The organism is Neolewinella agarilytica (assembly GCF_900110645.1).
In the GTDB taxonomy this organism is placed as follows: domain Bacteria; phylum Bacteroidota; class Bacteroidia; order Chitinophagales; family Saprospiraceae; genus Neolewinella; species Neolewinella agarilytica.
Map to the genome: position 1 here is coordinate 1 of NZ_FOFB01000028.1, position 83,443 is coordinate 83,443.

Genomic DNA, 83,443 nt, shown 5'->3' on the forward strand with positions numbered 1-83,443 from the left:
CTTCTGTTTTTTAACGGCTTTTGCCTTCTCATCTCCCGGACACCGCCACCGGCGAAGCCAGCCGCGAAGCGCACCCGCCCTGCCATAGTGCTCCACTTTGGGTTCCACTCTTCATTTTTGAGCTTTGGGGAGCAGGGGCAAAATTATTGACAACGCACTCATTTTCAACGCAATGCCATAAGCTAAAAATGGTACACTACCCACAAGATTTATACTTTTAGAAACCCAAGTGTTGGATTGTCTTCGCACGAAAGCAGCGTTGGATGAAACCCAAAGCCCGTTGCTTTTCGGAGGACGGTCGTGCGCTTCGCGTCTTCCTTCGGAGGTGGCACTGGCCGGTAGAACGGAGCAAAAGAGCCGTTAAGCGGAAGGGCTGTTTGAGCATACAACAAACTCAAGCTTTTCCCACAAGAGATCGTAGTCCCACAGCTTTGCTTGAAAAACAGATTGTGCTGCGAGTTAGTCCTTTCGTAGGCTCTTTTGCTCCGTTCTGCCGATAAGCCAGTGACACAGGCCAGGGGTTTTGCTACTTTTACCCTTCAAAAGTAGGCCGCCGGCAGGCATGTAAGACGGGAAGCTTAACGGAGGGTAATGGATTAATCATGTTTATAATCCAAAATCGTAGCGGACCATTGCGTAACACATCTCCTTAAAACAAACTTCCCTGCTCCCCAAACGTCAACGGATTCTCCAGTGCCAGCAGCCGACGCTTAAAATCAAGGCCGTAGAAATACCCCTGCAGGTCCCCCGACTTGGCAATCACCCGATGGCAGGGCACAATAATCGCTATCGGGTTCCGCCGGTTGGCCTGGCCAACGGCCCGGATGGCCTTCAGGTCACCAAGTTGATCAGCAATGTACTGGTAACTGCAGGTACGGCCATAGGCGATCTTCTGTAACTCCGTCCAGACCGATTTATGAAAATCCGTCGCCTCCGTCCAGTCCAGTTCCAGATCGAACTCCTCCAACTCTCCTCTGAAATAAGCCGACAGCTGCTCCGTAGCGGCTACAAGGTGCGGGTTCTCCGAAGGCGGAATGCCCTCCGGCACTTCAATATCCGTCAGCCTGACCTCCGTCAGCCCCCGGTGAGAAGCCGAAAGTTGGAAGGTGCCGAAGTTGGTATGAAGCCAGGTGGTGGACATGGTAGAAGGTAGTGTTGTAGACAGTAGAAAGGTACGTCTTTCTGATGGAAGCCACTGATAGTGCCGAGGGTATTCTAGGGTAATCGCTAGCTCGGGTAACGCGGACGCTCGAAGGTCTTTTCAGGACGCTTCGAGGTCCGGTTTGCTTAGCTTAAGGAACCTCAAAGCGTCGCAGAGCGACCTTTTAGCATCCAGGCGAAGAGTTTGCTATCGCCCTGAGGGTATTTCTACAGGCTACCACTCTACCGTCTCCACCCTACAGACTACAAACCCCCTCCGCCGCCAGCCGACCACTACGCATCGCCGCATCCAGCGATCCGTTTAGCTGATGATCGCCCGCCAGGAAGATTCGATCCCCAACGTGACTATGGGTTGCGGCGTAACTGAAAGTAACGGGATTAAGGTTCGGCAATGCCTGCTTCACTTCGTAGTGCTTCAGAAAGGTCAGGCTGTCGTTCGGCAACCGACTGTGCCGCAGCAAGTCCTGCTCCGCCTGCCCGATCTGGCTCTGACGGGTAACCGCCTCCCGTAAGGTTACGGAGATCAAAGAACCTCCCTGTCCCTTGAGCTTATAAGTAGGCGCAACTTCATCCAGTACCGCAAAGGTGTTGATCAGGCTCGTTGGGTCAGACACCAGGTTGATCAGCCGGTTCTCCTTCAGGCGACGGTTACTATAAAAGTACAGGTTACTCGTTGATTTCCACTGCACCGGCTCACCAGCCAGACGAGGAAAGACTTTATCCGGCGGGCAGGCAATGATGATACCGCCCGGAGCGGCCAACTCCGTTCCGTCTTCGAGCCGGACCTTCCCGGCAGTCACCTCCGCTACACGCGTATTACAGCGGATATCCGTCTGCTTCAGCTGCCCGGCCAGTTGCTTCGCAACCGACTCAATACCGCCTACCGGCAAAGCCGCCGCACCACTGCCAAACATTTTAAAGATGTAGCGAAACATCGCCGCTGGGGTTTGCAGCTCCTGCTCCAGAAAGATACCGCCAAAAAAAGGCCGGAAGAATCGTTCTACGATCTGCTCGCTGAAACCAAGGGACCAGATATAATCCATCGTCGGTTTATCCGTGTACCCCTTAAAGCAGTCTTCGTTGGATTTTGCCCGCAGGTTTAGCCCTAACCGGGCTAATTTCAGCTTATCCTTCAGCGTCCCTACGGGGGAAAGCGTTGACCGGATGATTTGCGCCGGCTCCCGCAAGGGGTCCGCGAAACGGAAGTGCATCTGCCGGGTGTGGACATGGCCTCCGGGGCGAAAATTTTTCAAGCCCAGGGCGGAAGCATCCAGGTAGCGCTTCACTTCAGGATATTCCGTCAGCAGCACCTGAAAGCCCCGATCGAGTAAAAAGCCTTCCACCTCATCGGTTTTCAGTCGACCACCAATGCGGTCATCCGCTTCCAGCAAGAGGGGAGCATGGCCAGCACGCTCCAGTTCAAGGGCGGCCACAAGGCCGGCGGCGCCGGCGCCGATGATGATGGTTTGGGGCTTTTGCACAAGTCAAGGGGTTGATCTTCGCAAAGATGCTAATGGATGGGCGGGAAAGCAAATCCTTGACCACGTTGAGTGGCAGTTAGCTCTTCTGGCTTTTCATATTCCCTAGCTCATGCCTCGCCGGTTGTTTGTTTACATTCATAGAGAAACTCTTTTTCAGGTTTGTAATTACGGGAATAGTTCGCCGCATCACCAACCGTTTCCCCCGAACCAAAACCCTCCTTCGCGCGTCTTCCTACCACCAAATGAACGAAGTCAAAACTCCCCCTACCCTGCCCAGTAGTTTCTTCCAGACCGCCCAAAGCCGCGAAGCACTGGATGTGCCCATCACCGAAGACCGGCTCCACGTTCGCCGCTATGGCAATGGCGGAGCGATTATGTTGTCCGTCCACGGTTTCGGGCGCAACGGCCGCCGCATGGAGCGACTGGCATTGGCACTGGGCCGGCAGTTCACCACTTTTGCGCCAGATTTACCCTACCACGGCAAGTCCGAGTGGGTAAAAGAATCTTATACCCCGGCAGATCTTGCCGCAGTATTCAATGCCTTACTCAAGGACTATTCTGACCGCCCGGTCTTCCTGCTGGGCCACAGCCTTGGCGGGCGGGTGTTGAGCGCAACCCTCCCGCTGCTGGATCACCCCGACATACGAGACCTGGCGCTCGTAGCGCCAGATGGAGCCGGAGGCCGCTACACCAACTGGATTGACACTTTGCCAACGTCCCTGGTCCGCCCGCTGGCTAAATTCAGTGAGCGCCCCCGCTATCTGCTCAAGCTGAGCAACTGGCTGCGGCGCAGAGGCGTCATCAATCGCTACTCCGCAGAATACCTGAACCACAACCTGAAAGATGGCACCTTTCGTCGGCGTCTGGCCGGCAGTCTTCGCAGTGTTTTACGGTTTCCGCCTCAACCCGACAAACTTGAGCAAACGCTCCACCAGCGCAGCATTTCAGCTACCGTTTTTGCTGGTGACCGGGACCCCCTGCTACACCACGAAAGACTAGAAGCTATTTATGGTCCCCTGCCCTCCGTAAAAGTAGTTCCCTACACCGGCAGCCACTGGCTGCCCGAGCAATTGCTGTATGACTACTACCTTAGCAGGATATAACTATTACTCAGGCTACCATCCCCCACACCGTGACCAAGCTTTCTTACTCCAACGTCGGCACCTTATTGGATCGAACCACCCGCCTGTTGAAGGCCCATTTTCAACGCGCTTTCAAGGAAGCAGAGATTGATCTGACCCCTGAGCAATGGGTCTTACTCGACCATTTACAGGCCTCGGGAGCTTCCTCTCAAACGGACCTGGCCAACGGAACCTTCAAGGACGCCCCCACCGTTTCCCGCATCATTGACAAGCTGGCTAAGAAGGGTTTTGCGGCCCGCACTCGCTTTCCTAATGACCGCCGCCGCTATCAGGTGGCATTGACCAAAAAAGGAGAAGAGACCCACGCCGTGCTTTACCCACGCGTTCAGGCCCTGCGAGAACAGACCTGGGAAGGACTGACCGAAGATGATTATGCGGAGTTTACCCGTTTACTGGAAGGAATTCGGGATAATTTTCCGGAATAGGCGGCGCGAACGCAGGTGCAGGGAAAAACCTAAGCCGCCGGGCCGATTCCCGAGGAATGAGGGTTGGCCCGACCGCTGTGTGGGTGTGACCCAGCCGTCGGACGGCCTCCGCTATCGCTCCGATCCGGCCGACGGCTTTCCGCCAGCTAGTCATATATTTGCCCCATGCTCCTCCGCCAATTCATCATTACTGACCCCGATGGCCCGCATAATGGCCAGACCCTCGACCTTCGCCTTGAAGACGGCCTGATTACCGAAATGGCCGAAAGCCTGACGGCTTCAGCCAATGAACCCGTCATGGAAGGTAAGGGTGCCCGCCTGTCGGCGGGCTTTGTTGACCTGGGTGCCTACCTGGGTGACCCCGGCCACGAAGAACGGGAAGACATTGCCAGCCTGCGGGCGGCAGCTGCTGCCGGCGGCTATACCGCCGTGGCCACGCTACCGAATACGGAGCCCGTTCGGCAGTCCGTCGCCGATGTCGCTTACCTGCTGCGCCAGAACGGAGATCACCCCGTTGATCTTCTTCCGCTGGCGGCGCTAAGCCGTAATCTGGAAGGCAAAGATCTCACCGAAATGCTGGAGCTGGCCCACGCTGGCGCGACTGTTTTTACTGACGGTCCGAAAAGAAGAGTCAGCGGTAGCTTGCTGAAGCGAAGCCTTGAATACGCCCAGGCCGGTAATTGCCGGGTAATGATTTCCCCCTACGACGAAGCTCTGGTGCCCGAAGGGCAAATGCACGAAGGCACCATCAGTACCCGACTGGGGCTGCGCGGCATCCCCGTGATGAGTGAGTCCATTCCGCTGAAACGGGCCATGGAGCTCTTGAAATACACAGAGGGCAAGCTGATCATTCACCTACTCTCCTCCGCTTCCGGTGTTCGGGAAGTTCGGGCGGCAAAAGCCGCGGGGCTTAACGTACTTGCCACCGTCAGCGCGCATCACCTGCAGTTTACGGATGAAGAACTGGCGACTTTCGACTCCAGCTTCAAAATGTTGCCCCCCCTGCGGGAAGAGGAAGACCGGCAGGCCCTCATCGAAGGCCTGAAGGATGGAACCATTGACGCCATTGTGAGTAACCACGTTGCCCGCCACGGCGAAGAGAAAGATCTCGAGTTCTTCTACGCTGACTTTGGTGCACTGGGCTTACAGACGGCTTTCCGACAGTGTTTACAAAGCCTGGAAACATCACTTTCCATTGAAGACATCGTTGCTAAATTCACGAGCGGTCCTCGTCTGCTTCTCGGAGAATCCCCCTTGCACCTGCGCCCCGGCGCCCCGGCCTGCCTTACTCTCTTCACGACCGAGGGCAGCAGCACCTTCTCCGCCGCCGACCTCAAGGGAAAAACGGTGAACAGTCCATTGATCGGGAAAACACTTCCCGGAAAAATTATCGGCGTGGTGAATAACGGAAAGTTGGTTGAGTAAACCGGCCCCCGTAACCTGCTTCCTCCAACGAGAAAGTTGCTAACTTCGCCCTTATGGACATCAGCGTCGTCGTACCCCTCTTCAACGAAGAAGAAAGTCTGCCCGAACTCACTGCCTGGATTGACCGGGTGATGCAAGCCAACAACTTCAGCTATGAAGTCTGGCTCATTGATGATGGCAGTACCGATAACAGCTGGAAAGTCATCACAGAACTGAGGGCTAAGAATGCCAACCTGAAGGCCGTCAAGTTCCAACGCAACTACGGTAAAAGCCCCGCTCTTTTCGTGGGTTTTAAACGGGTCTCCGGCGAAGTCGTCATCACGATGGACGCTGATCTGCAGGATAGCCCGGACGAGATACCCGAGCTCTACCGCATGATAAAAGAAGATGGTTTTGACCTGGTTTCCGGTTGGAAACAAAAACGGCATGACCCCATTGGCAAAACCCTGCCGTCCAAGTTTTTCAACGCCGTTACCCGTAAGGTGAGCGGTATTCATTTGCACGACTTTAACTGCGGGCTGAAATCTTACCGGCTTAACGTTGTCAAGTCCATCGAAGTCTACGGAGATATGCACCGTCACATGCCACTACTGGCTAAATGGGCCGGTTTCAAAAACATCGGAGAGAAGGTCGTTGAGCACCACGCCCGGAAGTATGGATACTCTAAATTTGGCCTTTCCCGGCTGATCACCGGCTTCCTCGACCTGATGTCACTCATGTTCGTAGGTAAGTTTGGCAAACGCCCCATGCACCTCTTCGGCACGCTGGGTACCATCGTTTTCCTCGTCGGTTTTTTCAGCATTCTGTACATCGGTGGCACCAAGTTGTACGCCCTGGCCAATCACATGCCCAAACAATTGGTGACGGAGAACCCCTGGTTCTACATCAGCCTGACCAGCATGGTGCTTGGCACCATTCTCTTTAACACCGGCTTTCTGGCCGAACTGGTGGCCAGATCAAGTGCCGACCGGAATAGTTATTTGATTGAGACGGTGCTGGAGGGGTAGTTTCAGGTTGCAGATTGCAGGTTGCAAGTTGCAAGTTGCAAGTTGCAGGTTGCAAGTTGCAGGTTGCAGGTTGTGGAGTTGGAACCTTTCCCCTGTTACCTGTGACTTGTAACCTGCAACTAGTAACTTGCAACCTGTAACTAGTAACTTGCAACCTGTAACCTCCCACCCTGCAACCTGCCCCCCCTGTAACCTCCTCCCCCCATGCCTTTAAAAGTGTACGACGACGCTTACTTCATGCGCCAGGCCATTGCCCAGGCCGAGATGGCAGCCGCAGCCGGTGAGATTCCGGTCGGAGCCATCGTCACCAGCAACGACAGAATCATTGCCAGGGGGCACAATCAAACAGAACAACTTAGTGACGTAACGGCCCATGCCGAGATCATTGCACTTACGGCTGCGGCCAATCATCTCGGAGATAAATACCTGCACGACTGCACGCTCTACGTCACGCTGGAGCCCTGCCCCATGTGTGCCGGGGCGCTGGCCTGGAGCCAGGTGAGTCGCATCGTCTACGGCGCCAGCGACGATAAGCGGGGCTTCATGCGCTTCGGCCGTGAGCTATTGCACCCGAAGACGAAACTGGAGTACGGGATCCTGCACGAGGAATGCAGTGCGCTGATGACCACTTTTTTTCAGAATAAGCGGTAACAAGGCCTGGGCGTCAGGGTGATTAAAAGATTAGGATATACGCCCCAACCGGACGCTTGCGGGTCCCGCAATACTGCGGGACGCTCCAAGATCCGTCACCTAAACGCTAAGACTTCCTTACCCTGTCGTTAAAGTCCCCTTAAAGGCGATGATAAGTATTGAACATCAGGTGCTGCCTGCCGTCTTTTACACGTACCAAATGATATAACCATGATCAGATTAATCACCGCCCTGGCCCTGTTTACCTTTTTATTTTCAAGCTGCGGCCCTAAGCTAAGCCCACTGACCCAACGCCTGGTAGACGACCAGAACTGGACGGAATCGGAGCTCAAACGCATCCAATTTTACCTTTCTGAGGACCTGGTCCTTACCCGGGAACTACGCAATGGAAATTCTGAAATCCGCAACGGTCAGGTAAAACTTATTGATGGACGGGAGGTAGAACAGGTCATTTTTAAGCGCAACACGCCGGGTGTTTTCGTTTTTAGCCCGAAGACTCAACGAATGGCAGTGAGCTTTGAGAGTAATGATGAGAACTACCTTGTTTTTGGTCCTAACCCGAAAGCGAGCCAACGCTACACACTGTTGGCCAGTGACTGGAACCGTCGTAGCGGCTCGGTGACCTATGCCGGACGCACCTGGCGGGTAAACGCCAGCGATGCTTACGCCAGCCTGCTCATTCCCCTGAAGCGCCTACGGAATAATGACGTGAATGGCAAGGTTGTGGGTGGGCGGAAGCTCTAGGGAAGTTAACCACTGAGGTGCACCGGGGTAAATCACGGAGGTCCACTGAGGATAAACCCCATACTATTCCCCTTATCTTTGCGGCCGCTTAACGAAATGGTTGCTGAGTTGTTAGCTCAGGGAATACGTTAGGCGTTTTAAAAAGTACGCATTGCATATGGCCACCAGCACTGACCTTAAAGATATCCGTTCCCTTTCACTGGAAGAGCTCACTTCTGAACTGATCCTCGTCGGCGAGCGCCCCTTCCGGGCCAAGCAGGTGTACGAATGGCTCTGGAAAAAGGGTGCACGAAACTTTGATGAGATGACGAACCTGTCGCTTGAGCTACGCGAGCGGCTGAAGGAGAGCTACAGCTTTCCGGTCATGAGCGAAGACAAAGTACAGCGCAGTAACGATGGTACGATCAAGAGTCGTTTCCGGCTGCACGACGGCCATTTGATCGAATCCGTGCTTATTCCGGTAGTGGCTGACGACCGTTTTACGGTCTGCGTCTCCAGCCAGGTGGGTTGTAGCCTGACTTGTACCTTCTGCGCCACGGGCCGGATGAAACGCCTGCGCAACCTTACTGCTGCGGAGATCTATGATCAGGTGTTCCTCGTCAATGAACAATGCCTGGAGACTTACGGTAAGCCGCTGACTAACATCGTTTACATGGGCATGGGGGAGCCGCTACTGGCCTTCAAGGAAGTGGTGCAGAGCATTGACCGGATCACCTCTCACCTGGGGTTGCACATGGCACCCCGCAGACTAACCGTGTCTACTGCGGGCATCGCGAAGATGATCCGCAAACTGGCCGATGAGGATACCAAGGTAAACCTCGCCGTTAGCCTCCACGCCGCCGACGACGTGAAGCGCAACGAGATCATGCCCATCAATGAGAGCAACAACCTCGAGGTTCTCGTTGATTCGCTGGAGTACTTCTACAGCAAGACCAAGAAGCGCATCGGCTACGAATACATCACCTTTCAGGATTTCAATGATACCCTGGAAGACGCCGAGAAGCTCTACCAGATCTGTAAGCGGGTGCCCTCCATGGTCAACATCATTGAGTATAACCCAATTGACAATGCGCCCTTCCGCAAATCAACCGAACACCGGATCGATGACTTCGCCACCTATCTGCGGGATCGCGGGGTGATGGTCACCGTCCGGCGGAGCCGGGGTAAGGATATTGACGCGGCTTGCGGGCAGTTGGCGAATAAAGGGTAAAGATTCTCGATTCTCGATTGGCGATTGTCGATTTACCCGAAAGCAAAGACCGCTTTTTAGCAGAAAGATTATTCTTTAGCCCAACGACAGTTCCTGGTGCCGATCGGCACGGGTCAACCGCTTAGCGAGGTACGGAAGAACTGCGAAGCGGGTGATGGAGTGCCTCGCCCGGAAAAGGATAGGCGGTTGACCCGCTGAACTTACTCTTTCGTTAGCTCGATAAATCCTTCAATTTTCTCGTTCGGAACGGTGACGCTGAGGGTATAATGCGCAATTTTCCAGTGGCCATCGGGGCCATCTCTTTTGACAACGGCGGTGCCGCGGCAGGGGCCCATCCAGGTGTCAAGGAGTTCGTCCCAGTAAGCGACCTGGCTGTTGGGGTCGTAGAAAATGTGGCGTTCGCTGGCCGTGAAGGCCCAGGCTTTGCCCCGGGCAAAGTAGGGAGCGGCGAAGCCGAGGAATTCGGCTTTGGTCCAGTGTTCGCTCTTGTCGGTACCGATGTAGATGGCGTCGTCGGTCATGGCATCGAAGAAGGCGGTGGAGTCGGCATCGGCGGCGGCTTTGTGCCAGCCGGTGGCGAGGCTACGGATGGCGGCTTCGGGGGAATCTTCGGAGACGGGGATGCAATCTCCCGGCGCATCGCGACGGGTATCAGCGATGTGGAGCACGCGCCACTGGCCTTCAGCACCGTCTTTTACCAGCTGAAAAGCATTGACGCCACAGTGATGTAGTTTCTCCTTATAGTTGAAAACGTAAGGTGCCCAGACGGTGGCGAGGTGGCCGTCGACCCGGACCTCTCCGTAATGAAGTTGTTCGTCCCATGCACCTGCGTCCGCGCCCTGCATACCCTTAAACCAGCGGTTGATGTCTCCGGCTCCTACTTCGGTTACCCCATCAGGCTTAGTTACCACCGAGTTCAACGTAGCCCCCGGGTGGAAGTAGGCACGCAGCCCCGTCGTGTCGCCGGCGCGCATGGCGTTGAAGATGGTGGAGACCGTCTTCATGGGTGTTTCCTGGGCGGAAAGGGAGAAGGAAAAGCAGCAGAGCAGCAGGAGAATGCGCATGATCACGTAGTTTGTTAACGGACCAAAGATACGGCGCTTACGCAGGTGCCGGGGGAGGGTTAGAAAAGCAGGGCGAGGGGTCATGGCCTGGAGGCCCTCCGTCCACTACCTACTCAGCCACTCCACAAACAGCCGCATCCCGAAGCCCGTCGCCTGCCGGTCTTTAGCGTAGGGGCCTTGCTTGAGGGCCACGCCGGCAATATCGAAGTGAATAAATTTCGGATGATCGTGGGTAAAGGTTTCCAGAAACTTAAAGGCATCAATTGCCCCGTTGACGGGGCGGCCGGAGTAGTTCTTGATGTCTGCCACATCGCTGTCCAGTCCGGATCGGTATTCATCCCAAACGGGCAGTGGCCACACTTTTTCCCCGCAGGCATTTCCTGCTTTCTGAAACTCCCGGATCAGTTTTTCATCCTTGCTCATTACGGCACCACACTCGTAACCGAAAGTACGCACTGCACTGCCGGTAAGGGTAGCCACATCGATCAATGTTTTGGGTTTAAAGTGCTTGACGGCGTAGCTCAGCCCGTCACTCATCACCAAACGGCCTTCGGCGTCAGTATCAATTATTTCGATGGATTTACCGGAGTGGCCCGTAATGACGTCGGAGGGTTTGTAGCTCAGGGCATCGACACTGTTATCCGTGCTGGGCACAATGCCAACGAGGTGAACGGGAAGTTTCAGCCGGGCAGCCGCCTCCATGGCTCCGAAGGTGGCCGCAGCGCCGCCCATATCAGATTTCATCAGGTGAAGGTTATTGCTGGGCTTTATGCTCACCCCTCCGGTATCAAAAGTGATCCCCTTACCAATGATGGCCGTTGGGCCACCCTTCGGTGCGCCTTTACCTTTGTATTCCATGATGATGAAGCGGGCCGGGTCTTCACTCCCCCGGTTAACCGCCAGCAGAGCCCCAAGGCCTTCTTTTTTGCAGGCTTTTTCGTCGAGCACATTAACCGAATAGCCGTATTTCCTGCCCGACTCCACCGCCCATTGCGCCAGGTACTGCGGGCGCTTAACGTTGGCGGGCGCATCAACGAGCGCAATAATGCTCAACTGGGTATCCGCCAGGACGATTTCCTTTGCGATGAGGGCTTCCGTCTTCTTTGATTGCTTACCGGTGTCAATCTTAGCACCGGCTTTTGTCAGGGGATGAGCCTCCGCATCTGTTTTCCACCGGCCGGGCCGGTAACTCCCGAGTAACAGGCCGCCTACCGCAGCAGCGACCCAGGCTCCTTTTAGCTTTCCGGTCTCCAGCTTTATGTTTGACTTCAGCTGCCCCGCCTCTTTGTGGCTAAGGAAACGAAACTGCTCACGCACCTTAGCCTCAGACGCTTTTTCGGTTAGCCGAACGATAAAACCATCCGGAGCGACCGTACGATGATAGCTCCCCGGACTAAGGATATCCTGAAGCTCTTTGTCATTGTGTTTAATCAGGCGAAGGGTCGTAGTATTCATTGGAAAGAAATAAAGAGAAGAAAAAAAATCGTGCTTACCTCAGCCCGCGCGCTCGTAGATTAGCCACGTAAACGGCAATATTCCGGGAGTGGCCGGCTAAGGTTTTAGCAAAGTTGTGGAGGCTGGAGTTGTCTCCCTTTGCACACATATATACGTAGTCATGCGACTCCGGGTTCAGCACCGCATCAATGGCGCTTACCGATGGCATAGTAATGGGGCCGGGGGGCAGGCCGTAGTTTGTATAGGTATTGTAGGGATGCTCGAACTGAATATGCTCGTTTAATACCCGCTTAATTCCGAACGCCCGGGTAGCGAAAACAGCCGTGGGGTCAGACTGTAACTTCATCCCCTGCCTGATCCGGTTGAGATAAAGGCCCGCAATACGTGGCTGTTCAGATTTAGCCAGGCTTTCGCTGTAAACGATACTTGCCAGCGTATAGATCTCGGCGGGAGTCAGCCCCTTCGCCTTCGCTTTTTCCAGCCTGCCGTCTGCTTTCCAGAAGCGGTCGTGCTCCTTGATCATGCGTGCGACAAATTCCCGTGGGCTGGCGTTCCAATACAGCTCGTAGGTGTTGGGTATAAAGAGCGTTTGCAAAGTCTCCTTGCTATAACCGATGCTATCGATAAAAGCTTCGTTTTGGAAGAGGCGTACTAATGACAAACTGTCTGTTTCCAGAAAGCGGGCGGCTTTGGCCGCTACGTTCATGGGCTCCCGCTCCAGGTTAAGGATTACCTTAACGGCCTGCTGGCTTCCGTTGCGAAGTTTACGGATGAGGCCCACCATACTCGTCCCAACGGGCAAAACAAACCGTCCGGAACGCATCGTTTCCCGCTTCCAGGCCATTCGCTCGGCCAGGGGGTCGAAGATGGCACGGTTAGGCGTGACCCCAGCGGCGGCCAATGAGTCCATCACTTGTTCATAGTCCGCTCCTGAAGGAATAGTTATGACTACCGGTTGCTCCAGGCTATCCGGCACCACCGGCACCACCGTAATGCTATAGTAGGCGTAACCAACTAACAGGATGCCAATCAGGATAAGGGCGAATAGAGTTTTCTTGACCATAAAGATATCAACGCTTTGGGGCGGGAGTTCGCAGGCGGGCAGGATGGTATAGGGTAATTACGCGTGGAACACCATCAGGCTACCCAGGTCTCCGTCTAATCAATACTGCTCTTTATCGCTGGGGAAGTCACGTGCTTTCACGTCATCGACGTAGCGCTCGGTTGCTTCTTTAATCACATCGAAGAGTTCGGCGTAGCGCCGCAGGAAACGGGGGTGAAAGTCTTTGGTAATACCAAGAAGGTCATGGGTAACGAGCACCTGTCCGTCGCAGTCAGCTCCTCCACCAATTCCAATGGTTGGGATGGTCAGCGACTCAGAGACCTTTTTTGCCAGGTGCGCCGGAATTTTCTCGAGTACTAAGCCAAAACAGCCCAGCTCTTCAATCAGTTTAGCGTCTTTCATCAGTCGGCGGGCTTCGGCTTCCTCCTTGGCCCGGACGGTGTAGGTACCAAACTTATAGATGGACTGCGGCGTCAGGCCAAGATGCCCCATGACGGGAATTCCCGCGGAGAGGATGCGCTTGATGCTGTCTTGCACTTCAGCTCCGCCTTCCAGTTTCACGGCATGGCCGCCGCTCTCCTTCATGATTCGGATGGCGGATTTGAGTGCCATTTTACTGTCTCCCTGGTAAGTTCCGAAGGGAAGATCCACCACCACCAGCGCCCGCTCCACGCCGCGGACCACGCTACTGGCGTGATAGATCATCTGATCCAGCGTAATGGGGAGGGTGGTTTCGTGGCCGGCCATCACGTTACTGGCGGAGTCTCCGACGAGTAGGACATCAGCCCCACCCGCATCCAGGATGCGGGCCATGGAGTAGTCGTAGGCCGTCAGCATGGCGATTTTCTCACCAGCTTCTTTCATGGCATGAAGCGTTTTAACGGTTACCCGCTTGGCTTCGATTTTCTTATGGATGCTCATGGCGTAAAGGTAATGGCCTTCACGGATAAAACACCCCATCGAGCCACTTCAACATATACTCCAGCGCAGGAATGGCATCGCGCTTAAACTCGATGCCCAGGAATTCGTTGCTGCCGGAGTCGAGAAAAGCATGGGGGCGACCACCGTACATCCAGTATTTATGGTCGACCTGACCGGCCTCCTTCAGCTTATCAGTATAAGCTTTAATGGAGACGGGGGTGGTGACCTTGTCATCGGAGCCAACGGTAAATAGCATTCGCGGATAAGCGCCCTTTGAAGCTTTCCTGATGTTGTAGATCGGGGATACTGCCTTATAGCGGTCGGGGTGATCTTTTGGGTTGTACTCCTTGCCGAATATCCCCCTGGCTTCCGCACCACTCAATTGCCAGAAAATATTGCCGGAAGACTCGAAGCCATTTTGCGCGGAGCTCAGCATATCAAAAGCGCCGTAGCTGATGAGGGCTGCCTGAACCTGCAAGTCTTTACGGGAGAATCCCTTTTCGGGGATGTAGCTGGGGCGGAAGCCGAAGTCCGGAGCTTTGAACGCTGCATCGGCGGAGACCCGGTCACCCTGAGTGGCCACCATGGTAGCCAGGTGCCCGCCGGCGCTGTCTCCGGTAACGGTTATTTGCCTCTTATCTCCTCCATATTTTTTGATATTTTCCTTTACCCAGAGAAGCGCACCGAAGGCATCACCAACAATTTCATCCATGGTAACACTGTTGTCTTGGTCGCCGAGCAAGCGGTAGTTGACGTTGCAGACTACGTACTCACCGTTAGCGGCCAGCCAGGCGGAGGCCTCGTCCATGATGCTCTTATTATTGATCAACCAGCCACCACCGTGGTACATGATAATGACGGGGTACTTTTTGCGGCCGGTCTGGGGCGTGTAGATGTCCATCGTCAGGTCAAAGCCCCCGGGGGAAGCCCACTTTACGTCAGCGACTTTGGTGACGCCGTGCTTCGGGACGGCCACCATTTCAGACGACCGTAAGCGGTCAGAGAAACCCAACGTAATGGCAGCGATCAAAAGGAGTAGTACTATTTTATTCATAGGATGACGGGATGATACATGATGGGAACAAGTCTGACCGGGTTTCTGGTTCTGAGGGGAATGTTAAGGGTAGCTTTTGAAGCGTAATAGATTAGGAATAGTAGGATTGGGGGGAGATTCATGACCTTTGTCTCCGCTATCTTCTGATCTTCTCCCGACAACAAGATCATCGCGCAGCGACCTGAATCTGTGCTCAACCGCGCAGCAGCCACGGAGTGCATCGGTGAAAATCCGTGGCCATTTGTGGTTGACCGAAAAGCTGCGTAGCAGCCTCCGCGAACCTCTGTGTTTACCTCTCTGCACCTCGGTGGTTAACCTAAAGCGGCGCAGTAGCCTTCCTCCCCTAAAAGCAACTCCTCCAATTTTTTTTCGTCTCTCCCTGTAACAAACTACTCCGCCCGAACGTGACCAGGGCAAAGACACTCAACTTTGGATCATTTTTCCAGCATCATCACTTCCGTTCGCGACCGGCTCTACCGCCTGGCACTGCGGGTGGTCAACGACGCCGACGAGGCTGAGGACGTGGTGCAGGATGTACTGGTCAAAAGCTGGAAGAAGCGTGACGAGATCGTTGGCCTTGACAACCCACCAGCCTGGCTGATGCGGATGACGAAGCATCAGGCGATCGATCGCCTGCGCTCGGCCAGGGTTCGCGACCTGCGCGAACGGGAAGCCGCTTTACCGGACCTGGAACGCCGGACGCCCTATCAGCTGGCCGCTACCAACGATACCCTGGGGCACATCCACCGGATCCTGCAGCAATTGCCGACGGACCAGCGGACCGTCCTGCAACTCCGCGAAGTGGAAGGGATGGACTACCAGGAAATCGCCGCCGCCACCGGACTCACCATGCCCCAGGTAAAAGTATACCTGCACCGGGGGCGCGGACGAATCCGGGAATTACTCACCAAAGAAAAAATCATGCCATCATGACGCACGCCACCGCTAAGGCCTTACTGGAAAAGTACTTCGTTGGAGAAACATCTCTGCCAGAAGAAGCTTTGCTGCGCGGCTACTTCCGCGCCGGAAATATCCACCCGGATATCCGGGAGTATAAGGACCTCTTCGCTTACTGGGATGATGCCGCAAAGATCAAAGCGCCCGCCCGCCGGCGCAGCTTACCCCTTCGTTGGCTCAGTACTGCGGCAGCAGCCGTACTACTGCTCTTCGCGGTTAATCTTTGGGTCGCACCAAATCCGGAGCCGGAACTCTCCGAGCTGGTCATGACGGAAACGAAGACCGTCGATTGGTCCAAATACGAAATCACCGACGAGAAGGAAGCTTACAAGGTCCTTCGCGCTGCGCTGAAAACCGCCTCTACCAGCATGAACAGTAGTACGAAGGGGGTGATTGAGGAAGTGAGTGAGGCGGCGGCGATGATACGGTAGGCAGGTTGCAGGTTGCAGGTTGCAAGTTGCGGGTTGCAGGTTGCCGACTAATACCCTGCGGCTAAAAACCTCTCCCCCAGCCCCTTCGAAAATGATTTCCGGTAAGTGTATAAGCCACTACCGGTTGTCAGGAAACAATAATTAACAACTCAACAAAAATTAACAACCATGAAATATATCCTCACCACTCTGCTCCTTTGCCTCTACTTGGCACCTGCGACCGCGCAAAAAAAGCTGCCGCAAGACGCGATCTCTACCTACTTTGCAGAGTACGTTGACGATGAAAAATTTACGGCTATTTATGTGAGCGGAAAGATATTTTCATTCCTCAAAGAAAGCGATCTCGACCTGGAAGACCTGGACGATGAAGAAGTGGAGGCCGTGCTCAAAGTAGTTAAAGACGTTCAGGGCATCCGCGTACTGCACACCGATGTGAACACCAGGCAATACTGGATGGAAGCTAAAAAACGCATTTCCACCGACCAGTATGAACTTCTCTTCAAACTCCGCTCTAAAGACGGTGACAACATCGAGGCCTTCGTACAGGATGAAGAGGCCGTCATCTCCGAACTCTTTCTCCTCATTGGTGGCTTCGACAATTTTGCGATGATCAGTTTCGTCGGCGCCATTGACCTTTCTAAGCTCTCGGAATTGCAGAAAGCATTGGAGTAGATAACTGGTCTTTAAGGACGTCGAGGCAGGAGTGCAAGTGTGACACCCCGCAATCGGCTGTCAAAGGATCAACAGTCCCAAATACTAACGCCGCCAAAGCACTAACAAACTAAAACAGTAAAACACCCTTCAGACATGAAAAAATTAATACTTTCCCTCCTTCTCTTCACCTTCTCCATCGGCTTCGCCGCCGCGCAGAACCCGGCCATCCGCGATTTTATCCGGGAGCACCGTAAGGGCGAAGAAAATGTAGCCATCAAAATTCCCGGTTGGATGATCGGTCTGGCCTCTGAAGTCGGTATGCTCGCCAGCGACGACGAGGAGGAAGAACTCATCTTCAGCCTCGCCTCCGAATTCGGAACGATGCGGTTGCTGACCTTCGACAACAACGACTTCAACACCCACCAGGACATTAAGCATCTCCTCAAAGCCCTGGAGGATCGCCATGAATTTGAGCGCTGGGCCACCGTCCGCGCCGCCAGCGGCGAAGAAGTACAACTCACCGTACGGATGAAGGGAGATGAGGTACGCGAGATCGTTGCCATCGTCTCCGAACCCGGGGAGGACCGGACCTTCTTCGGCCACTTCAAGACCCACCTTTCAGCGGATGAGCTGGGGGAAATCATGGAAGGGGTTTTGGCGGAGAATTAGTCTTTGGTTTTTTGGGGCTACCGAACGTCGGAGGCAGCACAAATAGATTCACTTCGCGGCTGCTGCGCGATAATATTAGCGATATTGCCGTTACTAAAGAATCTGTGCCCAAATCTGTGTGAATCTGTGATAATCCGCGGTTAAAAAAGCTGCGTAGCAGCCCTCTCCGTGTACCTCTGTGTGCCTCTGTGGTTATCCAAAACTGCGTAGCAGCCCGTTCTTCCTCTTCTACAGAAAGCAAAAAACTGTGCAGCAACCCCCATTTTTGTAAATTTGCAACAATTCATTGCAAATACCTCCCTTGCCCCTACTAGACCAAACTGATCTTCCCTCCGCCGGCACCATTTACGCCGACGTTATTCTGCCGCTGGCGTTGCGGCAGACCTATACGTTTTCGGTACCCGAGGAGATGGTCCGCCAGCTGAAGCCGGGGCTGCGGGTGGAGGTTCAATTTGGCAAAAACAAGCACTACACCGGCATCGTGCGGGGGCTGCACGGCAAAAAACCCGGACATAAGACGAAGCCGATCCTGAGCGTCATCGACCTGGAACCACTCGTTACCGAAAACCAGCTCAAGCTTTGGGCCTGGATGGCCAGCTACTACGCCTGCACCCTCGGCGAAGTGATGAACGCCGGACTGCCCAGTCACCTGAAGCTGACGAGCGAAACGACCATCACGCTCGGCCCGCTCTTCAGCGACGACGCGACCCAGCTCGACGATCAGGAATACATGATCGTGGAGGCCCTCACCCTGCAGCACGAGCTAACGCTGAAGGACATCCGCGACATTCTCCAGAAAAAAACGGTTTACCCCGTCATCCGGCGACTGCTCGACCGGCGCATCGTCTTTTTAAAGGAAGAATTACAGGAGCGCTACAAGCCGAAGGTGGTGCGTTGTGTGCAATTCAGCCCGGCGTACAAGACGGAAGCGGAACAGATTGGCGCCTTCGAGCTGGTCTCCAGATCAGAGAAGCAGACGGCGGTTCTACTTGAATATTTGCAGGTTTCGCGGGAGCTGCCCTTCGTGCGCCGGGTGGACCTGACCAAGCGAACGGGTGCGAGCGACGCTGTGATCAAGGCGATGGTCAAGAAAGGCATTTTCGAGTTCTACGAGCGGGAGGTGAGTCGCATTGGCAGCGGGGAAGAAGACACGATGGAGGCCAAAGAAATGAGCGGGCAGCAGGTGGCGGCGCTGACGCAGGTGCAAAGTATTCATGCCTCCGGAAAGCCGGCATTGATCCACGGCGTAACGGGCAGCGGCAAAACCCGCGTCTACCTGGAACTGATGCAAAAAGCCATCGACGGCGGCGGGCAGGTGCTCTACCTGTTGCCGGAGATTGCGCTGACCGGACAGATCGTCAAGCGCCTCCAGAAAGTTCTCGGCGACAAAATCACCGTCTACCACAGCCGCCTCAACAATATGGAGCGGGTGGAGATCTGGAAAGCCGTGCTGGCGGGTAAGACCTCCATCGTCGGGCCGCGCTCCGCGATGTTTCTGCCCTTCACGAAGCTGGAGCTGGTCGTTGTTGACGAAGAGCACGACCCCAGTTACAAGCAACAGGAACCCAACCCGCGCTACAATGGCCGCGACGTGGCCGTTTACCTCGCCTGGCAGCATAAGGCGAAGACCATTCTCGGCACCGCCACGCCCAGCCTTGAAAGCTGGGAAAACGCGAAGCGCGGCAAGTACGGTCTCGTCTCCATGCCCAAGCGCTTCGGAGACATTGCCATGCCCGAGATCGTGCTGGCTGACGCCCGGGAAGATGACGGCAAGGGCAACCGCCACCCCTTCTTCACCCCTACCCTGCTCAACGAGATCAAAGCCACACTCGAGCGTGGCGAACAGGTTATCCTCTTTCAGAACCGCAGAGGCTTCGCACCCGTCTATTTTTGCCCTACCTGCGACCACACAATCGAGTGCGTCAATTGCGACGTCAGCCTCACCTACCACAAATTCCAGAACCGCCTGCGCTGTCACTGTTGTGGCTACGCGACCTCCACCCCGGAGAGCTGCCCCGCCTGCGGAGAGCCGGAGATGAAACTCGGCGGCACCGGCACCGAAAAAATTGAGGACGAGCTCAAGATCTTCCTCCCCGACGCCCGCATCGGGCGGATGGACCTGGACACCGTCCGCGGCAAAAACGCCCTCGCCGCCCTGCTGGGCCGCTTCGAGGCCGGGCAGCTGGATATCCTCGTCGGAACGCAGATGGTGACCAAAGGGCTGGACTTTGAACGCGTCGGCCTCGTCGGGGTCATCAGCGCTGACCAGCTGCTGCGCTTCCCCGACTTCCGGGCGGATGAGCGCGCCTTCCATCTCATGACCCAGGTGGCCGGCCGTGCCGGCCGGAAACACCGGCAGGGCAAGGTTATCATCCAGGCCTTCGACCGCAGCCACCCAGTCTTAACTGACGTTTTTAACGGCGACTGGGACCGCTTCATCGAGCGGGAGAGCAAGCACCGGGCCGAGACGAACTTCCCGCCCTACGTCAAAATGATCCACCTGCAGCTCAAACACCCCCGCCGCAACACCGTTGAGGAAGGAGCCAAGCTCCTGGGCAGCTGGCTGGCGCACGCCCTGGGCGGGCAGGTGACCCCGCCCTTTGAGCCGGCGGTAGCCCGTATCCGGACCTACTACCTGCAGGAAATGGTTATCCGCATGTCCGCTGATCCGAAGGAGATTGCCCGGGTAAAAAACATCGTCAACCGCGCAGTCGCTAAGCTAAAAACCACGGAAGGGCTGACGGGGGTCCGGGTGGGGGTGGATGTGGATCCTTATTGAAAGATGGCTGTTTCGTATTCTTAACGAACCTCACGTCTTTGGCAAGAGAAAATTAAAAGTACAGTATGTCAGGAGGAGATTGGAAAGAAATGTTCGCGGCCTGCCAAAGCGGAAACATCGATTTGGTAAAATACCATATTGAAACAGGCGTAGATCCTAATTATACGCACCCAGAATTTTTGACAACAGCTTTGATGGAAAGCGTAAGATGTAATCGTTTAGAAATCGTCAAGTACCTACTAGTAAATGGCGCAGATCCCAACATCAAAGACGAGTGGACTTCAGAAACGGCGATTTCAATTGCGGAAGCGATGAAGGATGAGGTTTTGATTGAGATGCTTAGAGTTTATACCTAAGCCTGACTGGTTTAAGACAGTTAGCTTGCAGAGCTTGTCATACAGTAATCGTTTCAGCCGAATTTTCTGAAGTGAAAACATTGTCAATTGCTCAGTGGCGAAACCCGTACTTGCCCTGATATAAATCGATTAGGGTTGTCTTTGGTTGAAGAGTAAGGAACCCTAAGCCCCCCCCACGGACCCAGAGACATTAATACTGAACGGAATCTACTCCAAAAAAAAGATTCCGTCGTACATTAGCTCTATGAACACAATTCTTACCGGCCGCGAAAACGAGATTTCTACGCTGAAGAAAGCCCTGGCTTCTACCGAAGCAGAGATGATTTCGGTCATCGGCCGTCGTCGGGTGGGAAAAACGTTCTTGATTCATTCTGTATATGAGAAAGAGATAGCCTTCGAGATATCCGGGCTTCAATATGCTAACAGAACGGATCAGCTACGGAACTTTCAGCAGCAATTACGGATCGCGTTCCCGACCATACCGGGTCGATCATTGCCCAAAGACTGGCTGGATGCTTTTTTTCAACTAACGGAAGCGTTGGATGCAACAGATGATGGTAAAAAAAAGCGTGTCATTTTCTTCGACGAGGTCCCTTGGTTAGCTACCCATCGAGGTAAATTTCTGATGGGCCTGAGCTATTTCTGGAACAGTTGGGCTGTGCGCCGTAATGTGGTGGTCGTAATTTGTGGTTCCGCTGCCTCCTGGATGATCAAGAAAATTTTGCGAGACAAAGGTGGGCTACACAATCGGGTAACTCGGAGGATACGGCTACAGCCCTTCAATTTGGCAAATACCCGGGCCTACCTCAAAGCGCGGCACATCAATCTAAATCAACGACAACTATTGCTATTGTATATGGCAATGGGCGGCATTCCCCATTATCTGAAAGAGATCGAGCCAGGCGAAAGTGCTGCCCAGGCCATTGACCGAATATGTTTCTCAGAAGACGGGTTATTACGTGATGAATTCTCAGCGCTATATCCGGCTCTCTTTGATCAATCAGAGTCGCACGTTAAAGTCATTCGTGCCCTATCCAAGACCCAGCAAGGATACGACCGACAACAATTGATCGAAGTAACCAGGATGGCAGACGGCGGCTACCTCAGCCGGGTATTGGAAGAACTTACCGAAAGTGGCTTCATCTCTATCTACCCCATTTATGGCAAAAAGAAAAAAGGATTACGATACCGGCTTACGGATCAGTATTCAAGCTTCTATCTCCGCTTCATCGAACCCAACACCTATGGAGGATCAGGTAGCTTTATGGCCTTAGGCCAGACCCCGGCTTATAAAAGCTGGTGTGGTTATGCCTTCGAAACGGTTTGTCTTCAGCATATCCCCCAATTGAAAAACGCTTTGAAGATAGGAGGCATATTTGTACAACCTTCGACTTTTTATCAAGTGGGAAATAAGGAAAATCCTGGTGCTCAAATCGATCTGCTGCTGGACCGAAACGATGGTGTTATTAACCTCGTGGAAATAAAATTTCATGACGGCCCTCTACGGCTCAACAAAGCCATTATTACTGGCCTGACGAAGAAGCAACTGGTCTTCCAGACAGCCGTCAAGGCACGCAAGCAACTTAGCTGGGTTGTAATAGCTGCTGACGGAGCAGTAGCATCTCCCGATAGTCTGGGCATTGTGAATCACTATTTTTCTTCGGACATATTGTTTCAAGAGGATTAGAAACCAGCGGTTAGCGATCAAAATTCACCGCAGCTTGATTTGTTATCGCGTTTGCTGGCTGGCCGGCCTTGTTTTGTTATTCCCCCAACACAAACGTTCAAAACCCTACCACTCTTAATCGAAAATTCGGATAGTTGTTCGCTTACTGCGTAACCTTGGGTAACCTCAAAATGAAACCCCAGGTGTCATGCATAAAACTATCCTCTTTTTCTCCTTCTTATTCTTTGCTGTTGGCCTGTCGGCTACGGACTATTACGTTGCCAAAAGTGGTAGCGATACTAACGACGGCTCCGAGGGGAGTCCCTTCCTGACCATCTCCAAAGCCGCCAGCCTGATGGTGGCCGGAGACGTATGTTACATCCGGCAGGGTACTTATCGGGAAGTCCTCCGCCCCGCCAACGGCGGCACCGCCGCCGCGCCCATCACCTTCCGGGCCTTTGGCGAAGACAAGGTAACCATCTCCGCCACCGAGCCGATTGAGAGCTGGACCCTGGATGAGGGGACGACCTACAAAGCCAGTGCGGATATCGAATTAGACCGGCAGACCATGCTCTACTACAACGGGGAGCCCATGGACTATGCCCGCTGGCCCAACAACGAAGACGGAAACCCCTACACCATTGATGCCATGACGGTGGACAATGGCACCGCCAGCACCATCATAGCCACTGAGCTACCGGCAAATGTTGACCTCAGTGGTGGCTACGTATGGTATCTGGGTGCCCACTCCGGCGCCAGCTGGACCCAACCCATCAGCAGTGTCAGCGGTAAAACCATCCATCACGCCGCCAATGATATTACCCGCTGGCCATTTAACCCGCATAACCCTACGGTTTTCCGAAACGGGAACCGGGGTCGTTTTTATGTTTTTGGTGCTAAAGATTTACTCGACTTCCCAAAGGAGTGGTATTTTGATGCTGCTGCCGATGAAGTATTCTTTAGCCCTCCCGGCGGAGACACTCCTAACGCCACCACAGAGTACGCCGCCCGTACACATACCATCCTTACCGACAAACCGTGGACTGTAATTGAAGGCATTGGCACCTTTGGCGGAATGGTGGAAATCAATGGAGACCATACGACCCTGCGCAATTGTGATATCCGATATGGGTTTCAGGTGCTGGATGAAATCGGCAACACCAACGCCCAGGTAAGTGAAGGCTCCGTTTGGGTGCGGGCCAGCAATGTACTGGTGGAAGACAATTTTATCGAGGGTGGCTCCCACAACGGAGTCTCCGTTCAGGGCTGGGGAGGCGTAAGCGACGTATCCATCATCGCTAATGAAATCAGAGAGTTTAACACCGTTGGCAACCACTCCTCTCCGATTCGATGCCGTTCTCCCCGGTCAAAGCTCATCAGCAATACCCTGGTGGGTAGTGGCCGCGACGGTATTTTCATCCCGTCCAACGACTGTGAAGTGGCCTGGAATGACGTCTCGGACGTGATGCGCATTAACAACGACGGAGGGCTTTTCTACGTCGTGGGTAACGATAGTGATAAGAACACCTCCATTCACCACAACTGGTTTCATGATAGCTTCGGGCCGGACTATGCCGACGGGCGCTGTGCGGGCATTTACCTCGACAATGACTCGAAGGGCTACGACGTACATCACAACGTGGTCTGGAACATCAGCTGGTCCGCTGTTCAAATGAACTGGGATGCCTGGAACAACGACATCTTCAACAATACCTTTTGGAACGTGCAGCAAGCCATGGGCATCTGGCTGAACGGTCGTATCCAGAAAGACAACCGCATCTGGAACAACTACACCCCCATCGGGCCGTGGGAGGGGCAGGATGTTGCCGACAACGTCATTAGTGCGTCGAACCCCTTTCTGGATCTGGCAGCGCTTGACTTCCGGCCGGCGGACGATAGCCCGCTCATCAACGCCGGGCGCATCATTCCCGGCATAACGGACGGTTACCGGGGCGCAGCCCCGGAGGTTGGAGCCTACGAGGCCAACCAGCCCGGTTGGATCCCCGGCGCGCCGCGCGCCGGCGGCGGTGGCACTACCTCGCTTTTCAACAGCCATGGCACCCGCGTCCGCGCCCGGGTTTTCCCTAACCCAGCCACTGACCGGGTCTTTGTCAACTTTGAAACTACGGAAAGTGGCCTGCTTAACTGGCGTTTGATTGCCGCCGACGGGAGATCGGTCCGGTCTTCCCAGCGCACTCTTGCCGCTGGTGAACAAAGCATTATGCTTAATCTCCGGGGGCTGCCTGCGGGCACCTATTTCTTCAGTGCCACATTACGGGACGCCTACATTGGGCAGGCAATAATCGTCCGGTAAACAGGGCATAAAAAAAGCCCGATCCGCTACTGGATCGGGCTTCTAAAGTCATCCCTATGATACTCTAAACGAGTAATTCTTCCCCAAGATAGGGGCCTGGATGGCTTATTTCGGGCATTTCAGCGGCCGGTTTAGGAAGCGGCCGCACTTTTCCGGAGAGTGGTAGTTGTGGGAGCTTACACCATAAGTGTGTAAGCTCCCACAACATATTATCAAAGGATTGTAGTCTTTTCTTACTGCTTTCGTACGCTTCCGCCGGAGCTGGTGTCTGAGTCAACACTCGCGCCGCCGGTGTAGCGGATGCTGCCGCCGGAACTGGCATCAGCTTCCAACTCTCCGCTTACGTTAAGGTAGATACCTCCGCCGCTGCTAACGTCAGCCCTGGCGTTCTGCACTTTACAGTCGCTGGCAGATATCTTACCAGAGCTACTTGCCTTCGCCCGGATTTTACTGCCGCTACCCGCGATATTAATTTTTCCAGAGCTGGAAGCTTCCAGGCGAATGGACCCGCCGGAGAATTCCAGGTTCTGTACTCTCGCCGAGCTGCTCACATCCACTTCAAGCTCGTCGCCCCTGAAAGCGTCCTTGAACGTAATAGTAGAGCTACTGCTGGCTTCCACCAACTCCAGTTCATTCATCGTAACGTAAACCCGAATGGGCTCGTGGTTACTGATGTTTGTTCCGCTCTTGAAGCGGACACTCAGCCGGCCGGCACTAACATTGGTAACGATGTATTCCATCAGGTTGCTCTCCGCCTCGACGCGAACGGCAGGAGCGCCTTTGCTTACCTCAATCTTAAAAGAACAGCAAGTCGTGATGCCGTTAAAGTCGGATACTTTGCGATCCTGAGTCGTCATGTCGCCGTTGCCTTTGACACGATTCCGGTTGCCCCAATTCTGGGCGGAAAGGCCAGCAAAAAGAGCGATAAAAAGAAGGGTGAGTAGTGGTCTCATGGTTGGTTTGTTTGGTAGTAAAGACGAATAGAGTGTGGGAGGGTTGCATGGGGGAAAAACCTCTCCCCCCAGCCCCAGGGCTAACGCATACTCGGAGCCGGACCCTCAAAGGAACATTTTATCCTTCGCTCCGCTACGGAAAATGCACACTTCGAGGTCCTATATTGGCAGTCTAGGACCTCGAAGTGTGCTCAGCCATGGAGCCGGAGGCGAAATTGCTGAGTTCCTTTGAGCGTCCGGTGAGTATGCGTTAGCCCTCCCCCCCCCCCAGCCCCCTCTCCGGTAAGTCGAGCCTCCGGCTCAACGGAGAAGGGGAGCAACCCGCTGTGGCTACGCCACATAAGAGCACCACCCTCCGCGCCTCTCCTACGCTCCGTTATATCTGCACGAAAAAAACCACAGGCTGCGAAGCAGGCCTCTGTGTACCTCCGTGGTTAACTTGAAGCTGCGCAGCAGCCCATCAGAAGCCCTGCGGGTGCAAACCATCCCACTCAGAAGCCGACTGATAGGCCGCCGCCACATTCACCATCTCCTGCTCCCCAAACAGTTTACCGGTGAAGGTGATGCTCGTGGGTGTTCCTTCGGCGTTCATGCCATTGGGGACGGAGATGCAGGGTTGCCCCGTCAGGTTCGTGATCAAGAGGCTGTTAGAGTGCCAGCTGGGATTGACGTATACATCAATGTTGTTGTCTTCGAAGACTTTGTCCATATCGTGCATCAGCTGCCGGCGCAGGCGGTTGGCCTGCACGTAAGCGACGGCCGGTACGAAGTGCGCCGTGCGGAAGGCATTGGGCCAGGCGTTGCGTACCTGCCGCGTCAGTTCATCATCCTGGCCGGAGCGGGTCAGGGACTCGAAGGCAGCAGCGGCCTCGACGTTGAGCACGAAACGGATATCGGGTTCTTCGGGCAGTTCGATCGGGACGAGCTCGTAGCCCAGCTCGCGCAGAGTTTCCAGGGCAACGGAGTCCTGATCGTGGAAGGCATAGTCGCGCTCCATCCGTGATTTGTAGTAGCCGATGCGGGTGCCCGGCTTCACGTTTCCTGCTGGCCATTCGTACTGAAAACCGGCCTGAATGGCGTGGGCATCGCGCGGATCATAGTTTGCGATGGCGGAGAGTACGAGTCCGGCGTCAGCGGCGGAGCGGGTGATGGGGCCGATCTTGTCCATCGTCCAGCTCAGGGCCATGGCGCCGTGACGGGAGACGCGGCCGAAGGTAGGCCGCAGACCCGTAGTACCGCAAACCGTGCTCGGCGAAACGATGCTGCCCAGCGTCTCGGTACCGATAGCAAAGGGCACGAGCCCGGCCGCTACCGCGCTGGCGGAGCCAGCGGAGGACCCGCTGCTACCCGTTTCCGGATTCCAGGGGTTGCGCGTTTTTTCGCCGTACCAGACGTCGCCCCAGGCCAAAGCGCCCATGCTGAGTTTGGCGACGAGAATAGCACCGGCCTCGTCGAGTTGCTCGATGACGGAGGCATCGACATCGATCGTCTGGTTTTCGTAGGGCTTTGCGCCCCAGGTGGTTTTGTAGCCTTTGGCGGCGAGCAGGTCTTTGGCGCCGTAGGGAATACCGTGTAGCGGGCCGCGGTATTTGCCGGCGGCGAGCTCTGCGTCGAGCATATCGGCCTGCTTCAGGGCGCGCTCCTCGGTCAGGGTGATGACGCAGTGGAGGGTGGGGTCGTGCTTTTTGAGGCGCTTGAGGAATAGTTCGGTGAGTTTGCGGCAGCTGATTTTCCGTTGCTTGATTACCGTCCCTAGCTGCTTGACCGTCAGCCAGTGTACCGAGCCTTCCTTTTGGCTTACCGTCAGCATATCCGGCGCGGACGCAGGTCCAGACACCGTTTGATCAGCAGGGAGTTGCTCCGCCCGAAGCACCGGACTAAACACCAGTGCGGGGGATAGCTCGTTGGGGATATCGGCCTGGCCAAGTTCGAGCATGGTCTTGCGGTTGTCTTCGAGGCCAGGCAGCGCCTGATCGATCTCTTCGTCGTTGAGGAAGTCAATGCCCAGCACCTCCGCCGCCGTGGCTACCTGCGCCCGGGTGAGGGCCTCGTTGAGGGCCATGCCGGTAGCGATGAGGAGGAGGGCGGCGAGGGTGGTGGCTAAAAGCCTTCTGTTTTTCATACTATCCGATATTCACTAAGCTGATGGAGATTATCTGCCCACTAAAGTATTATCTTGCTTTTAGATTATCTAATTGAACCCTACATTACAAAAACTTCTACCCTATTATGCTTCGTTATTTATTGTTATCAGCCAGCTTCTTCGTTAGCCTCACTTTATTTGCTCAGCATACGGTTAGTAAAGACGTCGTTGTCAGCGTCAGCAAATCCGTCCGCGACCAGGAGGTCAACCTCACTTACAGTGCCAACAACAGTACCTCTGGCAAAATGACGATAGTGCTCTCCCTTGAAGGTCGGAGCTTCGAACGAGCTGATGGCTCTATCCCTGCCGTCAAAGAGCTTCTTCCCGGTACGAACCGAATCATCAGTCTGACCAATGTTTCTCGTACGCCTGCTTATTCTTACATGTGGGTTTCTGGTTGTGTTGATGTTGAGCATGACGAGGTGACTTACCTTTTGCCCGTTGCTCCGGGAAAAACCACTTGGATGGATACCCTGAAGAGTATTGGTGAGGTTTTTCTTGGCAAGGAAAAGTCTCTCGATTTTATTTCCTTCTCATTCAAAGCATCTCCGGGGGATAAAATCTACGCCTCCCGCCGGGGAACCATCATTGAAATGGAAGACAAATACGACGCACCTACCGGAGAGGGGATCAGCTACCAGAGACAAAACAATTATGTAGTGATTGAGCATGACGATTGTACCCGTGGCCGGTACGAGTTATTCGCTAAAGGTGGTATTACGGCTGGATTCGGTAAAACAGTGGAAGCCGGAGATGTACTCGGAACCGTTGTTGACGGAAGCGCGTTCACAAATGGAACGCACCTTCGCTTCAGCGTCTACTATACAGACCTAAGCCGCAAGCAGCTGATTGAGAAGCAAAAAGACAGAGCAAAAACCTACCAAAGGCAGTATGTCTCGGTGGCTTTCACCGGAGCCAATGGCCCCGGAGAAGTCATCTGTACTCACCCTGAAGAAGTTATCTTTCAGGAAATGCGAAAAAAGGATATCAAAAGATGGAAAAAATCGAGGTCTAACTGATCCTTTTCCAGGAGTTTCGGCTCTTACCAGAAAAATACACCTATCGCTTTCACTACCCCCGTAGGTTCTTCTCACTGCACCTGCGGCCGCGCCCCCATCAGCTTCCGCCCCCACACCAGCACCTGTCCGCCATAGATGCACAGCCAGAGCAGCAATACCGTGAAGCTCAGCGCCTGGGCGCCCGCATACCAGACCTGCCCGCGCAAGTCCGCTAAATGATATTTATAAGCTAAGAAATCCGCTCCGGAGAGGATGGCGTAAGCAAGGATGAAGAGCAGACAGCCCTTCAGTAACTTACGGATATACCACAGCAGACGCGGCAGGCTGCGCCGCTTCAATTGCCGACGCCGACGCCGCAAATACAGTACACAGAACAGTACATAAAGCGGCCAACCGGCCAGAAAGAGTGCTTGCTCCAAACCACCATAAAAGGGGTTGTAGAAGTACCGCCCCGCCTCATGCCGGTACTCCGGGAACAGCCAGACGACCAGAAAATAGATCGTTTGCCCGATCGGCAAACCAAAGTGTTTCAGGTCAGACCATCGAAAAACATACTGCGGATAGAAGCTGATTTTCACATGAAAGAACAGCAGGACCGGCAGCCACAAGCTAAAGTAAATGGGCCAGAACCGCATATTCGGATGTGCTTCCAGATTCCCCGTAAAGTCCCACAAAAAATGAAGCTGGGTTAAGCCACCCATGATCAGCAACATGCCATAAATCACGTTCGCCCGGCGGTCTCCTGACCGCTTCCGGAAAAACAACCCGCCAATCAAGAGCGCCGCAGCAATAGCTGCTAACATTATAAGTTTGGGAAGGAGGATGGGCATGGCAGCAAAGCTAGGGTAGAAAATTTCGCAAAGCGATTTTTTTTAGATGCCTGCGGCTTATGGGCGCTTCGCTTACAGGGCCCAAAAAATGGCCTGTTTTTTCTAAAAGGCCGAAGGCCTTCGAAAAGCGTAGCGTCTAAAAACCAGGAGCCCTATCTAAAGTAGCACTGAAATACGCTTTGTGCACTCTGTGCCTATGTGTCCCTATGTGTCCACAAGAGAAAAAGCCGAAGGCCCTCCTAACGGGAAGATTTGGTGTTGAAACAAAAACCGAGCCCAAAAAAAGTGCCCGCACGCAAGTACAGGCACTTCTAATCAATAAGGAAATAGCTTTTAATTACTTACTGGCAACTTCCAGTTTGCCCTGCTTAAGGTCTTTGTAAAAACCTTTCAGGTACTTGGTAATTTCCTTTTTGCTGTCGGCACTGAGGCCGTCAAAGGATGCTACCTGGTTCAAAAGGGTGTCTTTCAGGGAGGTAAACATTTCAGTGGTTTCGGTGAAGTCAGGAGCGGTGTCATACTCCCAGATCAGGCTGCGGTCAGTAGGCTTGGTTTCACCCAGGTGGCTGAAGCCGGTAGCGTAAGTGGCGTTAACCAGACCGCTGAAGTCAAAGTCATAAGGAATGGCGGTGTAAGTACCATTGGTGTTTTGCATCAGTTTCATGTTACGAACCATCCGGTTGGAGTAATCGCTGTTACCGATCATGTACTGGAAAAGGGCCAGTTCTTCGGCGTTCTCGATTTGGTCAGCACCAAGTGCGTAACATTCTTTACAGCTCTTAGTGTCCATGCGGCCTTTCAGTTCGTCGGTATCTTCGATCAGGATACCGTAGCTGGTTGTTGTGCTGCCGTCTACAGTATTAACGTAAGTGATGGTGAGCAACTGCGTCCGGAAACTGGCTTCAGGATTGATGGTATTGTACAGCTCGTAAGCCAACTGCTCCCGAAGGATGGCGTCTTGTCCGGCTTCATCATCCGTACAATGAGTAACCAGTTTAAAGTCGTTGTGGGTGCTAAGGCCAGCGGCACGGAGACCATCTTTAGCAAACTTCAGCTTCAGGGGAGGCATCGTGCAGGTGCGGCGGCGAAACTTACCGCGAACGGCAACTTCCAGTTCAAGCTCTTCGCCGCCGGCAATAACGGTAGCAGGAAGAAAGTCAACCTTCTTACGGTATACTTCCAGGCTATCGAAATTTACGTGAAGCTCAATTTCGGTAGCGAGTTCGTTGCTCCAGGCGTCGAAGAGGCTGTTACCAGCCTTATCCTCGCCGCTGCCGCTGCCGGCAAACACAGCGCAACTAAGCAAGAGGCTGTAAACGATGGTAAGGATAAAGCGGGTCATGATTGGGTAGTTATATGGGTCTGTATTAAGAGACTCTGTTTTTAGTGAATGGTTGCACGCTGTTAATGAAGTTGTTATGCTTCCCGTGCTTGATGATACAAATATGGGGGCAGCAGCCACCGCCGGCAAGTTTGTTCGTTCGCTCCTTGTTTTTGATCGACGAACGAAGGAAAAAGTCGATAAACGGCCGTTACTTTCGACCAATAGATTCGTCTCAAGGTGCTTTTCGATCTTCATGGCGCGGCCGCAGGTGCGAGCTTAGGTGTTGGGCAATGTTGCTTAAGCAGAGTAGTACTAAGACCGTGCCAGGCAAAAACATTACTGATTATCAGCTATTTATGATTTAACCAAGTTTATACCTGTTCGTTTTCGAACGCAGGGTGTACGATATTTTATTGCTCTTTAGAGCAAATTGGGGCTTTGGGTTCTCCCCGAAAGGGTGACTTTTCGTCGATGATGGGTACATTACTAACTCTACGCAAACTCTGGTAAGTCTTTATTACGGTTGAATGAGGGCCTTTCACGAGCGAAACAAGCCCCCGTTCCGGCGATAGCTTCTTTTTATCCATTACATCCATAAACCTGTCAATTGACCTCATTCATGCTCACCGGTCTCCCTCTCCTACTCGCTATCGCTGCGGCTGTCTTATTCCTCATTTTAAGCAGCAGCCGGCTGAAGTGGCATCCTTTCTTTGGCTTGTTGCTGGCGGCAACGGGGCTCGGGCTCATCATTGGCCTGGATTTACCAAAGGTGATCTCCCTTCTGAAAGACGGCTTTGGGGGGCTCATCGGCTCCGTTGGTCTGTTGATTGTGCTGGGCAGTATTATTGGAGTGGCGCTGGAGCGGTCGGGTGCGGCACGCCGGATTGCCGATCTTCTGATTGGCGGAGGAGGTAACATCGGCCTCCGGCTGGTTGTGTTGGGTGCCGTTATTTCGATTCCTGTCTTTTGCGATAGCGGTTTCATTATTCTGGCGGGCCTGCTGCCCGCCCTGGCGCTGCGGGCTGGTGGTAAGGTCGCGCCGCTGGCGCTCAGCCTGGCCGGGGGCTTGTACCTCACGCACACGCTCATCCCGCCCACCCCGGGCCCGCTGGCCGCCGCAGCCAACCTTGGCGCGGATGAATTTATTGGCACCATCATGTTACTCGGCGCTATCATAAGCCTGCCCGTCATCTTCGTTACCTGGAAGGCAGCGGGATGGTTTGGCGATAAGATCAAAGCGCTGCCGCCGGTTTCTCCGGAGGAAGACAATAGCGCCCTGCCCTCTCTTTTTCAGAGTCTGCTTCCTCTTCTCATTCCCATCCTGTTGATCGCCCTGGGCTCCATACTCAAGCTGGCTACCAATGGCCAGGGAATTACAGCCTACATATTATGGTTATGCGAGCCAACGGTGGCCCTGGCCCTCGGCTGCATTCCGGCCTTGCTTCTCCCCTCCGCCGTCAGTAAGACCAGCTGGATTGGAGACGGGCTTTCCCTGGCCGGCCCCATCCTCATCATTACGGGCTTGGGCGGCGCCTTCGGCGCCGTGTTAAAAGCCTCCTCTCTGGCCAGCGACGTCGCCGGCTGGGTAGGCAACGAACCACTCTCCGGCACAGCTTTGCTCTGCCTTGGCTGGGCCGTGGCGGCTCTGATGAAGTCGGCCCAGGGCAGCAGCACTGGCGCACTGGTGATCAGTTCGGGAATCATTGCACCACTCCTTCCACTGGCAGGTTTTGCATCCGCCACCGACCTGGCCCTGATGACGCTCGCCATTGGAGGCGGCGCCATGACGATCAGTCACGCCAACGATTCCTACTTTTGGGTAGTGACCCGCTTTTCGGGTATTGAAGTAGCGGACGCCTACCGGAGCTATACACCACTGACGGCCGTGATGGGCATTACGGTATTGGTAGCGGTGCTGGTGATTTCGGTAGTCGTGTAAGACATCAGGAGGATTTGAAGCCTGGGAGACCTGTCGTATCCACTACTCATCGTTATCTTTAGACAGTGTCCTTTACCCTGACCCCATTCAATTATACCTGGATTCCTGTACTATGAAAAACACTTTAGCGCTCACGTTCCTTTATTTTATTCTCGCCTTTGGATGCAGCCAGAAAACCACCATTCTGCCTGACACCGAGGTACCGACAACGCCGGAGGTAACCCCTCCCCCGGAAGAAGTCAGCACGGGTACCCCACTCTTTATTGGTTATACGGAGCGAGCCACCGTAAATGGTGGCTCAGCGAGTAACCGGGCCGTGATGGTGAGTTCTCTGCAGGAATTCACCAACACTTTTGGCGGTGCTACTTCTCAAAGTTCAGTCCATTATTTATATCCAAGTATAGTAGAATTCTATGCCCATGGCGGAAAGACCTGTTATGTACTCTCCGTCGGAGATTATGCCTCCCCGATCCAAAAGGAAGATTTAATGGAGGCGGTGGAAATCTCCGCTCAAAGTGCAACGGGTGCGGATTTGATCGTGATCCCGGATGCCATGGCAATGGCGGCAGAAGATGGCTACGAAGTTTACCGTTCCGTGCTAAATCACTGTAGCCAACAAAGATCATGTGTAGGGATATTCGATGTCTATGGAGCGGGTCTGGCCGGGACCGACCCGCAAACCGCCATTGCCGGTTTCAGAAGTAACATCGGAGAGGAGCACCTTCGATTTGGCATCGCCTATTACCCCTGGGCAATAACGGAAAACGGAAGCCTGCCCATGGCAGGCATCATGGCGGGAATCATCGCCAGAACCGATCGCACCGAAGGAATCTGGAAAACACCCGCCAATAAAGCTTTACGCCCGGGCCTTCTGCCAGCAGCAACGGTCTCTACCGAAGACCAGGCGGAGCTAACCGTAGATGCCGCTGGTGGCAAATCCATTAACGCCATCCGGACCTTCACCGGTCAGGGAACACTCGTCTGGGGTGGGCGGACACTGGACGGCAACAGCCTGGACTGGCGGTATATCTCGACCGTGAGAACATCTCTCATGATCGAAAAAGACATCACTCAGTTAGTGAAAGCCTTCGAATTCGAGCCGAATACGAGTAATACCTGGACCTCCATAAAGTCAGTCGTGGATAATTACCTGGGAGATCTCTGGAGATCGGGCGCACTTCAGGGGACCACGGCTGATAAAGCGTATGGCGTAAGGGTTGGTTTAGGAGAAACCATGACCTCCGAAGATGTTCTTCAGGGCCGGCTGCTGGTACAGGTTGTAGTCGCGCTGACCAGACCGGCAGAATTCCTTACTATTCACGTAACGCAGCAAATGCAGGAGTAGGAAAGTCCGTGACAGGCTCCGAACACACATTTGCATCATCGTTACATCTCGATAAAATCCACGCCTTTACTAAAAGAGGCCTTTGTGCAGGATACAGCAGGATAGAATCACGCGCGTTTGCCCCCGATTTTAGGGTTCTGTTATAATCCAATACGCATGAAAATATCAAAGCTCAGCTTCCCTTTGGCCTCCTTGTTTACCCTGATCCTTGTGACGACTCTTCTGTCTTGTGGCAAGACAGAAGAAATCATGGAAGAAATGGAAGAAGTGATGGAAGAGGAAATGACTTCAGAAAGCGATGAAGACACCGGACCGATCGTTGAGTGCACTACAGAAGGCAATAATGCGGTACGGGATACAGACATTGCCAACCCCGTTAATGTAGGGACGGCTGATGACCGCAGCTGCTACGCCAACTACAAGGAAAGTACCATTGACGGAACAACCTGGGGCGTATACAACATCACCTTCGGATCCAACCACCTGGATAATAACGGCCTGCAGCCCAGAATTGAACGATCACTGAACCGATCACAGACTACCGGTATAGGGAGTTATGCCAGATTCACCGGAACGGTCAGAATTCTGGAAACCGGTAAAACAAACTCCGACGGTAGTGATGGCAGCTACATCATGCAGGCTAAAGGAAAGCATACTGGCGGCGGTGGTTCTGCAGACCCTGCCATCTGTCTGTACTTAGCCAAACCGGTTTACGGCACCGATGCTGACGGCAATCAGGTGCAGGTATCATTTGATCTCTTCCGGGAGCAAATTAATTACCGTGGCGGGTCCGGCGCCGACGGCAGAGACATTGTTTTCCTGACCAACATTCCTAAAAATGAAGCCACCGACATTGAGCTGAAAGTTGGCTTCAGAGCTGACCCCGACAACCCCGATGCTAAGATTCACTACGCTGACGCCGTTATTGGTGGCACCGAATTCAATTGGAACATCCCCGAGCCAGAGCGAGGAACCCAGTCGGGCATCCGATACGGCGCATACCGCGTTAAAGGCGGCAGAGCACAGATCCGATGGGCCAATACCACTTATGAGAAAGTGGAGATACAATAGCCTCTTGAGACAGACTCCGAAAGGTTGGTCCTCCTGATGAACGGCGGTAGAATTTATTATTACTCCACCACCGGAATCCGTACCACACTAGGGTATTTTGCGGAGTGGTGGACCGCATTTCGTGCCACTACGCCCTTACTCTCATCGTAATTTCGCCCACCGGTGTTCAGGTTACGGTCGAAGCGGGGGAAGTTTGAGCTCGAGATTTCGATCCGGATGGAATGGCCGGGCTTGAAGTAATTCGCCGTTGACATCGGTGTGAGGTCGACTTTGTAGACTTTACCGTCTTCCATCCAGACTTCTTTGTCGTAGCCTTCGCGGTAGCGAACGCGCTGGATGGTTTCGTCGAGATTGTAGGCCGTGCCGTCAGGCGCAACGTCGATGAGCTTGACGGTAAAGTCGGTGTCTTTAGCATCGGAGCTGACGTAGAGGATCGTTTCAATGCTGCCGGCAATTTCGACGCCATTGGCGAAGGGCTCGGTGGTGTAGACGAGGATATCGTTGCGGGTTTCCATCACGCGCTGATCGAAGGCACCACCTTTTACGGCGTTGCCGGTACAGCAGACGTTACCACCGTAGCTGGGTACGGGGTTCATCGGGTCGTAGAAGAAAGCATCGGGCATATCCTTTTCCGGAGCTTTGGCACGCAGACGGCCGTTGCCGTGCAGGGTGTTAGCGCCACCGTCGGAGTCCAGGTAGAAAGTCTGCATTTTGGCGGCTGGCGGAGGCCAGGCCGTGCTGCTTTTCCATTCATTGCTTCCCATAACATAATATTGCACCCGCGGCCGCGCCTGCTTTTCTTCGTTCTTCAGGTGCTGGGCGAAAAAGGCTTCAATTTGCTCCTGGTAGTTCAGGCGGGCATCGCCCACGGAACGCTCCCCTACGATGGTGTTTTCCGTCGCCCGCGTGTAGGCACAGTGGAGGGTGGGCGCAATGACCAGAAACTGTTCGTCGCGCATCGCTTCCGTAGTCGCGTTCTTGCGCACGTGGTTGAACAGCGCCAGGTTCGGGCTGATCGACACATCGTACCAGCTCGTAAACCAAAAGGCCGGCACGTTAAAGGGCATATCGTCGTGGTAGAGGCCGCCCTCGAACCAGGCCTTGCTGTTCGGCGTTCGGGTCACCATTTCTTCGAAAATGCCCTTCGGTCCGTTTTGCGCCCTGATGATGTCCTGCACGGGCAATGTTTTTAAGCCATCTTCCCATTCCACGCGCGGATACTCCGGTGCCATATCGGTGAAGCGCTGGAGGCGCAGCAGGTCTTCGCGCGTCGCGGTTTTCGGTATCCGTGGCCGCATCGGGTCGTGCTGGACGCTGTAGAGCCAGGCGATAAAGAGCATCTGCGTTGCTCCGCCGCGGTACCAGTTGCCCTGCTCCTGAAACTGGCCGATTTTCCCGACACCAGCGCCGTAGCCCTGGGGTACGATGGCCTTCAGGGCGGGATGACCGAGAGCCGCCACGGCCATCTGCCATTCGGCCGTGGAGCTACAGCCCAGCAGGCCGATGTTACCGTTGCTCCAGTCGCGGTCGGCCAGCCAGGTGAAGGCGTCGTAGCCATCGGTGGTCGGGGTGCCCAGGATGTCCCAATCCCCTTCGCTGTAGTAACGTCCGCGCTCGTTCTGCACTACGTAGGCATAACCCGCCTTCACCCAATCCAGAGCCCGCTGGTAGGTGCGGGTGCGCTCTTCCCCGTCGACCCAGCCGTTCATCTGGTAGGGCGTCCGGCTCAGGATTACCGGTACTTTTTTGTCGGTTTTGGGGCGGTAAACGTCGGTCCGCAGCCGAATACCGTCGCGCATCGGCGCCATGTGCATTTGCTCGATGTGAGCGAGTTCGGCGAGTTCGAGGTATTCGCGACTCGACTGTGCGAATAAAGAGGTAAGGGAGGTTAAAGGGAGAAGGGTTAGGAGGAGGAAAGGAAGCAGGAGCTGAAGCCGTAGTCCCTTGCTCCCTTTTTCCATTCCCCTTTTTTTCGGGGCGCGGACGTGGTTGCCGAGCCTGCCGAATGTACAGGTGCAAAGCAGGGATAAGAGGAGCAAGGGAAGGATACGCATGTTTATGGTTTTATCTTTTGGGAAGGTAGGGCCTTTTTGGAAAAAGGGGGCAAATTCCGAGGAAGAACGACGGTCAGTAAAGCTCAACCCCTAGCCTGTACCCCGGCGGAGTTGATTTGCATCAGGAAGCACCTTTAGCAGGGAGAAAGGTTCATTTTCCGCCACTTTACGGAGCTGCCTGGCGATGGTCGTCAGGTTCTTGTTTTTCACTTCGTAGCAAGTCGCCATCGTCTGCGCGGGCGAGCAATACTCCCGGTCCAGGTCGCACTGTTTAAACTTCAGGTCCAGGGAGTCTACGATGTAGGCCAGATCGTTCATGGTCGCTTCCGGATAAATATATCCATTCGCGTGTTGGGTGAATTCTCCGGTTTGGGCGCAGACGCAGGTGCAAAGGATTGTTAATAAAAGCAGGGTGACTAAGCGCATAGTTGGGTTTTACCTTTATAGGTGCAAAATTTTTCGTTTCGCATACGCTGCGGCAAAATTTTAACTTTAGACACGCTCACAGAGCCTCCTCCAGGCTCTTCCAACGTAACAGCACCTTTACTCCCCCTTAATAATATTGAATCAGGAAGCACTGCTCATTCGTAAAAGTCAATTTAAGTGTTTCACGGAATTGATCTTTGAGAGAATCTTCAAAGGTTTCATCTTTTAATAGTACATCTGCCAGATATTTAAAGGCCTTAATGTTTAGGATTCCGAAGTTCCTCTCAAAATCTTCGGGAGCATAACCAAATTCAGTTTCTAACAAATAAAGAAAATCGAAAGTCTGACGGGTATGAAAGGTTTCGATGAGAGATTCATCATGGCCAATCACAAAGTCAATTTCTTCGGGGACATACTCTTCCCCTTCAGGAACTACGGCAAGAACATTTAACCATCCAACAGTCAAACCTTCAATATCACTCACCTCCCGATAGCGATTGGGGTTAATCAATCGTTTTTCAACTACATATATTTCACTGAAGTACCCCATCTCGTTTCATTTTACTCAGGTAGAGCCCAAGGGCTGATGAGTGCCAAGTATCCCTGGTGCTCTTAATCTTTTAGAAAGGTAGCTAATTCGGTGATATTGCTCCTCATTTACGCTTCACTACCATTCATCCATCATTAGCGACCATTCACCAGAATTCACGAGCATCCAGCGATTTCAGCCTTCATCTTTGGATCAATCAATGACCAAAACCACCCATCATGAAGTCTCGTATTTCTGCTTTGCTCTTAATTTTAGCCAGCACTTTTAGTTTACACGCTCAGCTGTATAGCAGCTTTACAATAACCGCCGAGCTCGCCGCTGCAGCGCCCCCTGACAAGGCAATTCCCTGTCAGCTACCAAGCCAGCCCGCGGCCTTCGACTTTGCTGATTTCTATAAAACGCACGTACACTACCCTCCCCTGGCTCAGGAAAACAATATTGAAGGTACCGTGGTGGTAGCCATCAGCGTTGATGATTGCGGGTGGGTGACCGAACGGCAGCTTGTTCGCAGCGTCCATTCTTTACTCGACGAAGCAGCACTGACTGCTACCGAAAACCTGAAGTGGATGATGCCCACCGTAGAAAACGGCCAGCCCGTGGCAGGAACGCTGATGGTGCCGCTGCGTTTTCGGCTGAGGTAGGTCAGGGGCCCGGCCGTTGTATCTTTCATGCGCTCAACAAAGTACCCGATGCCGAATAGCAACATACGCAATCTTAGCCCAACCCTTTTGTCAGACAACTGGTACACCTTAAAAAAGTACCGCTTTGAATACCGTAACCGGCATGGCCAGTGGGTTGCCCAGGAGCGGGAAGCTTATGACCGCGGCAACGGCGCGGCGATCCTGCTTTATCATCCGACGAAAAAAACTGTCATCCTCACACGGCAATTCCGGCTCCCAGCCTACGTTAACGGCAACGAAGACGGGATGCTGATCGAGGCCTGTGCCGGACTGCTGGAAGAAGACGATCCGCTGGAATGCATCAAGAAGGAAAGTATTGAAGAAACGGGCTACCACGTCGAAAACGTCCAGAAAGTGTTCGAGGCCTACATGTCGCCCGGGTCAGTAACCGAGATTTTACACTTTTTCGTGGCAGAATACGATGAGAGCCTGAAGCAATCTTCTGGTGGCGGGCTTGCGGAGGAACAGGAAGAGATTGAGATCCTGGAGCTTGATTTCAGCCAGGCTTTAGCCATGATCAAGACCGGAGAGATCAAGGACGCTAAAACGATTATGCTGCTCTATCATCTAGCGCTGGAAGGAGTTTTGTAAGTATAGCGTAAAGGTCTCCGTCCCAGGTGGTTTTCAGCCAACAAAAGAAGCAAAGGGCCTGTTTACACAGACCTCCTGTCCCTGATAAATCTGGTGGCATCAGGTTTTTCAGCCATCAAACATAATCTGCTATGAACAGCCGTCCTACTGTTTATTCCATTCTGGAACTTGCCATTGTTGCGCAGGGCAACTCCATGTCGGAGACTTTTGCCAATACGCTGTCGTTGGCACAGCGGGCAGAGTCGCTGGGATACGAGCGGTTCTGGCTGGCGGAGCACCATAATTCGGATAGCGTAGGGAGCAGTTCTCCGCCTGTTCTGATCGGGCATGTGGCCGCTGGCACCAAAACGATCCGGGTAGGCTCTGGTGGCATTATGCTGCCGAACCACTCTCCGCTGGTAGTAGCGGAGCAGTTCGGGACTCTGGGAAACCTGTACCCTAACCGTATTGATCTGGGCCTTGGCCGGGCGCCGGGCACTGATCAGGCCACGGCTCAGGCGATCCGGTCTGACTTCATGCAGGCAGCTCATTCTTTTCCGCGGGAGATTGAAAAGATTCAGCAGTTCTTCTCTCCTGCGAACAAAAAATTCTCCGTGAGAGCGCCGGTGGCGGAGGGAGTAAATGTTCCTCTCTACGTTCTGGGTTCCAGCACGGACAGCGCTCACCTGGCGGCGGAGAAAGGTTTGCCCTATGCGTTTGCCAGTCATTTTGCGACCGCTAAACTCTTTGACGCGCTGAAGATTTACCGGGAGGAGTTCAGCCCCTCCGCCGCCCTCAGCAGCCCCTACACTATGGCCGGGGTCAACATTGTGGTGGCCGATACGGATGAGCGGGCACAGGAGATGTTTACTTCCGTACTCCGGATGTTCATCGGTTTACTCACCGGTAACCGGCAGCCTCTGCAGCCACCGACGGCCATGACGGCCGAGCTGAACCAGGCACTGCAGCACCCCACCCTTCAGCAGATGCTGAAATACTCCTTTGTTGGCAGTAAGGAAACTGTGAAGCAGCAAGTTCGTGATTTTATCGGGCAGACAGGCGTGGACGAGCTGATTGCCGTTACGGCCATTTATGACCACGAAGACCGCCTGCAGTCTTATACCCTTTTTGCGGAAATCATGAAGGAAATCAATGCTGCAACCGTTCCGGTTACGCAACGGGAACAAGGAGTTTGCTAAGCACCCTACGGTGTTTATTTTTGCGGGCGTCCCGGACACAAACGCAAGGTCATAGCTCCACCTGTGCCCGGGAGCAATAAAACTCTGAAGGGCTAAGAGCGGGGCTCCCTCATTGCTTATTCACCTTTGCACCAGCACCTGCGGCCGCGCCCTTTTCTTTTTAAAGAACAGCCCCCATGACAAGTAATACCCCCACTTCTACTCCCCTTCGCTGGGGCATCATCGGTTGCGGAGACGTTACGGAAATAAAAAGCGGCCCCGCCTACCAGCAGACAGAAGGCTTTACGCTAAGTGCAGTCATGCGACGGGATGCCGAGAAAGTAAAGGACTACGCTGCACGCCATGGCGTAGAGAAATACTATACGGACGCCGATGCGCTCATTAACGACCCCGACGTTGACGCCATCTATATCGCTACCCCGCCCGACACCCACTGCTTGTATGCCGTAAAAGTAGCCGCCGCCGGAAAAGCCTGCTGTGTGGAAAAACCCCTGGCTCCAAGCTATGCGGACAGCCTCGCCATTTACGAAGCTTTTGCTGAGCGGAACCTTCCCCTGTTTTCCGCCTATTACCGGCGCTCCCTCCCCCGTTTCACTCAGGTAAAAACCTGGCTGGACGATCAGCAAATCGGTGACCTGCGCCATATCAACTGGCAGCTGAGTAAACCACCCAGCGCTCAGGACCTGTCCGGGGCTGACAACTGGCGAACCGACCCGGCAGTAGCTCCGGGTGGCTATTTCGATGATCTGGCCAGTCACGGGCTTGATCTGTTTACCTTTTTCTTAGGCGACATGACGGAGGTGCACGGCATCAGCCTGAACCAACAGGGGCTGTACGGCGCAAAAGACGCTTTCTCCGCCTGCTGGCTCCACGACGATAAAATAACCGGTACGGGACACTGGAATTTTGGCAGCAGCCGATCAGAAGACCGCGTTGAAATTGTCGGCAGCAAGGGAAGCATCCAGTTTGCGATTTTCGAGGAGCAGCCTGTTGTTCTGATTCAGGGTGACAAACGGCAGGAGAAATTTATTGACCACCCTTATCACGTTCAGCTACCTCACGTAGAGAATATGCAGCGGCAACTCCTGAGCGGTGACTACTTTCACCCCTCCACGGGCAAGACTGCCCTTCACACCAGTTGGATAATGGACAGGATATTGGGCAACATCTAAGTCTTGTTGGTTACTTTGGCTGTCCAAACCAACGTCGAGCCATGTCCACCAGAAGAAAATTCCTCCGTCGCCTCCCCGCCCTGCTGGCCGCTCCGGTGTTAAGCTCACAGGTAGCGGGTGCCACCCTGACGTTCCCGGATTTCGGCTTCGCCGCCAATGACCAGATCAACCTCGCCTGCGTCGGGCTCGGCATTCAGGGCTTCAACAACGTAAATGCCGCGCTGAAAAACCCGGGTATAAAAATGGTAGCGGCCTGTGACCTCTACACCGGTCGCCTGGAGCGGGCAAAGGAAGTGTACGGCAAGGAGCTGTACGTTACGCGAGACTATCGCGAGCTGCTCCTCCGCGAAGACATCGACGCCGTCATCGTCGCCACACCAGATCATTGGCACGATACCATAACGATTGCAGCATTGGATGCGGGCAAACATGTTTATTGCGAGAAACCGCTGGTGCAAAGTCTGGATGAAGGCAGGGCAATTCTGGAAGCCGAAAAGCGAAACCCGGGCGTACTCATCGTCGGCAGCCAGCGGGTGAGTTCCATTTTGCTCGATAAAGCCCGCGACATCTACCGCAGCGGAGAGCTCGGTCAGCTCGTGATGATCGAGACCTACAACGATCGCTTCAGCGCCCTCGGCGCCTGGCAGTATTCCATTCCGCGGGATGCTTCGCCGGAAACCGTTGACTGGGACACCTTCCTCAAAGACACTGGTGACCTCCCCTTCGACGCAACAAGGTTCTTCCGCTGGCGAAATTACCAGGATTACGGCACCGGCGTGGGAGGAGACCTCTTCGTTCACCTCTTCTCCGGAGTGCACCGGATGTTAGACTCCGTGGGCCCCAACCGCGTCTTCGCCACTGGCGGCCTCCGCTATTGGGAAGATGGCCGCGACGTGCCCGACGTCTTCCTCGCCAACTGCGACTACGCCGAGCAGCCCGGCCACCCGGCATTCAATATGCAACTTCGGGTGAACTTCGTCGCGGGCGGCGGTGGCGGTAGCCAAACCCGCCTGATTGGCACCGAAGGGAGTCTGGAACTGGGCTACAACTCCCTCACCCTGCGGAGGAACCAACTCCCTGCCGCCCCCGGTTACGGGGGCTGGGACAGCTTCAACACCTTCCCGGAAAGCACCCGCGCTGACTTCGAAAAATGGTATAAAGCCACCTACCCTCCCGCGCCACCGGAGGTCGTTGGCCCCAATGAGTGGACCTATCGCACACCTGAAGGTTACTCCGACCATGTCCACCACTTTAACAACTGGTTTACCGCCATCCGTACCGGCGGCAAAGTAGTAGAAGATGGTGCCTTTGGCTTCCGGGCGGCGGCGCCGTCGCTACTCGCCAATGAGAGCTATTTCGGGAAGAAAGTGATGGGGTGGGATCCGGTGGGGATGCGGGTGGTGTGAGAAATTTCTCTGAAGTCGTCGGACGAATCCTTTTTTCTGGAAGCCAGCAAAGCTGCTTTCTGGAAAAAGTTCGTCCGACGATTTGGGTTACATCTTGAATGGTAAATCCTGAACCACCCGCGGCGAACGGGTGAAGCTCCGCAAGGCTCGGTGGATGGCAGGCTAAACCAATATCTCCTCCCGCCTGACCTTATTTTCCTATCCCACCAGGCTGCTCAACAGATTCTTAATCTTGTTTCGTTCCTCCCCAAGAATCCTACTCCCTCAACTTCAAATACTGATCAGCGGTCAGCACCGGTATTTTGGAATGCTTAAAATCGGGAAGGTTTCTGGTGATGATAACGTCAGCCCCAATCTCTACTGCGGAGTAATACTGAAGTCCGTCTTCAAAATCTTTGAAGTCTGAATCGTTTAGGGCTAGCTGAACAATCTTACCGTTCAGGTCGGTGATGCTTACGATTAGCTCTAAATCTCGCAAGACTTTAATCGTCTTTTCTTTGCCTAACAACTTACGGAGTATGTAATTCATATTAGCAAATGAAAGAGAGGATACATACAGATCAACTTTCTTATTGTCGCCCAAAGTGAAGAGTGCAGCGGCAGAAGCGTATTCTGGTCTTTTAGCGAGTAAGTCTAATATGATGTTAGTATCTATAAATAGCTTCTTCATTTGTACTTCTCCGTTAGGTAGTCCGCGTAATCGGATTTGTAGTCGATTTTCGTATCATCGTCTAAGTCAATTACTCCGACCAGCCGGCTCACTAAGGGCGAAATTACGAGTTCTCCTTCCTCTCCTTCTGTGATAGTTAGTGTGGCTAAATAATTCTCAATCATGCGAGAGAGACTGACACCATGATCCCTGGCATAACTTTTTGCCTTTTCGACCACGAGTGCATTCAGACTTAAGGTGAGTTTCTTATCCATTTCATTGCCTTTACGTGTAAAAATACAAATTCAACACGTAAAAGTTTCGCGCGCAGCTCAAACCAATATCTCCTCCCGCCTGACCTTCAGCTCCTTGCCCGCATGGCTCTTCAGGACATTATCCCACAGATAGGTTAACGCCCCAACGGACTTCCCCTCCGCCGTCTCCACGGTAAAGAGCGGAAAGATTCGATGGTGGCTGTAGGCAAGGAAGACCATAGCGAGAATCTCCCCCTTATCGTCCTGGACCGCCTGGGTGCCGCCCCAGCCCCGGTGTAACACCTGGTACATGATGCGCTGCATGGCGTGGTATCGCCATTCGTTTTCGGCGGTCTTACCATTGACCTGTAGCCAGAGGTCCGCCAGACGCTCCGGTTTGAAGCTACTGGCCGGACGCAGGCGGGCCATCTCCGCCCGCACGAGGCCTTCGTGGTAGCCGGGGGAAAAGTCTTCGATGATTTGCTCGTAAGGTCGGTTCAGCGTAAGGGCCGTCCCCGTAGCCGCCTCGACGGTAAAGCGATTACTCACCTTAGGCGCTGAAGCGGGTTCAACCGTCAGGTTTCCACTGCGATATTCCTTCGGTATCGCGTCCCAGAAGGCCTGGACGCGCTTCGGGCTAAGCACATTTACGCTGTAGACGGCCAGGTCCGAGATCAGTCTCGGTTGTTCGAGCCGGGTTCTCCCCAGCCAGTTTTTGGTTTTTGGCAGGGGCATAACACTACTCCAGTTGTCTTCCACCAGAACGTCCCAATCGTCCGTTGTGGCGTTCAGAAACCAGTGATAGCCATAAATGTTGCCGTTGGTGGCGTAGTGGACGCAGCTGTCGTAAAGCTGCTTGTCAAACTCTTCCCGGGGTACAAGACGGATATTCATAAACTATGGAATGCCTTCAGTCAGGAAGCGTTCACTGTTGGTCGATTTATTTACCCGGAGATAACAATTTCGCCCGTGCTTATCCTACATTGGAAGCATGAAGAAAATTTTGTCTTTTGCGGGGCTATTGATTATGGGTGGAATGATTGGCTACCTGGGCGCTAAATTCTTCCTGTCCGGCAGTGATACTGAAACGGCCAGCCTACTCCCGGGCAATAGTAAAGTTTACCTAATCCTCCTTCTCCCCCTCATGTATCTCTTAGTGGTAGGCATCCATGAGCTCGGGCACGTAGTGGCAGGAAAAACCCAGAACTTTGATTTTTTCGGTCTTACCGTCGGGCCTTTCTCCTGGAAGCCCAAAGACAGCGGTGGCATTCGCTTTGCCTGGAATAAATCACTCAATCTGGCCGGAGGTGTAGCGATGATGTTGCCCAACGGAGACCACCGCCTGCGCCAGCGTTTCATGTGGTTTGCGGCAGGTGGGCCATTGGCATCGCTACTCCTGCTCGGCTTTTGTTTCCTGATTGGCAACCTTCTGCCGGAGGGGACCTTCGTCCGCTTTTTACTTTTCGCCCTCGGGGCCTTCTCCGGCGCGATCTTCATAGCAACCATACTCCCCTTCCGGGCGGGTGGTTTTGCCAGCGATGGGCTGCGGATCATAAACTTTGCCCGCAACGGCCCCACTGCTGCTGCGGATCTTGCTGGCTTGCAAGCCATGACGCACCTGCGATCGGGCCGTCCGCACGAAGATCTTCCTGCCGATAGTTTTGCCACCGTAGCCGCTGACACCTCCATCCCCGCCCAACAACGGGTTACGATGGATTACTACCGTTATCTGCACGCCCTGGGAGTTAACAATATTCCGCAGGCCGCAGCACTTTTGGAAAGCGTAATGGGAAGGCTCGACGAATATCCTCCCGGCTCCCACGGGGGCTTTTATCTCGAGCAAGCCATTTTTGAGGCCCAGTATCGTAAAGATTTAGCCGCCGCAGAAGCCGCTTTAGCTCAGTACGAAGACAGCCCTTTCACTGAATCTCTCAGCCTGCCACTCACGCGGGCCACCATCGCTAACCTGCGCGGTGACCGCGCCGCCGTCCTGGCCGAAATCCCCGCCATCGAAGCCGCCCTGCCTAAAAGCATGGACCAGAGCCGCGTGCCCATTATTCGTCAGTGGGTGGCGGATTGGAAGGCCTGAATAAAAATGTCCGGTCTCCTGTCATCATCCGACCATTTGAGGCTTACCTATTGACTTTTTCCCCATTCGTGCGTTTAAATTAGTAGCAACTAATAGCATCCATGCGTAAAATTCAGGAATTCAAAACCAACATTAATTGCGGCAGCTGTGTCCGCAGCGTCACGCCTTTTCTCGACGACCTGGAAGGCGTCACCATCTGGCGGGTAGACGTTGAGCAAGAAGACAAAGTACTTACCGTAGAAGGTAACGTACCCGCTTCCGCCATCATCAAGATGGTAGAAGAAGCTGGCTTTGATATCGAGCCAGTGGCGGCGTAACGCCCTGTAGCGACAGCTTCAGCCGTCGTTCGGGCAAGGGAGCGCCAGCGACTTTGCCCGCGCAACAACTGCCAAGACAGGAAGCTATCCGAACCATTGGCGGCTTAGGCACTTGGTCGAGACGCCCTGTAGCGACGGCTTCAGCCGTCGTTCGGGCAAGGGAGCGCCAGCGACTTTGACCGTGCAACAACTGCCAAGACAGGAAGCTACCCCGCTAAAACGCTCCGGGAGCCTTTACATTTGCTTCGCAGTACTTCGTGCTCGGCAGGCTTAGTAAACACGGCCCCGTTCGCGATCGACGTACAGCGTCTCGACCAGAATTTCGGCCAAACCAATAGGCTTTAACAAAACCATGCCCTTCCCCCCTCCTGCTAAAAGCCCGCTTCAGCCCTTACACCTGTCTGCCGCCAAGGCACGAGACATTGCCCTTTTCTGCAAGCGCGACGATCTTTACACCCCTGCCCCGGGTACCGCCCTGCAGGGCAACAAAGTGCGCAAGCTGGAACCGGTATTGCGGGCGGCCGTGGCCGCAAAGCCTACGCCTTTGCTGGTCAGCTTCGGTGGTGCGTACAGCAATCATGTTTCTGCGCTGGCTACGGCCGGGCGACTTTACAGCATCCCCGTCCATCTCTTCGTGCGCGGGGAAGAAGTGGACAATGCTTTGCTGGATCAGGCACGGCGGGACGGGGCGATCATAACGCTGCTAAGCCGGTCCGAATACCGCTTCAAAAACGAGGCAAGCTGGCTACGATTACGCCAGGCCGAACTGGCTGAACAACATCGCCTGCCCCCGGAATTCATCTGGTTTATTCCCGAAGGTGGTACGACCAAAGAAAGTGCCCGCAACGTAGGCAAACTGTATGGCGAAGTGGTCTCCGATCTCGGCCAGCCACCCGATTTTCTGTGCATTAGTGCCGGCACCGGTGGGTCTGCCGCTGGCATCATCCAGGCCGCTGATCCCAAGACCCGCATTGAGGTTTATCCCGCTCTGAAGGGAGATTGGATGGCGGATGAGATTCAGCAATTACTTGGACCAGGAGTCTCCCAAAACTGGACATGCATAACGGATTATCACTTTGGCGGCTACGGCAAATTCCCCTGGGAGTGGGTCGTCCCGTCGGAGGGAATCGCAAGCCGGGCGGACATCGGGGAGCCGGGGCTTCCACAGCTGGAGCCGATCTATACGGCGAAGCTTTTTTCTGGTGTATTGGACCGGCTCAGAGCGGGTAAATATCCGGAGGGCAGCAGTGTTGTTGTCGTGCATACCGGGGGGATTTATTGAGTTTCTTTAAGGGGCGGCGCAGACCAAACCGTCGCTTTTATTCGCCTTTGGGGGGCCAAAAGAAGCAACAACCTAGTTTGCGCGCCCTTTCAATCTTTAAGAACTACTCAAAAAATACGCTAAGAAAATTTGGATTCCTTAGGGCAATAATTATCGCCTAAAAATTATATCAACTACCCTGCCACCGTTTAAAAGTAACGGGATAACGAGTCTCCGGTTGAATTTCTATAGGCATTGGAGTACTTCCATTTGTACTACAGAGATTCAGAAAAATTTCTCCTTTTATAGTATTACGATCTACAAATCGGCCAACAAACGTTTTCCCTCGACAATGCCATTCTCCAGCACGAAAGGAATATTGATTGTTACTCTTATCAAAAAGATCGTAAATCCAAACTGAGTCCACGGGTGTTGTAAAATCACCGGGAAATACATAGGTAATCACACTTTGGCTGCTTCCAATTGACAAGGCGTCTGGATCCCGATTATACATTTTACCAGCCCCGTCTTTGAGCCTAGGATCTCCATTTTGCCAAGTCAGGTCAAATGGCTCCTCCAAAAGAGACATAATAAGTGTATCCATCAAGCCGGGATACTGATCATAGCTAATGAAGTTTATTGCCTCACTGTTTTGAATGCAAAAACCAGGGGCCAATTGCGCTTCCTGATTCGGACATTCGCAATATCCGTTTTGGCATTCAGCGACACCTTTACATACGTTGTAACATTCTTCTCCTCTTGGGGTAATAATGTCTTCATCGCAGCCATCGCAACCAATTAGCATCAGGCAAGGCAAGAGGGATAACAGTACTGTCTGTATTCTTGATTTTAATAAAATCATTGGAGTATGATTTTTTTAGCGTAACGACGACCATCAGACAATGTTGCTGACAGAAAATATATTCCAGCCGGCAGGTTGCCTGAATCTATTACGATTGAATTCCCCATTGATATCTCCTGTCTCATAAACTCCTGACCATTGATATTATAGAGCGATACCCGAGCCATTTGAGAGGAGCTATTTTCCATTTGCCGAAAAGCTACATTCGTACTCTCAAAGCTTGTTTCTGTAATAAAGACATCATCAAAATCGTCCGTTCTCGGAGGAACAACGTTAATACTTACGGGGGTGGGACAAGTAAAACCATTGTAAGTAAAACCGTGTCCTGTCTCACTCCATACATTTCTTAGCCATCCATTAAGATTAAAGAAAGCTCTGGTAGCATTCTGATAGTTTGACTCGCTTGCACTCCCAGGTATATCATCGGCCATAGTTGATAACAGCCAGGAAGCAACATAAGGTGAGCAACAATCATTATTCGGGTCTGGGCTTCCTCCTCCTTGCATTATCCCTGCTAACCTAAAAGAAGAGTATATACTCGCATTAGTTTCCCATTTACGTAGTCCACTAGCTTCTAGTACTCCGGCCGCGCCAAGAACCACTCTAACCGGCGTATTGGGCCTGATCGTCACATTATGATTCCGATTCGCGCCTGTCTGTTGAAGGGACCTTCTTTGACCGGATACTTCAATAGAACAAGGTGTTTTATCTAACCAGGGGTCCTCTAATGCATTTCCGACCTGAGCAATAGCATCGCTGATTAAGCTGTTTTGCCAGATGTTTTGGATTTGTTCTTCCGATTGGCCTGGTGTTCCTGTACCCGCTGGTGGATCTTGGGTAAATTGATAGACAGTAAAGGCAAATTCAAGAAATTCTGATGCCGTTGGCCCATTGTAAGTCTGGGAACATTCCGATGCTTGTCCATTCGTTTGCATGGAGAGTATCTCAAATGATTCGGCATTGCCTACTTCCGTAAATGTTACCATCATTGCGTCAACTGCTGAGGCTCTGGCATTTCGATTACTTCCGCAAAAAAGTCCTCCACTAATCACTTCTGCATTAGCTCTCACGACAGATTCATAATCCCATTCAAAGGCCACCTCGCGATCACAGCCACAATCCGAGGGAAGGCCGTTAGAACCGGTACACACCCATAGAAACTCAAGTGTTGCTGTAAAATCAACGGGAAGCACATCACTATTCCCTTGCTGAACAGCATCTCGGTTCCAATAGAACTCATAGGGCGCATTTACACACCGCAAGGTATTTACGAACATTTCTTGGTAACGTGAAGGTCCCTCGTATGCCCAATATTGATCTGCTCTGATATCTCCTCCACGAAATCTTTGGTCAAGTCTAGAACCATAGTCTCCGGAGATTCTACCATCAGACCGTACACGGACATAAGGCTCTAAGTCATAGTTCATAGCCACTCTAACTGATGCGCATTGGCAGTCATCTGTTAGGGACTTGGCCCCGATAAATACTGATTCCGACGGATAAAAATTTAGGTCTTCATACTTATCTTGAATCGGTTTCCCACCATATCTAAGTTGTTGTAGTAACCTAATCTTGGAGAACTCATCAATATCATTAGACTTATCTAAGAAGGAGTTGATGTCTGTTCCACTCTTTTGCCATTCAAGGACAACATTATAATCATCCCGATTCAAATCTATTGGATCATTCTGTTCTTTTGGGGTAGTGGAAAAAGAGGTGACTTCCTCTTCTGTACCGCACGAATTTTTAGCTAAAACTGTAAAAAAACGGTCATTAGGAATCTTGACAACTGTTACTGGTTCGATAAGCGTTAATGACATATTTTTACCGCCATCAGCTCTCTCTAAAAGGACATCCCCTCCCGTTTCGGAGGTAGTTATTTGAACCAGAGAGAATGAATAGAATCGAATTACTTTACATTCAACATTTACGGAAAGTTCACAGCCCTCAGAGTATTTGTCTGCTATCATCTTGGCCTGGACATTCCTGGCAGCGTCAATTCTAGCAGCATATTCTTTATCAAATTGGACAGCATCTACATTTTGTGCAGTCAAAGCTTGGCAACAGAGCACAAGAATTAATATCGCTAACGGATAGCGAGTAACGAGTAACGAGTAACGCATTGGGTTTGGGTTTGGGTTTGGGTTTGGGTTTGGGTTTGGGTTTGGGTTTACTGGCGAAAACCAGTCTTAATGTTAGTACGATATAAATATACTATCATCTATAACAAAAATGCAAGAATCAATAATAAATAATTACTAAAAACCCATGATACATTCTATTATAGCCAATATTTGACCAAAAATTCTATTCTAACGCTCCAAAAGTGAAAATTTAGAAAACATCAAAAAAATAAAAGTTAGACACAATTATGTATTAAAATCGTGACAGTTTCAACCTGAATCAGGTAGCATCAGAATAGATCCTCCCATTTACAACAGGTCTGCAAACAGTTGAAAATTCACAAAACTCACAAAACCAAAAAACCCTATCTTTAGCACCCACATTCCAACCTCATAAAAAACCTGCGCCCCATGGCTCAATTCCAACTCACCGTTAACGGCAAATCAAGGACGGTAGACGCTGCCCCCGACACCCCTCTACTCTGGGCATTACGCGATGATCTCGGTCTCGTTGGCACCAAGTTCGGCTGCGGCATCGGGCAATGTGGCGCCTGCACGGTACACATTGACGGGGTAGCGATGCGCTCCTGCCAGATGCCCGTCAGCCAGGTCGCCGAAGGCGGCAACAAGGTCACCACCATCGAAGGACTCTCAGAAAACGGCACTCACCCCGTACAACAAGCCTGGCTGGAGCACGACGTGCCCCAGTGTGGCTACTGCCAGGCGGGGCAGATCATGAGCGCTGCTTCCCTGCTGGAGCTCACGCCCAATCCTACGGATGAAGACATCACCGCCGGTATGTCGGGCAACATTTGCCGTTGCGGCACCTACCTCCGCATTCATGCAGCGGTTAAAACGGCCGCCGGAAAGCTGAGTTAGCGCGTGCGTCTTCGGTTCGCTCCGGCGGTGACCATACCTCCCGGCACAAGAGCCTGACACTCCCCTACCTTGCTTTTCCAACTTCCTTTGCACCGGCGTTCAGCGCCCCAATCCTTACTCCAATGTCTACCAATAAATCCCGTAGAAATTTCCTGAAAGTCTCCGCCGCCACCGGCGGTGGTTTTATGCTGGGCTTCAGCATCCTTACCTCCTGCGAACCCAAACCAGTAGTGGCCATGGAGCCCGAGCTGGTGATGCCCGAAAAATGGATGGAGCTCAACGGCTTCATCAAAATTGGCGATAACGGCGTGGTAACCATCATGAGTCCTAACCCGGAAATTGGTCAGAACGTAAAAACGGCCATGCCGATGATCATCGCCGAAGAGCTCGACGTTGACTGGAAAAACGTGGTTGTGGAGCAGGGCAAACTGGACACCGAAAACTTTGAGCGACAGATTGCCGGCGGCAGCCAATCCATCCGCCACGGCTGGGAGCCACTGCGCAACACGGGCGCTACGGCCCGCGCCATGCTCGTCTCCGCCGCCGCCGAAAAACTAGAGGTTCCCGCCGGAGAACTCCGCACCGAAAACGGTGTCATTCACCACGATGCCTCCGGCAAAAGTATCGGGTACGGCGAAGTGGCCTCCCTGGCCGCCACGATGGAAGTACCCACCGAGGTCGAATTAAAGGACCCTAAAGATTTCAAAATTATCGGCCACGGCAAAAAGAACGTCGACGCCAAAAAAATAGCTACCGGAAAGCCTCTTTTCGGTATCGACGTACAGCGCGAAGGCATGCTCTACGCCGGCATCATTCACCCGCCGGCTTTCGGTCTGGAGTTAAAATCTTTTGACGCCGCCGCTGCGCTGGCCATGCCCGGCATTACGGACGTTTTCTCCATCGACTGTGCCCCCGAGGGCAAAGAAATGCAATGGTCCGACGGTGCCACGGTACGCAAACAGGTGGCCGTAGTGGGCAAATCCACCTGGCAGGTGATGCAGGCCAAAAAAGCCGTCACCGTAGAATGGGCCAAAGCCAGTGACGCAGAAGACACGGCCGGCCACAAAGCCAAAATGGCCGACCTGATCGCTAACGGCAAAGCCGAAGAAGCCCGCCGTGATGGCGATCCGGAAGCCGCCTTCGCCAGCGCCGCCAAGATCGTTGAGGCCTCCTACTCTGCTCCCTTCCTGCCCCACAACACCATGGAGCCGATGAATTTCTTCGCTCACGTGACGGACGAGAAGGCTGAACTACACGGCCCGGTACAAACACCGGAGTTTTTGGAAAAATCCATCGCTACGCTCTTCGATATGGACCCCGCGCAGATCGAAGTGGGCATGACCCGCATGGGCGGCGGCTTCGGCCGCCGGCTCTACGGTAGTTTCGCCGTGGAAGCAGCGCTCATCAGCAAGCAGGCGGGCGCTCCCGTCAAACTCGTCTACACCCGCGAAGACGACATGACCCAGGGCACTTACCGCCCCGACTACCTCGTGAAGTACCGCGCCGGCCTCGACGCCGACGGCAAGCTCATCGCTTTCCACGTGCGCGGCACGGGCACCCATGGCAGCCCCATCTTTGCTAACCGATTCCCCGCCGGAACGGTAGACAACTACCTGGCTGAGAACATCAGCATGGACTCCAACATCTCCACCGGTGCCTGGCGGGCACCGCGCTCCAACTTCATCGCGGGTGCCGAACAGGCCTTCCTCGACGAAGTAGCCGAAGCCGCCGGCAAAGACCCCATCGACTTCCGCCTCGAACTCTTCGACCGGGCCATCAAGGACCCCGTCGGGGAAAAGAACGACTACGACGCCGAGCGCTACGCTGGCGTGTTGAAGCTCGTTCGCAAAGAATCCGGCTGGGACGGCGACGCGGGCGAAGCCCGCGGTGTAGCCGCCTATTACTGCCATAACTCCTACGTTGCCCAGGTGCTACACCTGGAACTCGACGACAATGGCAACCCGAAAGTGGATAAAGTTGACTGCGCCGTAGACTGCGGTATCGTCGTTAACCCCGAAGGTGCCCGCAACCAGATCGAAGGTGGCATCGTCGATGGCATCGGCCACGCCCTCTACGGACAAATGACCTTTACCGACGGTAAACCCGATCACCAGAATTTTGACAGCTACCGCCTCATTCGGCACGCCGAAGCACCCCGCGAGATCAATACCTACTTCGTTGACAATGGCATCAAGCCCACCGGACTCGGCGAACCTTCCCTGCCGCCCATCATGGGTGCACTGGCGAACGCGATCTACGCCGCCAAGGGAGAACGGGTGTATGATCAGCCGTTTATGGGAGCGGCTTTACGTGGCTGATCGTGACCCGCTTCGTGCGTTCGGACTAGTCTCCAAGCCCAGGCGTTCGGTATCTAAGGTGATTAATAGATAGCACCGGGACGCTCTCAGGTCCCGCAATACTGCGGGACGCTAAGAGGCCCCTTGAGTCGGGTACCAGGACCTTGTAGCGTCGCGAAGCGTCCTGCAAGCGTCCGAGTGAGATGTGTATGTACCTTAATCTTTTAATCACTATAGCTCGTAACTTGCGATCTAATCAAAGCCCGTAAGTAATCCCAATACTGCCGCCCAGCAAAACAGCCCGCTGACGGAGCCCCGTTACGGAGGATTCCCCGAAGCGATAGTAGTGAACATCCGCTTGCAGAAGGAGCCTGGTACGGCTGTTAGGCCTCGGGCTGAACATCAGGGAAGGTCGCAGCCGGTAGGACAGAAAGAAATCGGAAGTATCTCCAGAGGAGGAGTCATAGGTAATGACTTCGTCCGGTGCAGCCAGCGTTCGCCCGCTGGCCTGTAATTGGTAATTCAGGCCTACGCCTGCTCCCAGGCCTGCAGTGTAGCGCCCAAAGGTCTGGCGGTATTCCAATAAAACCGGGAGAGATAAAAATTGCTGGTAATTGTTGTGTGCAATCCGGCGGATGGACGTGGCCGCCGTAGTCCGGTAGGGAAAAGAAGGATGAGCCGCTACCGTATCCCGCTCAATGGTGTAGCGAAAAGTATTGTGCGTCCGCCAATACTCCAGTCCCGTATTAAGCCTGAATTTATTGGAGAGCCGGTATGAAAGTTCCAGCGAAACAGACTGGCCGAAGGTGTTGCCAACGGCAGCATTAAGAGCGTTTGCAGCATTTCCTTCGGATGGGTTCAGGTATTTCCGGAGCATCAGGCTAGTACCTGCTGAAGCGCTGAACTCCAGCTTAGCCGCACCGGCCGTTCGGAAGGTCTCCGGTGAGGGCGGGGAAAATGATACTTCAGGAAAGGCGGGGAGGTTTTCGTCGAGACTTAGCGGTTCAATGGCAAGGGAAGGAAGTGACACTCTGGCAGACAAGGCTGCAGTAGCATCGACTTCTTTTTCAACGCCAGCTTGCGCCGTGTTGGAAAATCCGGAAGGTGACGTACGCCCTTCCGCAGAAGCCGTGGATTGGCTGGCGGGCAGGTCGGTAAGCTGCAGTAAGGTGAGTCGCTCCGCTTCATTTTCGATCGATCGTGTCGCGCTTGCCGTCGTTCCGGCAGCAGCGTTTCGCTCCACTCTGGTACGACCAGTGGTCGCTCCCGAAGGAGAAGTGGACTCCACTTTGGTTTCGTTGGATGCGGATGCGTTTTGGGGGGCGGGACCCGCAGGTGCAGAGGGATGTTTCCCGGAGGAAGCAGAGGGAGTAGCGGGCTGCGAACCAGTCTTCACAGATTCCATTTCGGAAGCAACCATCGCCTCCTGCGCACTTCCCGTAGCCAGCTTGGGCAGCTCCGCCGGAAGGTTCGGCTCACTACTCGCCACAACGGAGTCTCTTTCTGTTGCCAAGTCCGCCAGAGCGCGTTCTTGCTGACCTCCAAAGGGCCATAGCAGCAGCCCGGCCAGAATAAGCCCGCCAAGCAGCAGGCTAAGGACCACACCCCGGAACGGAGAACCAGCAACGGGTTCCTCCTCATTCTCTGGCGGTAGTCCGGCCTCGATGTCCGCCCAAAGGTCATCCGCATCGATCTCCTCAGTGGAGGTCGCTTCGCGGAAGTGCCGTCGGATGTAATCTTCAAATAGTTTCATACTGATATTCGGGTAAATCTGTATCGTATAGTTGTACTAAGATTGGTGAGTAAAATGCTTACACATCCGGTAAGCCATAAACGAAGGCCTGCACCAACATGAAGGCTTGAATGCTCATCATCTCCCGCCGGAATCGTGGGTCATCCCGCAGGGGAGACTTCGGGTCGCGCACCATCTCCTGTTTCAACCAGGCTCTTGCCCGCGAAAGTCGTTTGCGGGAAAGGGCAGCGTCAATATTCAGCATCTCCGCGATTTCAGGATGCGAAAATCCATCAATTACGTTCAGGCTGAAAACGGCGTAATAGGCTTCGGGCATTCGCTTTAGCCAGATGATCAAATCATCAGTAGACAGCTTCTCTATCACCTCCGGTGAGGTACACTGTTGGCTTCTTTCCGCGATGAGTTCTTCCGTAGCATTCTTTTGTCCGTTTGAATTTCTCTTCAGACAGTTATTGATCAGCACGCGGGTGGCCCATGTTTTGAATCCCGCCCGCGACGGATCATACTGCTCCAGCTTATGAAAAATGTTCAGGTAGCTGTCCTGCAGGGTGTCTTTCAGATCTTCCGGATTACGGAGGTAGCGTTTGGCGATGATGGTAAAGTAGGGGACCGTCAGTTCATAGAGCCGCCGTTGCGCCACCCGTTGGTTGGCGATGCAGTCGGCAATCAGTCGCTGATCAATTCCCTGGTTCATCAATTTAGTTCTTTAAATAAGGCGGGCCGACTAGTCGGCAAGTCTACCCGCCCTGATCGCGGGCGAACCGCTTACCTCCTCAGGTAGTAAGGTAAGCTTCAAAGTGGTGCTACCGCTAATGTTTTTAGTTATAGTGTGGATAACAATTTGCACAAGCACCCCTCGACTACCATTTCACTGCGCGGCTGGCTTCGCCGGTCCACTCCCTTCGGTCGGTCGATGTACGCTCGGGGTCCGGGCCTGTGGGGTAAAGACCGTCGACAAACTTCGCTTGAGGCGAAGTTTGTCGACGGCCTAACATTAACTCGCCGGTCACCGGGCAAAGCCCGACCTCGGTCTCTGAGCGTAGTCGAATGGGTGTGGAGGGCGTAGTCGAGGGGCTTTTTTCTGCCCGTTTGTGCAATTTGTTAGCCACACTTAATTACACCTGCAATCCCGGCCAATCGATCCGGGAATACTGTCTGCCGTAATACAGGCATCTCCGATGTTGAGCTGCAGGTCGGGGCAATCGAACATGCTGTTGCTTTCACAGCCACAGTCTTGGGTGACAATTCCTGCTCCTCCCGCAGGGGTGCGGCAGGCATCCCCGACGTTGGCCTCTAATTCCGGACAGTCAAAAGCTCCTGAGCCATCTCCAATACATTCACAGCGTTCATTTACTATGCCTAAGTTACCATTACTAAGCGTACAGGTATCCCTGACATTCAGTTGGAGGTCGGGGCAATCAAAAGTATTCCCTCCTCCCAAACACTCACAGTCTCCGGAAAGGATGCCAAAAGAGCCATCGGCCAGCATGCAGGAATCGCGAAAATTCAGCATCAATTCAGGGCAGTCATAAGTAGTGGTTACTGCTTCACAGTTACAGTTCTCGTCAATAAAACCTTCCCCTCCGCCTGGCACCCGGCAGGCATCGTTATAGTTCGCCTGTAGCTCCGGGCAGTCGAAGGTATTCCCGTTTCCTAAGCACTCGCAATCCTCGCTGGCAATGCCGAAGTCACCGTTGTCAAGTCTGCAGGTATCCCCAATATTGGTTTCTAAGCGAGGGCAGTCAAAATCCGTGGAAGAACCGCCGAGACACACACAGTCTCCGGAAAGAATACCAAGGGTGCCGTCCGCATTCATACAAGTATCCCGGAAGTTGAGCTCCCATTCAGGGCAGTCAAAAATATTCCCCAGCGTATCGCCCCGGCATTCACAGTCTTCGGTCACTACGCCAAAAAACGTCTGCGGAGCGCCAAGGATGGTCAGCTCACAGCTGTCCCCGAAATTGAGTTGTATCTCCGGGCAATCCAGAATGGGGTTGAGTTCAAATTCATCCGTTTCAAAAATCCCACAGGAAGAAAAAATGGCGGAAGCGGCCAGGAAAAAGATCATGCCGTAGGATAAAATACGAAATTGCATAAAGCGAAGTTTCTTTGGTTTGCAAAATGAATACAGCCCGTTCAGGAGCTGCTTTCGGGTACTTATATCCGCCCATTGAATAAAGTGTGACAGCAAAGCCAAAAAATATTTTTCTTTTCTTTAGTGCTTTGAGCCAATGAGTTCATCTCCGTTGATTCGCATAAACAGCGCTTCTGATTTACTCGGAATACAATTCTTCGACCGAAATAATTGATCTCATGCAGCTAGGCTACGTTACCGCTATTCTCCCCGAGCTTTCCCTGGAAGAGCACCTCGCCTTCGCCGCTGAAGTGGGTTATGACTGTCTGGAAGTCATGTGCTGGCCACCCGGCAAGGCAGAACGCCGCTACGCCGGCGTTACCCACATTGACATCAGCCGGCTCGATGAAGCTGGCATTGAGGAGATTGTCGATTTACAGAAAAAGTACGGCGTCAGCATCAGTTCCCTGGGCTACTATCCGAACCCGCTGGCTGCGGATGAGGCGGAGGCAAAAGTGTATACCGATCACATCCTGGCGCTAATCGACGCCGCTGCCGCTCTTAGCATCAACTGCGTTACCACTTTTGTTGGCCGGGACAAAAACCGCACCATCGAAGAACAGTGGCCCCGCTTTCTGGCAACCTGGCGCCCAATTGTGTCATACGCCGAAGAGAAAGGTGTCTCCATCGGCATCGAGAACTGCCCCATGCGTTTCACGAAAGACGAGTGGCCGGGCGGCACGAACCTGGCCATCAGCCCCGCCGTTTGGGAGCGGATGTGGGCTGACATCCCCAATGCTAACTGGGGGCTGAACTATGACCCCAGCCATTTTATCCTTCAGCACATGGACTACACCCTCCCCTTCCGGGATTACCCGGAGCGGATGATTCACGTACACGCCAAGGATGCGCGTATCGACGTTGACAAACGAAACCGTCATGGTGTATTCAGCCATCCCAACCTTTGGCATACGCCAAAGATTCCCGGGCTGGGCGATGTGGATTGGGGGCGCTTCGTTGGCTACCTGCGCGAGACCGGCTACGACGGCGCCATCTGCGTGGAGGTGGAAGACCGGACTTTTGAGGGCGACACGGAGCTGCGTAAGGCCAGCTTACGGCAGAGTTACCGGCATTTACGGCAGTTTGTGGGGTAACTGCCTCCTTCGGGTGCAGCGATCCTACTGCTTTTCAATTTCCACCTTCACCGAATCGAGGCTTTCCATCAGCTTATCAAGGCCGCCTTTAAGGATTCCACTAAGCTCTTCGCCTTCGGGCAGCTTATCGATGATGTCTTTCATTTCATCTTTAGAAGGCATCTCCTTACTGATCTTATCGATGGCTTCGTCTACTTCACCCCGGGTGGGAGCATCTTCAGCAATTTTATCGATGGCCTCATCGATCTTACGATCCAATTCCTCATCGGTAGGCCATTCCGCCAGCAGTTTGTCCAGCTCCGCCCGGGCTTCTGCCTGCTCGTCGGCGGGCATTTCAGCAATTTTCTTTTCTGCCATCCGCTTGAACTCCTCCTTAGTCGGGAGCTTTTCCTGAATGGCGTCCACGTAGCCCTTAATGGCGTCAGAATCCATGATCCCATCAGCCGTACAGGAGGTGAAGGTCAAAGCAAATACGGCCATGAGGCAAAAAGTAAGCAGCTTACGCATAGTATCGGATGTTATTGGTTTGTGTGTTTATTGACTGAACCGCCTGCATGTTACGGGCAGCGACAACGAATTACACTTCCTATCGACTAATGTAGGGAAAATGTCGATGAGGCGCGGGCGCGGGTGCAAGGGGGGGCATCCCGAGAGGCAAAGGGAAAGTGTTTGGAATTGTTTACTGACATAAATGCTGCGAACAAATAAGCCTTGCTCCTTAAACCTCCCCTGCACCTGCGTCCGCGCCCATATTTTGGCTATCTTTGCGCCCGTTTTCCGGCCTTTACCGACCAAACTATAAACTATGCTTTCCGCTACCGGCATTTACCAACAATACGGTGATCGGGTCTTATTTGACCACGTATCCTTCGTCGTTATGCCCCGCGACAAAGTAGGCCTGGTGGGTCGTAACGGCGCGGGCAAATCGACGATGCTTAAGATCATCGCCGGAGATATCGGCTGCGACGAAGGCAAGGTCGTTCGTTCCACCGGATCCACTCTCGGCTTTCTCCATCAGGAGATGGACATGCCCTCCGGCAACACCGTTATGGAGGAAACGCTGACGGCTTTTGCCCACATCCAGCAAATGGAGGACCGCCTGGCGGAGATCAACAAAGAAATGGAAACGCGCACCGATTACGAGAGCGATTCCTACGCCAATATGATCGAGGAGTTCACCAGCCTTACCGAGCGCTTCTCCCTCGTTGGTGGCATCACGATGGAAGCAGAAGCCGAACGCGTCCTGAAGGGCCTGGGCTTTAAACAGGGAGACTTCGCCCGCCCCACTACCGAATTTTCCGGTGGCTGGCAGATGCGGATCATCCTGGCTAAAATGCTGCTGCAGCGCCCGGATTTCCTGCTGCTCGATGAGCCGACGAACCACCTCGACATCGAGTCCATCATCTGGCTCGAACAATGGCTGACGACTTACACCGGCGCCGTGATCACCATTAGTCACGACCGGCAGTTCCTGGACAATGTCACCAACCGCACCCTGGAAATTGACATGGGCAAGGTGTACGATTATAAAGCCGGCTACAGCAAGTTCGTCGAACTGCAAAAAGACCGCCGAGAAAAGGCGGAAGCCGCTTACGAGAACCAGCAAAAGGTCATTGCGGAAAAAGAAAAAACCATCAACCGATTCATGGCCAAGGCCACGAAAACGAAGATGGCACAGTCGATGCAAAAGCAGCTCGACAAAGTCGAGCGCATCGAGCTCGACCAGACGAACAACGCGGTGATGAACCTCCGCTTCCCGAAAGCGCCGCGCAGCGGCGCCGTGACGCTCAACGCCAAAAACGTTACGAAAAGCTACGGCGACCTCAACGTTTTGCGGGGCGTTGACCTGAAGATTGACCGTGGAGACCGCGTCTCCTTCGTTGGCCAAAACGGCCAGGGAAAAACAACACTGGCCAAAATTCTGATCGGCCTCATCCCGGCTAACGATGGCGATATTGAGCTCGGTCACAACGTCGAAGTCGGTTACTACGCCCAAAACCAGGCCGAAGAGCTCGACGGCAAAAAGACCTTGCTGGAAACTATGGAGGAGGCCAGCCCACCCGAAATGCGGACGCGGCTTCGCCAGATCCTGGGTTCTTTCCTCTTTAGCGGGGAAGATGTGGACAAGAAGGTCTCCGTCCTCTCCGGTGGAGAACGCGCCCGCCTGGCGCTCGCCTGTATGCTGCTGCGCCCCTTCAACCTGCTGGTGCTTGACGAACCGACGAACCACCTCGACATGGTGAGTAAGGACATGCTGAAGCACGCCGTGCAAAATTTTGACGGCACCCTGATCGTCGTTAGTCACGACCGGGAGTTCCTCGCCGGCCTCACGGATCGGACCATCGAGTTCCGCGACCATAAACTCTACGAGCACCTGGGAGATATCAACTTCTTCCTCGAACGCCGGCAAATCGACAATATGCGGGCCGTGGAGCTGGAGAAAAGCAAAGCAGATTCATCCGCAGCTCCTTCCGGTAAATCCGCTCCGGCCAAAAAAGCTTCCAACCTCAGCCACGAAGAAAAACGCCGGCTGGAAAAAGACATTGGGAACGCAGAACGCCGGATTGAACGGTTGGAAAAAGACATCGAAAAGATTCACCTGCAGATGTCTAACCCCGAATTCTACAACGACGAAAAACGCGTAGAAAAAACCACCGCAGAGCTGAAGGCTAAGCAAGACGAGCTCGATGAAGTGATGGAAAAGTGGGAAGCAGCCAGTGAGGCGCTGGGCTAGGAATGTAGTATGGTAGTTTTGTAGTAGTGTAGTGCTACCGCATGTGACAGTAATAGATTGCCATGCGACAGCCCTACATCCTAATCCCAGTCGCGCAGCGACGTGCCGGCCTCTCGCGGCAGCCACTACAATACTACATTCCTGATCCCAGTCGCGCAGCGACGTGCCGGCCTCTCGCGGCAGACACTACAGTACTACATTCCTGATCCCAGTCGCGCAGCGACGTGCCGGCCTCTCGCGGCAGCCACTACAATACTACATCCTAATCCCAGTCGCGCAGCGACGTGCCGGCCTCTCGCGGCAGACACTACAGTACTACATTCCTGATCCCAGTCGCGCAGCGACGTGCCGGCCTCTCGCGGCAGCCACTACAATACTACATTCCTGATCCCAGTCGCGCAGCGACGTGCCGGCCTCTCGCGGCAGCCACTACAATACTACATCCTAATCCCAGTCGCGCAGCGACGTGCCGGCCTCTCGCGGCAGCCACTACAATACTACCGCCTACAATACTACACTCCCCCCACCCCTCCCAATATTATTTGTCGTCAAAGGCCAAAGGCTTCATAAAAAGGCTAGAGAATTTTCTTCTGCGATACTTTTATCGCCGCGCAAACGTATATTGAGTACACGATTGCCACTACGTCAAGCCCACCACCACTCTTTTTTCGATTTTAGCCCCAATTTGACGATGAAAGCCATATTCTTTAAACTCACCACCTTGGTTTTGCTGGTAATGACCCTTGCCGGATCCAGCAGCTCCACTTTTAGCGACCCCGCTAATCACTACCGTTTTGACCTGCCGTTTTATGCGCAGCAGATCAATATCGTTTATGATCCGGGCATGCAGATTCAAAATCCGACGCAACTCAACAACACGAGTATTAGCCAGTCTTACCGGGACTATGGCCGGCGCCCGAGTCAGGTTCTGCTCAACAGCTTGCTCGAAGCCAAGGAGAAATACGAGCTCAACGATTATCTCTTCTGTAAACTTGCCCGCACCAGCCTGGAGGTCATCTACAGTAACGGTTCCTCCAATGCCCGCGAAGTTTCCCTCTACGGCTTACTGATCGATGCCGGCTTCGATGCAATTCTTACTTTTCGGGGCGGACGAATATTCGTAAATGTTTACACCAGCGAAGACCTTTTCGAAGTCCCGATCATCGATGCTAAAGGCCGCCCCTACGCCAACATCAGCTGCCTTACGGGCGAGTGCAATGGCCGCCAACGACTATACATTCACAACGAACACCCTAACCCGCGTGGTCGGTCTTTCGGTTTTCAGTTAAAAAACTGGCCGGACCTGGGCGTGCAGCCCACCGTCAAAGACATGGTCTTTAACTACCACGGTGTGAAGCAGAGCATCCGCGTGACTTTTGACCGGACGATGGTGGACATCATGGCCGACTACCCCTTCATCCATGAATACTGTTACCTCGAAACGCCCCTGTCAGCAACCCTGCGCGAAAGTCTGCTCCCCCAGCTTCGCCGGTACCTGGAGCCCCTCGATCAGGAACAAGGGCTCGAACTCCTGGCCAGTTTCACCCGCTCCGCCTTTAACTATAAAGAGGACAACGCCAATTTCGGCCGCTCTAAGCCCATGGTACCCGAAGAACTCTTTGGCTATAGTTTTTCGGACTGCGAAGATCGTTCCGCACTCTTTTTCGCCCTCGTGCGGGAGTTGCTGGACCTCCCCATGGCTGTGGTCGCCTACGATGATCATCTGACGATTGCCGTAGGAAGTGATGATATAAAGGGCGATTCCTTCACCTATAACGACCAGCGCTATGTCTTTTGTGACCCTACCGGCCCCAAAAACTCCAGCCGGATCGGGCAGATTCCTCCTGGTTACGAAAATAAAAATTTCAAAATAATCGGTACTTACAAATAGTTGATTATCAATGACAAGCAACACTTTTTCGGCTAATTCGCTTTGGTTTGCGTCCAATTGTTACTTTTGCGGCCCGGAGGGGTAAAACAAAATGCCACCCCCATGGCTTTTTTAAGTAGTAAAACTTATGCGTTAGTATGTATTGGACTCTAGAACTCGCTTCTCACCTTGAAGACGCCCCCTGGCCCGCCACGAGGGACGAACTTATCGATTACGCCATCCGCTCAGGCTCTCCCCTGGAGGTGATCGAGAACCTGCAAGCCATGGAAGATGAAGGAGAAACTTACGAGGTAATCGACGACATCTGGCCTGATTACCCCCGAAAGGATGACTTCCTCTTCAATGAAGACGAATATTAAACAACTTACGAGTTGAACAACGAAGCCGGTGACCTCCCTCACCGGCTTTCTTGTGTCCATCCCTGTCTTCTTCGGCTTCATTCTCCCATTCTTCCATTCTCTTACTCTTTACCAATGTCCCACGTAATCGCAATCGACGGATTCAGCGCCTGCGGAAAATCAACGCTGGCCAGGGCGATGGCCAAACGCCTCAATTATCGATTCATTGACACCGGGGCTATGTACCGGATGATTACGCTGCACTTCTTACGTAATGAGGTGAGCCTGGAAGACGAGGGCGCGGTCGCAGGTGCATTGGAAGGTTTACGGGTAGACTTCCTCCCCGGCTCCAACGATGCTATCCTGAATGGAGAAAACGTAGAGACGGAAATCCGGGGCCGGGCAGTGTCGGACTTTGTGTCGCCAGTGGCGGCGGTAGCCGCCGTCCGTCGCTGGGTCGTCCCGCAGCAGCAGGCAATGGGTAAAGCCGGGGGCATCGTTATGGACGGCCGAGACATCGGCACCGTCGTCTTCCCCGACGCAGATCTGAAGCTCTTCATCACCGCTGACCGGGAAACCCGGATCCAACGCCGGATCCAGGAACTCATCGCTAAAGGCATCCCCGCTGACCCCGAAGCCATCGCCAACAACCTCGACGAACGCGACCGCATCGACTCTACCCGCCAGGACAGCCCCCTCCGCAAAGCAGACGACGCCATCGAGATCGACAATAGCTCCCTCTCCCTGCAAGAATTCATTGAAGTGGGGATGGCGGAAGCGGCTAAAATTTAGGTCGGTCGAGGAGTTGTATTTCCAGTCCCTTCAAGTCATGAAGAAAATCCAATAATTCAGCTTAGCTTCGAACGAGCTACTCTTTCACTCGGAATACAATTCCTCGACCAATGTCCAATACCACAAAAGACTACCTGTTCGTAGGCATTCAGTTAGTGCTATTCGTTGCTTATGCATTTAACATCACAAAGGGACTTACTCATTTCCCCGACTGGCTACAATACCTGGGGCTGGTAATGGTGGTCGCCGGCATCGGGCTGGCCAGCCTCGCCATGATCCAGATCCGGACCAGCTTCTCCCCCTTTCCCACCCCGGTGGAAGACGGGCAACTCATTAGCAACGGCGCTTTTTCAGTAGCCCGCCACCCTATTTACACGGGTATCTTGCTGGCAGCCTTTGGTTATGCTTTTTATACGGCTTACACAGACAAACTTATTTGGTCCGTTTTATTACTAATACTCTTCTACTTCAAATCCAGCTACGAAGAGCAGCTGCTCTCACAAAAGTATGCGGGCTACGCTGACTATAAAAAACGAGTAGGCAGGTTTACCCCCTGGTGGTAAGCCTTCCTCTCCTGCGCCGCCTCCAACACGCGATAGCCCAACAGACCAACGCACCAAAAGACCAAAGAACTAACCTACGGCTTACTCAAATCCAGTTCCCGCAGCATCAGCAGGTAGCTGCGTCCAAAATCCATCAGGTTGTCAAAGCTGAGCTGGCTGAGGGCGGGGCGCAGGCGCGGGTAGGCATCGGTGTGCTGACTGATGATGTCCGTAATGGCCGCACGGATCGCGCGGCGGGCGGGCCGCCCGTCCCGGTCCAGAAACTGCTGCTTAAAACCAAGTTCCCGGAAGTATTCGTCTTCACAGACCCGGTAGTAGAGTTGCAGCAGGCTACGGTCTGGCGGCGGCACGGCGTAGTTAAACAGGGCGTAGCCGACGATGTAACCGGGGATGCCGCTGGCGACCTCCACGTAGCCATTATCCTGATACCAGTCCATATTCGGCAGCTCGTTATCGATCAGGCTCACGAGGCGGTCGTGGTTGGCCGGCAGCGTAATGCCGAAGGTAGACTTGCCCGCATAGAGCTCCTCGGCAAAGGACTCGGGTGCGCGACGCAGCAGATGCTGTAGTTCCCGGAGCAAACGGATGTTCTTGTAGGTTACCGGCTGGTCATCCTCGCGGGCGAAGTACATACGGTGCATTCGTTCCAGCGCCTCCATGGTGTGCCCTTCGGGGATGAGGAGATAGTCAAGGCGATAAACGAGATCCAGCAATAAGTAAGCCACCGCACCTGGCTGTTCTTCGGGGTTTAGCTTGCCCTGCCCCAGATAATCGATCACGTATTGTATTCTCCGGCGAAGGAAGTCGAGCTTGCGCGTTTTGTCTTCGGCGGAGAGTTCCTGCAGGTGGGTGATTTCGGTCGGGCTCAGGTAGTCGCCAAATTCTTCCAGCAGCAGGTCATCCTGCTTATCAGCGCGGAGGGCCATTTCCTTCAGGGCGTGGTAGAGCTTGTGAGGGCTGGCGTCGTTGACCGGCGTATCGAACACGATGGCCAGGCAACCGTCGTCGTCGATGGCGAAGCGGCTATACTTCAGCTCGTAGTTCATGGAGGTGAGCCGGTGCAGGAGGTCTGCGTTATTGGCATCCAGGTGGGCGACCCGGGCGGTAGCCCGGAGTTGCTCATCGTCGGCAAAGCCAGTTACTCGCTTGCTGCCCTGGTAGAATTCGAAGTAAAGCTTACCGCCCTCGGTCTTCCATTTAACGTTGCCCTCTCGCTCGTCGAGCAAATAAGCCATGAAGGCTTCGCAGCTTTCTACGTAGTCACCCTTCTCGAAGGCGAGGAGGGATTTGTCCCAGGCGGCATAATTTGCCGGCGACTTATAGGCATCCGTGTAGCGCCCGAAGTTGAATTCGGGAACGTCAGTGGGGTCGTAGCCGGGGGCGCGGCCGAAGAGGGTATCCCAGATGCTCAAAGGGGAGGAAAGTTTGTTATTTGGTCAGTTAGTATCGGCAAGATACGTTGGTAGCGGCTAATGGAGAAGAAAAGCAAGTATCGGAAAATGATCGGGTCACGGACACTTCGGTGGCTTTGGCGGGGCCCGCAGGTGCAGGGGAAGGTAAACGAGCATGGAAAGCTCCCCTTCTGCGCCCTATCTTTGAAGCATGCCCTTTCTCACCGCCGAATGGAGAAAACTGGCTTTTGCCAATTACCCGGTCGACCCCGCCGTATTGCAGCCCTACGTGCCTTTTGGTACCGAGCTGGACTTTTGGCAAGGTCGCTGCTACCTGAGCCTCGTTGGCTTTCTGTTTACCAGGGTACGGTTACTGGGCATCCCCGTCCCCTTTCATACGGAGTTTGAGGAAGTGAACATTCGCTTCTACGTCCGACGAAAAACGGCGAGTGGGTGGAAGCGGGGGGTGGTCTTTATCCGGGAGATCGTGCCGAAGGCAGCCATTACCTTCGTGGCCAACACGGTATACAACGAGAACTATCAGACCTTGCCTATGCGTCATCGCTGGATAAACGGCGAGGAGCAGAACATGGTAGAATATCAGTGGAAAAAGGCCGGTAACTGGCAGACTTTCTCGCTGGAAACTTCTCCGATTTCTGTGCCCATCCAAGATGGCAGTGAGGAAGAATTCATTACGGAGCATTACTGGGGCTATGCAGCGGTCAGTGATCAAAAGAGTAATGAGTATGAAGTAACCCACCCCCGCTGGCAACTCTATCCGGTGCACAACTATACGATTGAAGTAGACTATGGCCTTTGCTACGGCCCTGAGTTTTCCTTCCTCAACTCCGCCAGTCCAACGTCAGTCTTTCTGGCCGAAGGATCAGCCATCACGGTGGAGCCAAAGGCGGCTTTGAAGTAATCACTCCGCCTTGCCTTTCGACTCCCCCTGCACCTGCGGTCCCGCGCCCAAATGTCAGGAAAGCCCATTATCTTGTCCGTCATGCGCTTCTTTACCCTGCTCCCCCTGCTATGCCTTTTCGCCTGTTCTCCCCGACTGGCCGTTGAAACCAACGGCTACCTGATGGTGGAAGCAGAATCCTTTAACAAACAAACCGCCGACGATGTCCGCCGATGGGTCCTCATCGATGCCGACGCTGCCAACGATGCCTTCACGGACCCCGACGAAAGCCACCACGCCACCGCCTCCGGCGGTGCATATCTGGAAGCCCTGCCCGACACCCGTGTCACCCACGACGACGAGCTCGTCAAGGGCGAAAATTTCAGTAACGTAGCCGGCAAAATGGCCGTTCTGGAATATCCGGTTACCATCTCCACACCGGGTCGCTACTACGTTTGGGTACGCGCTTACAGCAGCGGCACGGAAGACAATGGCGTCCACGTCGGCCTTAATGGAACCTGGCCCGAAAGCGGCCAACGCATGCAGTGGTGCGAGGGTAAAAACCAATGGACCTGGGCCAGTAAGCAACGGACAAAAGAGATTCATTGTGGCGTAGAGAAGCTGATCTACCTCGACATTCCCAGCGCGGGCAAGCACACCATTACTTTCTCCCTGCGGGAAGACGGCTTTGAGTTTGACGCTTTTGTGCTGAGCAAGGAATATCAGGTGCCGGGTGAATGACCCCTGTCCGCGTTAATCTGTATCCAAAACAAACGGGGAGTAGAATGATAGAATGGAAGAATTACAGGGTGCCCTAATTAATAATTGACCATCTCCTTCGCCCAGTCTTTCCCCGCTTTCAGTTGATTTCGTAAGCCATGTTTAATGATCCATCTGCATTCTTTACTTTCGGCAGGCAGCCAGCTTTCGACCAGTTCCCGGCCCGGTTCTTCGTTGTCTTTAAGGATATCATTCAGGCAGTTGGCGACTGACTTTTGTACGTACTTTTCCGGATCATCCCGCAGCTGCGTCAGGATGGGAAACAGTGGCGCAGGCTCATCGATAAATTGCGGTAGCTTCGGCGCCCAGGGTAAGCGTGGCCGGCCGCCCTCTGAGGCCAGTCTCCGCAGATGAAAATCGTCGGACTTCGCCCACTTCAGCATTTGTCGGAGCATCTTCTTCGGGTACCGTTCGATGAACGGCCGGATGGTGTACTCCGCCGTATTGCGCCGGGTAACTTCTTCCATTCCCTTTACCGACAGGTCGAAATGTTCCAGGCCATACTTCTCGATGAACTTCGCCATCGGCATTAGCCAATAGAACTCTGTGAACATTCCCGTGCCGTCGGGATTACGAGGGCCCACTGTTTTCAGAAGAATAGCGAGCTGGTTTTCGTAGTTGCCCGGCAGGTAGTCCGCAAAAGCATCAGCGATGAACTCGACGCGGTCTTTCAGTTCCAGCTCATCTACGTTTTCCCGGATGGTACTAACGAAAACCGTTGCAGGGAAGGCTGGATAATGGGGGGCAATTTTCTCAGATAGTAGCTTCGCCAGCTCGTGATCAAACCAGAGTTTTAGCTTTTTGTAGGCCATGGGACAGCACATTTGTTGCGCTACTAAGCTCGTAATTTATTGAGACAAATTCTTAGAGTCTTCTCCGGACCAGCATAGTGTAAACTAGTCAAGTTTAACCTCTGACAGCATTTTTCCTTGCTCCCCCGCCAGTTCTGGCCAATCGCTCAGCGGTAGCCACCGATATAGGAAAACCAGCCCTTCATCTTCGTCGCCCGCTGAAACGGCGTGAGCGAAGGCCGTGGCACAAGCCTCCCTGTAGGTCAATTGAAAAAAGTAGCGGTGGTGGATTTCTTTCTTTTCCGTCGCTACGTAGTCGATTTCACCCAGCAGCTTCACTTCCGTGAAGTTTTGGAGCCCCGCTTCCTCTTTCACTTCTCTAAGTACACCCACCTGCGGGTCTTCGCCTTCTTCAAGCGTCCCGCCGGGAACCTGAAGACCTGCTTCGGGGAAATCGCGGTGGGCGAAAACCAGCAGCTCCGGACCAGCATCAGTTGGGCGTAGAATGTAGGCCAGGACTTTGTTCTTGACTTTGCAGGTCTCCATAGTTACCGCAGCTCCAGGCGAACCACCGACTCACAGTGACTCGTCTGTGGGAACATATCCACCGCCCGGGCCTTCACGACTTTATACTTTTCGTCCAGCAGTGCCAGATCCCGCGCCTGGGTGGCGGGGTTACAGGAAACGTAGACGATGACGGGGGCTTCGAGCTGGAGGAGCATCGGGATGACCTTGGGGTGCATACCCGCCCGGGGCGGGTCGGTGATCAATACATCTGGGCGGCCGTGTTTGGCGGCGAACTCCGGCGTAAGGATGTCTTCCGTCCGGCCCGCATACCAGGTACAATTATCGAGGCCGTTCATCTCGGAGTTGATCTTCGCATCTTCGATGGCGGCGGCGATCTCCTCGATGCCGACGACCGAGCCTGCGTCCTTCGCCACGTACTGCCCGATGGAGCCGATACCAGTATAGAGATCATAGACGTTCTCCGTTCCCGTCAGACCAGCGTATTCCGCCGTAATGTCGTAGAGGTTCTTTCCCTGGCGGGTGTTGGTCTGGAAGAATGACTTCGGACCGATGTGAAAGCTCACGTGCCCCAGCGTTTCTTTGATGGTGGAAGTACCGGCGAAGAGGTTCATCTCCAGATCCATCATGTATTCATTGATCTTCCCGTTGATGCAGTAGTAGAGGCTGGTGATGTGCTCGCCGAACTCCTCCATAACGGCGTCGAGGAAGGGCTTAATCCGATCCTGATCATTCTCGAAGAAGGCCAGTACGAGCATGCATTCGCCCGTCCTCGTCGTCCGGATCATAAACTGCCGGAACAAGCCAACACGCTCCCGCATATCGAAGAAGGGAATCTCCATTTTAATCGCCAACGCCCGAATACCGTTGCGCAGCTCATTGCTGGGGCCATGCTGCAGGTGGCAGTGCTGAATGTCGATCAGCTTATCGTAGGCTCCGGCCTTGTGGAAGCCGATGACGTCCATTTCGTTGGTAACGTTTTCCTGCCCGACTTCTTCGGCCGTCAGCCAGCGGCGGTTAGCCACACCGAATTCGAGTTTATTGCGGTAGTAACTCGTCTCCTCGCTGCCGAGAATGGGCTCCCACTCCCCTACTTCCACTTTACCGATGCGCGTGAGTGCATCGCGGACGATGCGGTCTTTTTCGCGGAGCTGTCCTTCGTAGCTAAAATCCTGCCACTTACAGCCACCGCAGACGCCGAAGTGCTGACAGAAGGGTTCCACACGATCGGCGGAGCGCTCGTGCCATTCGAGCGGAGCGCAAAAGAGCACCTTCTTTTTTTTGCGGAAGGGACGGACGTCAACGACGTCACCGGGCACTACCTTTTCGACAAAAACGACCTCGCCTTCGGGCGTTTTACCTACGCAGAAGCCTTTGTCTGCCAGGCCGGTGATGGTGATATTATCAATGCGCTGAGGAAAGCGGTTGCGGCGGTTTCTGCCCATGGTAGTAGTCTTGTGGTCGGGTAGTCTGGTAGGCTACCGCGTTTTGGAGGCGGCAAAGGTACGGCGCTGGTGGTCGGTTTGTTTCCTGTTTGGCTTGGAGCCTTCACAGGAGCTCCCTGAGTAAATATTCTTTTGCTTGAATCCCACTCGTGCCCGCTCTTAACCGTTTACATTTAGAATAAATAATATTGACTTATCACAATCATGCTCACCAACCGTAAATCTGAGGTCCTGAGCGTATCCAGGTGAGTTAAACACCCCTCTTTCCTGAATGATGGAAATTGATTTCTCGAGAGCTAAGTATCCTGAGGATAGTATGTTATTGGCTAATGTAGTGTAACCCGGAACAGCATCATTGTCTCTGTACGTTACTCTCCTCCACTTTTCATCTTCAATTACGGCTTCTTCAAGCTGAAACAAAAAATCCAGAAATGGTAAATGTACTTCTGAGACAGCATAAAAGTCATCAGACATATCCATCGTTCGACCAGCTTCTTCGTATGAGTCTTTTTCATCCGGAGACGATTTAAAGCTCCCGAAAAAGCTCCCCGTTACCGGACTCTGCTGCAAACTATATTCAAGGTCAATATTCCATACAGGGCGTTTTTCAGGCATTTCTTCAATTATGTCTGACCACTCAAGTACAAACTCAGATAGCTGGACGACCATAGACTTAATGAATTCTTCCTGATCCCATCCATCAAATGCCCTGTAAACTGCCAAAACCATCGGAGACAATGGCATCCCCTTGTCTTTAGGTGCTTCATCAATACTATAGGATGGAACAGAGGCGTCCGGTTTTTCATCTTGTTGAGCCTTGATAAAATCAACTATTCTGCGATCTATTTCCTCTCCGTTCAAATCGTAAAAGGTTTTTTCGCCTGTCCTGATAAATTTCCAAACGGCCTTGAATCTTTTAAAAAAATCCATATTATAGATTATTTGATCACCCTTCAATTTACTAGGTGGTAGTTCGAAGGCATAGCAGCACCGTAAACTTTGTTCATAAACCGTAAAGACGGCAAACCAACTGAATCTCGCAGTTCATCGACCCTGGATATATTTTTTACCGGAAATTGATCGTAATTATTGGAGTAGGTTCCAAATATTTGCACACCATCTTCGCGGATCGATTTATCGTCTTCAAACATGACCCAGAAGTCAGGATTAACCTTCCCGCGTTCCATCTCTGCACTGATAAAAGGGTAGAAAAAATTCCAGACCTCATTATCGGTTTTGTAATACCCCCGTTGGTGCCAGAGGATTAGCCAGGCCTCTTCCTGCCAGCCATACGCTTTGGTTATTTCAATAAGCCGGCGGATGTTAGATGAATCAACCGCCTTCATTCTATTCAGCTGGCTACTTTCCGTTCTAACCTGCTGATCTGCCCGTATCATCGAATCGATCTCTCGTGCTATTTCAGGATGCTCGATGTTAGCCAAATAAACTTCTTGGTGCTTTGAATAATTCCGGCTAATTTCAACTAATACTTCATTTGATCTGAATTCAGAAAAATGATCAAATGAATCAAAGTAAGCTCTGTTCGCATTGTTTTCCTCAATCGCGCTAATGATGTAGTCCCTTGCTTCCTCGTCTTTCCCCAACTGAAGCGCACTGGCCGCAGCAAAGAACTTATCGTTTTCTAATTTCGATGGATTAACCTGGAATGCTTTTCTGAAATTTTCCAGCGCAGACAGATAGTCCTCGTCCATGAATTGCTCCATAGCGGCCTCCTGATATTTTCTATATTGAAATGGCGCCCCGGGAGTTTTGTCCAGTGAGCAACCACTAAATAACACCGCTAACAATATACTTACTATGCATTGACGAATGTACTTCTTTACGTCAGATTTTTCTTGGTCTGTAATCACTGTTACGGGGTTAATTCAGGTAGGTATTACTTCCATTTATTCAGGGCTGATGACTAATCTGACAAAAGTATTGGTCAGCGATCATCATTTTCGGCATTTCCTCTAAAGATAGGCCTAATCCTAGGGTGTTCCGTCTACTGGAGTTAAATCGCGACGGATTTTGGGGCCTTATCTGGGTTAACCGCCGGAGGCAGCTACGAAGCAAAACCCAGACCTGTGCTACAAAGCTCTTGCGAGCTGGCACCTAAAAACCGTCATGCCCCTAGCTCAACAAAGGGAACACCCTAGGCCTGAACCTTCACCAAAAAGCCTTTGCCTTCAACAAAACCCCGCACCTGCGTCCGCGCCCAAACAACCGTCCTGAAAGCAGAAGTCTGCTTTCAGGACCGAACCTCACTGCCCCTGCATCCGTACTAACGAGTGCATTATTAAACTATTAAAATTTAAAATCAATGGATATTTCCAATTTAAAAGTAGCCGCTTTAGCCACAAATGGCTTCGAGGAAGTTGAATACACCAAACCCCGTAAAGCCCTGGAAGACGCTGGTGCCACCGTTCATCTCATTAGTCCTGAAAGTGGCAGTATTAAAGCATGGGATTCCGATGACTGGGGCGGCAGTTATGATGTGGATGTCGTACTCTCCGACGCTAATGCCAGCGATTACGACGCTCTCCTTCTGCCCGGCGGAGTGATCAACCCCGACCTACTGCGTGTGAACGGCAAAGCGCTTGCCTTTGTGGACAGCTTTGCCCGCAACGATAAGCCTATTGCCTTTATCTGTCACGCCGGCCAGATATTGATCTCAGCAGGACTGGTCGAAGGCCGAAAGGTCACCGGCTACAAATCTATCCGGACCGATCTGCGCAATGCCGGCGGAATCGTCAGCAACGATGAGCAGGTAGTAGTAGACGGCAATTTCGTCTCCAGTCGCAACCCGGACGATATTCCCGCCTTCAACGAAAAAATGCTGGAAGTCTTCGCCGCCGTACCGGCGTGAACAAATGCGGGTATTTAGCTATTTAACCGATCCTTCTACTTTTTCAAAATCTATATAAGATGAGCGACGAAAAAAACTTCTCCTCCATCGCCAGCAGCTATACGCCCAGCGACTATAGCAAGGCGCGCTACGCCGCCAATACCGGCGATGCTGACTTACCGATTCCTTCCTTGAGTGACTGCATGAATGGGCACACTAAGCATTCGAACGGTTGAAGGTATCATAATGAGTTAGTTCCTGACATCTACTGAAAAACGGGCCTGTGAAAAGTGATTTCACAGGCCCGTTTTCAGGTTTACTCCGTTGGTAAAGACCAGAAGTGGGGCTTACTCTACCTCTAGGGCAATCAACTGGCTGTACTGAGTACCAAAAGCGGAAAAATTATCATCGGCCACCAAAATCAGTGAACGGTTTCCGTTAGGTAGTTCCGGACCGAAGGTCATGCCTTCAATATTATCCACTACTCCCTGGGTGAGCTGACTACGCACTGTTTCGAAGTCGAACAAGAGGGTTTTGGTCACTTTGGTGTAAGTTGCGTCAGCAAGCGCGTCGATGTCGCTGACGTCGGTAGCACCGCTTGCATCCACCTGGTAGATCTTTACGTCATTACCGCCATCGGTATAGCCCGTGGAGAAGGAGCGTTCCAGTACCAGAAATTTATCAGTATCGTACTCCAGCAGTTCCACCAGACCATTAACGGTGAAACCTCCTTCGCGCACCACCGGGTCGAGTTCGTAAGCGAACTGCCGGCCGGCCTCTCCACTCTTGCTCATATAAGTGATGCGAACGGGAGAGTCCGTATCTGTTGTCGTAGGAGCAGGTCCATCTTGTTCCAGCGGCAGTTCCATGCCCAGCCAAAAGCCGTTGCCGTCAACGCTTAGGCTGATGCCTTCCATCACGCCATTGTGGCGGGGTCCACGACCGTCGGTGGCATCTGCGCGAAAGTTAGCGGGAACGTCAAATACGGCACGGGAGCTTCCGTCCGGCATAGCTGTACGCACGCTGGGATCTACGCCATTATTGATGGAGCCTTCGCTGGTCCACACCAGATAGCCGCCGCCGTCGGCTACATAGCGAATGGCCTCGGGATCAACGGCGCCGGAAGGGAAGGAAGTCCCGTCTTCCTGCAAAAACTCAACTTGGGTATCCAGGCTGAAGTTTTGGATTCCGGTATTCGTTACGTCAAAAGAAGCGGTGTAGAAGCGCGTGGGCGTATTGCCATCGTCACTGATCAGGTAATAGGTGTCATCGTTACGGTCGATGCCCGACAGACCACCGACAACACTTCCGTCAATTGTATCCGGAGCAATGACGACTTCGTTAAGAAAGCGTAAGCTGGTGATGGCTGGGTCAATGCTTACCGGCGGGTCATCATCATCTTCGCAGGCACTAAAAAAGCAAAGGGTAAGGGCGAGGAACAAAAGTCCTGCCTTCGAAAGAAGGTTTTTCATATTACAGTTGGTTTTTTTACGGGGAAGGGTTGCAGGCACGCAAAGATGACTCGCCTAAGGTTAAGCGAGGATGAATTTTTGATAAACGATAATGGGCGCTCACCGCAGGTGCAGGGGGAAGTCTTAACGGAGCAAGGCTTAACCCCTCCCCTAATTCCGGTACATCTGCAGGGCTTCCTCCACCTCCGCCGGGCTCATGGGGGTGGCGATAAATTCTCCCTTCACCGTTTCAGGAGCATATTTCAATTGCATAAAGTGTTTTTCGTACACTTCAGATCGTACGTACATAACGGCTGGCTCCGCCTCAAAATCATAGACCTTTTCGGTTAATTCATGTCCGTTTTCGGCATCCGAGGCCCAAACCAGATCCCGGACCTTAAGGGTTTCATTATTCGGGCCAATCAGGCGGTACGTCAGACCATATCCATACTCCCCAACGCCTGTTCTCGTGATCTTCATCAACCAGCTACCGGAGGAGTACAGAGTAGTCATAACTTCTGCGTCTCCCGCTTCTTCCATCGTCTCCGTTTCTTTGGCCCAAACGCGAAGGTCATAGCGACCGAAATGCGGGATATTGATAACGCCTTTGATTTGCTTTTCTGTCCCCTTGGTTTCTCCGGCGCGCTTTACTGCTCCGCCGAAGACCCAGCCGGACTTTCCGTCGGGCGCGGTCACCTTCATCCAGGGCTCATCATAAACGACGCCACGGAGTTCAATCTTTTCGGTCGCCTTGGTGCTTTCTCCCAGGTAGGTCAGTGCATCTCCGCTGTTGACTTTGGTTACGGAGGCACTGCCGGTTTTCGGTTCCGCCCGCAGGTTCAGTGCATCAACCCAGGCGTACAACAGTTCCGGCGCCGGTGCCTCAGGCACCGGCAGAGTGGGAGCCTCTCTCTCTTCAGTTTGGTCACTGTTTTCTGCTTCCGCCCCACAGGAAAACAGGAGGGCGGCGGTCAGGCAAAGAACAAAGGCTCGAAAGAAAGGCATAGTGAGGAGTTTAGTGGAAGGTCATAAACATACGTCATGACCTCCAATGTCTGCAAACCGGCATTCCCGGCTTTTGCTTGCCTGCATATACTATTCCACTACCGATATCCCGTTTGTAGTTCCATGCGGATAATAGCCTTCTTACTTCTGACGTCTACTTTATTTTACAGCTGTCAGACCGACATCGCCACCGGAGACTCCTTGAATGAGTCAGATCCGATAACCAGCAGCGATGATGCGCCGCCAACGACTGCGGAAAACGCTATGGCGACCCTGGCGTTATCGCTGGTCAATCAACAGCGTGTGGCCGGTTGTACTTGTGGCTCCACCGAGATGCCTCCGGTAGCGGCTCTTCGCCTGAATAATCAATTGACTGCTGCAGCACAAGCCCATGCAGATGATATGGCCGGAATGGGCAAGATGCAACACACCGGCAGTGATGGCTCAAGCGTCGCCACCCGCGTGACGCGGGCAGGCTTCGACTGGACAGCCGTTGCCGAAAACATCGCCTGGAACCAGCGCAGCGTCGAAGCCGTCGTCAACGCCTGGATCAACAGCGAAGGCCACTGCAAAAACCTGATGAACGAGCGCTATCAGTTCATGGGCTTTGGGGAGACGGACTGGTATTGGGCGCAGGTTTTTGCGCGGTGATTCGAAATCTATGCGCAGGTATGAACAAGTACAGTCCTAAAGAATCGTAGCCCACTTGATTACTTTGCTTTCAATCTACCTTATTGCACCTGCGGGCCCCGCTGAAGCAGCCGAACGGGCTTTAAATTTATTCGGGCAATGGGTATGGCCGAGAAGAGCCGTAAGCGGATCTCATCACCGAGGGACTCATTATTGCATAAGAACTTAGCGGTAAAAAACGCCCGGACGCCATTATAGCCGACGCCCGGGAGGAAAACAGGATTAAAGATGGCTATACTTTTGGAGCAAGCTGTTTAACCCCAGAGAGACGCGTGAGCAGTAGTGGCCGATTAGTGACATAAACGGTAAAAGCGATGGTCATAACCCGGAAGACGTTAGCCCATAAGCCGCCCGCAGCGTTATCCGCCATTTCGAAGCCACTCCACCAAAAATTCATAAAAAAGTGCAGGAAGACGGGAACCCAAAGATTCCAGTTCCACTCTTTAAACAGCCAGCTAAACCAGGCTGCTCCGGCTCCCGTGACAACGAAAACCATTATCGCTTCCGCCACCGTTTCCCCTTGATACATGTGGATAGCGCCAAAAACCAGACCGTCAATCAGAGTGGCGGGAAATAAGCCCCAGCCAGCTTTACGATATAATAAACCGAAAAGGAAAGCCCGAAAGATGATCTCTTCGGCAAAAGAAGCTTGTACACAACCATACAAAAAAGCGTCCCATTCCAGGTTCCATTCTAAACCAGAAACAATCCCATAACCAACCGCCATGGGAAGTGTGGCCAGAAAAGCAAAGCCCAGTCCGCGACTAAATCCTCTATTAAGTCCAAGTTCTTTGGGAAGGCTTTTCCAACCATACAACGCTCCCATCACAAGTACTGGAATGAGTAAGTAGAAAGTAAGTTGGACCGAAGTGCTACGCAAGTAACTATTGTCAGCAAACAAATCAGGAAGGAAGTATCTTCTGATACTCCAGCCATAAGAACAGGTAAAGTATACGACGAGAACGAAGAGCGAGAGTAAAGTTTTATTGTCCTTGAATTTCATCAGTTTGACCTTTAATTTTTTGATATTCCAAAAGTCAGGTACATAAACCCGACTTGACGAATGGAGGGACGAACGGACAGAAACGGGACTAATAACAGGGATCTGGGACGAATGGCACGGTCTAACTTCGGAGAAAACGCAGCACTTCTTTTGATTTGGAGCGCGAAACGGGCACCGGACAATCCGGGAATGCAGGGTGATGCAACTGATAACCTTGCGCATTTCCTGTCACGGATTCTACGCCACCAGCACGTACAATGTAAGAGCGATGACAGCTGATGAATCCTGAAGGCAATCCATCATTGACCTTAGTCAAGGTATTCCGCACAGTTAGCTTAGCTGGTTCCCCGCTGGCATCCAGATAAAAAACATCAACGTAATTCCGATCACTGCGCAGGCACCAAATATGGGAAGTGGGGAGGGAAACGACCGGGCGATCCTGCTCATCCTTTATGGAAACTTTTTCAGTAGCAGGCGAGCTGAGGAAATCGGCAGAAGTTGAAGCAACTTCATTTCCGCTCGTGGTTTTCTCAGCAGTAAGGCCAGGTTCTTTAGGAGCCGACCCTGAGCTTATCGTACCCTTTTCCCTGAATTCGGCATTGAACGTTGCCGCCCCTCGACTATATCGTTTCAGCTTAATGACATAATCCGTCAAGGTCATAGCTATTATGAGAAAGAAGGATATTGCTCCGGCATTATGAACAAAAATACCGTAGGTATTCCAGGAGGGGGTTCCTCCAAGTAAATGCACATAAAAATAGGCTACTGTTATTCCTAACCAAAAGCAAATGCTTGTAAATAAGATTTGCTTACCAACCGTCCATTGTTGATCCACTAAATAATATCTGAAAAAAAGGCCCGAAGACCAAAAGCCAACGGCGACGATCAAACCATATCCCGAAAGGAACAAATTTTTGTTCTTTATCTCTGCCTCCGCGGTACCAAATGGCTGAAAAACAATTAAAACCAGCGCTATAAACACTCCCATGGCTAATCCCTTCAACAGGACAGCCCGGGCGGAGTTATTAGGAACAGGGTAAGGTTGGTTCAATAGCACAGCGCAATATAGTAATGGCGCAGTAACTACAAACCATCTTGTTAGAGGAGTTGGTCAGCTGAATGATCGACTATTCTTACTTTTGTCCCAAATTGATCAAACCATGAGTACCACCCGCCAGGAAAAAGACAGCATCGGAATCGTAGACGTCCCCGCCACCCGCTACTGGGCCGCGCAGACACAACGTTCTCTCACCAATTTCGAAATTGGTGGCCAGCAAATGCCCATCGAGATCATCCGGGCTTTTGCCGTCCTGAAAAAGGCCGCTGCCCGAACCAACGCTGCTCTTGGCGTCCTCGACGAGGCCAAATCCAACCTCATCGGACAGGTAGCCGACGAAATTCTGGCCGGCAAACTCGATGATGAGTTCCCGCTGGTGGTGTGGCAAACCGGCTCCGGTACGCAGTCGAATATGAACGTCAACGAGGTAATTGCTAACCGGGGCCACGTGCTGGCTGGTGGCCAATTGACTGACGAGCAGAAAGCCCTCCACCCCAACGATGATGTAAACAAGAGCCAGTCGAGTAACGACACCTTCCCGACCGCCATGCACATCGCAGCCTACAAGATGCTCATCGAAAACACCATCCCCGGTGTTGAGCAACTACGCGACACGCTCAAGGCAAAAAGCGAAGCGATGAAGGACGTCGTGAAGATTGGTCGGACCCACTTCATGGACGCTACTCCGCTTACCCTCGGGCAGGAGTTCAGCGGCTACGTCAGCCAGCTCACCCACGGCCTCAAGGCCGTGCGCAACACCCTGGATCACCTTTCAGAGCTGGCCCTCGGCGGCACCGCCGTAGGTACGGGCCTCAACACTCCGGAAGGCTACGCCGTACACGTAGCCGGAGAGATCGCTGAGCTCACCGGTCTTCCTTTCCGCACCGCAGAGAATAAGTTCGAAGCGCTGGCTGCTCACGATGCCATCGTGGAAGCCCACGGCGCCCTGAAGACCCTGGCCGTAAGTCTGATGAAGATCGGTAACGACGTGCGGATGCTCTCCAGCGGCCCCCGCTCCGGTATTGGCGAGATCATCATTCCGGCGAATGAGCCCGGAAGCTCCATCATGCCCGGCAAAGTAAATCCTACCCAAAGCGAAGCCCTGACGATGGCCATGGCCCAGGTGGTGGGCAACGATGTCGCCATCAATGTGGGCGGTATGACCGGACACTTCGAGCTTAACGTCTTCAAGCCGATGATGATCTTTAACTTCCTGATGAGCGCCCGCCTGATTGGCGACGCCTGCCGCAGCTTTGAGAAGAATTGTGCCGCCGGCATCCAGCCCAATACCAAGAAGATCACGGAGCACCTCAACAACAGCCTGATGCTCGTGACGGCCCTTAACACCCACATCGGATACGACAAGGCGAGCGAGATTGCCAAAAAAGCCTACAAGGAAGAGACGACGCTGAAGGCTGCAGCCCTGGCCCTCGGTTACCTGACGGCGGACGAGTTTGACGCCTGGGTACGGCCGGAGAAAATGATCTGATTAGTTCATTTTCTTTGGTGGTAAAGAACATCGTTTAAGAGTCCAATGGGGCATTGTTTATATAAATGTCCCTGTGCCATTCACAAACCCACCAGTATCCGTCCCTGTTACTGAAATGGACATTTAAATCCGGCATCAAAAACGTGGTGTTTTCGGAATTTGGTTTGCGAACCAAGAAGATAGAATTTGGACAGATGGTGGAGTTACACACCTTGTTCAGTCAAATACTGGGAATTCGACTAATTTTGTTAGCATTGATGAAGAAGCCTTTAATTCTGCTTCCCTAGGAGTTGATGTATTCCTAACTTCACGAGAATCAGATATTCCATTTCAAGACTGGATACTCTCACCTTCGTGGGCCTTACATTCCTCACGGGATGGAGGGACGTCCGTTAACTGTTTCATTTCAAACTAATTTTTCATAACCGATTCTATTGAGACTGTGTCAGGGTGGGTTGATATACAATGTATCTTCCCACCCTGACTATTTTTAGATTTCCGGACAAAATGTAATTTGCTTTGCTCATTTACAGAACTCTAAGATTGTCCTTGCCATTTGTTTACCTTCTAGTGTTCTTTTCAACCCTGCCCCTTTATGGACAGAATGTCCGTGGTCTAATTCTAGACGACCAAACGAAAGAACCCCTTATCGGGGCGTACATAACGAATAAGAATACAAGTAAGACAATCGTTACTGACCAATTTGGGTCGTTTATTATTAATGCCTCAAAAGAAAACAACACTAGCTTAAGAATTTCTTACCTTGGTTACAGAACTCTTGACACGACCATCACTTCCACCATTTCTCCATTAGTCATTGGATTAACTCCTAAGGTCACTCTACCTACTATCGAAATAGTATCTAAGGATTCTGAGAGACATGTACGTAACGAGTTGGCCATAGCAAATATTCCAGTTGCACTTCTCAACGCACTGCCTTCCTTAGCCGGGGAGACTGATCCTATAAAATCATTACAGCTTTTACCTGGTATTGCGGCAGGGGTGGAAGGAACTGCAGATATTTATGTCCGAGGAGGCACACCAGATCAGAATCTTATTCTTTTGGATGGTGCTAAAATATACAATGCAAATCATCTATTTGGGTTTCTTTCACCCATTAACCCTAGTTTGGTAAAAAACGTTAAGTTGCACAAATCTGGATTCCCTGCGCGCTTTGGCGGACGTTTATCTTCCGTACTAGAAATTGAAACAGAAGGGGGCAATAAATCAGAATGGGAAACAACGTTAGGAATAGGTCTTATTAACAGTAGGTTTCAAGTTAGCGGACCACTAAAAAAAGGACGTAGTTCTATCTCAATCGGAGGAAGAACCGCCCACCTTTCCTTGCTGAACTTTATTGCAAAAAATGAAGAATCGTTTCAAACGTATGCGTTTTACGATCTCAATCTAAAAGCTAACTGGCAATACGGCAAATCAAACATTTCATTAGCACTCTTCAGGAACTATGACCGCACGGTAGTAGCTCAAAATACTGTACGCACACCGCTTCAAGGAATTTTTGACTACGGAAATATTACAGGAAGTGCAAGGTGGTCCTTTGCCCTTAATAAGAAGTTCACGCTAACTTCTTTATTGACAGGAAATTACTATAGCTATCGCGCAAAAGAAGAACTTTCGATATCAGAAGAAATAGCAGAGATTACGTCAAATATTTCCACTATCCGTGAACTAGATGCCAAGTTACGACTCAGAGGCTATTTGAACAATAATCTAATCCTCGAAACAGGTCTGGAAGGTAGTCTCAGGAGAATCAATCCTAGGAATGTAGAATCAACAAACGAAAGTTTATCAGTAGGATTTCGTCCGGAGGAAAATAGTCAGGATTTAGCTGCATTCGCAGATGTTACCTTAGACGTAACCAATTGTTTAGCACTACAAACTGGTTTAAGAATACAAAATTATTTTCTACCCGGAAACCCTGGACACAATGCTACTTTTACTTATTTAGAACCTAGGGTAAATTTAAGTTATTCTCTCAACGAGAAAGCTACTTTGTCAACTTCTTATACAAGAATGTCACAAGGTTTACATATGATTTCAAACAATTTTATTGGTATTCCCACGAATCTTTGGGTAACAGCCAATGAAAGAGTTATACCCATTAGGGGAACACAATTTTCATTTGGTGGAGGCTACAATTCCAAAAAGTTCAATCTGGCCATTGACGCTTACTATAAAACCGCAAAGAACGTTATTGACCCACTACCTGGAGTAGGGTTTTTCCAGTCGAGTACGGAGAATTGGGAAAATGATATTTCAGCTGGTGGTGAGAACCAGATCCGGGGGATTGAATTTTTTTACCAGCACAAGAGAGACCGTTTATTCGGATGGGTTACTTACAATTTGGTTTGGAACAGAATTAAGTACGATGAAATAAATAATGGAGAATGGTATTTTCGTCAGTTTGATCGTCGACATGACTTATCAATAGTTACCGGTTATCGGCTCAATAACAAGTGGCAGTTACTTGCGAATTTTGTGCTCAACTCTGGTTTTCGTTTAACCTTACCGGTTGCGACTAGATACGATGGGCTTTCTAATTCTATTATTCCAGTCTATCGTGAAAGGTACAATGGAAAAACTCCAATTTACCACCGAATGGATGTAACTTTTAGAGCATGTCTAAAAATTTGAGTCTCGGTTTCTACTGATCGACGAAAGAACCATCTGAATATTGGCCGCTAGAATGAATCCTGCCGAATTTTC

At 52.8% G+C, this 83,443-nt stretch carries 75 protein-coding genes; 42 read left to right on the forward strand and 33 right to left on the reverse strand.

All coding sequences use genetic code 11. The annotated features are described in order from the left end of the window. Positions 1 to 649: 649 nt before the first annotated feature. Both BM123_RS19715 and BM123_RS19720 read right to left on the reverse strand, forming a co-directional pair. Positions 650 to 1,141 (reverse strand): methylated-DNA--[protein]-cysteine S-methyltransferase, encoded by a 492-nt coding sequence (locus BM123_RS19715; RefSeq protein ID WP_090172121.1) that lies wholly within the window; start codon positions 1,139 to 1,141, stop codon positions 650 to 652. 256 nt (positions 1,142 to 1,397) lie between these two features. Next, positions 1,398 to 2,642, reverse strand: coding sequence for an NAD(P)/FAD-dependent oxidoreductase (locus BM123_RS19720; protein ID WP_090172123.1), 1,245 nt, complete (start codon positions 2,640 to 2,642; stop codon positions 1,398 to 1,400). Between the two features lie 242 nt (positions 2,643 to 2,884). Between BM123_RS19720 and BM123_RS19725 the strand changes: the two genes are divergently transcribed. The 7 genes from BM123_RS19725 (at position 2,885) to rlmN (ending at position 9,246) form a co-directional block, all read left to right on the forward strand. Continuing rightward, on the forward strand, positions 2,885 to 3,745 hold the full coding sequence (locus BM123_RS19725) for an alpha/beta fold hydrolase (RefSeq protein WP_090172125.1): 861 nt from the start codon (positions 2,885 to 2,887) through the stop codon (positions 3,743 to 3,745). A gap of 29 nt (positions 3,746 to 3,774) precedes the next feature. After that, entirely contained in the window at positions 3,775 to 4,209 is a 435-nt protein-coding gene (locus BM123_RS19730) for a MarR family winged helix-turn-helix transcriptional regulator (RefSeq protein WP_175489479.1), read from the forward strand. A 165-nt stretch (positions 4,210 to 4,374) separates the two neighbouring features. After that, positions 4,375 to 5,634: a dihydroorotase gene (locus BM123_RS19735; protein WP_090172129.1), complete on the forward strand. Its 1,260-nt coding sequence runs from the start codon at positions 4,375 to 4,377 to the stop codon at positions 5,632 to 5,634. 53 nt (positions 5,635 to 5,687) lie between these two features. Beyond that, the gene (locus BM123_RS19740; RefSeq protein ID WP_090172131.1) at positions 5,688 to 6,641 is read left to right on the forward strand and encodes a glycosyltransferase family 2 protein; all 954 of its coding nucleotides are present in this window, start codon (positions 5,688 to 5,690) and stop codon (positions 6,639 to 6,641) included. Between the two features lie 204 nt (positions 6,642 to 6,845). Continuing rightward, positions 6,846 to 7,292 (forward strand): nucleoside deaminase, encoded by a 447-nt coding sequence (locus BM123_RS19745; RefSeq protein WP_090172132.1) that lies wholly within the window; start codon positions 6,846 to 6,848, stop codon positions 7,290 to 7,292. Positions 7,293 to 7,502: 210 nt separating this feature from the next. After that, positions 7,503 to 8,036: a hypothetical protein gene (locus tag BM123_RS19750; RefSeq protein ID WP_090172134.1), complete on the forward strand. Its 534-nt coding sequence runs from the start codon at positions 7,503 to 7,505 to the stop codon at positions 8,034 to 8,036. Between the two features lie 157 nt (positions 8,037 to 8,193). Further along, positions 8,194 to 9,246, forward strand: coding sequence for a 23S rRNA (adenine(2503)-C(2))-methyltransferase RlmN (gene rlmN, locus BM123_RS19755; RefSeq protein ID WP_090172136.1), 1,053 nt, complete (start codon positions 8,194 to 8,196; stop codon positions 9,244 to 9,246). Between the two features lie 200 nt (positions 9,247 to 9,446). Here rlmN and BM123_RS19760 read toward each other — a convergent pair whose 3' ends face one another. The 5 genes from BM123_RS19760 to BM123_RS19780 all read right to left on the reverse strand — a co-directional run bounded on the left by BM123_RS19760 (position 9,447) and on the right by BM123_RS19780 (position 14,803). Continuing rightward, the gene (locus BM123_RS19760; protein WP_217642194.1) at positions 9,447 to 10,310 is read right to left on the reverse strand and encodes a nuclear transport factor 2 family protein; all 864 of its coding nucleotides are present in this window, start codon (positions 10,308 to 10,310) and stop codon (positions 9,447 to 9,449) included. A 105-nt stretch (positions 10,311 to 10,415) separates the two neighbouring features. Further along, the gene (locus tag BM123_RS19765) at positions 10,416 to 11,765 is read right to left on the reverse strand and encodes a leucyl aminopeptidase family protein (RefSeq protein WP_090172138.1); all 1,350 of its coding nucleotides are present in this window, start codon (positions 11,763 to 11,765) and stop codon (positions 10,416 to 10,418) included. A 34-nt stretch (positions 11,766 to 11,799) separates the two neighbouring features. Beyond that, complete coding sequence (gene mltG, locus BM123_RS19770; RefSeq protein ID WP_245748631.1) at positions 11,800 to 12,828, reverse strand: endolytic transglycosylase MltG; 1,029 nt, start codon at positions 12,826 to 12,828, stop codon at positions 11,800 to 11,802. Positions 12,829 to 12,927: 99 nt separating this feature from the next. Then, positions 12,928 to 13,749 (reverse strand): 3-methyl-2-oxobutanoate hydroxymethyltransferase, encoded by an 822-nt coding sequence (panB, locus tag BM123_RS19775; RefSeq protein WP_090172262.1) that lies wholly within the window; start codon positions 13,747 to 13,749, stop codon positions 12,928 to 12,930. Between the two features lie 19 nt (positions 13,750 to 13,768). Beyond that, on the reverse strand, positions 13,769 to 14,803 hold the full coding sequence (locus BM123_RS19780) for an alpha/beta hydrolase (RefSeq protein WP_217642195.1): 1,035 nt from the start codon (positions 14,801 to 14,803) through the stop codon (positions 13,769 to 13,771). Positions 14,804 to 15,232: 429 nt separating this feature from the next. Between BM123_RS19780 and BM123_RS19790 the strand changes: the two genes are divergently transcribed. From BM123_RS19790 to BM123_RS19825, 8 genes are all read left to right on the forward strand, one after another. Next, on the forward strand, positions 15,233 to 15,736 hold the full coding sequence (locus tag BM123_RS19790; protein ID WP_090172144.1) for an RNA polymerase sigma factor: 504 nt from the start codon (positions 15,233 to 15,235) through the stop codon (positions 15,734 to 15,736). Beyond that, positions 15,733 to 16,191, forward strand: a complete 459-nt coding sequence (locus BM123_RS19795; RefSeq protein WP_090172146.1) for a hypothetical protein — start codon at positions 15,733 to 15,735, stop codon at positions 16,189 to 16,191. The genes BM123_RS19790 and BM123_RS19795 overlap by 4 nt, the downstream gene beginning before the upstream one ends. Before the next feature lie 168 nt (positions 16,192 to 16,359). Next, positions 16,360 to 16,863 carry a DUF4252 domain-containing protein gene (locus BM123_RS19800; protein WP_090172148.1) on the forward strand — a complete coding sequence of 168 codons (504 nt, stop codon included), beginning with the start codon at positions 16,360 to 16,362 and terminating at the stop codon, positions 16,861 to 16,863. 135 nt (positions 16,864 to 16,998) lie between these two features. Further along, the gene (locus tag BM123_RS19805) at positions 16,999 to 17,514 is read left to right on the forward strand and encodes a DUF4252 domain-containing protein (protein ID WP_090172151.1); all 516 of its coding nucleotides are present in this window, start codon (positions 16,999 to 17,001) and stop codon (positions 17,512 to 17,514) included. A 301-nt stretch (positions 17,515 to 17,815) separates the two neighbouring features. Further along, positions 17,816 to 20,293 carry a replication restart helicase PriA gene (gene priA / locus BM123_RS19810; RefSeq protein ID WP_090172152.1) on the forward strand — a complete coding sequence of 826 codons (2,478 nt, stop codon included), beginning with the start codon at positions 17,816 to 17,818 and terminating at the stop codon, positions 20,291 to 20,293. 65 nt (positions 20,294 to 20,358) lie between these two features. Next, positions 20,359 to 20,649, forward strand: a complete 291-nt coding sequence (locus BM123_RS19815) for an ankyrin repeat domain-containing protein (protein WP_090172154.1) — start codon at positions 20,359 to 20,361, stop codon at positions 20,647 to 20,649. Between the two features lie 244 nt (positions 20,650 to 20,893). Next, positions 20,894 to 22,336, forward strand: coding sequence for an AAA family ATPase (locus tag BM123_RS19820; protein WP_090172156.1), 1,443 nt, complete (start codon positions 20,894 to 20,896; stop codon positions 22,334 to 22,336). A 187-nt stretch (positions 22,337 to 22,523) separates the two neighbouring features. Further along, positions 22,524 to 24,629, forward strand: a complete 2,106-nt coding sequence (locus BM123_RS19825) for a T9SS type A sorting domain-containing protein (RefSeq protein ID WP_090172158.1) — start codon at positions 22,524 to 22,526, stop codon at positions 24,627 to 24,629. A 233-nt stretch (positions 24,630 to 24,862) separates the two neighbouring features. Here the strand turns inward: BM123_RS19825 and BM123_RS19830 are convergent, their stop codons facing one another. Further along, a complete protein-coding gene (locus BM123_RS19830) occupies positions 24,863 to 25,582 on the reverse strand; it encodes a head GIN domain-containing protein (protein ID WP_090172160.1) in 720 nt (239 codons plus the stop codon). 460 nt (positions 25,583 to 26,042) lie between these two features. Continuing rightward, positions 26,043 to 27,704, reverse strand: a complete 1,662-nt coding sequence (locus tag BM123_RS19835) for an amidase (protein WP_090172161.1) — start codon at positions 27,702 to 27,704, stop codon at positions 26,043 to 26,045. A gap of 107 nt (positions 27,705 to 27,811) precedes the next feature. Between BM123_RS19835 and BM123_RS19840 the strand changes: the two genes are divergently transcribed. Then, positions 27,812 to 28,744: a M23 family metallopeptidase gene (locus BM123_RS19840; RefSeq protein ID WP_090172163.1), complete on the forward strand. Its 933-nt coding sequence runs from the start codon at positions 27,812 to 27,814 to the stop codon at positions 28,742 to 28,744. Positions 28,745 to 28,815: 71 nt separating this feature from the next. Here the strand turns inward: BM123_RS19840 and BM123_RS19845 are convergent, their stop codons facing one another. Beyond that, positions 28,816 to 29,574, reverse strand: coding sequence for a hypothetical protein (locus BM123_RS19845; RefSeq protein ID WP_139211981.1), 759 nt, complete (start codon positions 29,572 to 29,574; stop codon positions 28,816 to 28,818). 337 nt (positions 29,575 to 29,911) lie between these two features. Beyond that, complete coding sequence (locus tag BM123_RS19850) at positions 29,912 to 30,916, reverse strand: hypothetical protein (RefSeq protein WP_090172166.1); 1,005 nt, start codon at positions 30,914 to 30,916, stop codon at positions 29,912 to 29,914. 601 nt (positions 30,917 to 31,517) lie between these two features. On the opposite strand from BM123_RS19850, the gene BM123_RS19855 reads away from it, so the two are divergent. The 3 genes from BM123_RS19855 (at position 31,518) to BM123_RS19865 (ending at position 35,253) form a co-directional block, all read left to right on the forward strand. After that, complete coding sequence (locus BM123_RS19855) at positions 31,518 to 32,837, forward strand: GntP family permease (RefSeq protein WP_090172168.1); 1,320 nt, start codon at positions 31,518 to 31,520, stop codon at positions 32,835 to 32,837. A 112-nt stretch (positions 32,838 to 32,949) separates the two neighbouring features. Then, positions 32,950 to 34,182, forward strand: coding sequence for a phage tail sheath family protein (locus BM123_RS19860; RefSeq protein WP_090172170.1), 1,233 nt, complete (start codon positions 32,950 to 32,952; stop codon positions 34,180 to 34,182). 156 nt (positions 34,183 to 34,338) lie between these two features. Further along, positions 34,339 to 35,253: a hypothetical protein gene (locus tag BM123_RS19865; RefSeq protein ID WP_139211982.1), complete on the forward strand. Its 915-nt coding sequence runs from the start codon at positions 34,339 to 34,341 to the stop codon at positions 35,251 to 35,253. A gap of 59 nt (positions 35,254 to 35,312) precedes the next feature. Here the strand turns inward: BM123_RS19865 and BM123_RS19870 are convergent, their stop codons facing one another. From BM123_RS19870 to BM123_RS19880, 3 genes are all read right to left on the reverse strand, one after another. Next, the gene (locus BM123_RS19870) at positions 35,313 to 37,214 is read right to left on the reverse strand and encodes a CocE/NonD family hydrolase (protein ID WP_175489484.1); all 1,902 of its coding nucleotides are present in this window, start codon (positions 37,212 to 37,214) and stop codon (positions 35,313 to 35,315) included. A 183-nt stretch (positions 37,215 to 37,397) separates the two neighbouring features. Beyond that, positions 37,398 to 37,733, reverse strand: a complete 336-nt coding sequence (locus BM123_RS19875) for a hypothetical protein (RefSeq protein ID WP_139211983.1) — start codon at positions 37,731 to 37,733, stop codon at positions 37,398 to 37,400. Between the two features lie 127 nt (positions 37,734 to 37,860). Further along, positions 37,861 to 38,283, reverse strand: coding sequence for a hypothetical protein (locus BM123_RS19880; protein WP_090172176.1), 423 nt, complete (start codon positions 38,281 to 38,283; stop codon positions 37,861 to 37,863). 218 nt (positions 38,284 to 38,501) lie between these two features. Between BM123_RS19880 and BM123_RS19885 the strand changes: the two genes are divergently transcribed. From BM123_RS19885 to BM123_RS19905, 5 genes are all read left to right on the forward strand, one after another. Beyond that, on the forward strand, positions 38,502 to 38,924 hold the full coding sequence (locus tag BM123_RS19885; protein WP_090172178.1) for an energy transducer TonB: 423 nt from the start codon (positions 38,502 to 38,504) through the stop codon (positions 38,922 to 38,924). A 48-nt stretch (positions 38,925 to 38,972) separates the two neighbouring features. Continuing rightward, the gene (nudK, locus tag BM123_RS19890; protein ID WP_090172180.1) at positions 38,973 to 39,554 is read left to right on the forward strand and encodes a GDP-mannose pyrophosphatase NudK; all 582 of its coding nucleotides are present in this window, start codon (positions 38,973 to 38,975) and stop codon (positions 39,552 to 39,554) included. A 131-nt stretch (positions 39,555 to 39,685) separates the two neighbouring features. Beyond that, positions 39,686 to 40,732 carry an LLM class flavin-dependent oxidoreductase gene (locus BM123_RS19895; protein WP_090172182.1) on the forward strand — a complete coding sequence of 349 codons (1,047 nt, stop codon included), beginning with the start codon at positions 39,686 to 39,688 and terminating at the stop codon, positions 40,730 to 40,732. 176 nt (positions 40,733 to 40,908) lie between these two features. Next, on the forward strand, positions 40,909 to 41,904 hold the full coding sequence (locus tag BM123_RS19900) for a Gfo/Idh/MocA family protein (protein ID WP_090172184.1): 996 nt from the start codon (positions 40,909 to 40,911) through the stop codon (positions 41,902 to 41,904). Positions 41,905 to 41,945: 41 nt separating this feature from the next. After that, positions 41,946 to 43,310, forward strand: coding sequence for a Gfo/Idh/MocA family protein (locus BM123_RS19905; protein WP_090172186.1), 1,365 nt, complete (start codon positions 41,946 to 41,948; stop codon positions 43,308 to 43,310). A 256-nt stretch (positions 43,311 to 43,566) separates the two neighbouring features. Here the strand turns inward: BM123_RS19905 and BM123_RS19910 are convergent, their stop codons facing one another. The 3 genes from BM123_RS19910 to BM123_RS19920 are packed head-to-tail and all read right to left on the reverse strand — an operon-like array spanning position 43,567 to position 45,107. Beyond that, entirely contained in the window at positions 43,567 to 43,980 is a 414-nt protein-coding gene (locus tag BM123_RS19910; RefSeq protein WP_090172188.1) for a type II toxin-antitoxin system VapC family toxin, read from the reverse strand. Beyond that, positions 43,977 to 44,234, reverse strand: coding sequence for a DUF6364 family protein (locus BM123_RS19915; protein WP_090172190.1), 258 nt, complete (start codon positions 44,232 to 44,234; stop codon positions 43,977 to 43,979). The genes BM123_RS19910 and BM123_RS19915 overlap by 4 nt, the downstream gene beginning before the upstream one ends. 57 nt (positions 44,235 to 44,291) lie before the next feature. Further along, positions 44,292 to 45,107 carry a hypothetical protein gene (locus BM123_RS19920; protein WP_090172192.1) on the reverse strand — a complete coding sequence of 272 codons (816 nt, stop codon included), beginning with the start codon at positions 45,105 to 45,107 and terminating at the stop codon, positions 44,292 to 44,294. A gap of 97 nt (positions 45,108 to 45,204) precedes the next feature. On the opposite strand from BM123_RS19920, the gene BM123_RS19925 reads away from it, so the two are divergent. The 3 genes from BM123_RS19925 (at position 45,205) to BM123_RS19935 (ending at position 47,901) form a co-directional block, all read left to right on the forward strand. Then, positions 45,205 to 46,302, forward strand: a complete 1,098-nt coding sequence (locus BM123_RS19925; RefSeq protein ID WP_139211985.1) for a site-2 protease family protein — start codon at positions 45,205 to 45,207, stop codon at positions 46,300 to 46,302. Between the two features lie 101 nt (positions 46,303 to 46,403). Further along, on the forward strand, positions 46,404 to 46,619 hold the full coding sequence (locus tag BM123_RS19930) for a heavy-metal-associated domain-containing protein (RefSeq protein ID WP_090172196.1): 216 nt from the start codon (positions 46,404 to 46,406) through the stop codon (positions 46,617 to 46,619). 352 nt (positions 46,620 to 46,971) lie between these two features. Then, a complete protein-coding gene (locus BM123_RS19935) occupies positions 46,972 to 47,901 on the forward strand; it encodes a 1-aminocyclopropane-1-carboxylate deaminase/D-cysteine desulfhydrase (RefSeq protein WP_090172198.1) in 930 nt (309 codons plus the stop codon). A 169-nt stretch (positions 47,902 to 48,070) separates the two neighbouring features. Here BM123_RS19935 and BM123_RS19940 read toward each other — a convergent pair whose 3' ends face one another. Together BM123_RS19940 and BM123_RS19945 are read right to left on the reverse strand one after the other, a co-directional pair. After that, a complete protein-coding gene (locus BM123_RS19940) occupies positions 48,071 to 48,742 on the reverse strand; it encodes a hypothetical protein (protein ID WP_090172200.1) in 672 nt (223 codons plus the stop codon). Beyond that, entirely contained in the window at positions 48,739 to 50,865 is a 2,127-nt protein-coding gene (locus tag BM123_RS19945; protein ID WP_090172202.1) for a T9SS type A sorting domain-containing protein, read from the reverse strand. The genes BM123_RS19940 and BM123_RS19945 overlap by 4 nt, the downstream gene beginning before the upstream one ends. Before the next feature lie 411 nt (positions 50,866 to 51,276). Here BM123_RS19945 and BM123_RS19950 point away from each other — a divergent pair, with 411 nt between their 5' ends. Both BM123_RS19950 and BM123_RS19955 read left to right on the forward strand, forming a co-directional pair. Next, positions 51,277 to 51,744 carry a (2Fe-2S)-binding protein gene (locus tag BM123_RS19950; RefSeq protein WP_090172205.1) on the forward strand — a complete coding sequence of 156 codons (468 nt, stop codon included), beginning with the start codon at positions 51,277 to 51,279 and terminating at the stop codon, positions 51,742 to 51,744. A gap of 122 nt (positions 51,745 to 51,866) precedes the next feature. Next, a complete protein-coding gene (locus tag BM123_RS19955) occupies positions 51,867 to 54,062 on the forward strand; it encodes a xanthine dehydrogenase family protein molybdopterin-binding subunit (protein ID WP_090172207.1) in 2,196 nt (731 codons plus the stop codon). Positions 54,063 to 54,297: 235 nt separating this feature from the next. Here BM123_RS19955 and BM123_RS19960 read toward each other — a convergent pair whose 3' ends face one another. The 3 genes from BM123_RS19960 to BM123_RS19970 form a co-directional block, all read right to left on the reverse strand. Further along, on the reverse strand, positions 54,298 to 55,794 hold the full coding sequence (locus BM123_RS19960; protein WP_090172209.1) for a hypothetical protein: 1,497 nt from the start codon (positions 55,792 to 55,794) through the stop codon (positions 54,298 to 54,300). 58 nt (positions 55,795 to 55,852) lie between these two features. Continuing rightward, the gene (locus BM123_RS19965) at positions 55,853 to 56,488 is read right to left on the reverse strand and encodes an RNA polymerase sigma factor (RefSeq protein ID WP_090172211.1); all 636 of its coding nucleotides are present in this window, start codon (positions 56,486 to 56,488) and stop codon (positions 55,853 to 55,855) included. 417 nt (positions 56,489 to 56,905) lie between these two features. Then, positions 56,906 to 57,889 carry a hypothetical protein gene (locus BM123_RS19970; protein ID WP_090172213.1) on the reverse strand — a complete coding sequence of 328 codons (984 nt, stop codon included), beginning with the start codon at positions 57,887 to 57,889 and terminating at the stop codon, positions 56,906 to 56,908. 218 nt (positions 57,890 to 58,107) lie between these two features. On the opposite strand from BM123_RS19970, the gene BM123_RS19975 reads away from it, so the two are divergent. Then, positions 58,108 to 59,022, forward strand: a complete 915-nt coding sequence (locus BM123_RS19975; protein ID WP_090172215.1) for a sugar phosphate isomerase/epimerase family protein — start codon at positions 58,108 to 58,110, stop codon at positions 59,020 to 59,022. A 24-nt stretch (positions 59,023 to 59,046) separates the two neighbouring features. Here the strand turns inward: BM123_RS19975 and BM123_RS19980 are convergent, their stop codons facing one another. Further along, a complete protein-coding gene (locus tag BM123_RS19980; protein WP_090172217.1) occupies positions 59,047 to 59,529 on the reverse strand; it encodes a P-loop NTPase family protein in 483 nt (160 codons plus the stop codon). Between the two features lie 298 nt (positions 59,530 to 59,827). Between BM123_RS19980 and BM123_RS19985 the strand changes: the two genes are divergently transcribed. The 5 genes from BM123_RS19985 (at position 59,828) to BM123_RS20005 (ending at position 65,340) form a co-directional block, all read left to right on the forward strand. Next, positions 59,828 to 61,756, forward strand: coding sequence for an ABC-F family ATP-binding cassette domain-containing protein (locus BM123_RS19985; protein ID WP_090172219.1), 1,929 nt, complete (start codon positions 59,828 to 59,830; stop codon positions 61,754 to 61,756). Between the two features lie 691 nt (positions 61,757 to 62,447). Next, entirely contained in the window at positions 62,448 to 63,647 is a 1,200-nt protein-coding gene (locus tag BM123_RS19990; RefSeq protein WP_090172221.1) for a hypothetical protein, read from the forward strand. A gap of 137 nt (positions 63,648 to 63,784) precedes the next feature. After that, positions 63,785 to 64,006, forward strand: a complete 222-nt coding sequence (locus BM123_RS19995; protein ID WP_090172223.1) for a DUF2795 domain-containing protein — start codon at positions 63,785 to 63,787, stop codon at positions 64,004 to 64,006. Between the two features lie 114 nt (positions 64,007 to 64,120). Continuing rightward, positions 64,121 to 64,777, forward strand: a complete 657-nt coding sequence (gene cmk, locus BM123_RS20000; RefSeq protein ID WP_090172225.1) for a (d)CMP kinase — start codon at positions 64,121 to 64,123, stop codon at positions 64,775 to 64,777. Positions 64,778 to 64,887: 110 nt separating this feature from the next. Next, the gene (locus BM123_RS20005) at positions 64,888 to 65,340 is read left to right on the forward strand and encodes a methyltransferase family protein (RefSeq protein ID WP_090172226.1); all 453 of its coding nucleotides are present in this window, start codon (positions 64,888 to 64,890) and stop codon (positions 65,338 to 65,340) included. 74 nt (positions 65,341 to 65,414) lie between these two features. Here BM123_RS20005 and BM123_RS20010 read toward each other — a convergent pair whose 3' ends face one another. After that, complete coding sequence (locus tag BM123_RS20010; protein WP_090172228.1) at positions 65,415 to 66,752, reverse strand: type III secretion system chaperone family protein; 1,338 nt, start codon at positions 66,750 to 66,752, stop codon at positions 65,415 to 65,417. 190 nt (positions 66,753 to 66,942) lie between these two features. Between BM123_RS20010 and BM123_RS20015 the strand changes: the two genes are divergently transcribed. Together BM123_RS20015 and BM123_RS20020 are read left to right on the forward strand one after the other, a co-directional pair. Further along, the gene (locus BM123_RS20015; protein WP_090172230.1) at positions 66,943 to 67,653 is read left to right on the forward strand and encodes a YqjF family protein; all 711 of its coding nucleotides are present in this window, start codon (positions 66,943 to 66,945) and stop codon (positions 67,651 to 67,653) included. 81 nt (positions 67,654 to 67,734) lie between these two features. Next, complete coding sequence (locus BM123_RS20020) at positions 67,735 to 68,373, forward strand: hypothetical protein (RefSeq protein WP_090172232.1); 639 nt, start codon at positions 67,735 to 67,737, stop codon at positions 68,371 to 68,373. Between the two features lie 77 nt (positions 68,374 to 68,450). Here the strand turns inward: BM123_RS20020 and BM123_RS20025 are convergent, their stop codons facing one another. The 5 genes from BM123_RS20025 to BM123_RS20045 all read right to left on the reverse strand — a co-directional run bounded on the left by BM123_RS20025 (position 68,451) and on the right by BM123_RS20045 (position 72,897). Beyond that, a complete protein-coding gene (locus BM123_RS20025; RefSeq protein ID WP_090172234.1) occupies positions 68,451 to 69,224 on the reverse strand; it encodes a DNA alkylation repair protein in 774 nt (257 codons plus the stop codon). 84 nt (positions 69,225 to 69,308) lie between these two features. Then, positions 69,309 to 69,749 (reverse strand): NUDIX hydrolase, encoded by a 441-nt coding sequence (locus tag BM123_RS20030; RefSeq protein ID WP_090172235.1) that lies wholly within the window; start codon positions 69,747 to 69,749, stop codon positions 69,309 to 69,311. Between the two features lie 2 nt (positions 69,750 to 69,751). Beyond that, a complete protein-coding gene (gene rlmD / locus BM123_RS20035) occupies positions 69,752 to 71,173 on the reverse strand; it encodes a 23S rRNA (uracil(1939)-C(5))-methyltransferase RlmD (RefSeq protein ID WP_090172237.1) in 1,422 nt (473 codons plus the stop codon). Between the two features lie 159 nt (positions 71,174 to 71,332). Further along, positions 71,333 to 72,103: a hypothetical protein gene (locus tag BM123_RS20040; protein WP_090172239.1), complete on the reverse strand. Its 771-nt coding sequence runs from the start codon at positions 72,101 to 72,103 to the stop codon at positions 71,333 to 71,335. Between the two features lie 23 nt (positions 72,104 to 72,126). Next, on the reverse strand, positions 72,127 to 72,897 hold the full coding sequence (locus BM123_RS20045) for a tetratricopeptide repeat protein (protein WP_139211986.1): 771 nt from the start codon (positions 72,895 to 72,897) through the stop codon (positions 72,127 to 72,129). A gap of 599 nt (positions 72,898 to 73,496) precedes the next feature. On the opposite strand from BM123_RS20045, the gene BM123_RS20050 reads away from it, so the two are divergent. Further along, a complete protein-coding gene (locus tag BM123_RS20050; RefSeq protein ID WP_090172243.1) occupies positions 73,497 to 74,042 on the forward strand; it encodes a type 1 glutamine amidotransferase domain-containing protein in 546 nt (181 codons plus the stop codon). Between the two features lie 59 nt (positions 74,043 to 74,101). Continuing rightward, positions 74,102 to 74,257: a hypothetical protein gene (locus BM123_RS24300; RefSeq protein ID WP_175489480.1), complete on the forward strand. Its 156-nt coding sequence runs from the start codon at positions 74,102 to 74,104 to the stop codon at positions 74,255 to 74,257. A gap of 111 nt (positions 74,258 to 74,368) precedes the next feature. Here BM123_RS24300 and BM123_RS20055 read toward each other — a convergent pair whose 3' ends face one another. Both BM123_RS20055 and BM123_RS20060 read right to left on the reverse strand, forming a co-directional pair. Then, on the reverse strand, positions 74,369 to 75,493 hold the full coding sequence (locus BM123_RS20055; protein ID WP_090172245.1) for an esterase-like activity of phytase family protein: 1,125 nt from the start codon (positions 75,491 to 75,493) through the stop codon (positions 74,369 to 74,371). Positions 75,494 to 75,643: 150 nt separating this feature from the next. Next, entirely contained in the window at positions 75,644 to 76,477 is an 834-nt protein-coding gene (locus tag BM123_RS20060) for an SH3 domain-containing protein (protein WP_090172247.1), read from the reverse strand. A gap of 123 nt (positions 76,478 to 76,600) precedes the next feature. Between BM123_RS20060 and BM123_RS20065 the strand changes: the two genes are divergently transcribed. Continuing rightward, positions 76,601 to 77,128 carry a CAP domain-containing protein gene (locus tag BM123_RS20065; RefSeq protein ID WP_175489481.1) on the forward strand — a complete coding sequence of 176 codons (528 nt, stop codon included), beginning with the start codon at positions 76,601 to 76,603 and terminating at the stop codon, positions 77,126 to 77,128. 271 nt (positions 77,129 to 77,399) lie between these two features. Here the strand turns inward: BM123_RS20065 and BM123_RS20070 are convergent, their stop codons facing one another. Continuing rightward, positions 77,400 to 78,170: a CPBP family intramembrane glutamic endopeptidase gene (locus BM123_RS20070; protein ID WP_175489482.1), complete on the reverse strand. Its 771-nt coding sequence runs from the start codon at positions 78,168 to 78,170 to the stop codon at positions 77,400 to 77,402. A gap of 121 nt (positions 78,171 to 78,291) precedes the next feature. Further along, entirely contained in the window at positions 78,292 to 79,221 is a 930-nt protein-coding gene (locus tag BM123_RS20075; protein ID WP_139211987.1) for a LytTR family DNA-binding domain-containing protein, read from the reverse strand. A gap of 109 nt (positions 79,222 to 79,330) precedes the next feature. Here BM123_RS20075 and fumC point away from each other — a divergent pair, with 109 nt between their 5' ends. Both fumC and BM123_RS20085 read left to right on the forward strand, forming a co-directional pair. After that, entirely contained in the window at positions 79,331 to 80,716 is a 1,386-nt protein-coding gene (gene fumC / locus BM123_RS20080; RefSeq protein WP_090172255.1) for a class II fumarate hydratase, read from the forward strand. 570 nt (positions 80,717 to 81,286) lie between these two features. Then, a complete protein-coding gene (locus tag BM123_RS20085; protein WP_217642196.1) occupies positions 81,287 to 83,371 on the forward strand; it encodes a TonB-dependent receptor in 2,085 nt (694 codons plus the stop codon). Positions 83,372 to 83,443 lie beyond the last annotated feature (72 nt).

Coding starts and splice junctions, on each gene's coding strand:
- BM123_RS19940 (WP_090172200.1), bottom strand. CDS start 48,742: ATGATTTTATTAAAATCAAGAATACAGACAGTACTGTTATCCCTCTTG.
- BM123_RS19990 (WP_090172221.1), top strand. CDS start 62,448: ATGAAAGCCATATTCTTTAAACTCACCACCTTGGTTTTGCTGGTAATG.
- BM123_RS19930 (WP_090172196.1), top strand. CDS start 46,404: ATGCGTAAAATTCAGGAATTCAAAACCAACATTAATTGCGGCAGCTGT.
- BM123_RS19855 (WP_090172168.1), top strand. CDS start 31,518: ATGCTCACCGGTCTCCCTCTCCTACTCGCTATCGCTGCGGCTGTCTTA.
- BM123_RS19840 (WP_090172163.1), top strand. CDS start 27,812: ATGCTTCGTTATTTATTGTTATCAGCCAGCTTCTTCGTTAGCCTCACT.
- cmk (WP_090172225.1), top strand. CDS start 64,121: ATGTCCCACGTAATCGCAATCGACGGATTCAGCGCCTGCGGAAAATCA.
- BM123_RS19870 (WP_175489484.1), bottom strand. CDS start 37,214: ATGGAAAAAGGGAGCAAGGGACTACGGCTTCAGCTCCTGCTTCCTTTC.
- mltG (WP_245748631.1), bottom strand. CDS start 12,828: ATGGTCAAGAAAACTCTATTCGCCCTTATCCTGATTGGCATCCTGTTA.
- BM123_RS19905 (WP_090172186.1), top strand. CDS start 41,946: ATGTCCACCAGAAGAAAATTCCTCCGTCGCCTCCCCGCCCTGCTGGCC.
- BM123_RS20070 (WP_175489482.1), bottom strand. CDS start 78,170: ATGAAATTCAAGGACAATAAAACTTTACTCTCGCTCTTCGTTCTCGTC.
- BM123_RS19995 (WP_090172223.1), top strand. CDS start 63,785: ATGTATTGGACTCTAGAACTCGCTTCTCACCTTGAAGACGCCCCCTGG.
- BM123_RS19980 (WP_090172217.1), bottom strand. CDS start 59,529: ATGCGTAAGCTGCTTACTTTTTGCCTCATGGCCGTATTTGCTTTGACC.
- BM123_RS19745 (WP_090172132.1), top strand. CDS start 6,846: ATGCCTTTAAAAGTGTACGACGACGCTTACTTCATGCGCCAGGCCATT.
- BM123_RS19725 (WP_090172125.1), top strand. CDS start 2,885: ATGAACGAAGTCAAAACTCCCCCTACCCTGCCCAGTAGTTTCTTCCAG.
- BM123_RS19880 (WP_090172176.1), bottom strand. CDS start 38,283: ATGGGGTACTTCAGTGAAATATATGTAGTTGAAAAACGATTGATTAAC.
- BM123_RS19860 (WP_090172170.1), top strand. CDS start 32,950: ATGAAAAACACTTTAGCGCTCACGTTCCTTTATTTTATTCTCGCCTTT.
- panB (WP_090172262.1), bottom strand. CDS start 13,749: ATGAGCATCCATAAGAAAATCGAAGCCAAGCGGGTAACCGTTAAAACG.
- BM123_RS19975 (WP_090172215.1), top strand. CDS start 58,108: ATGCAGCTAGGCTACGTTACCGCTATTCTCCCCGAGCTTTCCCTGGAA.
- rlmN (WP_090172136.1), top strand. CDS start 8,194: ATGGCCACCAGCACTGACCTTAAAGATATCCGTTCCCTTTCACTGGAA.
- BM123_RS19910 (WP_090172188.1), bottom strand. CDS start 43,980: ATGAAGAAGCTATTTATAGATACTAACATCATATTAGACTTACTCGCT.
- BM123_RS20020 (WP_090172232.1), top strand. CDS start 67,735: ATGCGCTTCTTTACCCTGCTCCCCCTGCTATGCCTTTTCGCCTGTTCT.
- BM123_RS19850 (WP_090172166.1), bottom strand. CDS start 30,916: ATGACCCGCTTTATCCTTACCATCGTTTACAGCCTCTTGCTTAGTTGC.
- BM123_RS19750 (WP_090172134.1), top strand. CDS start 7,503: ATGATCAGATTAATCACCGCCCTGGCCCTGTTTACCTTTTTATTTTCA.
- BM123_RS20060 (WP_090172247.1), bottom strand. CDS start 76,477: ATGCCTTTCTTTCGAGCCTTTGTTCTTTGCCTGACCGCCGCCCTCCTG.
- BM123_RS19895 (WP_090172182.1), top strand. CDS start 39,686: ATGAACAGCCGTCCTACTGTTTATTCCATTCTGGAACTTGCCATTGTT.
- BM123_RS19970 (WP_090172213.1), bottom strand. CDS start 57,889: ATGCAATTTCGTATTTTATCCTACGGCATGATCTTTTTCCTGGCCGCT.
- BM123_RS19715 (WP_090172121.1), bottom strand. CDS start 1,141: ATGTCCACCACCTGGCTTCATACCAACTTCGGCACCTTCCAACTTTCG.
- fumC (WP_090172255.1), top strand. CDS start 79,331: ATGAGTACCACCCGCCAGGAAAAAGACAGCATCGGAATCGTAGACGTC.
- BM123_RS19820 (WP_090172156.1), top strand. CDS start 20,894: ATGAACACAATTCTTACCGGCCGCGAAAACGAGATTTCTACGCTGAAG.
- BM123_RS19800 (WP_090172148.1), top strand. CDS start 16,360: ATGAAATATATCCTCACCACTCTGCTCCTTTGCCTCTACTTGGCACCT.
- BM123_RS19900 (WP_090172184.1), top strand. CDS start 40,909: ATGACAAGTAATACCCCCACTTCTACTCCCCTTCGCTGGGGCATCATC.
- BM123_RS19915 (WP_090172190.1), bottom strand. CDS start 44,234: ATGGATAAGAAACTCACCTTAAGTCTGAATGCACTCGTGGTCGAAAAG.
- BM123_RS19780 (WP_217642195.1), bottom strand. CDS start 14,803: ATGAATAAAATAGTACTACTCCTTTTGATCGCTGCCATTACGTTGGGT.
- BM123_RS19935 (WP_090172198.1), top strand. CDS start 46,972: ATGCCCTTCCCCCCTCCTGCTAAAAGCCCGCTTCAGCCCTTACACCTG.
- BM123_RS19740 (WP_090172131.1), top strand. CDS start 5,688: ATGGACATCAGCGTCGTCGTACCCCTCTTCAACGAAGAAGAAAGTCTG.
- BM123_RS20005 (WP_090172226.1), top strand. CDS start 64,888: ATGTCCAATACCACAAAAGACTACCTGTTCGTAGGCATTCAGTTAGTG.
- BM123_RS19765 (WP_090172138.1), bottom strand. CDS start 11,765: ATGAATACTACGACCCTTCGCCTGATTAAACACAATGACAAAGAGCTT.
- BM123_RS19865 (WP_139211982.1), top strand. CDS start 34,339: ATGAAAATATCAAAGCTCAGCTTCCCTTTGGCCTCCTTGTTTACCCTG.
- BM123_RS19805 (WP_090172151.1), top strand. CDS start 16,999: ATGAAAAAATTAATACTTTCCCTCCTTCTCTTCACCTTCTCCATCGGC.
- BM123_RS19825 (WP_090172158.1), top strand. CDS start 22,524: ATGCATAAAACTATCCTCTTTTTCTCCTTCTTATTCTTTGCTGTTGGC.
- BM123_RS20045 (WP_139211986.1), bottom strand. CDS start 72,897: ATGGAGCAATTCATGGACGAGGACTATCTGTCTGCGCTGGAAAATTTC.
- BM123_RS20015 (WP_090172230.1), top strand. CDS start 66,943: ATGCCCTTTCTCACCGCCGAATGGAGAAAACTGGCTTTTGCCAATTAC.
- BM123_RS20065 (WP_175489481.1), top strand. CDS start 76,601: ATGCGGATAATAGCCTTCTTACTTCTGACGTCTACTTTATTTTACAGC.
- BM123_RS19795 (WP_090172146.1), top strand. CDS start 15,733: ATGACGCACGCCACCGCTAAGGCCTTACTGGAAAAGTACTTCGTTGGA.
- BM123_RS19920 (WP_090172192.1), bottom strand. CDS start 45,107: ATGAATATCCGTCTTGTACCCCGGGAAGAGTTTGACAAGCAGCTTTAC.
- BM123_RS20025 (WP_090172234.1), bottom strand. CDS start 69,224: ATGGCCTACAAAAAGCTAAAACTCTGGTTTGATCACGAGCTGGCGAAG.
- BM123_RS19955 (WP_090172207.1), top strand. CDS start 51,867: ATGTCTACCAATAAATCCCGTAGAAATTTCCTGAAAGTCTCCGCCGCC.
- rlmD (WP_090172237.1), bottom strand. CDS start 71,173: ATGGGCAGAAACCGCCGCAACCGCTTTCCTCAGCGCATTGATAATATC.
- BM123_RS19835 (WP_090172161.1), bottom strand. CDS start 27,704: ATGAAAAACAGAAGGCTTTTAGCCACCACCCTCGCCGCCCTCCTCCTC.
- BM123_RS19830 (WP_090172160.1), bottom strand. CDS start 25,582: ATGAGACCACTACTCACCCTTCTTTTTATCGCTCTTTTTGCTGGCCTT.
- BM123_RS19925 (WP_139211985.1), top strand. CDS start 45,205: ATGAAGAAAATTTTGTCTTTTGCGGGGCTATTGATTATGGGTGGAATG.
- BM123_RS19735 (WP_090172129.1), top strand. CDS start 4,375: ATGCTCCTCCGCCAATTCATCATTACTGACCCCGATGGCCCGCATAAT.
- BM123_RS24300 (WP_175489480.1), top strand. CDS start 74,102: ATGAGCGACGAAAAAAACTTCTCCTCCATCGCCAGCAGCTATACGCCC.
- BM123_RS19885 (WP_090172178.1), top strand. CDS start 38,502: ATGAAGTCTCGTATTTCTGCTTTGCTCTTAATTTTAGCCAGCACTTTT.
- BM123_RS19985 (WP_090172219.1), top strand. CDS start 59,828: ATGCTTTCCGCTACCGGCATTTACCAACAATACGGTGATCGGGTCTTA.
- BM123_RS19875 (WP_139211983.1), bottom strand. CDS start 37,733: ATGCGCTTAGTCACCCTGCTTTTATTAACAATCCTTTGCACCTGCGTC.
- BM123_RS19945 (WP_090172202.1), bottom strand. CDS start 50,865: ATGCGTTACTCGTTACTCGTTACTCGCTATCCGTTAGCGATATTAATT.
- BM123_RS19950 (WP_090172205.1), top strand. CDS start 51,277: ATGGCTCAATTCCAACTCACCGTTAACGGCAAATCAAGGACGGTAGAC.
- BM123_RS20050 (WP_090172243.1), top strand. CDS start 73,497: ATGGATATTTCCAATTTAAAAGTAGCCGCTTTAGCCACAAATGGCTTC.
- nudK (WP_090172180.1), top strand. CDS start 38,973: ATGCCGAATAGCAACATACGCAATCTTAGCCCAACCCTTTTGTCAGAC.
- BM123_RS19760 (WP_217642194.1), bottom strand. CDS start 10,310: ATGCGCATTCTCCTGCTGCTCTGCTGCTTTTCCTTCTCCCTTTCCGCC.
- BM123_RS20055 (WP_090172245.1), bottom strand. CDS start 75,493: ATGAAAAACCTTCTTTCGAAGGCAGGACTTTTGTTCCTCGCCCTTACC.
- BM123_RS20040 (WP_090172239.1), bottom strand. CDS start 72,103: ATGGATTTTTTTAAAAGATTCAAGGCCGTTTGGAAATTTATCAGGACA.
- BM123_RS19815 (WP_090172154.1), top strand. CDS start 20,359: ATGTCAGGAGGAGATTGGAAAGAAATGTTCGCGGCCTGCCAAAGCGGA.
- BM123_RS20030 (WP_090172235.1), bottom strand. CDS start 69,749: ATGGAGACCTGCAAAGTCAAGAACAAAGTCCTGGCCTACATTCTACGC.
- BM123_RS19960 (WP_090172209.1), bottom strand. CDS start 55,794: ATGAAACTATTTGAAGATTACATCCGACGGCACTTCCGCGAAGCGACC.
- BM123_RS19845 (WP_139211981.1), bottom strand. CDS start 29,574: ATGCCCATCCTCCTTCCCAAACTTATAATGTTAGCAGCTATTGCTGCG.
- BM123_RS19965 (WP_090172211.1), bottom strand. CDS start 56,488: ATGAACCAGGGAATTGATCAGCGACTGATTGCCGACTGCATCGCCAAC.